General features: G+C 66.4%; 81 protein-coding genes, 2 pseudogenes and 1 riboswitch (1 of these 84 running past the window's edge). Of the genes and pseudogenes, 38 read left to right on the forward strand and 45 right to left on the reverse strand.

The window, feature by feature from the left end:
• From IFT58_RS14940 to hflK, 4 genes are all read right to left on the reverse strand, one after another.
• Positions 1 to 201 carry the 5' end (the start) of a M13-type metalloendopeptidase gene (locus tag IFT58_RS14940; RefSeq protein ID WP_192095797.1) on the reverse strand. The gene continues 1,938 nt to the left of window position 1, outside the view, so 201 of the gene's 2,139 nt are visible here — the first part of the coding sequence; it begins with the start codon at positions 199 to 201; the stop codon falls past the left edge of the window.
• A 212-nt stretch (positions 202 to 413) separates the two neighbouring features.
• A complete protein-coding gene (locus IFT58_RS14945) occupies positions 414 to 599 on the reverse strand; it encodes a DUF2065 family protein (RefSeq protein ID WP_192095798.1) in 186 nt (61 codons plus the stop codon).
• 68 nt (positions 600 to 667) lie between these two features.
• A complete protein-coding gene (locus IFT58_RS14950) occupies positions 668 to 1,531 on the reverse strand; it encodes a protease modulator HflC (RefSeq protein ID WP_188324634.1) in 864 nt (287 codons plus the stop codon).
• Complete coding sequence (gene hflK, locus IFT58_RS14955; RefSeq protein WP_188324635.1) at positions 1,528 to 2,661, reverse strand: FtsH protease activity modulator HflK; 1,134 nt, start codon at positions 2,659 to 2,661, stop codon at positions 1,528 to 1,530. The genes IFT58_RS14950 and hflK overlap by 4 nt, the downstream gene beginning before the upstream one ends.
• A gap of 143 nt (positions 2,662 to 2,804) precedes the next feature.
• Here hflK and IFT58_RS14960 point away from each other — a divergent pair, with 143 nt between their 5' ends.
• On the forward strand, positions 2,805 to 3,800 hold the full coding sequence (locus tag IFT58_RS14960) for a YhdH/YhfP family quinone oxidoreductase (RefSeq protein ID WP_192095800.1): 996 nt from the start codon (positions 2,805 to 2,807) through the stop codon (positions 3,798 to 3,800).
• A gap of 89 nt (positions 3,801 to 3,889) precedes the next feature.
• Entirely contained in the window at positions 3,890 to 4,261 is a 372-nt protein-coding gene (pilH, locus tag IFT58_RS14965) for a twitching motility response regulator PilH (protein WP_188324637.1), read from the forward strand.
• 596 nt (positions 4,262 to 4,857) lie between these two features.
• On the opposite strand, the gene IFT58_RS14970 is transcribed toward pilH, so the two are convergent.
• On the reverse strand, positions 4,858 to 5,754 hold the full coding sequence (locus IFT58_RS14970) for a DnaJ C-terminal domain-containing protein (RefSeq protein WP_192080251.1): 897 nt from the start codon (positions 5,752 to 5,754) through the stop codon (positions 4,858 to 4,860).
• A gap of 195 nt (positions 5,755 to 5,949) precedes the next feature.
• On the opposite strand from IFT58_RS14970, the gene IFT58_RS14975 reads away from it, so the two are divergent.
• Complete coding sequence (locus IFT58_RS14975) at positions 5,950 to 6,432, forward strand: peroxiredoxin (protein ID WP_192095801.1); 483 nt, start codon at positions 5,950 to 5,952, stop codon at positions 6,430 to 6,432.
• Positions 6,433 to 6,477: 45 nt separating this feature from the next.
• On the forward strand, positions 6,478 to 7,047 hold the full coding sequence (locus tag IFT58_RS14980; RefSeq protein WP_188324640.1) for a ferritin-like domain-containing protein: 570 nt from the start codon (positions 6,478 to 6,480) through the stop codon (positions 7,045 to 7,047).
• Positions 7,048 to 7,125: 78 nt separating this feature from the next.
• On the opposite strand, the gene pbpC is transcribed toward IFT58_RS14980, so the two are convergent.
• A complete protein-coding gene (gene pbpC / locus IFT58_RS14985) occupies positions 7,126 to 9,543 on the reverse strand; it encodes a penicillin-binding protein 1C (protein ID WP_192095803.1) in 2,418 nt (805 codons plus the stop codon).
• A gap of 74 nt (positions 9,544 to 9,617) precedes the next feature.
• Between pbpC and IFT58_RS14990 the strand changes: the two genes are divergently transcribed.
• Both IFT58_RS14990 and IFT58_RS18850 read left to right on the forward strand, forming a co-directional pair.
• Positions 9,618 to 9,803, forward strand: coding sequence for a carbonic anhydrase family protein (locus IFT58_RS14990; protein ID WP_192095804.1), 186 nt, complete (start codon positions 9,618 to 9,620; stop codon positions 9,801 to 9,803).
• 66 nt (positions 9,804 to 9,869) lie between these two features.
• Positions 9,870 to 10,232 (forward strand): carbonic anhydrase family protein, encoded by a 363-nt coding sequence (locus IFT58_RS18850; RefSeq protein WP_192095806.1) that lies wholly within the window; start codon positions 9,870 to 9,872, stop codon positions 10,230 to 10,232.
• A 58-nt stretch (positions 10,233 to 10,290) separates the two neighbouring features.
• Here IFT58_RS18850 and IFT58_RS15000 read toward each other — a convergent pair whose 3' ends face one another.
• From IFT58_RS15000 to prpB, 5 genes are all read right to left on the reverse strand, one after another.
• Complete coding sequence (locus IFT58_RS15000) at positions 10,291 to 15,225, reverse strand: alpha-2-macroglobulin (protein WP_192095807.1); 4,935 nt, start codon at positions 15,223 to 15,225, stop codon at positions 10,291 to 10,293.
• Positions 15,226 to 15,399: 174 nt separating this feature from the next.
• Positions 15,400 to 16,584 carry a 2-methylaconitate cis-trans isomerase PrpF gene (gene prpF / locus IFT58_RS15005; protein WP_192095809.1) on the reverse strand — a complete coding sequence of 395 codons (1,185 nt, stop codon included), beginning with the start codon at positions 16,582 to 16,584 and terminating at the stop codon, positions 15,400 to 15,402.
• 28 nt (positions 16,585 to 16,612) lie between these two features.
• The gene (gene acnD / locus IFT58_RS15010; protein ID WP_192095881.1) at positions 16,613 to 19,228 is read right to left on the reverse strand and encodes a Fe/S-dependent 2-methylisocitrate dehydratase AcnD; all 2,616 of its coding nucleotides are present in this window, start codon (positions 19,226 to 19,228) and stop codon (positions 16,613 to 16,615) included.
• Between the two features lie 148 nt (positions 19,229 to 19,376).
• Positions 19,377 to 20,534: a 2-methylcitrate synthase gene (gene prpC / locus IFT58_RS15015; protein ID WP_188324645.1), complete on the reverse strand. Its 1,158-nt coding sequence runs from the start codon at positions 20,532 to 20,534 to the stop codon at positions 19,377 to 19,379.
• Positions 20,535 to 20,564: 30 nt separating this feature from the next.
• Positions 20,565 to 21,455 carry a methylisocitrate lyase gene (gene prpB, locus IFT58_RS15020; protein ID WP_192080237.1) on the reverse strand — a complete coding sequence of 297 codons (891 nt, stop codon included), beginning with the start codon at positions 21,453 to 21,455 and terminating at the stop codon, positions 20,565 to 20,567.
• Positions 21,456 to 21,610: 155 nt separating this feature from the next.
• Between prpB and prpR the strand changes: the two genes are divergently transcribed.
• A complete protein-coding gene (gene prpR, locus IFT58_RS15025) occupies positions 21,611 to 23,188 on the forward strand; it encodes a propionate catabolism operon regulatory protein PrpR (protein WP_192080719.1) in 1,578 nt (525 codons plus the stop codon).
• 262 nt (positions 23,189 to 23,450) lie between these two features.
• Here the strand turns inward: prpR and pdxH are convergent, their stop codons facing one another.
• Positions 23,451 to 24,050: a pyridoxamine 5'-phosphate oxidase gene (gene pdxH / locus IFT58_RS15030; RefSeq protein ID WP_192080235.1), complete on the reverse strand. Its 600-nt coding sequence runs from the start codon at positions 24,048 to 24,050 to the stop codon at positions 23,451 to 23,453.
• Positions 24,051 to 24,090: 40 nt separating this feature from the next.
• On the opposite strand from pdxH, the gene IFT58_RS15035 reads away from it, so the two are divergent.
• The 7 genes from IFT58_RS15035 to mdtD all read left to right on the forward strand — a co-directional run bounded on the left by IFT58_RS15035 (position 24,091) and on the right by mdtD (position 32,249).
• Positions 24,091 to 24,918, forward strand: coding sequence for a kinase (locus tag IFT58_RS15035; protein ID WP_192095811.1), 828 nt, complete (start codon positions 24,091 to 24,093; stop codon positions 24,916 to 24,918).
• A 226-nt stretch (positions 24,919 to 25,144) separates the two neighbouring features.
• Positions 25,145 to 27,598: a hypothetical protein gene (locus tag IFT58_RS15040; protein WP_192095813.1), complete on the forward strand. Its 2,454-nt coding sequence runs from the start codon at positions 25,145 to 25,147 to the stop codon at positions 27,596 to 27,598.
• A gap of 26 nt (positions 27,599 to 27,624) precedes the next feature.
• A complete protein-coding gene (locus tag IFT58_RS15045; RefSeq protein ID WP_188324650.1) occupies positions 27,625 to 28,167 on the forward strand; it encodes a shikimate kinase in 543 nt (180 codons plus the stop codon).
• Positions 28,164 to 29,273, forward strand: coding sequence for a 3-dehydroquinate synthase (aroB, locus tag IFT58_RS15050; protein ID WP_192080229.1), 1,110 nt, complete (start codon positions 28,164 to 28,166; stop codon positions 29,271 to 29,273). The genes IFT58_RS15045 and aroB overlap by 4 nt, the downstream gene beginning before the upstream one ends.
• Before the next feature lie 108 nt (positions 29,274 to 29,381).
• Positions 29,382 to 29,621: a WGR domain-containing protein gene (locus IFT58_RS15055; protein WP_192080227.1), complete on the forward strand. Its 240-nt coding sequence runs from the start codon at positions 29,382 to 29,384 to the stop codon at positions 29,619 to 29,621.
• Positions 29,622 to 29,682: 61 nt separating this feature from the next.
• Positions 29,683 to 30,756 carry a uroporphyrinogen decarboxylase gene (hemE, locus tag IFT58_RS15060; protein WP_192080225.1) on the forward strand — a complete coding sequence of 358 codons (1,074 nt, stop codon included), beginning with the start codon at positions 29,683 to 29,685 and terminating at the stop codon, positions 30,754 to 30,756.
• A 95-nt stretch (positions 30,757 to 30,851) separates the two neighbouring features.
• Positions 30,852 to 32,249, forward strand: coding sequence for a multidrug transporter subunit MdtD (gene mdtD / locus IFT58_RS15065; RefSeq protein ID WP_192095814.1), 1,398 nt, complete (start codon positions 30,852 to 30,854; stop codon positions 32,247 to 32,249).
• Positions 32,250 to 32,647: 398 nt separating this feature from the next.
• Here the strand turns inward: mdtD and IFT58_RS15070 are convergent, their stop codons facing one another.
• Positions 32,648 to 36,172 carry an ATP-binding protein gene (locus IFT58_RS15070; RefSeq protein WP_192095816.1) on the reverse strand — a complete coding sequence of 1,175 codons (3,525 nt, stop codon included), beginning with the start codon at positions 36,170 to 36,172 and terminating at the stop codon, positions 32,648 to 32,650.
• 163 nt (positions 36,173 to 36,335) lie between these two features.
• Entirely contained in the window at positions 36,336 to 39,872 is a 3,537-nt protein-coding gene (locus IFT58_RS15075; RefSeq protein ID WP_249405722.1) for an ATP-binding protein, read from the reverse strand.
• A gap of 277 nt (positions 39,873 to 40,149) precedes the next feature.
• On the opposite strand from IFT58_RS15075, the pseudogene IFT58_RS15080 reads away from it, so the two are divergent.
• From IFT58_RS15080 to IFT58_RS15090, 3 genes and pseudogenes are all read left to right on the forward strand, one after another.
• A pseudogene (locus IFT58_RS15080) lies at positions 40,150 to 40,743 on the forward strand (YceI family protein); the annotation flags it as partial.
• Positions 40,740 to 41,309, forward strand: a complete 570-nt coding sequence (locus IFT58_RS15085) for a cytochrome b (protein ID WP_192080221.1) — start codon at positions 40,740 to 40,742, stop codon at positions 41,307 to 41,309. The pseudogene IFT58_RS15080 and the gene IFT58_RS15085, both read left to right, overlap by 4 nt.
• Before the next feature lie 3 nt (positions 41,310 to 41,312).
• Positions 41,313 to 41,879, forward strand: coding sequence for a YceI family protein (locus IFT58_RS15090; RefSeq protein ID WP_188324659.1), 567 nt, complete (start codon positions 41,313 to 41,315; stop codon positions 41,877 to 41,879).
• A gap of 64 nt (positions 41,880 to 41,943) precedes the next feature.
• Here the strand turns inward: IFT58_RS15090 and IFT58_RS15095 are convergent, their stop codons facing one another.
• Positions 41,944 to 42,171 (reverse strand): glutaredoxin family protein, encoded by a 228-nt coding sequence (locus tag IFT58_RS15095; protein WP_192095821.1) that lies wholly within the window; start codon positions 42,169 to 42,171, stop codon positions 41,944 to 41,946.
• Positions 42,172 to 42,268: 97 nt separating this feature from the next.
• Between IFT58_RS15095 and IFT58_RS15100 the strand changes: the two genes are divergently transcribed.
• Together IFT58_RS15100 and IFT58_RS15105 are read left to right on the forward strand one after the other, a co-directional pair.
• The gene (locus IFT58_RS15100) at positions 42,269 to 43,651 is read left to right on the forward strand and encodes an L-serine ammonia-lyase (protein WP_188324661.1); all 1,383 of its coding nucleotides are present in this window, start codon (positions 42,269 to 42,271) and stop codon (positions 43,649 to 43,651) included.
• Positions 43,652 to 43,760: 109 nt separating this feature from the next.
• Positions 43,761 to 44,753, forward strand: coding sequence for an alpha/beta hydrolase (locus tag IFT58_RS15105; RefSeq protein WP_192095823.1), 993 nt, complete (start codon positions 43,761 to 43,763; stop codon positions 44,751 to 44,753).
• Positions 44,754 to 44,801: 48 nt separating this feature from the next.
• Here IFT58_RS15105 and IFT58_RS15110 read toward each other — a convergent pair whose 3' ends face one another.
• Together IFT58_RS15110 and IFT58_RS15115 are read right to left on the reverse strand one after the other, a co-directional pair.
• Positions 44,802 to 46,619 (reverse strand): S8 family peptidase, encoded by a 1,818-nt coding sequence (locus tag IFT58_RS15110; protein WP_192095825.1) that lies wholly within the window; start codon positions 46,617 to 46,619, stop codon positions 44,802 to 44,804.
• A gap of 69 nt (positions 46,620 to 46,688) precedes the next feature.
• Entirely contained in the window at positions 46,689 to 50,156 is a 3,468-nt protein-coding gene (locus IFT58_RS15115) for an ESPR-type extended signal peptide-containing protein (protein WP_192095827.1), read from the reverse strand.
• A gap of 338 nt (positions 50,157 to 50,494) precedes the next feature.
• Here IFT58_RS15115 and IFT58_RS15120 point away from each other — a divergent pair, with 338 nt between their 5' ends.
• Positions 50,495 to 51,703 (forward strand): HAMP domain-containing sensor histidine kinase, encoded by a 1,209-nt coding sequence (locus tag IFT58_RS15120; RefSeq protein ID WP_192095829.1) that lies wholly within the window; start codon positions 50,495 to 50,497, stop codon positions 51,701 to 51,703.
• On the opposite strand, the gene IFT58_RS15125 is transcribed toward IFT58_RS15120, so the two are convergent.
• The 4 genes from IFT58_RS15125 to IFT58_RS15140 are packed head-to-tail and all read right to left on the reverse strand — an operon-like array spanning position 51,700 to position 55,840.
• Positions 51,700 to 52,413: a response regulator transcription factor gene (locus IFT58_RS15125; RefSeq protein ID WP_342029571.1), complete on the reverse strand. Its 714-nt coding sequence runs from the start codon at positions 52,411 to 52,413 to the stop codon at positions 51,700 to 51,702. The genes IFT58_RS15120 and IFT58_RS15125 overlap by 4 nt on opposite strands.
• A gap of 51 nt (positions 52,414 to 52,464) precedes the next feature.
• A complete protein-coding gene (locus IFT58_RS15130) occupies positions 52,465 to 53,553 on the reverse strand; it encodes a homoserine dehydrogenase (RefSeq protein ID WP_192095831.1) in 1,089 nt (362 codons plus the stop codon).
• Positions 53,550 to 54,788, reverse strand: a complete 1,239-nt coding sequence (locus IFT58_RS15135; RefSeq protein WP_192095833.1) for an O-succinylhomoserine (thiol)-lyase — start codon at positions 54,786 to 54,788, stop codon at positions 53,550 to 53,552. Before IFT58_RS15135 ends, IFT58_RS15130 begins: the two co-directional genes overlap by 4 nt.
• On the reverse strand, positions 54,785 to 55,840 hold the full coding sequence (locus tag IFT58_RS15140) for a homoserine O-succinyltransferase (protein WP_342029572.1): 1,056 nt from the start codon (positions 55,838 to 55,840) through the stop codon (positions 54,785 to 54,787). The genes IFT58_RS15135 and IFT58_RS15140 overlap by 4 nt, the downstream gene beginning before the upstream one ends.
• 66 nt (positions 55,841 to 55,906) lie before the next feature.
• Positions 55,907 to 56,025, reverse strand: a riboswitch (SAM riboswitch).
• A gap of 249 nt (positions 56,026 to 56,274) precedes the next feature.
• On the opposite strand from IFT58_RS15140, the pseudogene IFT58_RS15145 reads away from it, so the two are divergent.
• From IFT58_RS15145 to IFT58_RS15160, 4 genes and pseudogenes are all read left to right on the forward strand, one after another.
• A pseudogene (locus IFT58_RS15145) lies at positions 56,275 to 56,748 on the forward strand (M23 family metallopeptidase); the annotation flags it as partial.
• Between the two features lie 114 nt (positions 56,749 to 56,862).
• Complete coding sequence (locus IFT58_RS15150) at positions 56,863 to 58,464, forward strand: peptide chain release factor 3 (RefSeq protein ID WP_192095839.1); 1,602 nt, start codon at positions 56,863 to 56,865, stop codon at positions 58,462 to 58,464.
• 85 nt (positions 58,465 to 58,549) lie between these two features.
• Positions 58,550 to 59,188 (forward strand): hemolysin III family protein, encoded by a 639-nt coding sequence (locus IFT58_RS15155; RefSeq protein WP_188327334.1) that lies wholly within the window; start codon positions 58,550 to 58,552, stop codon positions 59,186 to 59,188.
• A gap of 697 nt (positions 59,189 to 59,885) precedes the next feature.
• Complete coding sequence (locus IFT58_RS15160; protein ID WP_249405728.1) at positions 59,886 to 61,778, forward strand: AsmA family protein; 1,893 nt, start codon at positions 59,886 to 59,888, stop codon at positions 61,776 to 61,778.
• A gap of 46 nt (positions 61,779 to 61,824) precedes the next feature.
• Here IFT58_RS15160 and IFT58_RS15165 read toward each other — a convergent pair whose 3' ends face one another.
• The 3 genes from IFT58_RS15165 to mtgA are packed head-to-tail and all read right to left on the reverse strand — an operon-like array spanning position 61,825 to position 63,989.
• Positions 61,825 to 62,256 (reverse strand): CBS domain-containing protein, encoded by a 432-nt coding sequence (locus tag IFT58_RS15165; RefSeq protein WP_188324672.1) that lies wholly within the window; start codon positions 62,254 to 62,256, stop codon positions 61,825 to 61,827.
• Entirely contained in the window at positions 62,216 to 63,235 is a 1,020-nt protein-coding gene (locus IFT58_RS15170) for a glycosyltransferase family 2 protein (protein WP_192080195.1), read from the reverse strand. Before IFT58_RS15170 ends, IFT58_RS15165 begins: the two co-directional genes overlap by 41 nt.
• Before the next feature lie 13 nt (positions 63,236 to 63,248).
• Positions 63,249 to 63,989, reverse strand: coding sequence for a monofunctional biosynthetic peptidoglycan transglycosylase (gene mtgA, locus IFT58_RS15175; protein WP_192080716.1), 741 nt, complete (start codon positions 63,987 to 63,989; stop codon positions 63,249 to 63,251).
• 80 nt (positions 63,990 to 64,069) lie between these two features.
• On the opposite strand from mtgA, the gene IFT58_RS15180 reads away from it, so the two are divergent.
• The 3 genes from IFT58_RS15180 (at position 64,070) to IFT58_RS15190 (ending at position 68,937) form a co-directional block, all read left to right on the forward strand.
• Positions 64,070 to 64,963, forward strand: a complete 894-nt coding sequence (locus IFT58_RS15180; RefSeq protein WP_188324674.1) for an Hsp33 family molecular chaperone HslO — start codon at positions 64,070 to 64,072, stop codon at positions 64,961 to 64,963.
• A gap of 129 nt (positions 64,964 to 65,092) precedes the next feature.
• Positions 65,093 to 65,941, forward strand: coding sequence for a hypothetical protein (locus tag IFT58_RS15185; RefSeq protein WP_188324675.1), 849 nt, complete (start codon positions 65,093 to 65,095; stop codon positions 65,939 to 65,941).
• A 239-nt stretch (positions 65,942 to 66,180) separates the two neighbouring features.
• Positions 66,181 to 68,937, forward strand: a complete 2,757-nt coding sequence (locus IFT58_RS15190; protein WP_192080193.1) for a TonB-dependent receptor — start codon at positions 66,181 to 66,183, stop codon at positions 68,935 to 68,937.
• Positions 68,938 to 69,083: 146 nt separating this feature from the next.
• Here IFT58_RS15190 and IFT58_RS15195 read toward each other — a convergent pair whose 3' ends face one another.
• Positions 69,084 to 69,683, reverse strand: coding sequence for a TetR/AcrR family transcriptional regulator (locus IFT58_RS15195; protein ID WP_188324677.1), 600 nt, complete (start codon positions 69,681 to 69,683; stop codon positions 69,084 to 69,086).
• Between the two features lie 176 nt (positions 69,684 to 69,859).
• Between IFT58_RS15195 and IFT58_RS15200 the strand changes: the two genes are divergently transcribed.
• Both IFT58_RS15200 and IFT58_RS15205 read left to right on the forward strand, forming a co-directional pair.
• The gene (locus IFT58_RS15200; protein ID WP_192095841.1) at positions 69,860 to 70,777 is read left to right on the forward strand and encodes an alpha/beta hydrolase; all 918 of its coding nucleotides are present in this window, start codon (positions 69,860 to 69,862) and stop codon (positions 70,775 to 70,777) included.
• Entirely contained in the window at positions 70,774 to 73,254 is a 2,481-nt protein-coding gene (locus IFT58_RS15205) for an acyl-CoA dehydrogenase (RefSeq protein ID WP_188324679.1), read from the forward strand. Before IFT58_RS15200 ends, IFT58_RS15205 begins: the two co-directional genes overlap by 4 nt.
• Before the next feature lie 123 nt (positions 73,255 to 73,377).
• Here the strand turns inward: IFT58_RS15205 and IFT58_RS15210 are convergent, their stop codons facing one another.
• Positions 73,378 to 73,743: a DUF1304 domain-containing protein gene (locus IFT58_RS15210; protein WP_192080189.1), complete on the reverse strand. Its 366-nt coding sequence runs from the start codon at positions 73,741 to 73,743 to the stop codon at positions 73,378 to 73,380.
• 82 nt (positions 73,744 to 73,825) lie between these two features.
• The gene (locus IFT58_RS15215) at positions 73,826 to 75,166 is read right to left on the reverse strand and encodes an MFS transporter (protein WP_192080187.1); all 1,341 of its coding nucleotides are present in this window, start codon (positions 75,164 to 75,166) and stop codon (positions 73,826 to 73,828) included.
• A gap of 296 nt (positions 75,167 to 75,462) precedes the next feature.
• On the opposite strand from IFT58_RS15215, the gene IFT58_RS15220 reads away from it, so the two are divergent.
• Complete coding sequence (locus tag IFT58_RS15220; RefSeq protein WP_192080185.1) at positions 75,463 to 76,845, forward strand: serine hydrolase domain-containing protein; 1,383 nt, start codon at positions 75,463 to 75,465, stop codon at positions 76,843 to 76,845.
• Between the two features lie 131 nt (positions 76,846 to 76,976).
• On the opposite strand, the gene IFT58_RS15225 is transcribed toward IFT58_RS15220, so the two are convergent.
• The 7 genes from IFT58_RS15225 to IFT58_RS15255 all read right to left on the reverse strand — a co-directional run bounded on the left by IFT58_RS15225 (position 76,977) and on the right by IFT58_RS15255 (position 85,721).
• Positions 76,977 to 77,558, reverse strand: a complete 582-nt coding sequence (locus IFT58_RS15225; RefSeq protein ID WP_188324683.1) for a hypothetical protein — start codon at positions 77,556 to 77,558, stop codon at positions 76,977 to 76,979.
• Positions 77,559 to 78,367: 809 nt separating this feature from the next.
• A complete protein-coding gene (gcvH, locus tag IFT58_RS15230; RefSeq protein ID WP_192095843.1) occupies positions 78,368 to 78,763 on the reverse strand; it encodes a glycine cleavage system protein GcvH in 396 nt (131 codons plus the stop codon).
• Positions 78,764 to 78,857: 94 nt separating this feature from the next.
• Positions 78,858 to 79,970: a glycine cleavage system aminomethyltransferase GcvT gene (gene gcvT / locus IFT58_RS15235; protein WP_192095845.1), complete on the reverse strand. Its 1,113-nt coding sequence runs from the start codon at positions 79,968 to 79,970 to the stop codon at positions 78,858 to 78,860.
• A 469-nt stretch (positions 79,971 to 80,439) separates the two neighbouring features.
• On the reverse strand, positions 80,440 to 80,874 hold the full coding sequence (locus tag IFT58_RS15240; RefSeq protein WP_188324686.1) for an NfeD family protein: 435 nt from the start codon (positions 80,872 to 80,874) through the stop codon (positions 80,440 to 80,442).
• A gap of 1 nt (position 80,875) precedes the next feature.
• Positions 80,876 to 81,835 (reverse strand): SPFH domain-containing protein, encoded by a 960-nt coding sequence (locus IFT58_RS15245; RefSeq protein ID WP_188324687.1) that lies wholly within the window; start codon positions 81,833 to 81,835, stop codon positions 80,876 to 80,878.
• Between the two features lie 239 nt (positions 81,836 to 82,074).
• Positions 82,075 to 82,818: a FadR/GntR family transcriptional regulator gene (locus tag IFT58_RS15250; protein WP_188324688.1), complete on the reverse strand. Its 744-nt coding sequence runs from the start codon at positions 82,816 to 82,818 to the stop codon at positions 82,075 to 82,077.
• 104 nt (positions 82,819 to 82,922) lie between these two features.
• Complete coding sequence (locus tag IFT58_RS15255; protein ID WP_223203075.1) at positions 82,923 to 85,721, reverse strand: TonB-dependent receptor; 2,799 nt, start codon at positions 85,719 to 85,721, stop codon at positions 82,923 to 82,925.
• A gap of 338 nt (positions 85,722 to 86,059) precedes the next feature.
• Between IFT58_RS15255 and IFT58_RS15260 the strand changes: the two genes are divergently transcribed.
• From IFT58_RS15260 to IFT58_RS15280, 5 genes are all read left to right on the forward strand, one after another.
• Complete coding sequence (locus IFT58_RS15260) at positions 86,060 to 87,493, forward strand: polysaccharide lyase 6 family protein (protein ID WP_192095847.1); 1,434 nt, start codon at positions 86,060 to 86,062, stop codon at positions 87,491 to 87,493.
• Positions 87,490 to 89,733, forward strand: coding sequence for an oligoalginate lyase (locus IFT58_RS15265; protein WP_192080175.1), 2,244 nt, complete (start codon positions 87,490 to 87,492; stop codon positions 89,731 to 89,733). Before IFT58_RS15260 ends, IFT58_RS15265 begins: the two co-directional genes overlap by 4 nt.
• Complete coding sequence (locus IFT58_RS15270; RefSeq protein ID WP_192095849.1) at positions 89,730 to 91,052, forward strand: MFS transporter; 1,323 nt, start codon at positions 89,730 to 89,732, stop codon at positions 91,050 to 91,052. The genes IFT58_RS15265 and IFT58_RS15270 overlap by 4 nt, the downstream gene beginning before the upstream one ends.
• A gap of 67 nt (positions 91,053 to 91,119) precedes the next feature.
• On the forward strand, positions 91,120 to 91,872 hold the full coding sequence (locus IFT58_RS15275; RefSeq protein ID WP_188324692.1) for a glucose 1-dehydrogenase: 753 nt from the start codon (positions 91,120 to 91,122) through the stop codon (positions 91,870 to 91,872).
• A gap of 13 nt (positions 91,873 to 91,885) precedes the next feature.
• Positions 91,886 to 93,064 carry a GDSL-type esterase/lipase family protein gene (locus tag IFT58_RS15280; protein ID WP_192095851.1) on the forward strand — a complete coding sequence of 393 codons (1,179 nt, stop codon included), beginning with the start codon at positions 91,886 to 91,888 and terminating at the stop codon, positions 93,062 to 93,064.
• 40 nt (positions 93,065 to 93,104) lie between these two features.
• Here the strand turns inward: IFT58_RS15280 and IFT58_RS15285 are convergent, their stop codons facing one another.
• Genes IFT58_RS15285 through nudE form a run of 4 tightly spaced genes read right to left on the reverse strand, consistent with a single transcriptional unit; the run spans position 93,105 to position 95,665 of the window.
• Positions 93,105 to 93,431 carry a YnfA family protein gene (locus IFT58_RS15285; RefSeq protein WP_188324694.1) on the reverse strand — a complete coding sequence of 109 codons (327 nt, stop codon included), beginning with the start codon at positions 93,429 to 93,431 and terminating at the stop codon, positions 93,105 to 93,107.
• Positions 93,428 to 94,249 carry a nucleoside triphosphate pyrophosphohydrolase gene (gene mazG / locus IFT58_RS15290; RefSeq protein ID WP_192095853.1) on the reverse strand — a complete coding sequence of 274 codons (822 nt, stop codon included), beginning with the start codon at positions 94,247 to 94,249 and terminating at the stop codon, positions 93,428 to 93,430. Before mazG ends, IFT58_RS15285 begins: the two co-directional genes overlap by 4 nt.
• Positions 94,246 to 95,073: a 3'(2'),5'-bisphosphate nucleotidase CysQ gene (gene cysQ / locus IFT58_RS15295; protein ID WP_192095855.1), complete on the reverse strand. Its 828-nt coding sequence runs from the start codon at positions 95,071 to 95,073 to the stop codon at positions 94,246 to 94,248. Before cysQ ends, mazG begins: the two co-directional genes overlap by 4 nt.
• A 43-nt stretch (positions 95,074 to 95,116) precedes the next feature.
• Entirely contained in the window at positions 95,117 to 95,665 is a 549-nt protein-coding gene (nudE, locus tag IFT58_RS15300; protein WP_192095857.1) for an ADP compounds hydrolase NudE, read from the reverse strand.
• Between the two features lie 163 nt (positions 95,666 to 95,828).
• Here nudE and IFT58_RS15305 point away from each other — a divergent pair, with 163 nt between their 5' ends.
• A complete protein-coding gene (locus IFT58_RS15305) occupies positions 95,829 to 96,566 on the forward strand; it encodes a 16S rRNA (uracil(1498)-N(3))-methyltransferase (protein WP_192095859.1) in 738 nt (245 codons plus the stop codon).
• 657 nt (positions 96,567 to 97,223) lie between these two features.
• Here the strand turns inward: IFT58_RS15305 and IFT58_RS15310 are convergent.
• The 7 genes from IFT58_RS15310 to pilG form a co-directional block, all read right to left on the reverse strand.
• Positions 97,224 to 97,685, reverse strand: a complete 462-nt coding sequence (locus IFT58_RS15310; protein WP_192095861.1) for a chemotaxis protein CheW — start codon at positions 97,683 to 97,685, stop codon at positions 97,224 to 97,226.
• A complete protein-coding gene (locus tag IFT58_RS15315) occupies positions 97,682 to 98,962 on the reverse strand; it encodes a chemotaxis protein CheB (protein WP_192095863.1) in 1,281 nt (426 codons plus the stop codon). Before IFT58_RS15315 ends, IFT58_RS15310 begins: the two co-directional genes overlap by 4 nt.
• Positions 98,949 to 105,395: an Hpt domain-containing protein gene (locus IFT58_RS15320; protein ID WP_192095865.1), complete on the reverse strand. Its 6,447-nt coding sequence runs from the start codon at positions 105,393 to 105,395 to the stop codon at positions 98,949 to 98,951. Before IFT58_RS15320 ends, IFT58_RS15315 begins: the two co-directional genes overlap by 14 nt.
• A gap of 112 nt (positions 105,396 to 105,507) precedes the next feature.
• Positions 105,508 to 107,544, reverse strand: a complete 2,037-nt coding sequence (locus IFT58_RS15325) for a methyl-accepting chemotaxis protein (RefSeq protein ID WP_192080157.1) — start codon at positions 107,542 to 107,544, stop codon at positions 105,508 to 105,510.
• Positions 107,545 to 107,593: 49 nt separating this feature from the next.
• Positions 107,594 to 108,124: a chemotaxis protein CheW gene (locus IFT58_RS15330; RefSeq protein ID WP_188324703.1), complete on the reverse strand. Its 531-nt coding sequence runs from the start codon at positions 108,122 to 108,124 to the stop codon at positions 107,594 to 107,596.
• A complete protein-coding gene (locus tag IFT58_RS15335) occupies positions 108,124 to 108,486 on the reverse strand; it encodes a response regulator (RefSeq protein WP_188324704.1) in 363 nt (120 codons plus the stop codon). Before IFT58_RS15335 ends, IFT58_RS15330 begins: the two co-directional genes overlap by 1 nt.
• 18 nt (positions 108,487 to 108,504) lie before the next feature.
• Positions 108,505 to 108,906, reverse strand: a complete 402-nt coding sequence (pilG, locus tag IFT58_RS15340) for a twitching motility response regulator PilG (RefSeq protein ID WP_042614342.1) — start codon at positions 108,904 to 108,906, stop codon at positions 108,505 to 108,507.
• A 216-nt stretch (positions 108,907 to 109,122) separates the two neighbouring features.
• Here pilG and gshB point away from each other — a divergent pair, with 216 nt between their 5' ends.
• Both gshB and IFT58_RS15350 read left to right on the forward strand, forming a co-directional pair.
• Complete coding sequence (gene gshB, locus IFT58_RS15345) at positions 109,123 to 110,070, forward strand: glutathione synthase (protein WP_188324705.1); 948 nt, start codon at positions 109,123 to 109,125, stop codon at positions 110,068 to 110,070.
• Positions 110,070 to 110,948, forward strand: a complete 879-nt coding sequence (locus IFT58_RS15350; protein WP_192095867.1) for an energy transducer TonB — start codon at positions 110,070 to 110,072, stop codon at positions 110,946 to 110,948. Before gshB ends, IFT58_RS15350 begins: the two co-directional genes overlap by 1 nt.
• Positions 110,949 to 111,523 lie beyond the last annotated feature (575 nt).

Below are 111,523 nucleotides of genomic sequence, written 5' to 3' on the forward strand. Positions count from 1 at the left end.
GCGCACGGCGGCCAGCAGGGATGACCCCGCCGGTGGGGGCCTCGGTGGCAGGGCCGTATCGTCTTGCCGCATGCCGACCCGCGCCGCCAGTGACGCCGCCTGCTGCCCTGCCAGCAACATGACCACGCCCAGCGTCACCGCACTGCGCAGGTCCAAGGAGCGGTTGCCGACAAAGCCGACGCCAGATACTCGTTTCGGCATGCAGCCTGCACGCCCTGAAACGGGCTGGCGGTGCGCCTCCCTCGCGACCTCATTGTTCCCCTGACGTGCGCGAACATCCCCCACTGCAATCGGCATCGTTCCACCTCCTGACCAGGAAGCTCCAACCCTAGTGAAGGTGCGTCAGGCGTCATAGGGACGCATGCGTCAATGAGCGGGAACTGGCAGTGGGGTGCGTGTCAGCAGGGTGCGTGTCAGTGCCGCACCCACCACAGCAGGCTCAAGCCGGCCAGCAACACCAGTCCGCCAAAACTGCGCAGCGCCGGACCGGGCAGGTCCAGCAGGCGCTCGGCCATGCGCTTCCACGCCCGCGGCGCGGCGAACAGCAGCAGGCCTTCCAGCACCGCCACCAGGCACAGCGCGGCAAACAGGTCTTTCATCCGGTTTGAACTCCACGAAAAGCACGAGGCCCGGACATGCCGGGCCCCGTACGAAGCAACTACAGAACTTACTTGTCGCTCTTCAGGTACTGCAGGAACGGATCATTCTTGTCCAGCACGATCACGCCATTACCATCGGTCAACGAGTTGCGGTATGCCTCAAGGCTGCGCGTGAACGCGTAGAACGAGGGATCGGCCGAACCCGCCTGTCCGTAGATGCGCGTGGCATCGGCATCGCCCTCGCCTCGCATCCGTTGGGCATCACGCTCGGCAACGGCCACCAGCACCGTGGCCTCACGATCGGCCTGGGCACGGATGGTCAGCGCCTGTTCCTCGCCTTCCGCCCGCAGCTTCGCGGCTTCCTGCTTGCGCTGTGCACGCATGCGCTCGTACACATCATTGATCACCTGGCTGTCGGTCGGCAGGTCGATCTGCTTGATGCGCAGGTCGATGATCTGCATGCCCAGGCCCTTCACCGCCTCGTTGATGCCGGTCAGCTGATCGGCGATCAGTTCGCTGCGGTCACCCGATACCAGCTCGGTCAACGAACGCGAGTTGATCTGGTTGCGCAGCGAGTCGGTGATGATCGGTGCCAAGCGGGCATTGGCCACGCGCGGATCGCCACCGGTGGCGCGGAAATAATCGCCCACGTTGGAGATGTACCCGATGGCGAAGAAGTCAACGCTGACATCCTTCTGCTCGGCGGTGAAATACCGCGCCGGTGCCGTGTCGAGCACCTGGAAACGGCGATCGAACACGCGCACGCTTTCCACCAGCGGCACCTTGAAATGCAGGCCCGGCTTGATGTCCGCACGGACCACACGGCCCAGATTCAGCACCATGCCGGTCTGGTCCTCACGGACCACGAACACCGAACCCAGCAGGCCGAACAGGATCACGACCACCAGGCCGATCCACAGTGAACTCCTCATTGGCTGCCCTCCTCACGGCCGTTCGGTCGACCCGTCGGACGGCCCACCGGCCGACCTGGATCACGCGGAGCGGTCGTTGCACTGCCGGTCACGGCAGGCAGCACGACATCCGGATTGGTCAATGGCAGCTGCGCCGCACCGGTCGGGCGCGTTTCACCCGGGAACGGTACGTAGAGCACCTGGCGGCTGTCGCCACCGATCACCTTGCGGTTTTCGGCCAGCACCTGCTCCACCGTTTCCAGCCACAGGCGCTTGCGGGTCACGTCCGGCGAGTTCTTGTACTGCTGCTGCAGCAGGGTGAAGCGCTGGGCGTCACCCTCTGCACGCGAGACCACCGCCGCCTTGTAGCCCTCGGCCGTGGTGCGGGTACGTGCGGACTGGCCGCGCGCTTCCGGAACCACCTTCGCTGCATAGGCCTGCGCCTCGTTGATCAGACGCTCCTTGACCTGCTGCGCACCATTGACCTCGTCGAAGGCCGGCTTCACTTCTTCCGGCGGACGCGCGTCAGGCAGGGTCAGACCGGTCACCGTCACACCGGTGCGGTACGCGGCCAGCAGGGTCTGCAGGCGCGTTTCGGCCGCCGTCGCCAGCGGGCCACGGTTGTTGAGCACCGAGTTCAGGTCGGCACGGCCGACCTCTTCACGCACCGCACTCTGCGACGACTGCTCCAGTACCTGGTTGGCATCGAATGTGCCGAACAGGAACAGGCGCGGATCATCGATGCGGTACTGCACGTTGAGCGAGACGTTGACGATGTTCTCGTCGCGGGTCAGCACCGGCACCGAGATCGAGAACGTCTTGATCTCCGTGGCGTTGACCTTGGTCACCGACTCGATCGGCCACGGCAGCTTGAAGTTCGGGCCGGGCTGCAGGATGCGCGAGAACTGGCCGAAGCGCAGGACCACGCCCCGCTGTTGTTCGCCTATCAGCTGGAAGCTGGAGAACAGCAACAGCAGGACCGCCGCGATCGCGATCCAGCGGACGATGCCTCCATCGAACATTTCCTTCAACGGCCCCGGGAACCCACCCCAGCCACCACCAAATCCGCCGCCGCGGGGCTTGGAAGGCCCCCGCCGGTTGTCTTCGGGACGTTGTCCGTCCCTGTTGCCGCCGGGTGTATTCCAGGCCATGCACGCTCCATCTGTATTGGGCCGCGCCACGGGCCCTTCCCGTGACACCAGCCTTGTACCGGTTTCCCTGATTCTACAAGATGGGGCGGATCAGGAGGATTGGAAGGGGGTAAGGTGATATTTCCCCGTCAGCGAGCGTTGCAATGTCCCTCCCCGCGTCTTTCACCGCCTTCCGTATCCACCAGGACGACCACGGCCATCGTAGCGGCCTGGAATCGATAGGCCTGGATGACCTGTCCGCCGGGCAGGTGCTGGTGCGGGCGCACTGGTCCTCGGTGAACTACAAGGACGCCTTGGCCGGCACGGGCAAGGGCCGTATCCTGCGGCGCTTCCCGCTGGTGGGAGGCATCGATGTCGCCGGCACGGTGGTGGCCTCCACGGATCCGGCCTGGCGTGAGGGCGATGCCGTACTGGCGACCGGATGTGGGTTGAGTGAGACCCGCGACGGGGGCTACAGCCCGTACGTGCGCCTGGAGTCCAGCGCCGTCATCGCGCAGCCGTCCGGGCTGTCCCCGCGCGAGGCGATGGTCATCGGCACCGCCGGATTCACCGCCGCGCTGGCGTTGCTGCGCATGCAGGACAACCGGCTCACCCCCGCTCATGGTCCCTTGGCGGTGACCGGTGCCAGCGGCGGCGTTGGCTGCCTGGCCGTGGATATCTTCAGCCGCGCGGGGTATGCCGTGCATGCGATCAGTGGCAAGCCCGGCCAAGCCGACTGGCTGCGCTCGCTGGGCGCCGCCGAGGTGCTGCCGCGTGAGGCCCTGGCGGATGCCGGGCCGCTGCAGTCGGCGCGTTTCGGCGGCGGCCTGGACAGTGCAGGCGGGACGATGCTGACCAGCCTGTTGGCCCAGACGGTGCCCTACGGCAGCGTGGTCAGCGCCGGTCTCGCTGCGGGCCCATCGCTGGAGATGACCGTGATGCCCTTCATCCTGCGGGGGGTGTCACTGCTTGGCGTGTCCTCGGCCAATGCACCCCGCGCGCTCCGCGAACAGGTCTGGGCGCAGCTGGGCACGGCCTGGCGGCCCGCACACCTCGATGCCATCTGCACACGGGAAGTGGTGCTCGCCGACCTGCCCGAGGTCTTCGATGGAATGCTGGCTGGGGGATCGACGGGGCGCACGGTCGTGCGGATCGACTGAACGTTGCAGGCGGGCGACGGACGGTGCGGCCTTTGCTTCACCCTGCCATGAGCAGCGCACTACACTGCTGGCATCACTTGGGGAACAACATGGCACGCATCCTTATCGTCGACGATTCGCCGTCGCAGCTGTTGGGGATACAGCGCATCGTCGAAAAACTCGGCCACGAGATCCTGACCGCCACCGACGGTGCCGCGGGCGTGGAAGCAGCACGCGCCGCGCTGCCCGATCTGGTCCTGATGGATGTGGTGATGCCCAACCTCAACGGGTTCCAGGCAACGCGCACGCTGGCCCGCGACGCATCCACGCGGCACATCCCGGTGATCCTGGTCACGACCAAGGATCAGGACACCGACCGCATGTGGGGCATGCGCCAGGGCGCGAAGGCGTACATCACCAAGCCGTTCTCGGAAGATGAGCTGTCCGAGGTGCTGGAGCGGGTGTTCGCCGGGCAGCCCTGACGGCTGGTCGAACGGGCGAGCCCCCCTCGCGGCTGGCTCTGACAGCAGACTGCTTGCTTGGGGCCAGGCGGTGGGGCTGGTCGGGGGACGGCAAAAGCCGCTCCTGCGGGCCTCGTTTCGCGCCATCCATGGCGGGGTCCACGTCATCGCATTCGCGCTGCCGCTCCCACGCTTTGCTGCGCAAACCGCGGGCCCCGTCTCACCAGCACCCACACCCCGCCGCTTCGCGGCCGCCCCTGACTCAGGGGCTCCCTCCACCCGACGTTTCAACGAGATCTGCGGTAGCGCCGACCCATGGTCGGCGGGATGTTCCCGCCAACGGCCCGCTGCGCTCGCCGACCATGGGTCGGCGCTACCGATGCCCGCAGGTCCCATGGCCGCCATGGACCTGTCCAAGGTGGGGCGGGGTGGGGTGGCGGGGGTGTTGAGCGCCATGGATGGCGCGAAACAAGGCACGCATGGATGCAGCTTTTGCCGTCCCCCGCCAGCCCACCCCGCCCCGCCAACACGCAGCCCTGCAGCCTTGGACGTTGGCTTTGACGTTGACGTTGCCGTTGCCTCTGCAGGTGCCGGGCGCAGCCCGGCCCCACACACCCTTACACCGATTCGCCGAACGCCTTCGCCAGGTTCTGGTAGGCCTTCTTCTGGGCCTCGTCGGTGGCCGCCGGGGCGACGATCTCCAACTCCACGATCTGGTCGCCGTCCGGATTACCCGGCAGCCCGCGCCCGCGCAGGCGCAGCTTTCGGCCCGCATCGGAATCGGCCGCGATCTTCAGGTCCACCGCGCCGCCCAGCGTGGGGACGCTGATGCTGGTGCCCAGTGCCGCCTGCCAGGGGGTCACCTGCAGGGTGTACAGGATGTTGCGCCCGTCGACCTCAAACTGCGGGTGCGCGGCGTATTCCACTTCGAGCAGGAGATTTCCGCCGTCGGTACCCTGCCCGCCCAGCCGGATGACCTGCCCCGGCTTGATGCCCTTGGGCACACGCACGTCCAGCTGCCGCCCGTTGACGGTGATGCGCAGCGTATCGCCGTTGTAGGCCGCCTCCAGCGGAACCGACAGCTTGGCCCGGGTGTCACGCTGCGGTGCCTGGCCGGCACTGCTGAACCCCGGGCCCGGCCCACGGCCACCGGCGCCGCGCTGGCGGGCGAACAGGCTCTCGAAGAAGTCGCTGAAGCCGCCGTTGGCCGCGCCGCCACCACCGAATACCTCTTCGAAATTGAAGCCTGCGCCACCACCGTAGTTCGGCGGCACATTGAATTCTTCGCCAGGCCGGTAGCCCTGCGCGCGCAACTGATCGTAGGCGGCGCGCTTCTGCGGATCCCGCAGGGCCTCGTACGCCTCGTTGATGCCCTTGAACGTGTCTTCCGCCCCGGCCTCCTTGCTGACGTCCGGGTGGAACTTGCGTGCCAGCCGCCGGTAGGCGGTCTTGATCTCGGCCTCGCCTGCGGTCGGCTCGACCCCCAGGGTGGCGTAGTAATCCTTGAATTCCATCGTGCTACCTCGATTGATCCGTCGGCACCGGGGGCGCCGACCCATGCATATTCTAGCGGCAGCCGCGTGCGGGGCCGGTCAGCAGCTGCACCGGCGGCGCCTGGTTCGGCAGATGGGCCTCAACGCCGGTTTTTCAATCCGTTGACACCGCCATTCCACGGCCTTGCCTACCCTGCAGGCCTGCAAGGAGACCCCATGAGCATCCGCGTCGGCGACCGCATTCCGGAAGTGACACTCAAGCGTATCCGCGATGGCATCGAAACACTGGATACCCGCGCCCTGTTCGAGGGCCGCAAGGTCGTATTGTTTGCCGTCCCGGGTGCTTTCACCCCGACGTGCTCGGCACAGCACCTGCCCGGCTACGTCACGCGCTTTGCCGAGTTCCGCCAGCGTGGCATCGAGGTGTACTGCCTGGCGGTAAACGACCCCTTCGTCATGAACGCCTGGGGAAAAGACCAGAACGTGCCGGACGGACTGTTGATGTTGTCCGACGGCAATGGCGACTTCAGCCGGGCACTCGATCTGCAGCAGGACTCGAGTGCATCCGGCATGGGCACCCGCTCCCGCCGGTTTGCCCTTTACGTGGAGGACGGCACCGTCCGTGGCGCATGGGTCGATGCGCCGGGCGCGTTCGAGGTGTCCTCCGCCGACCACGTGCTGCAGCAGCTACCCGCGTAGGTCGACGACCACGCGTCCCCCCACCGAAAGGAGAAAAGGCCAGCCATGTCAAAGCCAGCCAACCAACCGCATCCCGCCCATCCCGCTGGCATCAGCGACCGTCAGGTACTGCGTGAGAACGCGCGCCGCAATGTGGAAGATGGGGCAATCACCGATTCCTACAGTGCCGACCGCAAGGCCGTCATCAAACTGCTCAACGATGCCCTCGCCACCGAATACGTGTGCGTGCTCCGGTACTACCGCCACTACTTCACTGCCAAGGGGATGTTCGCCGAGTCGGTGAAGGCCGAATTCCTCGAACACGCGCAGCAGGAACAGGCACACGCGGGCAAGCTGGCCGAGCGCATCGTGCAGTTGGGCGGCGAGCCGGACTTCAATCCCGACACGCTGACCGCACGGTCGCATGCCGAATACAAAGAAGGCACCGACCTGCGTGACATGGTCCGTGAGAACCTGATCGCCGAACGCATCGCGATCGACAGCTATCGCGAGATGATCAACTTCGTCGGTGACAAGGACACCACGACCAAGCGCATCCTGGAGGAGATCCTCGCGCAGGAAGAAGAACACGCGGATGAGTTCGCTGACCTGCTGGATGGCTGGATCGGCAAGTAATTCGCCCAGGCAGCAGGGCAGTGGGTGACGATCGGCTGTCGTCACTCACTGCGCTGGCCGATGCCCTGCCGTCCAGCATCAACGCGCTACTGAAAAGCGCACCTGGGTCCATGCACCGTCGTTGGCAAGCGCGGTCAGCGTGTGTGCACCCGTCTGCTCGAGCACCGGGTTGAAGGGTTGCGCACCGCGGGTGCGTGCCAACCAGCGCCCGTCCATCAGCCAATCAATCTCGTGCTCGCTGCCCAGCGCGCGAAGCTGCAGGCGGACGCCCTGGGTGTTGCCGGGCGCACGCGCCAACGTCGCGCCGTCGTTCAGTCCGTCGATGTGCAGGGCGATGCTGGATTGGCGCCCATCATCACGACAATCCGGTGCCAGGGCCGGCAGCTGCGAGGCCTTGCGCGCCGCCTCTGGCAGCCACGGTGACAGCAGTGCGGGCCAGCGCGCGATCTCGCGCTCTTCCTCATCGTGCACCGCGCTGCAGTCGGCTGAAAGGCGCAGGCCGGTGACGGCGTCAACCTGGTAGCGCTGCCTGCCGGGCTGCCAGCGGCGCGCATCGCGCTCGGCGAAGGTCGGCGGTACGTTGCCGTCGAGCAGCCACGCCTTCAGACGTCGCTGGCACAAAGCGGGCGGCAGCTCGGACGCCAGCCCGCCACCCGGCCAGCAGATGTCGGCCTGGCTGACGCTCACGGGCGCCGGCACGGCGTGGCCCGCGCCTGCACCGCGCGGCAGGCTGTCCACCACTTCGAACATAAGCGGCAGCGCCGTGACGGCGCCGTACTGCCCGGGCAGCGGTGTGCCATCGGGCCGTCCGACCCATACCCCCACCGTGTACTGGCGAGTGCTGCCGATCGCCCAGGCATCGCGGTAGCCATAGCTGGTTCCGGTCTTCCACGCGACCCGCGGGCGCCCTCCCACATCGAAGGTATCGGTGCCCTGCCCCGGCCGCGGGTTGGCCTCCAGCATCTCGCGGGTGATCCATGCCGCGCCCGGTGACACCAGCCTGCGCTCCTGCAGGGGCGCCTCATCGGTATAGCGCACGCGCCCGGCGATTCCGCCCCGGTTCAACGCCGAAAAGGCACCCACCAGGTCTTCCAGGCGCGCGCCTGTGCCGCCCAGGATCAACGAAAGATTCGGTGAACTGCCGCGTGGAAACCGCAACTGGATGCCGGCATGCGACAGACGCGCGGCAAAGCGCGCAGGCCCCACACGGTCCAACAGGTCCACGGCAGGCACGTTCAGCGACAGACGCAACGCCGTGGCCGCGCTTACCGGGCCGTTGAAGGCCTCATCGAAGTTGCCCGGCCGGTAGCCGCCGAAGCTCTGCGGCGCATCCACCAGCAGGCTTTCCGAATGGATGAGTCCGTCATCCAGCGCCATGGCGTACAGGAACGGCTTCAGCGTGGAGCCTGGCGAACGCCAGGCCTGCACCATGTCCACATGGCCCAGCCGTTGCCGATCACCGAAATTCAAGGTGCCCACATAAGCGCGCGCCTGCAGGGTCTGGTTGTCGATGACCAGCAGCGCTGCCGAAGTCCGTTCGGGCAGGGTGGAAAAATAGCTGGCGAGGCGTTCTTCCAGCGTGCGTTGCAGGTCGATGTCGATGCTGCTCTGGATGCGCGCCTGGTCAGGCTGCGCTGCGTGCAGCCGCTGGGCCAGCAAGGCCGCATGCAGGGGCGGCCGCAGGGAGCGAGCCACCACGGTTTCCATGCGCGCATCGGCCACCACGTCGGCGGGCCATTGCTGCAGCGATTGCATGCGCGCCAGCACCTTGTCCCGGGCCCGCTGCGCTGCCTCCGGATGCCGGTCCGGCCGCAGCCGGCTGGGCGCCTGTGGCAGAACAGCCAGCAAGGCCGCTTCGGCGTGCGACAGGTGCGCTGCGGATTTGCCCAGATACGCCCAGCTCGCCGCCTCCACCCCTTCGATGGTGCCGCCGTAAGGCGCGCGCTCCAGGTACAGGGTCAGGATATCGCGCTTGCTGAGGTGTACTTCCAGCTGCAGCGCCCGCAGTACCTGCTTGAGCTTGCCCCACGGCGTACGCGTGTGCGGATCCAGGATGCGCGCGACCTGCATGGTCAAGGTCGAGCCGCCGGATACGATGCGGCGCTGCCCTGCCATCTGCTTGCCTGCACGCAGCAGTGCGACCGGATTGATGCCGGGGTGGCGCCAGAACCAGCGATCCTCATATCCCAACAAGGCCTGCAGATAGAGCGGCGACACCGCCTCCACCGACGCCGGATAGCGCCACACCCCTTCTGCGTCCGCAAAGGCGCGCAACGGGCTGCCGTCCTGCGCTACCACCAGCGTACTGGTATCACGCCGCGTCGGCAGCGGCGGCGGGAAGACGAGGTCCATCACCAGCAGGGTCACCAGCAGCGCAGCCAGCGCCCAGCGCACCCAGCGCAGAATCGGACCAGACCAAGGGAGGCGACGGCGGAAGCGGGCAGACGATGCGATCACGCGCTGCACCTGCCGGCAACAGCGACACGGGCGAGCCATTCCGGCACGGCTGCGCAACGGTTTCCACCCTGGGCTGCGGCGCCGCGCTTTTTCTCCGCTTCCCGGACACCTCGATGCCCTTCATTGCTCGTACTTCCCTGTTCCGCACCGGCCTGCTGGCTGCAGCCGTATGCGCGACGGCCGCGTCGGCCTGCGGCGACCCACCTCACTGGGGCTACGACAACCTGGCCAGCCCGTCCCAGTGGGCTGGCATCGCGCCTGCCTGTGCCGGCCCCCAGCAGTCGCCCATCGATCTGTGAAGCAGCGACATCCAGCACGGCGCGAAGTCCGCACTTGAATCGGATTAACAGGACACCCGCTTCGAGGTGATCAACAACGGTCACACCCTGCAGGCGACGCCGCAGCCGGGTGGCGCGAACACCATCACGCTTGACGGTGAAACGTTCACGCTGGCCCAGTTCCACGTGCACACGCCCAGCGAGCATATCCGCCTGTACGCCCCCATCAATCCGGCACGATTGCTGCCTGACCACTCCCGCGTCGTCCATTACACCGGTTCACTGACCACGCCGCCGTGCACCGAAGGCGTGCTGTGGAACATCGAAATGGAACCGCAGACCATCTCCCGGCAGCAGCTGGACGCGCTGCGGTTTGTGTTCCCGCACAACGCGCGACCGATCCAGTCATTCAACAAGCGCGCGCTCATCGACGAGCCGGCCGCGCCGTGATCCGCCGCCCGGATAGGCTGCGTGCGCAGCCCATCCGGCGTTGCCACCAGGCACGCGATCACGGCTGCACCACCGTGATCGTCGACGGATTGCTCCGGCCTACGCCCCGCAGCTGCGGCCGGTACATGTCTTCCACCAACGAGGGTGGCACGGTGTAGGTCCCCGGCGTCACCGCACGCACGAGGTAGAACACGGTCGCCTTGCTGCCGCGCGACAACTTCAGCGCGGCGACGTAGCGGTCGTCGCGGAACTCCTCATGCTGCACCTGGGCCGCATCGCTGCGGTCGTTGATGCCGATGCCGTCGACCACCACGTCGGCCCACTGCTTCGCATCGCCCAGGTTGAAGTTCTCGATCTCCAGGCCGGCCGGCAGCAGGTCAGTGAGCAGGGCGTCAGGCATCGTGCCGTCCGGGGTGACCGTGACCCGCACGATCAGCGCCTCGCCTTCCTTCAACGGACGCGGCGTCCAGGGCTTACCGTCGGTACCGAACCAGCTGCGCTCCACGCCTATCACGCTGTTGTCCGGCGCCGGCGCGGTGCGCGGAATGCCGGCCACGTCGATGCTGGCGAACATCGGAGGCTCGCCCGTGGGACTGAACCGTACGCCGCTGGCCAGCTGGACCGCATCGAAGCTGCGGCCGAACAAACGGCGCTCACTGATGACTTCGGACTGCGCGCCGATGACCAGCTCGCCGGCCACCCGCTTCTTCTGGTTGGCGGCCAGCGCCTTGCCCAATCGCGCGATCGCCACCTGCTCCTGCGTGCTCAGCCACATCCAGCCGCTGTTGCGGCGCGCATCCAGCTCGCGGCCCAGAGCGACCGAACGGGCGTCCCAGGCCGACGTGGCCAGGCCGTGCTCGTGCGTGAGCGCGATCATCAACGCATCGTCGCGGATCGCGCTGCCGTAGTCACCGAAGTAGGACGGCCGCTCGCTGCTTGGCTTGGCGAAGCCAGCGGCAATGGCGGCCTCACCCCGCTTGCGGTCGCCCTGCAGCGACAGCGCAACGCCCAGGTGCACCAGCGGCAGCCCGCCGATGGCCTTGGCCCGCTCGTTGTCATACAGCGTGCGCAGGGTACCCAGCGGCGCACGGTTGACCCGTGCCAGCACATAACCGGAATACGCTTGGTTGGCGAACTTCAGGTTGTCGCGGCGATCCTGTCCATAGAACTGGTTGCCCCCGGACAGCAGATCCTCGCTGAGGCGGTTGAGCGCTTTCTGCAGTACGTTGTCCGGCACAGCGAAACCGGCATCGCGCGCATCCAGCAGGAACTCGGTGATGTAGGGCGTCAGCCACGGATTGACGTAACCGTCGTCACCCCACATCGAGAAGTTGCCGTTGGCCACCTGCATCGACGCCAGTCGACCAAAGGCACCTTCCATGCGCTCACGACGGACCTTCGCATCCAGGCCATCGGCGCCCAGCATGGACGACGTCGCCTGGTCCAGGATCAGGGCGGCGTAGCCCTTGCTGGTGGTCTGCTCGGCACAGCCATAGGGATAATTCAATGCGCCCTGCAGCGCGCTGGCGAACGGAATCGGCGGCAGCGGGCTGACCAGCAGGCGTGCGGTCACCGACTCGGCCATCAACCCGTCCAGCAGGGTGCTGTCCAGGTTCACCGCGGCCAGCGGATCCAGCGTACGCACCTGCGAACGCAGCACCTGCGGCCATGCCGCGCGCACGGGCAGTTCATAGCGGCGGTCCGCCTTGAAGCCATTGCCCTCCACGCGCACGCGCACCTTGGCCACGCTGTGCCCGTCACGCGCACTCAGTGGGAAGCTCAGGGTGCTCTTGGCATCGGCAGCCAGCTGCACGCTGCGGGTACCCTCGCCCAGGCTCAACGGGCCGTCGGTGTCCACCCGCACGTTGAACTGGCCGGGCTTTCCGGTGAAGTTCTGCACATCCAGAGTCACCGTACTGCGGTCACCCGGCGCCAGCACGCGCGGCATGCTGGCCTCGGCCAGGATCGGGGCGCGCACTACCGTCTCCACGTCACGCTTGCCGTAGTGGTCATCGGAATAGACCAGCGCCGATACGCGCAGCGTGCCGTTGAAGTCGGGCACTTTCAAACGGATGCGCGCATTGCCCTTGGCATCAAGCTGCACAGGGCCGGTGAACAGATCCACGGTCTGCACCCGCGCGGTGGGCCGCTTGGCCTGCGGCAACGCCGCCAGCGCCATGTCGCCACCGAACTTCAGCTTGCCGCTGCTGCCGTCGAAGCTCTCGATGACCCGGCTGTAGATGTCATACGCATCGATGCCCAGCCGACGCTGTGCGAAGAAATGCGCCGCCGCGTCCGGCACCGGGAACCGGGTGATGTTGAGGATGCCGACGTCCACGGCGGACACCGTCACGTAGGCGGACTTGCCCGCCAGCTGCGGCGCACTCACCGTCACCGGCAGGTCCTGCTCCGGACGCATCTGCTTCGGTGCGACCAGACCGACCGCCACCGTCCGTGCCTTGCGGTCCATCGGTACGTGCACCACGCCCACGGCCCGCGCCGGCGTCACCTTGCTGGGCGCACTGCCGCCGCGGAACACCAGCGCGGTGATGTAGACATCGTGCCGCTCCCAGTCTGCAGTGACTGGAATCTTGAACGTACTGCCCGGCTTGGCGTCGATGTCCTGCACGTAGATCATGCGATCGGTCTCCACCATCAGCACGCCACGTCCGGCATGCGGCGGCGTCACCGCCACTTCCAGTGTGTCGCCGGCCTTGTAGCCGGTCTTGTCCAACGCCAGCTTGACCTTGTCCGGGCGCGCATCCAGGCCGCGGTTGTCATCGCCCCAGCTCCAGCCCGCCCGGAACGGATAGCGGCTGGTCAGTCCGGTCGCCGGGTCGAATACATCGACGCGGTACTCACCCCATTCCACCGGCACGTCGAAGGCCACCGCGCTGGTGCCCGCATCGACGGTGCGGGTGTCTTTGTTCTCGAAGCGACGGGTGAAATCGTAGTCCCAGCGGTTGTCGTTGAATGCCCAGTGGTAGTCACGCAGCTCGCGTACCAGGGTGACTTTCAGGCCCTTCGCGGGCTGCGGCTTGCCTGCCGCATCCACACGCATCAGCTCGAAGCGCGCGGTGCCGTTGGCATCGGCACCGTCGTCAGGGTTGAACAAGGGGCGTACGCCGACCAGCGCCGCAGCCGGCCACATCACCCGCTTCAAGGAGCGGTTGACGGTGCGGCCACCGGTTTCATACAGGCTGCCCGACAGCACCACCGCCACAGGCGTCTTCGCTTTGGCTGCCTCTTCCGGCAGGTCGATATCCTGCTTCAGCGAGCCGTTGGCCGGCAGCTCGGTATCCAGCACATCCTTTGCTTCGCGCGGCAATGCCACGGTCGGGTCGCCGAAGAAATAGCCTGGCAGACCCTCCACCGGCTGTTGCTCCACCGCCACGGCCAGGCGCGCGGTCAGCCGATTGCCATCGGCCGGCGCGCCGTACAGATACGCGCCGTCTGCCTGCAGGCGCAGCGTATCGCCCGGCTTGAGGCTTTTCTGCGGGCTGTCCAGGTCCAGCTTCATGCGCTCCGGCAGGAACTCTTCGATCCGCAGGGTCATGCCCTGGATCGCTTCCTTGCTGGCCGGGTCGGTACGGAACTCCACCTGCCAGCGGCCTGTCGGCGCGTCGGCGGGGATCAGTTGTTCGAAATTGAAGTATCCCTGCGCGCCCGGCTGCAGCTGGGTCTCGCGGAAAATCTTGCCGTCGGGCTGCTTCAGGCGCAGGAACACGGGTTGGCGGGCCTTTGCATCCTTGCCGGCTGCGACCGGCTTGCCGTCGTTGTCGCGCAGCAGCGCCGACAGCCTGATCGTTTCTCCCGGGCGATACAGGTCACGCCCGGACCAGGCAAATACATCGAACCAGGCATTGTCGCGGCCGGCGACGGCGAACTCGCTCAGGTCCAGCGCGGGCTGGTTGAACGGGATGAAACTGGTGTCCTTGCCGCTGCCTGCCACCAGCACGTGGCTGGCATCCAGCGTGTAATCCAGCAGCGCATTGCCGTTGCCGTCGGTGCTGCCGCGCAGAACGACCTCGCCCTTGCCATCGAGCACGCGCACGTCGACCTTCTTCAGCGGCGAACCGTCCTTCAACGAGGCGGTATGGACGAACAGCTTGTCCTTGTAGGCCCGCGTATGCAGGCCGATGTCACTGACGCTGAAGAACGCCGTGTCGAACTCGCCATCGAAGGCACCGGTGCGCTTGAGCACGGCGAAATACAGCCCTGGCTCCTGCAGCTCTTTGATGTCCTGCGTCGGCAGGTAGGTCAGCACGCGTTCGTTCTGCTTGCTACCCAGGATGAAACGGTTGACGTACACCGGCTCGGCCAGACGGCTGATCGGGGTGCGCTCGCTGTAATCACTGTCCAGCTCCCAGCTGCCACGGCGGCCGCCGCGCTGGTACTGGCTGAAGAACGTGGGCAGCTCCTTTTCGCGGACCCGCAGGAACTCCACGTCCACTTCCGGCACGTTGACCGACACCACGGGCAGGCCGCGGCTGTCACGGGCCGGCAGGACACTGCCCTGCGAGGCGAAGCCGGCGACCGCCTTCAGCTCACCGCTGAAGACCTTCTGCCGCAGTTCCTTGCCAAGCCGGCTGCCATCGGCGGCCAGCAGGTCCTCGGACACCACCAGTGAATATTCCTTGGCCGCTTCGACGAACGGATAGCGCAGCGTCCTGCCGTCGTCGGACAGGGTCCAGCTGCTGTCTTCGGTGCCGACCTTTTCTTCGAAGCGCACCAGCGCGTCGAAATCCTGCGTACCGACCAGCGGCCGCGAAAACTCCAGCGCCAGCGACAGACCGTCGTTCTTCTGGTCGGGGTAAGCGCGCAGCAGGACGAACTCGGTCACCTGCTCAGCCTTGGCGGCGATCGCCTCGCCGCTGGCGGCAGGCAGCTGACCGCTTTCATTGCGGTTGCAGCCGACCAGTCCCGCCAGCATGCTTCCTGCCAGCAGGGCCGTCGCCCACCCCCATTTCCGAAGCCGCGCAGGACCGGTCATGTCGTCACTCCTTGAACAAGGAGGGCATTATGCCCCTCCCTGCACCGGTAGTGACGGCTGCTGGCCGTCATCCGTCATCCGCATCCGACAGGGTAGTGAGAGCCGCTGGCCGTCAACGGGCATCGCGCTGACGGCCAGCGGCCGTCACTACCACGTCAAGGCGTCACTACCGCTTCAAAGCGTGTCGGCCGGCACCCGCACCGTGCCTTCCATCAACACCCGTGCGCTGCGGCTCATGATGGCCTTGGTCACCACCCACTGGCCGTCGACCTGCGACGCCTGGGCCCCCACCCGCAACGTGCCGGACGGATGGCCGAAGGTGACGGCCTCGCGCGTGCCGCCGCCTGCCGCCAGGTTGACCAGCGTACCGGGAATGGCCGCGGCCGTGCCGATCGCCACCGCGGTCGTCCCCATCATCGCGTGGTGCAGCTTGCCCATCGACAGCGCACGCGCATGCAGGTCGATGGCGGTGGCCGCAATGGTCTTGCCGCTGGACGAAACGAAGTCCTGCGCCGGGGCCACGAACGCAACCTTGGGCGTGTGCTGTCGTGTTGCGGCCTGTGACACGTCTCCGATCAGGCCCATGCGCACCGCACCCTGGGCGCGGATCGCCTCGAATTTCTCCAGCGCTGCGCGGTCCTCGTTGATCGCCGGCTGCAGTTCCGTCCCGGTATAGCCCAGGTCTGCCGCGTTGAGGAAGATGGTGGGGATGCCCGCCGTGATCATCGTGACCTTGAACGTGCCGACACCGGGCACCTCCAGGTCATCCACCACATTACCGGTCGGGAACAGGGCCGCGCCTTCGTCACCGTCGGACGGGTCCAGGAACTCCAACTGGATCTCCGCCGCCGGGAAGGTCACGCCGTCCAGCTCGAAGTCGCCCATTTCCTGCACCTCGCCATTGCGCATCGGCACATGGGCGATGATCGTCCTGCCGATGTTGGCCTGCCAGATGCGCACCGTGCACACGCCGTCACGCGGCACGCGCGACGGATCGATGAAGCCATTGCTGATGGCGAAAGGACCGACGGCGGTGCTCAGGTTGCCGCAGTTGCCACTCCAATCGACGAATGCGGTGTCGATGGAGACTTGGCCGTAAAGGTAGTCGACATCGTGGTCCGGCACGCTGGCGCTGGAGATGATCACGCACTTGCTGGTGCTGGACGTCGCCCCGCCCATGCCGTCGGTGTGCTTGCCATACGGGTCCGGCGAGCCGATCACCCGCATCAGCAGCGCATCGCGCCCCGGGCCGGGAAGCTGCGCGGCGAACGGCAGGTCCTGCAGGCGGAAGAACACACCCTTGCTGGTACCGCCACGCAGGTACGTGGCGGGAATGCGGCGCTGCGGGAGATCATTCATGAGACAGGATCCTGGAAGAATGAAGGCATCAGGCGACCTGGGTCGCCTCGAGGAAATCCTGCGCAAAGCGCTGCAGCACCCCACCGGCCTCGTAGATGGACACCTCTTCGGCGGTATCCAGGCGGCAGGTCACCGGCACCATCACCTGGCCCCCGTCGCGGCGATGGATCACCAGCGTCAGCTCGGCCCGTGGCACGCGCTCGCCGACCACATCGAACGTCTCGGTGCCATCGATGCCCAGGGTCAGGCGGGTAACACCCGGCTTGAACTCGAGCGGCAGCACGCCCATGCCGATCAGGTTGGTGCGGTGGATGCGCTCGAAGCCCTCTGCCGCGATCGCCTCCACGCCGGCGAGTCGTACGCCCTTTGCCGCCCAGTCACGCGAACTGCCCTGCCCATAATCGGCACCCGCGATGATGATCAGCGGCTGCTTGCGCTGCATGTAGGTCTCGATCGCTTCCCACATGCGCAGTACCTGGCCTTCCGGCTCCACGCGCGCCAGCGAGCCCTGCTTCACCACGCCGTCCACCACCGCCATCTCGTTGATCAGCTTCGGGTTGGCAAAGGTGGCGCGCTGGGCGGTCAGGTGATCGCCGCGATGGGTCGCATAGGAATTGAAGTCCTCCTCGGGCAGGCCCATCTTCGCCAGGTACTCACCGGCTGCGCTGCTGGCCAGGATCGCATTGGACGGCGAAAGATGATCGGTGGTGATGTTGTCACCGAGCACCGCCAGCGGCCGCATGCCCGTCAGGCTGCGCTCGCCCGCCAGCGCACCTTCCCAGTACGGCGGTCGGCGGATGTAGGTGCTCTGCGGCCGCCAGTCGTACAACGGGCTGATCGGCGCACCGTGCTCCACCTTGAAGGTGAACATCGGCTCGTACACCTTGCGGAACTGTTCCGGCTTGACGCTGGCCTTGACCACCGCATCGATCTCTTCGTCGCTCGGCCAGAGGTCTTTCAAGGTGATCGGGTTGCCCAGCGCATCCGTGCCCAGTGCATCTTTCTCGATGTCAAAGCGCACCGTACCGGCGATGGCGTAGGCCACCACCAGCGCCGGCGACGCGAGGAAGGCCTGCTTGGCGTAAGGATGGATGCGGCCATCGAAGTTCCGGTTGCCCGACAGCACGGCCGTGGCATACAGGTCGCGGTCGATGATTTCCTGCTGGATCACCGGATCCAGCGCGCCGCTCATGCCGTTGCAGGTGGTGCAGGCGAATCCCACGATGCCAAAACCCAGCTGCTCCAGCTCGACCAGCAGATCGGCCTCTTCCAGGTACAGTTGCACGGCCTTGGAACCGGGGGCCAGCGAGCTCTTCACCCAGGGCTTGCGCGTCAGGCCGGCACGGTTCGCGTTGCGCGCAAGCAGCGCCGCGCCGATCACATTACGCGGATTGCTGGTATTGGTGCAGCTGGTGATCGCGGCGATGATCACCGCGCCGTCAGGCATCAGGCCCTCGGCCTGCTCGACCCTGCCGGACGCCAGCTTGGCCTCGTCGGAAATACCGCGTGCGGCCAGCTCGCTGGTGGCGACGCGCTTGTGCGGGTTGGACGGTCCCGCCATGTTGCGCACCACGCTGGACAGGTCGAACTGCAGCACACGCTCGTACCGCACCTGCCCCAGGTCGTCGGACCAGAGGCCGGTCGCCTTCGCATAGGTCTCCACCAGTTCGATCTGGGCCTCTTCGCGGCCGGTCAGGCGCAGGTAGTCCAGCGTCTGCTGGTCGATGGAGAACATCGCAGCGGTCGCGCCGAACTCCGGCGTCATGTTGGATATCGTCGCGCGGTCGCCGATGCTGAGCGCGCTCGCACCCGCGCCGAAGAACTCGATCCATGCGCCCACCACGCGCGACGCGCGCAGGAACTCGGTCAGCGCCAGCACGATGTCGGTACACGTGATGCCCGGCTGCGGTCGACCGGTCAGCTCCACCCCGATGATGTCCGGCAGGCGCATCCACGAAGCACGGCCGAGCATCACACTCTCTGCTTCCAGGCCACCGACACCGATGGCGATCACCCCCAGTGCGTCCACGTGCGGGGTGTGGCTGTCGGTGCCCACGCAGGTATCCGGGAACGCGACGCCATCGCGTATCTGGATCACCGGCGACATCTTTTCCAGGTTGATCTGATGCATGATCCCGTTGCCCGGCGGAATCACGTCAACGTTCTCGAAGGCCTTCTTGGTCCAGTTGATGAAATGGAATCGGTCTTCGTTGCGGCGGTCCTCGACGGCGCGATTACGCGCGAACGCGGCCTTGTCGAAGCCGGGATACTCCACGGCCAGCGAGTGGTCGACGATCAACTGGGTGGGCACCACCGGATTGATCCGGGCCGGGTCACCACCCGCATCGGCGATGGCATCACGCAGCCCGGCCAGGTCCACCAGGGCGGTCTGGCCGAGGATGTCATGGCACACCACGCGCGCGGGGAACCACGGGAAGTCGAGGTCCTGGCGGCGCTCGATCAGCTGCCGCAGGAACGGCTCCAACATGGCCGGGTCACAACGGCGCACCAGGTTTTCAGCCAGCACGCGCGACGTATAAGGCAGCGTGGCATAGGCACCGGGCTGGATCGCATCGATCGCAGCACGGGTATCAAAATAGTCCAGCGTCGTGCCGGCGAGGGGCTTGCGGTATTCGGTGTTCAAAACGGGGCTGTTCATGGCTGGCTCTTGATCGTTGGCGGGCCGGGTGTCGCATCGCCGGCAAACAGGGCGCTGCGACGCCAGAACGAAGCCGGGACGGCCAGGCCGTCCCGCTCCGCAGTGCACCCTTCACGCGGGTGCACATCATGCATCAGGCGCGCTTGTCGATCGGCACGAACGCCTGGTCTTCCGGACCGGTGTAGTTGGCACTCGGACGGATGATCTTTCCATCGATGCGCTGCTCGATGACATGCGCACTCCAACCGGAGGTGCGTGCGATGACGAACAACGGGGTGAACATCGCCGTCGGTACGCCCATCATGTGGTAACTGACCGCACTGAACCAGTCCAGGTTGGGGAACATCTTCTTGATGTCCCACATCACCGTCTCAAGACGTTCGGCGATGTCGTACATCTTCGTGCTGGACTGTTCTTCGGACAGCTCGCGGGCCACGTCCTTGATCACCTTGTTGCGTGGATCGGACACCGTGTACACCGGATGGCCGAAACCGATCACCACTTCCTTGCGCTCCACGCGTGCCTTGATGTCGGCCTCCGCCTCATCGGCCGTGTCGTAACGCTTCTGCACTTCGAACGCCACTTCATTGGCGCCGCCGTGCTTCGGGCCACGCAATGCGCCGATGCCGCCCGCGATGGCGCTGAACATGTCGCTGCCCGTGCCGGCGATCACGCGGCACGCGAACGTGGACGCATTGAACTCGTGCTCGGCGTAAAGAATGAGCGACGTATGCATTGCCTTCACCCACGAATCCTGCGGCTTCTCGCCGTGCAGCAGGTGCAGGAAATGGCCACCGATGGAGTCATCGTCGGTTTCCACATCGATGGCGCGACCGTTGTGGCTCCAGTGGTACCAGTACAGCAGCATCGAACCGAGGCAGGCCATCAGCTTGTCGGCGATGTCACGCGCGCCCGGATGATTATGGTCGTCCTTCTCCGGCGATACGCAGCCAAGCACCGACACGCCCGTGCGCATCACGTCCATCGGGTGGGCCGACGGCGGCAGCTCTTCCAGCGCGGCCTTGACCGACGCCGGGATGCCGCGCAGTGCCTTCAGCTTGGCCTTGTAAGCGACCAGTTCGGCCCGGGTGGGCAGCTTGCCGTGCACCAGCAGGTGGGCGATTTCCTCGAACTCGCTGGTCGTGGCCAGGTCCAGGATGTCGTAGCCCCGGTAGTGCAGATCATTGCCACTGCGGCCTACAGTGCACAGGGCGGTGTTGCCGGCGGCGGTGCCGGACAGCGCGACGGACTTCTTCGGCTTGAAGGTCGGGGTAGCGGTGGTTTCGTTCATGGTTTTCCTCCCGGAAATCGTGAGAGCAGGTTACTTCCTGGCGGCGAACAGCGCATCGAGCTGCTGCTCGAACGCGTGGTAGCCAATGCGGTCATAGAGTTCATTGCGCGTCTGCATGGCGTCGACCACGCTGCGCTGGTGGCCGTCGCGGCGCACCGCTTCGTACACGTTCTCGGCGGCCTTGTTGGCGGCGCGGAAGGCGGACAACGGGAACAGCTGGATGGCCACACCCGCAGATGCCAGCTCATCGCGACTGAACAACGGCGTAGCGCCGAACTCGGTGATGTTGGCAAGCACCGGCACCTTCACCGCATCGACGAAACGACGATAGGTCTCCAGATCATAGGCCGCCTCGGCGAAGATGCCGTCGGCACCCGCGTCGACACAGGCGATGGCGCGCTCGATCGCGGCGTCCACGCCATCCACCTGGATCGCATCGGTGCGCGCGATCAGGAAGAACGCCGGATCCGTCTTGGCATCGGCCGCGGCCTTCACGCGGTCCACCATTTCCTCCTGCGACACGATCTCCTTGCCGGGACGATGACCGCAGCGCTTTGCGCCGACCTGGTCCTCGATATGGCAGGCGGCGGCGCCGGCCTTGATCAGCGACTTGACCGTGCGCGCGATGTTGAACGCGCTCGGGCCGAAGCCGGTATCGATGTCCACCATCAACGGCAGGTCACAGACATCGGTGATGCGGCGGACATCGATCAGCACGTCTTCAAGCGTATTGATGCCCAGGTCCGGCAGGCCCAATGATCCGGCCGCGACGCCGCCACCGGACAGGTAGATGGCACGGTAGCCGGCGCGCTTGGCCAGCAGCGCGTGGTTGGCGTTGATCGCGCCAATCACCTGCAGCGGAGATTCGGCCGCGAGCGCGTCGCGGAATCGGGTGCCAGCGGATACGGGAGAGGCAGTCATGAAGCGATCCTTTCAGTGGTCAGGGTAACAGGCGCAAACTCCGTGCCAACTGCCAAGTTATTGATTTGAATGACAACATACCTGCCACACAATGGAACATATGAAACACTGAAACACCTGTATCATGAAACGTCTCTCTCGATGAGCCGGTCGTGATGCATCTGCCCCGCCTCCCCTTCGTTGCCGCCGAGGCCGATCCCTCCCGGCCGGTCATCTGGACCGTGAGCGTGTCTCGCCTGACGGGATTGCTCGGCGATGTGATCCCGGAGTTCGACCGCCGCGCGCGCATCGAACAGATCAACCTCGGCTTCGAAGAAGCCGTGGCCGTGATCAACCAGCGCCTGCGCCAGGAACACTGCGATGTAGTGATCGCCGGCGGCTCCAACGCCGCTTGGCTGCGCAGCCGGCTGGATGTGCCGCTGGTGCCGATCCAGGCCAACGGCTTCGACCTGATGGAGGCGCTCGCACGGGCACGGCGCATCGCACCTCGCATCGGGCTGGTCACCCACGCCAGTGACGTGCCCACGTTCGGCAGCTTCCAGGACAGCTTCGGCCTGCAGATCGAACACCGCCGCTTCGTGACCCGGGAAGATGCGCGCGATTGCATCGCGGACCTGCGCGCCAACGGGATCGAGGTCATCGTCGGCACCGGCATGGCAATCGATCACGCCGAAGCCGCCGGTCTGCAGGGTGTACTGCTGTATTCGGCCGATTCGGTGCGACAAGCGTTCGAGCATGCCCTGGAACTGACGCATACCCTGGCGCGCTCCGTGACCCGCACCGCGCGCATTCCCCGGCGCAGCAGCCCGCCGGGCCACGGGCAGGTGCTGCTCGGCGACAGCCGGGTGATGCAGGACGTTCGCAAGCAGATTGCCCTGTATGCCCCACACGACAGCACGGTACTGGTCAGCGGCGAGACCGGCACCGGCAAGGAGCTGGTAGCCCGTCAGCTGCATGCGGACAGCGGTCGTCGCGGACGTTTCGTTGCACTCAACTGCGGTGCCATCAGCGAGTCGCTGCTGGAATCCGAACTGTTCGGCTACAGCGACGGTGCCTTCACCGGCGCCCGCCGCGGCGGACGTATCGGCCTGGTGGAAGCAGCGGATGGCGGCACCTTGTTCCTGGATGAAATCGGCGAACTGCCGCTTCCGCTGCAGACGCGGCTGTTGCGGGTCCTGGAAGAGCGCGAGGTGTTGCGGGTGGGCTCGACCGAACCGACGCCGGTCAACCTGCGGGTGGTTGCGGCGACGCTGCAATCGCTGGAGCAGCGGGTGCAGATGGGCCTGTTCCGTCGCGATCTGTATTACCGGCTGGCGACACTGCGCATCGCCCTGCCCGCCCTGCGCGTGCGGCGCGACGATATCCCCCTGCTGGCACGCGCGTTCTTCCAGCAACTGCGAGGCCTGGACGCTCCCCTGGATGAGGATGCCATGGTGGCGCTCGCGGCCGCCGACTGGCCCGGCAACGTGCGCGAACTACGCAATCTGATGGACCGCCTGCGGATTCACTGGCAGCCCAGCGAGGGCCCCGTCAGCCGTGCACGGCTGCTGGAGCTCGCCCCCGAACTGGGCGACGCAGCGGCCGCCGGCGCCATCGTGCCGGGGCGCCCCTCGCCGGCCCACCTGCAGCAGTTGCTTGCCACCCATCGCCATGATCGCGAAGGCATGGCCCAAGCACTGGGCATCTCACGCACCACCCTGTGGCGTTGGCTGCGGGCGGCAGGATTGGCGTAACCCCCCGCCTCCGGTAGAGCCGATTTCAGTCGGCTGTCCTTCGCGTAACGCCCAGCCTCAGGTAGAGCCGACTTCAGTCGGCTGCCCGTCGCGCAACCCCCAGCCTCCGGTAGAGCCGACTTCAGTCGGCTGTCCTTCGCGTAACCCCCAGCCGACTGAAGTCGGCTCTACCCTTCTGCGATGCTCTTCGCGTAATGCCCAGCCGACTGAAGTCGGCTCTACCCACGCGCGGATGCGGGGGGGGGGGGCAACGTGGGGGCAATCAGGGATACAGCTGTCGCTTGCTCCACGTGTCATCGGCTGCGCGCTCGTAGCACCAGCGCTCGTGCAGCCGGAACTGCGCGCCGTACCAGAACTCGAACCGGTCAGGCACCACGCGCAGCCCGCTCCAGCCCGCCGGCCGTGGCACGTCCTGGCCTTCGAAGCGCGCCTCGACCTCGGCGACCCGCGCGTCGAACTCGTCCCGCGAGGCCAGGGTCTGCGATTGACTCGATGCCCATGCCCCGATCTGGCTCAACCGCGGCCGTGATGCGAAATAGGCATCGGCCTCGGCATCCTCCACCTGCTCGACGCGCCCTTCGATGCGCACCTGGATGCCCGCCTCGCGCAGGCTGCGCCACAGGAACAACAGCGCAGCCTGCGGATTGGCCTGGAGCTCCTGGCCCTTGTGGCTGTCCAGATGCGTATAGAACACGAAACCACGCGCGTCGAACGCCTTCAGCAGCACGGTCCGTGCCGACGGACGGCCGCTGCGATCGGCGGTCGCCACCGTCATCGCGTTGGGCTCCAGCTCGCTGCTCTTGCGTGCCTCGTCAAACAACGTGGCAAACGTGGAAAGCGCTTCGGCGTGCAGATTGCTCATGACAACGGGTTCCCTACTTGGATTGGGCTATTGTGGCGGCATGAAGGCTGCTGCGTACACGTCCCCGTCGAAAGGTTTCCCCGATGCCCTGGTAGAGCAGGCGCTCGATGATGCGATGGCGAGCGCCACCCGGGTTCCGGTACTGGCCATCAGCGGCCTGCAGGGCAGTGGCAAATCGACGCTGGCCGCGCAGGTCGTGGCGCGCGCGCAGGCGCGTGGCCTGCGAGCCGCCGCCGTCTCCATCGACGATGTCTACCTCACCCGTACCCAACGCCAACGGCTGGCGCGCGATGTGCATCCGTTGTTGCTGACCCGGGGGCCACCCGGCACCCATGACCTCGCCTTGGCGCACAGCGTGCTGGATGACGCTGCGTCGGGAACGCTGCGCGCACTGCCACGATTCGACAAACTGGCCGATGAACGCCTGCCGCAGGCGGAGTGGCCTCATCTGGCGGCGCCTCTGGATCTGCTTGTGTTCGAGGGCTGGTTCCTCGGCACGCCCGCTGAAGCGGCCGACACGCTGGACGCCCCCCTCAACGCATTGGAGCGCGAGGCTGATGCGGACGGACGCTGGCGGCACTGGTGCAACACGGCGCTGGAAACCGAGTACCCCGCACTATGGCAACGCTGCGATCGCCTGTGGTTCCTGCAGCCGCCTGATTTCTCCGTCATACCGCGCTGGCGTTGGCAGCAGGAGCAGCATCTGCAGGCCGCGCAGCCCGGACGCAGCGGGATGACGCGACCGCAGCTGGAACGTTTCGTGCAGTACTACGAGCGGGTGAGTCGCCATGCCCTGCGCACGCTGCCCGGCATCGCCGACCGCACGATCGCACTGGATGCCGAGCGCGCCATCGTCAGCGTACGCTGACGGACTGACGGCCATTGCGGCGGCGCCGTGACGCACCCGGCGCCCCCCGTCCCCCCTCTCCAGGGGGACGTGCGATTCGCACGCGCATTACCTGCTTGCAGAAACCCTGCCTGCACACCCTCATGCCGCGAGGGCATCTGCATATGCACAGAAATGCGCGCACACCGGCAGGGTCGGTTGGCTAGGGTTTTGGCTTACCGCATCCCAACCTGACCGGACCCCCACCGTGCTCCTTGCTGCTGGTAGTGCCGCCACGCTGCAGACCTTCAACGCCGTTACGAAGGGCGCACACATCCTGACGCGCAGCGTGCTTTCCTGCGTGCGCAACGCGCCCTCGTGGTCGACGCCTTCCCTGCGGAAGCCCACGCCTTTCCCGGACGCCGATGCCGTATGTCCGGACACGATCGGCGGGATGATCCGCGACCTGGGCGCGGCGCTCGAACGCGCCGACGCACATCGCGCGACGTCGCTGGCGCTCATCGCCCACCGTGCACGCGCGCCCGTGCTGGACGCCGCTGCGCTGGTGGCATTACGCAAGGCGTGCAAGGTTGAAATCGAAGCGCAGAACGGCGGGCGAATGCCAGAGATCCAGCGCATGCGCCTGCAGGCACTGCATGACCACGCACGACTTGGCCTGCAACCGGTGCGGATAGCGCAGTCGCACCGGCGCTGGTGTGTGCGCCTCAAGCCCATGAGCGCGCCAGGGGCACAACGCAGCACCTCCTTCGGGTGTTCGGCCCGCGCCGGCGTAGGCCTGACCATGGCCGGTGCAGGGGCCACCGCCGGACTCTCGGTGGGCGCACAGTCCGGCAGCAAGAGCAGTTGTTTCGAGACGCTGGAGTACGCGCGCGGTCGGCACCACGTCATCAGTGCCGAGGTATCGGCCGATGCGCAGTTGGCACCCGGTACCGCGGCCGGCGCCGGGCTGACGGCAAGCGTGGAGTACACCCGCTACGACGGCGCGGCATCGATCCACGACTATGCCGCCTTCCGGGCGCGGCGCTCCGTCGCCACGCCACGGCGCAGCCGAGCGGCCCAGCGCCTGCTCAGCGTCGTCTCGCTGGGCCGCGCCACGCCCCACGACCGCGTGGCCCACGCCGCGCGTGCCGCGCTGCGCTGGGCCCCCTTGATGCCTACCCTGGTGTCCTGCGGCGGCGACAACAGCCCGCCCTTTGCTGCGCTGACGCAGGATGCACTGGTGCCCTCTCCTGCCCCCTTGCTCGACGTCGGCATCCGCACACGCACGATCTCGATGCAGGCCGCCGCCGACGCGACCGTCGCCAACGCGGGCATCTCCGCTGCGCGCAGCCGGCTGCGCGTCGAAATCGATGTGCCCCTGTGGTTGTGCGACCTGGATCTGGACCCTGTGCAGCGCGGAGCGCTGGCCTGGCAGCTTCGGGAGCGGATCACCGCCGGTCTCGGCTCACACGCCAAACGCTTCAGCGCCTTGCAGGTCGATGATGCGCACGCAGGTGCGGCCCGGGAAGAGGCGCTGCAACGCGTACAGACGGAGTTCCAGTGCCTGCAGTCCCTGCTGCTGGAACAGCAGCGTGGCATCGACAAACGACAGCTCAAGCACGTGTTGGCACGAACCTGCGCGGACTGGAACTGCCGCACGCCGCAGCAGGCACTGGCGCGCATGCTGGAGCTGGTGAACTGGCTCTGGCTGGTGATGCCCGCCGATCAGCGCAGCGCCGCGCAGGCACTGGCCGCCACAGTGCGTGATTCGCCTGTCCTGCGACAGGACGCCGCCTCGCTGCGCCCCCTTTACGCGCACCAGGCCCTGCAACAGTTCATCCGCACAGACACCATGGCGGTCCATGGCGGCGCGGCACAGCCCATGGCGGGCGCGGGCACGACGGACGTCACCATCAGCGTCAGCCGGAGCCATCAGCGCAACTACAATGCCCTGCGCGATGGCCGCTATGTCGAGGCCAGGATCACGCTGACCGGGGCGACCAGCACCGACACCATCCTGGCGTTGCTGCAGCAGCGGCTGCCCGATGCCAGTCTGGCGGCGGAGACCCGCCATGAACTCATGCGCGTACTGGGTGATGCAGGCGCGCTGAGCCTGGCAGGCACGACCGCGGTGACCGTGGGCGTCCGGTTCTTCAGGCCATCGTTCCAGGACGATGTGCGCTTTCCCGCTGCCGCCCGTGGCCTGCACCTGCAGCAGATCACCGTGCGCGGGGCATCCACCTTCAGCGTGGACGGCCGACTCCCCATTGCCGGTGTCCCGCTGGCCTCGCTCGGGCTGGGGGCGCGCCTTCAGCATGCACGCCACACAGCGCTGCATGCGGACGTGTTCTGCAGCGCCACCTTGACCGCCTCGCTGTTGCGCTATCAGTGCCTGATAGGCCAGCGGATGGCACCGGCGCAGGCATGGAAGAAGATGCTCGATGCCCATGGCAGCAGTCTGACCCGCCTTGCCCACAGGATGGCGGACAAGACGTCCAGTGCCAGGGCGGAGGCGCATCACTGGCTGCCTCCTCCTCCTCTGGCCGCGGGTCACGACGCCGATGGCCTGATCACGACGGCCGGCACGCTGGAGCCCGGGCTGGCCGGGCTGCATGCCTTGTTCGATGCCCTGCTGCCGCCCCTGGCCGAAGCACAGCGCCTGTCTCCCCTGTGCCACCCCATCGCGCTGGGCGGCACGCAGCTGCGCAGCACCCGGCTGTAGAGGGTGAAGTGGTAGGATTCACGGCGATGAATCCTGCTCCGAACCTGATCCTGATCGGCCCGATGGGAGCCGGCAAAACCTGCATCGGCCGCCGCCTCGCCGAGCGTTTCACGCTGGAATTCGTTGACCTGGACCAGGTCATCGTGGAGGCGGCAGGTGCCAGCATCCCGACCCTGTTCGATCTGGTCGGCGAAGCCGGTTTCCGCCGGCATGAGCAGCAGGCACTGCAGCGCGTGCTCGGCGGGCACGGGCAGTTGGTGTCTACCGGCGGAGGTGCCGTGCTGCATGCCGACAACCGTGCCGCCATCGCCGGCCATGGTTTCGTGGTCTACCTGCGGGTCAGCGTCGCGGCGCAACTGGAACGACTGGCGCGGGACAAGGCGCGGCCGCTGCTGCAGCGCCCGGACCGTGAGCAGGTGCTGCAGGACCTGGCCTATCACCGCGACCCGCTGTACCAGCAGCTGGCCGATCTCACCCTGGATACCGACCTTTACACCGCTGCCGAAGCCACGTCCCAGCTTGTGGTCAAGCTGGCCGCGCACTGGCAGCGACAGGACCCGATCGCATGACCGCACCCTCCCCCCTGCACGTCGCCGTCGCTGGCGACCATCCTTATTCGATCACCATCGGCCCGGGCCAGCTGTCCGATGGCCACGCGCTGGCGCGGCATGTCCGCGGCCGGCACGTGCTGCTGGTCAGCGATAGCGATGTGGCCCCGCTTTATCTCGCCGGCGTGCGTGGCGCGCTGATGCAGGCGCGCCCGGAGCTGTTGGTGGCCGAGCACGTGCTGCCGGCCGGTGAAGCGTCCAAGACGCTGGCCGAGTTCGGCCGGGCCATCGACGCTTTGGCCGCGCTGGGCGCCACGCGGGATGCCTGCATCTTTGCGCTGGGCGGCGGCGTGGTGGGCGACCTGTCCGGCTTCGCCGCGGCCTGCTGGATGCGCGGGGTGGACTGCGTTCAACTGCCGACCACGCTGTTGGCCATGGTCGATTCGTCGGTCGGTGGCAAGACGGCGGTGGACATCCCGGCCGGCAAGAATCTGGTGGGCGCCTTCCATCCGCCGCGGGCGGTGATCGCCGACACCCACGTGCTGGCGACCCTGCCGGTGCGCGAGCTGCGCGCAGGGCTGGCGGAGGTAGTGAAGTACGGTGCACTGGGCGATCCGGACTTCTTCGACTGGCTGCAGCAGCATGCCGATGGCCTGTCTGCCGGCGATGCCACGCTGCTCGCCGAAGCCATCGCGCGCAGTTGCAGGCACAAGGCGGCCATTGTCGAACGCGACCCCTTTGAGAAGGGCGAGCGGGCCCTGCTCAACCTGGGCCATACCTTCGGCCATGCCATCGAAACCGAACAGGGCTACTCGGCGCCAGGACGCGATGCCCTGAACCACGGCGAAGCCGTAGCGGTCGGCATGGTGCTGGCCGCCCGTCTGTCGACCGCGATGGGCAGGGCACCGGCCGCGGACGAGCACCGTCTTTCTGCGTTGCTGACATCGCTGCACTTGCCGACCGCCATTCCCACGGGGCTACAGCCTGCCGCACTGCTGGCACGCATGCGGCTGGACAAGAAGAACGTGGCCGGGCGGCTGCGCCTGGTGCTGTGGCGCGGCATCGGCCAGGCCGATGTGGTGGCAGATGTGGAAGAAGCCGCCGTGCTTGCAGTGCTGGCTGGCTGATCCTGTCGCGGGTCCGCCCTGCACGGGGTGCTTTCTCCGCCGAGGACCGCTCGACGCTGCAGGCACCGCGCGTCTCCGCCGTTCATGGGGCAGCGCTACAATTGCCCCATGCATGCCCATCTGCAACAACCGGCCATCGGTACCGAGACGCCGCGCTTCCTGCGCCTGACCCTGGCCGCCGACCTGTTCGGCGGTTGGGAACTGCTGCGCGAATCCGGCCGCGCCGGGGGCCGCTCGCAGCTCCGGCGCGAACTGTACCTGAAGGAAGCCGACGCCCGCGCCGCCTTTGCCAAGGCACGCGATGCCGAGCTTCACCGCGGCTTCGAGCTGGCCTCGCACGGCGAGTGAGCATGCACCCCCTTCTTCCCACACGGCGTTGCATGCAGCGCCCGCACAAGGATCGCCTTCCGTGACCAGCCCTCTTCGCAACGATCGTCTGCTGCGCGCCCTGCGCCGCGAGCCGGTGGATCACACCCCCATCTGGCTGATGCGCCAGGCCGGTCGTTACCTGCCGGAGTACCGTGCGACCCGCGCGAAAGCAGGCAGTTTCCTGGCGATGGCGAAGAACCCGGATCTCGCCTGCGAAGTCACCCTGCAGCCGCTGCGCCGCTTCCCGCTGGATGCGGCCATCCTGTTTTCGGACATCCTGACCATCCCCGATGCGATGGGCCTGGAGCTGTATTTCGTCGAAGGCGAAGGTCCCAAGTTCCGGCACCCGATACGCGATACCGCCGCCATCGCCAAGCTGGCGGTGCCGGACATGGAACAGGAACTGCGCTATGTGATGGATGCCGTGCGGGTGATCCGCCGCGAGCTGGATGGCCAGGTGCCGCTGATCGGCTTTTCCGGCAGCCCGTGGACGCTGGCCTGCTACATGGTGGAAGGCGGCGGCAGCAAGGATTTCGCCCGCATCAAGGCGATGGCGCTGAACCACCCGCAGGAACTGCACCGCCTGCTGGAGGTCGTGACGGATGCGGTGGTCGCCTACCTTGGTGCGCAGCGCGCGGCCGGCGCGCAGGCCCTGCAGGTGTTCGATACCTGGGGCGGCGTGCTGTCGCCGGCGATGTACCGCGAGTTCTCGCTGCGCTACCTGCAGCGCATCTCCGCCGAGCTGGAGCGCGGTGAAGGCAGCGCCCGCACGCCGCTGATCCTGTTCGGCAAGGGCACGGGCCTGCATCTGGAGGCGCTGTCCCATACCGGTGCCGATGCGCTGGGACTGGACTGGACCCTGGACCTGGACGAAGCGGTGCGCCGCACAGGGGGGCGCGTCGCGCTGCAGGGCAACCTGGATCCCACCACCCTGTACGCCAGTCCCGAGGCGATCAGCGCGGCGGCGGGCCGGGTGCTCGATACGTATGCGGCCGGCAACGGCGGCTCGCGCGAGGGCCATGTGTTCAACCTGGGCCACGGCATGTCGCCTGACATGGATCCGGCCAGTGTGCAGGTTCTGGTCGAGGCGGTGCACCGGCTCAGCGCACGCTGATGCTTTACCCGGCATGGCGGTACGGCGCTTCCTGATCGCGCCGTTACCGCGATTGGTCCATCATGTCGCCTCCCGGTCGCGCGGATCCAAGCCCGATGACGTCAAGCTACGCCTCCATCCGCCCCTTGTTGTGGCTGGTATCGCTGGCGATCTTCATGCAGATGCTGGACTCCACCATCGTCAACACGGCGTTGCCGGCGATGGCGCGAAGTCTGGGCGAAAGTCCGCTGCAGATGCAGTCTGTCGTTTTCAGCTACGCACTGGCCGTAGCCACCTTCATCCCGGCGTCGGGCTGGATCGCCGACCGCTTCGGCACGCGGCGTACCTTCCTGGTCGCCATCATCCTGTTCACCCTTGGCTCGCTGGCCTGCGCGTTGGCGCAGACCCTGCATCAGCTGGTCGCAGCGCGCGTGCTGCAGGGCATCGGTGGCGCGATGCTGCTGCCCGTCGGTCGCTTGGCCGTGATGCGCTCGGTACCGCGCGAGGACTTCCTGCGCGCGATGAGCTTCATCGCCATCCCGGCATTGATCGGCCCGCTGATCGGCCCGACGCTGGGTGGCTGGCTGGTCGAAGTCGCGTCGTGGCACTGGGTGTTCCTGATCAATCTGCCGATCGGCGTGATCGGTTATCTGGTCGCGATGAAGGTGATGCCCGACCACTATGCCGCCCATCGAAGCCGCTTCGATCTGCGCGGTTACGCGATGCTGGCCTTCGGCATGGTGGTGCTGTCGCTGGCATTGGACGGCATCTCGGGAATGGGCACGCCGCGCGCGCTGGTGATGCTGATGACCGTCGCCGGGCTGGCCGCGCTGGCGGGCTACTGGCTGCACGCCGCCAATTCGACCGCGCCGCTGTTTTCGCTCGCGTTGTTCCGGGTGCCGAGCTACCGCATCGGCATCCTCGGCAACCTGTTCTCACGCATCGGCAGCAGCGCCATGCCGCTGCTGATCCCCCTTCTGCTGCAGGTGGGCATGGGCATGAGCCCGATGAATGCCGGCCTGATGATGATCCCCGTCGCTGCCGCCGGCATGGTGTCCAAGCGGCTGGCAGTGAAACTGGTGGAGCGCTTCGGCTACCGCCGCGTGCTGATGGTCAACACCGTGCTGGTGGGCATCGCCATGGCCAGCTTCGCGCTGATGGGGCCGGGCCAGCACCTGGGCTGGCGGCTGCTGCAACTGGCGTTGTTCGGCGCGGTGAACTCACTGCAGTTCACGGTAATGAACACGGTGACGCTGCGCGATCTGGATCGGGAGTTCGCCAGCTCCGGCAACAGCCTGTTGTCGATGGTGATGATGCTGGCGGCGGGGTTCGGCGCCGCAGCGGCGGGCAGCCTGCTGGCGGCATTCGCGCCGCTGGAATCGCACGGCGCCACGGCTGCCCTGCACGCGACCTTCCTGTGTGTCGGCGCGATCACGCTGACGTCCACGCTGATCTTCTGGCAGCTGCCGGATACAGGCCCGGACCCGAAGCAGATCGAGGAAGTCGCGGAGTGATGATGCGGGGGTTGGGCGGATGGGTCGGGCGGACGGGTTGGGCCGACGGGTTGGGCCGATGGGTGCGAACGGGCTCTGCGAACGGGTTGGGCTAACGGGTTGGGCCGGCGAGCCGGGCCGACGGATTGGGCTGACTGATTGGGCTGACCGATTCGGCCGTCCGATTGGGCCGACGGATTGGGCCGACTGATTGGGCTGACTGATTGGGCTGACTGATTGGGCCGACTGATTGGGCTGACCGATTCGGCCGTCCGATTGGGCCGACGGGTTGGGCCTCTTGGTAGAGCCGAATTTAGTCGGCTGCTCCACCAATGCAGCCGACTGAAGTCGGCTCTACCGAAAGGCAGGGGCAGCCGACTGAAGTCGGCTCTACCAAAAGGCAGGAGCGGTCGACGGCGCTAGCGGGCGGTCAGCGCGCGGGCGATGGCTTCGGCCAGCAGCTCGCCGGTCACCGGCTTGCGCAGGAACCCCTGCATGTCCGCCGCCGCCACCTGCTCGGCGAGATCGGGATCGGTGCGCGCGGTGACCGCCAGCAGGGGCAGGTCGTGGGCCTGGTTGCGCAGGTGCAACGCCAGGTCGAAGCCACTCAGGCCGGGCAGATCGAGGTCCAGCAGACCGATGTCGAAGCGGTCGCCGGCCATTTCGCGCAAGGCCGCGAGCGCATGCTCGGCATGCACCACCTGGTGCCCGCGGGCCGCCAGCAGGCCGGCGATGACCTCGGCCACGGTGGGATCGTCTTCCACCAGCAGAATGCGCAGCGGCGCGGCCGGTACGGCCACCGCGTGCGGCCCCTCGCCATCGGCGTGCCCCCTGCCATCCTGAAGCGGCAGGGGCAGCACCACGCTGAAGCACGTCCCGTTGCCCAGCTGGCTGCGTACGGCAATGTCACCGCCCATCGCCACCGCAAGCTCGCGACTGATCGCCAGCCCCAGGCCGCTGCCGCCGTACTGCGCTGAGGTGCGTGCACCGTCAGCCTGCTCATAGCGGCGGAACAACCGTTTCTGCAGTTCGCTGCTGATGCCGGGCCCGGTATCGCTCACGTCGAAGTGCAGGCCCTGTGCGTCGGTGTCGCTGCGTGCGCGCAGGATGATGCTGCCGCGCTGGGTGAACTTGACCGCGTTGCCCAGCAGGTTGAGCAGGATCTGCCGCACCCGCAGCGGATCGCCCTGCGCGCACAGCCCGACGGCCAGCTCATTCTGCAGCGTGAACTGCACGCCCTTCTGCCGAGCCAGCGGCGCGGTGAGCGCCTGGACATCGGCAAGCAGCAGGTTCAGATCGAATAGCTGCGACTGCAGCTCCAACCGCCCCGACTCGATCCGCGCCAGGTCCAGCGCATCGTTCACCAGCAACAGCAGGTGCTCGCCCGCACTGCGGATGGACTCGGCATGGTTGCGCTGGCGCGTGTCCAGCGGCGACGACAGCAGCAGTTCGGTCATGCCAAGCACACCCGTCATCGGCGTGCGGACTTCGTGGCCCAGGTTCGCCAGGAAGCGCGTCTTGGCCGCCGAGGCCTGCTCGGCAACCTCCTGCTTGTGCACCGCCATCTGGTAGGCATGCCGGCGTTGCAGACGTCGCCGGTACAGCCAGGCGAATCCGCTCAGCAACAGCAGGCCCAGTGCCATCAGCATCAACACACCGGTCACGCTGCGCCACCACGGCGGCAAGACGTCGAACTCCAGCGTCTGCACCTTGGACCATACGTGGTCGGCCGAGCGCGCCTGCACCTCGAGCGCGTAATGACCGGGAGGCAGGCGTGAAAAGACGCGCTCGCCGCCCGCACCGGCATCCACCCAGTCCGGATCGTAGCCGCCCAACCGATACCGGTACACGTTGGACGCCGCATCGCTGAACGACAGCAGGCGCGCCACGATGTGCAGGTCGCGGTCACCATCTTCGATGACCATCGGCGTGGCGTGGGTCAGCTCGACCGTCCGGTCGCCACGGCTGACTTCGACACGCTCGATCACCAGCGGTGCCTGCCGGGTCGGCGGGCCCACCTTGAGTGGATCGAACAGCACCACGCCTGCCGGCGTACCTGCCAGCAACTGGCCACTGCGGCTGGCCACCAGGGTGTTCTCGCGGAACTCCTGGCTGGGCAATCCATCATGCACGCCATACAGGCGCACGCTGGGCACGCGCGGATCCACCCGCAGCATGCCGCGTGGGCTGCTCGCCCAGACGATGCCCGTTTCGTCCACGGCCAACCCGTTGGCGGCGAGCGCCGGATACCCCTGCACCGCGCCGATCACCCGGTGCCGCTGCAGCGCGCTGCCCGTCCACCGGTGCTGGACCAAGCGCCCATCCTGCGAAAGCCAGACCTGGTCGCCACTGGCAAAGGCCATTGCATGGACCGCCCCCGCAGGACCACCGTCGACCAGGGCGAACACATGCAGGTGCGGATCCCATTCCTGCAGCCCTTGGCTGCCAGCCAGCCAGGGTTGCCCGCGCGGCCCACACTCCAGGCTGATGTTCAGCTGCCCCGCGCGCAGGCCACCCTCACCCAGCGGCACGCCCACCTGCACGCGCCCCTGCAGATCACGTGCCTGCACACCGGTCGGCGACATCGTCCACACCAGCCCGCCACATACCGCGATATCCTGGACATTGCCTTCCATCACCGAGTCGGCTCCGTCATCGCGGCCCCAGCGGCGCACGCGTCGGCTGCCAGGTTCATAGCGCGCCAGTGCGTCCATGGAGCCTGTCCACACGTTGCCCTGATCATCCTCGGCGACAGACATCAGCCAGTGGTTGCCATTCACCCAGGTCAGGTGCTGTTCCACCTTGCCCGTGGCCGGGTCCAGCTTGTCCAGTGCACCGTGGCCACCCACGGTCCAGACACTGCCGTCCGCGGCAGCGGCAGTGCCGAGCACGAAGGCGTTGCGCAATGACGCAGGATCATCTTCAAGGCGGGACAGCACCGAGAACTGCCACCAGCGTGGCAGCAGGTGCCACAAGCCGGCGTTGAGGCTGGCCAGCCAGATGCCGCCTTCCCGGTCCTGGAAGGCCCCGCTCCAGTTCGGACGCACCCGCCCCCGTGCCAGCGCGCTGTACAACGGCACCTGTTGGAAGCGCCCTGCCACCCCCCGTCCGAGACCCGACCGGGTATCCAGCCAATAGCCGCCCTGCTCATCGTGCAGCATCATGCCCAGCACCTGGTCGCCAGCGGGCACCGGCCACGGCGCCGGCTCGAAGCGACCATCGGCGTGACGCACGATCACGCTGCCCAGCGTGTTGATCCACAGACTGCCATCGGCATCAGCGGTCATGCCGTTGATCATCGCATCGCCCAGCACGCTGTCCGGCGCGCGTTCGAAATCGTGTCCCGTCCATCTCGCCAGGCCGCGCTTGGTGCCCACCCACAGACTGCCGTCGGGCAGTGTCGCCAGGAAGGGCACGCTGTTGGACGGCAGGCTGCGGTCGTTGCCCTCTTCCGGCAGGAAGCGCTGCAGGGTGTCGTCGGCATCGATGCGGTACAGGCCGCCTTCGTAGGTGCCGAACCAGATCGCCCCGTCCGGCGTGGCCGCCACGCTCCACACGGTGTTGCTGGCCAGCAGCGGCTGGCTGTCACGGTCATAGAAACGCATGACCCGCCGATCAGCGGACAGCCGTACCAGACCTGCGTTTTCAGTCCCTATCCAGAGCTGGTTGCGTGCATCGGCAAGCACCGTCCAGATGCGGTTGTCGCGTAGCCCGTCTTCGGCCCGCCAGATCCGGTAGCTGCGGCCATCGAAGCGGGCGAGCCCGTCGTTCGTGGCGATCCACAGATAGCCCAGACGGTCTTCCGCCATCCGGTTGACGGTGTTGGACGGCAGGCCATCGAACACGGTCAGCTGCCGCGGCGTCGGCGGAACCGGCTGCGCGCTGGCCGGCAACAGAGCCAGCCATGCCGACAGCAATAGTGCCAACGTCCTACGCAAACGCATTGCCCCTGCCTGCTCCCCGTTGCCACTGGCCCCTGCGCAGCAGGGATGGACACCTCATGCCTGCGGTGCCCGCGACGGCTGATGGCTTGGATGGCATGGTAAACCGAAGGTGGCGGTCTTCACGACGTGGAACCGCCGAAGCGTGAACTCCGTGCCACCTGCGTCACGGGAGGGCGCGACGCAGGCGCGCGCGGGCAATCGCCCCGACCAGCAGGTCGCCCGTCACCGGCTTGCGCAGGAAGCCATCGAATCCGGCGTCCAGCACCTCCGCTTCGGCGTAACTGTCCGAACGGGCGGTCACCGCGATCAACGGGAACCGATGACCCATCGCCCGCAGCTGACGTGCCAGCCCCAGCCCGTCAAGGGCCGGCAGGTCCAGGTCGAGCAGCCCCACTTCGAAGGACGACGTCGCCGCCGCCGACAGCGCCGCCAGTCCATGCAGCGCGTGTTCGACCTCATGCCCACGTGCGCTCAGCAGACCCTGGATCACACTAGCGACCGTCGGGTCGTCTTCGACCAGCAGGATCCGCAGGGACGGCAGCACGTCGGGCGAGGGCTGCGCCTCGGGCACGGGCGCCACGTCTTCCGGATGCCACGGCAGCGGCAGCAGCACGCTGAAACGCGCCCCTTGCCCCGGCAGGCTGTCCACGTCGATGGTGCCACCCATCGCCACGGCAAGCTCCTGGCTGATCGCCAGACCCAGGCCGGATCCCCCGTAGCGCGACGCTGTCCGCGGACCGTCGGCCTGTTCGAATCGCTCGAACAAGCGCGCCTGCTGCTCGACGGCAATGCCCGGGCCGGAGTCCTCCACCTCGAACCGAAGGCCCACGCCGTCGCCGCCGGGACAGACGGATACCCCGACGTGGCCGCGCTCGGTGAACTTGATCGCATTGCCGAGCAGGTTCATCAGCACCTGCCGCACCCGCATCTCATCGCCGCTGACCGATATCGGACCGGTAAACGCCATCTCGCGGCGGAAGGCCAGCCCACGCTGGCGCGCGATGGGCTCCATCAAGGCCTGCACCTGGTCGAACAAGGCATCCAGCGCGAACGGGCGGATGTCCAGTTCCAGCCGACCGGCCTCGATCCGCGCCATGTCCAGCGCATCGTTGACCAGCCGCAGCAGATGGGTGCCGGCCTGGTGGATGGCGCCGGCGTAGCTGCGCTGCTGGTCATCCAGCCCCGTGTCCAGCAACAGCTCGCTCATGCCCAGCACGCCGGTCATCGGCGTGCGGACCTCGTGCCCCAGCGTTGCCAGGAAATGGCTCTTCGCCTGCGAGGCCTGCTCGGCCAGATGTTGCTTGTGCAGGCTCAACTGCCATTGCTGTCGCCGGCGCAGGCGCAGGCGCACGTACCACGCCACGCCAGCGACCAGCAGGGTCCCACCCACGCCGTAGGCCAGCAGTGCGACACCGCTTCGCCACCAGGGCGGCAGCACCTGCACCTGCAGTGCCTGCACAGGCGTCCAGTCGCCGCCCGCGTGTCGCGCCTGGATCTCGATCTCGAACGCGCCGGACGGCAGCCGCGAGAGCGTACGCTCGCCATCGGCGGCAGTGACCCAGTTGAGGTCATAGCCCTGCACGCGGAATCGATAGGCATTGCTGCGTGGATTGGCGAAGGACAGCAGCCGCGCGTTGATCTGCAGATCACGGTCGTCCGGCCCCAGCGTGATGGGCGAGCGGGCGGTGACCTCCTGCCAGCCCTCGCCATCGTCGCGGCGCACGCGCACCGAGGCGATGACCAGCTGCGAAGAGGGCAGCGGCGCGTCGGCCGTATCCGGATCAAACCCGACCAGACCGGTCTGCGACACCGCCAGCACACGGCCGGCAGCGTCCTGGGCCGGCGGGCGGCCGGTGAACTCCGCGTCCGGCAGGCCATCGCGCTCACTGTAGATGCGCAGTTGGCGCTTGCCGGTATCCCAGCGCATCAGTCCGCGCGGGCTGGTCGCCCACAGCTGCCCCGTCGCACCGATCACCAGGCCGCCGATGGAGACCGGCAGCACGCCTTCTGCTGCGCCGACCTGCTCACGCAGCGTCAGGCTCTTTCCATCCCACTCGTAGCGTTCAAACGCCCCCTGGCGCGCCAGCCACAGGCTACGCGGGCCGGCCCAGGCCAAGTCGAAGATGGTGCCGCGCGAGACGCCCGGGATGGCGATGAAGCGGTCGTCCTGGAAGCGCAGCACGCCCATGTCGCCCACCACCCACAGCTGGCCCTGCGGGTCGAAACGCAACTGCTCCACCGGCGCCTGACTGCGGCCGGGCAACGTCGCGCGAGGGAAATCGCGCAGCACGCGTCCCTGCGCGTCGCGCTGCTGCAGGCCGTGATTCATCACCGACAACCACACCGTGCCATCCGGTGCCTGCCGCATCAGGTCAATCCGCTGGCGCAGATCGGCACCGCCCTGGATCAGCCAATCGCGATGCGTCCGGCGCTTGGGATCGAACACGGTGATCCGGCCGGCCCGCCCCAGCCACAACGATCCGTCCGGTCGCGGCAGCAGTGACCATATCGCGCCACTGCCGATCTGCTCATCGCTCACCAGCAACGACAGCGTGCCCCCGGCATCGAGCCGATACACCCCGTGCGCGGCGCCCACGAAGAAGTCGGTGCCATCGCTGGCCACACTGAGCAGGTACTGGCTGTCCAGCGGCCTGCCGTCCAGCTGGAACCAGGTCGAGAAGCGCTTCCAGTCCGGCGGAAGATAGGCCAGGCCCTGCGTCAGCAATCCCACCCAGATGCCGCCTTCATGATCCTGCAACATGTCCAGCACACCGCTGTGCGCGGTCAGGAAGCCGCTGCCACTGTCATGCTCGAGCCGCCGCAGCTGCCAGTCATCACCGCGCAGCAGCCCTTCGGAGCTGCCGACCCAATAGCCGCCTTGGCGATCGTGCAGCATCAGCGCCGCGCGCAGCGTGGCGGCCTGTGACCAGCCTGGTCGCTGCGCCCGGTCGTCGGCGCCGATCACGAACGCACCATCGCCCTGGGTACCCACCAGGACGCTGCCGGCTTCACCGCGGCTGAGCCGCACCACCGACACATCGCCCAGGACATCCGCGCCGACACGATCAAACCCGCTGCCATTCCAACGCGCTACGCCCTGCTCGGTCCCCAACCACAGACGTCCGCGCTCGTCGACCACGCTGGAAAAGATCGTGTCGCTCGGCAGACTGTGCGGGTCGGTCGGATCATGCCGGAACCGGCGCAGTTGCCCCGTTTCGTCGCGACGGCACAGGCCGAAGGCACTGGTACCCACCCACAGCGCATTCTCGGCGTCGGCCAGTGTCCAGAACTGACCTTCGCAGGCCGCACTGATGTCGTTGATGACCTCGAAGGCTTGCCGCTCGGGCCCCATGCGCACCAGGCCCACCCCGTTGATGCCCAGCCACAGGCGATCACGGCCGTCGACCAGCATCGTCTCGATCTCATTGCCGGGCAACGAGCCTTCCTGCAGCGGGTCGTTCCGCCAGGTCTGCAGGGAAACCCCGTCATAGCGGGCCAGCCCACCGTCGGTCGCGGCCCACAGATAACCCTGCGCATCCTCGGCCAGCGCCGTCACCATCCGCGACGGGAGCCCTTCGGCCGTACCGATGCGACGCAGGCGGGGCGTCTCCGCGCCGGCGGGTGCCGCCTGCGCTGCTGGCAGCAGCAGGCTGGTGAGCAGCACCAGCAGCAACAGCACCACCCTCTGTCCTTGACGCATGCCCTTCGCCATTCCACTTCCCTGGATAAAGCGATTGTCACACAGCCTTGACGAAGCGGCGTGCGGCAGGCTGCTCCGCAGGCCAGCGACGACACGCGCTGGCAGGCACGGTGCCATCCGCACCATGAACTGTTGCAGCCATGTGGCTGCTCGCGAAGCCAGCGGGGTGGGTATGATCGCTGCGTCCCCTGCAGGAGCTGCACGCGTGCTGCTACGTCTTACCCTCAGCCTGTTGTTGTCCGCCCTGCCCGGCCTGGCTGTGGCAGCCGATACGCTCTATCGCCTCGATCCGGTCCACACCCGGGTGCTGTTCGCCATCAAGCACGCAGGCTTTTCGAATGCCTTGGGTACCGTGTCCGGCAGCGAGGGCGAACTGTATTTCAGCCCGGACGACTGGGCAGCCGCGCGGTTGGACGTGCGCGTTCCCATCGCGCACCTGGACCTGGGGGACAGCAAGTGGAACCAGGCCGTCCTGGCGCGCAACCTGCTTGATGGCGAGCGTTTCCCGGAAGCCCGCTTCGTGTCGACCTCCGTACAGCCCATCGACGAAACGCACGCCCGCGTGTTGGGGGATCTGACCCTGCGCGGCGTGACGCGTCCCGTTACGCTGGACGTCACCCTCAATGCGCTCAAGCGCCACCCGCTGCCGCCCTTCCGCCGCACTGCCGGCTTTTCCGCCACCGCCACGCTGAGCCGCCGTGACTTCGGCATCACCGCGTGGTCGAGCGTGATCGGCGATGACGTGCAGCTCCGCCTGGAAGTGGAAGCCGTGCGCGACCGCAAGGGGGACGATGACGCCCCCGACACGGCACCGCCGTCCGGGTCCAAACCCCCGATCGACGCCACGCCGGCGCCCAGGAACCTGCCATGAGCCGTCCCAATACCCAGCGCTGGGGTGGCGTCAGCCAGACCCTGCACTGGCTGATCGCACTGCTGATCCTCACCCTGGGCATCGTCGGCCTGACCATGGGCGAACTGCCGAAGACGCCGAAGTACTTCTGGGTGTACACCGCCCACAAGTCGCTGGGCATCACCGTGCTGACGCTGGTCGTGCTGCGCTTGGGCTGGCGTCTGTATGCCGGTGCGCCGCCCGCGGTGCCTGGCACGCCGACCTGGCAGGAGCGCATCGCGAGCGTGACCCACGCCTTGCTCTACGTGCTGATGTTCGGCATCCCGCTGTCCGGCTGGATCTACGACTCGGCCAGTGGCCTGCGGCCGTTCCGCTGGTTTGGTCTGGTCGACGTACCCAAGCTGGTCGCGCCGGATCCGCAGACCGTGTCCATTTCCCATGCGATCCACGAATACGGCTTCTGGCTGCTGGTGGCCGTCGTCGCCGCGCATGCCGGTGCCGCGCTCTACCACCACGTTTTCCAGCGTGATGCCACCTTGGTGCGGATGCTTCCGCGCGGCTGGATCTCCTCTCCCCAGAAGGATTGAACGATGACCATCAAACTGACCTCCCCGACAGCCGTTGCTGCCGCCCTGGCGGGCCTGCTTGCCGCCTCCCCGGCCATCGCCGCCGACTACGTGCAGGCACCCGGTTCCACCCTTGCCTTCGCGACCAAGTACGACGGCGAAGTCTTCGCCGGCACCTTCCCGGGCTTCACCACGCAGCTCAGCTTCGACCCGGCCAATCTGGCTGCCGGCAAGCTGGATGTGACGATCCCGCTGGCAGGCGCGAAGAGCGGCAACGCCGACCGCGACTCCACGCTGCAGGGAGCGGATTTCTTCGATGTGGGCAAGTTCGCCACCGCGCATTACCGCGCCAGCGGCTTCCGCGCACTGGGCAACGACAAATACGCGGCGGACGGCACGCTGGAACTGCGCGGCGTCAGCAAGCCGGTCACCCTGACGTTCACCTGGACGCCGGGCACACAGCCGGTCCTGAAGGGTCAGGCGAGCGTCAAGCGACTGGAATTCGGCGTCGGCGGCGGTGACTGGGCCGATACCAAGACAATCCCGGATGAGACCGCGATCAGCACCGTGGTCAACTTCAAGGCCAAGTGACACCCTGCCATCAGGCTGCGGGCGTCCGGACATCCGGCGTCCGCCGCGCATGGCGCGGCACTAGCTACCCGGCCCGCAGCCATCCCGCGAGTGTGGCCGCATCAAACGGCCAGTCCAGCTCGCGTCTGCCGGCGCTGTCCCGCAGCACAGGCACCCGCGCGCCATAGCGTGTTTCAAGTTCGGGATCTGCGTCGATGAATACCGACTCGAGCCGGGGCACCCGTGCCTGCGCCAGCACAGCCAGCGCCAAGTCACACAGATGGCAGTCGTCACGCTGGTACAGGATGAACACCGGGCCCGCTCCGTAGGGGTTTGCTGCGCCGCAGCCAAGGAACCGCCGCGTCAACCGCTAGAATAGCGGCTTTCCCGGTACCTGCAGCACGGCATCCATGGCAGTCAGCACGTTCGACGTATTCAAGATCGGCATTGGCCCGAGCTCTTCGCACACCGTAGGGCCCATGAAGGCGGCCGAACGGTTCGTGCATCGCTGGCTGCTGGATCCGGGCAGACTGCAGGATGTGGTGCGCATCCGTGCGGACGTCTACGGATCACTCGCGCTGACCGGGCGCGGCCACGGCACGGACAAAGCCGTGCTGCTGGGACTGGAAGGACAGCGCCCCAACCTGATCGATCCGGACATCATCCCGGCGACGCTGGAGCGCATCCGGACCAGCAAGCGGCTCAACCTGATGGGTCAGCACGAGATCGTGTTCGATGAAAAACGCGATCTGGGACTGAACAAGCGGCAGAAGCTGCCCTATCACACCAACGGCATGCGCTTCACCGCCTTCGATGCGAACGACGAGGTGATCGCCACGCGCGATTATTATTCCGTCGGCGGCGGCTTCGTGGTCAACCAGGACGATGCCGCCGATGATCGCATCGTGCCCGATGAGACCCCGCTGCCCTACCCCTTCAAGAGCGGCGACGAACTATTGGCGCAGACCGCGCGCAGTGGGCTGAGCATCGCCCAGTTGATGTTCGAGAATGAGAAATCCTGGCGCAGCGAGGACGAGATCCGCGAACTGTTGCGCGAGATCTGGTCGGCCATGCAGGCATGCGTGGCACGCGGCATCCGTCAGGAGGGCGTGCTGCCGGGGGGACTGAAGGTGGGCCGACGCGCACCGGCGCTGTATCGCGAGCTGTCATCGAAACCCGAAGCAGCGATGCGTGACCCGCTGACCACGCTGGACTGGGTGAATCTGTACGCCTTGGCGGTGAACGAAGAGAACGCCGCGGGCGGTCGCGTGGTCACGGCACCGACCAATGGCGCGGCGGGTGTCCTACCATCGGTGCTGCATTACTTCGATCGCTTCTGCCCGGGCGCCAATGAACAGCGCATCTTCGACTTCCTGCTGACGTCGGCGGCGATCGGCATCCTGTACAAGGAAAACGCCTCGATCTCCGGCGCCGAAGTGGGTTGCCAGGGGGAAGTCGGGGTGGCGTGCTCGATGGCGGCCGGCGGGCTGGTCGCGGCGTTGGGCGGCAGTCCCAGCCAGATCGAAAATGCCGCGGAAATCGGCATGGAGCACAACCTCGGATTGACCTGTGACCCGATTGGCGGACTGGTTCAGATCCCCTGCATCGAACGCAATGCGATGGGGGCGGTGAAGGCGATCAACGCCTCACGCATGGCGATGCGCGGCGACGGCAAGCACAAGGTGTCGCTGGACAAGGTCATCAAGACCATGCGCGATACCGGCCGCGACATGCAGGACAAGTACAAGGAAACCAGCCGCGGCGGCTTGGCGGTCAACGTCATCGAGTGCTGACGGCGGGTGGTGCCGAGCGCGGCTCGGCGCTACCGGATGGATGCGATGGTTCGACAAGGTGATGTTTGGCGCTGCGGTATGCTCGGCCTCCCCTTCCATGGAGACCGCCATGCGCCTGCTGGCCGCCGCCCTGATCGCTTGCTGTCCTGTCGCTGCTACTGCCGCGGATGTCTACGGCCCCCGCCTGGAGGGGTTTGATTACCCCTATCCGGTAAAGACGTTCGCATTGGAATCCCAGCGCCAGTCGCTGGAGATGGCTTACCTGGACGTCGCTCCAGCGCGGTCACCGATTGGCACCGTGGTGCTGCTGCATGGGAAGAACTTCTGCGCCGCCACGTGGCAGGAGACCATCAAGCCGTTGCTTGATGCCGGATACCGGGTCATCGCACCGGACCAGATCGGCTTCTGCCGGTCCAGCAAGCCTGCCGGCTACCAGTATTCGTTCGGCCAATTGGCGGCCAACACCCATGCCCTGCTTGAGCAGCTGGGCGTGCAGCGGGCGCATATCGTCGGCCATTCGATGGGCGGCATGCTGGCCGCGCGCTATGCGCTGCTGTATCCGCAGGCCACCCAGTCGCTGTCACTGGTCAATCCGATCGGACTGGAAGACTGGAAAGCCCTCGGCGTGCCGTGGCGCAGTGTCGATGCGTGGTATTCCAACGAGTTGAAGACAACCTTCGATTCGATCAAGAAGTACCAGCTGGACGTTTACTACAGCGGCGACTGGCAACCCTCGTTCGAACACTGGGCGCGCATGCAGGCCGGCATGTACGCCGGCGCAGGCAAAGAGGCGGTGGCCTGGAGCCAGGCGCTGACCTCGGACATGGTGTTCAACCAGCCGGTGGTGTACGAACTGAAGAACATCCGCGTGCCGACCACGCTGTACATCGGCCAGAAGGATCGGACCGCGATCGGTCGCGACCAGGCGCCCCCTGCGCTCAAGGCCAAGCTGGGCAATTACCCGCTGTTGGGCAAGGCCGCCGCAGCGGCCATACCCGGTGCACAGCTGGTGGAATTCGCCGATCTGGGGCATTCGCCACAGGTGCAGGATCCGGCGCGCTTCAATGCTGCGCTTATGCGTGCACTGGACGACCAGCACTAGCAGGGATACGGGGCGCACATACCGTGGGCCCCATACCGGCAGGTTGGTTCAGCGCTTGATTGCCAGCACACCCACCTCGTTGAAGGCCGTCTCGCCCACTACGCGCAGATACCATGTTCCGGGACGCGGATTGTTCACGATGATGACCTCCGCGTTGCCTGGACGCGTGGAACGGTACTGTGCAGTGTCGGCGTCCGGCTTGACACCTTCCGAGGCGTACAGGCTGACATCGCCGCGGCCGCCGACGGTGCGCAGGTTCAGACTCTTCGTGCCCTCCGGCACGTCCAGCATGTAAAGGCTGGACTGTCCCGCAGCGCCGTTGACCCCACCCAGCACGACACCACTGGACAGCTCCGGGATCGGCAGTTCCGGCAAGGGGTTACCCAGTGCCAACTGCACCGCACGTGCGGCGTCGACCAACCCAGCACCGATGGGACGGTCAGCAGGGGGTTGCAAGGGGAACGGACGGACTGATTGGACCAGCAGCTGCTTCACCTGATCCGGCGTCAACGCCCCCCGACCCGCCGCGACTGCAGCAGACTGCATGAGGGCGACGATGCCGGCGACATGGGGGGATGCCATCGACGTACCCATCAGGCCGACAAGGATGTCTCTTCCCGCCACCGTGGCGCCGTCATTGCCGGTGGACCAGATCATTCCCTGCGAGATGTCGCCTGAGGAGCTTGTATCTCCGCCGGGCGCGGCCACATCCACCAGCGGCCCATAGTTGGAATAGCTGGCCATGGCGCCGTCGATGCCGGTCGCACCTACGGTGATCACATTGCGGCAACTGGCCGGGCTGTAAAACGCCGCGTTTGCTGCCTGGTTTCCGGCGGCCACGACCACCGTGGTGCCGCGCTTGACGGCCAGATCAATCGCTTCCTGCGTTGCGGAATCTTCAGCGCAGCTGCCGCTGCTACCCAGACTCATGTTGATCACATCGGCCGGCGTGGGATTGTCGGGAATCCCTTCGACATGGCCACCTGCCGCCCAGACGATGGCGTCGGCGATATCCGACGTCAAGCCACCGCAGTGCCCCAACACGCGGACGGGTTGCACTTTCGCGCCCCATGCCGTGCCTGCCACACCCAGGCCATTGTTGGTCATGGCCGCTACCGTGCCGGCAACATGCGTACCGTGCCAACTGCTGGGCGAGGAATCGCCACACCAGTCACCCGGGTCGGTCGCATCGGGATCACGGCCATCACCGTCACCAGCAACGTCGGGATCATCGGCTGATTGACCATACAAAGAAATGAAGTCGTAGCCAGGAATCAGGTTGTCTTTCAGGTCGACATGCGGCGTCGAGCCCGTATCGAGCACGGCAACCACCACGCCTTCGCCGGTGCTGTCTCCCCACGCCTTGGGTCCGTAGATACCCCCTACCGTATTGAGCAGGTCCCACTGGTAGATGGGCAGCTGTGGATCGTTGGGCATCAGATCCAGGGCGTACTTCCACGTATCCAGCTGCGCGTACAGCACGTCGGGATCCTTGCGCAGTTGTTCAAGCAACGCCAGGGTCTGTTCTGACCGAAGGACACGTCCAGCGCTGATGATGTCCGCACCAGTGGCGCTTCGGCGCAGACTGCGCAGCGTGGACATCGACCGTGCCGTGGATGCACCAAGCCCACGACTTGCAGCGGCCATCAGGCTCGTCTGTACGCGGCCGCGGTCGCGTGCAGGGGCACTGCCGGGCTTGTATTTGACGATCAGCTGGGTGGATGCCTGCCGTGGCGGCAGTTGTCGCAGTGGCTGGACCTTACGGCCGATCGTGAGATCGGCCGCCATCGCGGGGCCGGCCAGCGTACCCAGGGCAATAGCTGCGGCAAGTGCGCAGGAGCAGAGAGACACTTTTTTATTCATCATGTTCTATCCGTAACAGGCCACTGAATCGCCTGCTTGAGTGAAGGCCGCCCTTGCAGAGCGGCCCAGAGATCACAGGTCGATGCCGAAACCCACACCGGCAGAGCGGTCACTGCCACTGAACGCGCCGCCGAGGCTGATGCTGGCCCGTTCCCCTACCTGCTTGCCGTAGCCAACGGAAAGGGCTTGCTGCCCGTTCTGCCAACCGGCGCCCACCGCCACGCGTCCACGGGGGCTACGACTGCCCGAGGCGTTGATCGCCATGTTCATCATCGCGGTGCTCATCGCGCCTTGACGGTCGATCCGACGATCCTGCTGGCGCAGACGCTGATCCACACCCTGTGACAGATCGAGGAAGCGGTCGTCCAACTCCTTGTAACGCGAGTCCGTGTAACTGCGGGCCGATGCCAGGGTCTGTGCGTCGCCTGCATTGACCTGACCGACATTGGCCGCATCGGTGTCTGCCGTGCCCGTACCTACGTGAGTGACGCGACGTGGCTGAGCGTCGGTGCCCACCGACACCGTTCCGGTCTCATCGGCGACGGAACCCTTACCGATGGCCACCGAATCTGGCGCACTGCCAGCAGCGATCAAGCCGTTATCCGGATCGACACCGCCGCCACCGCCACCGACGGGAGGAGGCGTAACGCCGGTTTCAAGCGCGCCCACTCGAGTGTCCAGCTTGCCCAGTGCGTTGTCGAGTGCTCCAAAGGCCCCTCCGACATTGTCGTAACCCGCCCCGCCTATCGTATAAACCGGCCTCACCAGCATGCCGTCGGTGCCAAGTTGCGCGCCACCGCCCAACGCACGCGCAACACCTTGCAACTGCGAGACATTGACGGCGTCCCGGTCAGCGATACCCGCCTTGAGGTTGCTGATGGTGGTGCCCTGCTCGCCGCCCAAGCCGATGCGCGCCTTGTCTTCATCGTCGTAGCGCACTGCCGTGGCGGTGACCTCGCCGACATCGGCCATGGCTGAATCGAGCTGACGCTTGTTGACCGCATCGGTCGCCTCGGTCCCGTCGGCAACGTTGGTGATCTGTCGTTCGGCGCCTGCACTGCCTACCGATACTGTGTTTTCCCGATCGGCCCTGCTACCCGCACCGAGTGCGACCGAACGGTAAGCACTGGCCTGGGCAGAATTACCCAAGGCAACCGACTCCCCATTCGAGGCGTTTGCACCGGGTCCTATCGCAATGGTGTTGGAGGCACTGCTTGAAGCAAGTTCACCCAATGCAATGCTGCCGCTGCCGGATGCTTCGGACATTGGCCCGATGGCGATGGACGAAATGCCCGAGGCCGTGCTGAAGACACCCAATGCTGAGGAATACAACGCGCTTGCTTCACTGAAGCGGCCTACTGCCTGTGAAGAAACACCCCTGGCTACGGCGCCGTATCCGATTGCCGCACCACCGCTGCCACTTGCATTGGAGTGGGCGCCGAAAGCCAGAGCGGTGTCACCCTCGGCGTGCGCATTGAAGCCCAGCGCCGTGCTCTGACCACCGGAGGCCGAGGATGCTGCACCGATTGCGACGCCGGCACGGGCCGTTGCCTGCGCGCCCGCACCGAATGCTGAAGAAAAGGGACCGCTGGCCACCGTGTTGAGGTCAACGGGTCCGTCGTTGATCGACCCCCGGAACGTACCGCCAACGGCGGTGCTGGATTCGGCGGTCCCCGCGGCCCCGCTGCCGATGGCCAACGCATCATGGCCAATGCTCGACGCGCTGCTTCCTATGCCAATCGCCCCGTCGCCGTAAGCCAATGCTTGTGATCCCATTGACAGCGCACCGGTTCCCAGCGCGTTGCTCTGCTGACCCACTGCGACCGCACCTTGCCCGTCCGCGACAGCCTGCGGCCCCACCGCAGTAGCGCCGTCACCGCTGGCCAGCGGATCCTCACTGCCATCAACTGCCGAATCCACCGCCAGGAATCGCGTGGTTCCCGCCTTTGCTTCCACTGCCTTCAGCTGGGCCACGTTTACTGCATCGTAGTCTTCCGTACCGGCCGCCACATCGGTGATCTGCCGCTGCATCACCCCGTGGGCGTCGCCCAGGATGTCAAACCACTCCTGCGATGCGCCTACCGATACCGCATTGGGCCGCGTCGCCAGCGATCCGTAGCCGAGGGCCACGCTGCCGGTGGCCTGCTCCTGGGTCCAGGCGTTGCCGATGGCGACACTGCGATCTGCATACGCAATCGCCATGGTGCCTATTCCGGTCGCGTATTCCCCATGCGTGTAAGACAGCTTGCCCACGGCAACACTGCCCAGGCCATCGGACACGCTGGAACCGCCCAATGCCATTGCCGCGCTGCCGGTGGCCTTGGCACCGGCACCCAGCGCGACGGCCTGGAACGCGCCGGCCTGGCTGCTGTCACCCAGGGCCACGCCAAACGCCCCGCTCGCCGCCGCGCGAGTTCCGACCGCCAGCGCACTCCATTCCGACGCCTGTGCGTTCGAGCCCAGTGCCATCGACGACAAGCCCGTGGCCCGAGCCTGCGGACCCAGCGCGGTGGCATTGGCATAATCGGCCAGGCTGTCGGCACCGATGGCGATGTTGTTGCTCAACGTCGCGGGATTTTCCGTACCCATCGCACGCGCGTTGCTGCCCAGCGCGATGCTGTTGGCCCCCGTGGTGACGGCCTGCTGGCCGATAGCCGTGCTGTTGTTGCCCTGGGCCCTGCTGTCCGCACCAATGCCCACCGCACGGTCGCCGAAGGCGGCGCTCAGCGCCCCCAAGGCAACCGCATCGCTGCCCAGCGCGCGCGCAGACTGGCCTACGGCCATGCTGTTGCTGCCGCTCGCTTGGGTGTTTTCCGCCACGCACAGATCACACACGTACTGACCGCCGATGGCGATCGCGCCATCGCCGCTGGCGGTGGCCAGGTACCCCGTGGCGACGCCACGGAAACCCGATGCGCTGGCGCTGGTACCCAGCGCGACTGCCCCGTTGCCGGCGGCTTGGCTGTCCATGCCGATGGCGGTGGAGAAATCCCCCTCTGCCGCGGACTGCAATCCCACGGCAATGCCGGCGGCGCCCTTCGCGTGCGACTGCGTACCCAGCGCCACCGAACTGTTGCCCTCGGCGTTGGCCAGCCCACCAGTGGCCACGCTGGCGTACCCACTGGACGACGACTGCGAGCCCACCGCGACCGCACCGGCACCGGATGCTGTGCTGCCATCGCCGACCGCGATGGCAGACTGCGCCGAAGCGACTGCCCCCGTACCCAGCGCGATCGCATTGGTCGCCTGCGCCTGGGCCATCACACCCACTGCCAAAGCACCCTCACCGCTTGCGCTCGCATCGTCGCTCCCATCGTCCTTGCCATCGACATCCACATAACCCGAGGCAGTGGACGTGGTGGGGAGCGTTGAGGCGTCCGATGCCATCGACGCCCACGCCGGCACCAACAACGCACCGGCCACCAAGCAACGCACCACGCGTCGCCTCTGGCCTGTACCGCGGCCCGGCGAGGCCAGCTCCGAGGCCACGACCAGTTGCTGTAGCGAGCGGCTCCACACACGACTGAAAATCCTGTTCATTCATCACCTGATGAGTTGAAGGGCAAGGCACTCCCGTCCCGCAGGCAGGCAGCGCAAGGCGCTGCACTGGATCGCAGGTCCAGAAGCAGAAGGTGTGCACGTCCCAGCAACTTGAATGCGCGAAAACTGAAAGCGCGCTGCGACGGCGCGGATGAACGTACGGTTCAGCTGCAATCGTTGTCACGCACGCAACCTCACCAAATACTCGCCATTTCTCACCGTCACCCGCGACGACGCATGTCATGACGAGTCAGTACACACCGCGTTCCCTTTCTCCCGCCGAGACGACGCAGCGTCCATGGGCGACGCTACCCAGCGCATGCTCCGGCCGGCTGTTCGTGCAGCTGCAGCTGCTGCTGTTGCTGCACGCAGGCGTGCAGCTGCTGGATGGGGGATCGATGCTGTCCGTACGCCCGTTGCCCCCGCACTGGATGCCGAACCTGTTGATGGCCTTGCTGGCAACGACCACCGCCGTGCTGTGCGCGACGTGCGTTGCGGCGGGACGCGTGCGGTCGGGTGTGGGCACGCTGGTGGTCGTCAGCCTTGTCAGCAGCCTGTTCGCCGCGCATTGGATAGGCGTTTCGACCGCTGCGCTGCATCCTGTCACCTTGCTTTTCCTGCCGCTGCTGGCGTGCCTTGCGGCAGGAAGGGCCGCGCTCTGGTCCGTCTGGTTCGCCCTGGTCTGCCTGCTGGCACTGAACAGAGAAACCACGCCGCTGCCGTGGGCGGCGGGATACACCCTGCTGACGCTGGGCATCGATGGCGTGCTACGGATGCACACCGTAGAGCGGGCACGCCAGCACGACGACGCCGCTCGGCTGCAACAGGAAGTGGCACGTTGTGCGCAGCTGCGGGCACGTCTGCATCGCGCCGAAAAGCTGGCGGTAATGGGCCGCTTGAACCGGGGCATCGCCCACGATTTCAATCACGTCCTGGCGCTTTTGCAGGGCTTCTGCGACCAGGCGCAGCGCCGTTCGATGCAGCTGCCGCCGGACGAGGAACTGGACAATACCCTGCAGGGAATGAACCAGGCGGTACAGCTCGGCGAACATCTGAGTGGTGCGCTGCTGCGCGTCAGTCGCCTGGATGACATGCGCCCTGAGCGGTTTGACGCAGGCTGCGCACTGCTGCAGCTGCGGCCGCTGCTGGAGCCGCTTTTCATCAACCGCAGCCAACTGCGTCCGCTGCACATCAGCAGTACGGCAAGCCTGCACATGGACCGCAGCGAGTTCGCGCTGATGATCCTGAATCTGGTAATCAATGCACGCGATGCGCTGCGACCGGCGTCGGCCGACCATGTGCGCATCGCGCTGGACCGGCACGGCGATCAGGTGGAAATATCGGTCCGCGACAGCGGCCGCGGCATGCACGCGCTGCAACGACAACGGCTGTTCGATCCCCTTTACAGCGGTCGGACGTCGGGTCGCGGCAACGGGCTTGGGCTGATGCTGGTGCAGGAGCGGGTGACCGCCTACGGGGGCACGATCAGCGTGCACAGCGCGTTGGGCGAAGGCACCGACGTGCGACTGCGGCTGCCTGCCGCCTAGGGCGCGAACACGTAGCCCTGCCCGTGCACGGCAAGCAAGGGAAAGCGATGGCCGCTGGCGGCCGCTATCTTGCGCCGCAGACGATGGATCAGCGAGTCGAGCCGATGCGGATCAAACGTATGCACATCCCCTGTCAGCAGGGCGATCAGTGCATCGCGGCCCACGACTTCACCGCTGCGAGCGATCAGGCAGTGCAACAGCGGACGCTCACTGCGGGTGAGCGCCATCGTGCGACCGCAGGGAGCCAGCAGGCGCCAGCCGTCCGCGTCCAACTGCCATCTTCCGGTCAGCGCGTGCTCCTGCGCGGCACCTGCGTGGCTATCGGCCAAGCGCCGGCCCACGCTGTGCAGCGTGGCCGCCAGCAACTCGATCTTCACCGGCTTGACCAGATAGGCATCGGCGCCGTCGACCAGGCCACGCACCTGGTCGGCCAAGGCGCGGCGGCCGGTCAGCATGACGATTCCGACACCGGGCAGCTGTAACCGCAGCGATGGCGCCAGCTCGAAGCCGTCAGCGTCTGGCAGACCCGGATCCAGCACGATGAGGTCCGGAACCGCCACCCGCAGTGCCTCCTGCAGCGCCGCCGCCGTGCCGACGCCGTGGGCCTGGAAGCCGTGCTCGCGCAGTCCCGGCAGCAGGATGCGCTCACGCAGAAGACCGTCATCTTCGACAACGATCAGCCGCAACGCGGAAGAATCAGATGGGTGCACGTGCTGCCCTTCAACAGATCAACGCACTGCATCCTAGCCCAGCGATCAGCCTCACCTGCCAACGCCAATCGACGTCCGCGCGATGCGCAGCACGTCGTCCAGCAATGCCGCGGCGGTCACCTCAGCGCCCGCGCCAGGCCCCTGGATCAGAAGGGGTTGTTCGCGATAGCGGTCGCTGTGGATCGCGACACGGTTATCGGTTCCCGCGCCGAGCGCCAGCGGATGGTCAACAGGCAGCGCCTGCACGCCCACATGCGCCGTGCCACGCTCGATGCAGCCGATGAAACGCAGTCGCCGGCCTGCGTCCTCGGCCTGCCGCCAGCGCGCGTGGATGCCTGCATCCAGCAGCTCCAACTGCGCCAGTGCCTCGGCCAACGACAGGGCAGCCAGGCCGGCGGGCACCAGAGACGTCACTTGGACCTGGCTTGCGTCCATGGCCAGGCCGCAGGCGCGCGCCAGGATCAGCAGCTTGCGGCGAACGTCCTCACCGGAAAGATCTTCACGGGGATCCGGCTCGGTGTAGCCCGCTGCCACCGCCTCACGCACGGCGACGGAAAACGGCTGACGGCCATCGTAACGATTGAACAACCACGCCAGCGATCCGGACAGGACACCTTCGATGCGATGGATGCGGTCGCCTCCTTCCACCAATGCACGCAGGCTGCTCAGCAACGGCAGTCCGGCACCGACAGTGGCACTGTCGCCGTAGACCGCACCGGTGTCGGTGCAGCCCCGATGGATCTGCTGCGCGCGTTCCAGCTGCGCGCCCTGCCCCAGCTTGTTGGCGGTGACCACGTGCACCCCCCGCGCTACCCACGGGGCGTGCTCGGCGGCCACAAGGTCGCTCGCTGTGGCATCGACCACCACGTCACCGGCACGCAGCGTGTCGGCGTGCGACCACGGCAATGCGCCGACGGTCCGCTGCGGCGCACTGCGCACCTGCTCCAGCGATTCCGCCGGATCGGCAGTGCAGGCCAGCGTGGTGCGCGAATTGGCCAGCCACTGCAGCGCAGGCAGCTGGGCGCCACCGGCCCGTAGCGCCTGATAGCGGGTGACGAAGGCAGTACCGACCGTGCCCGTACCCAACAGGGCCAGGCGCGCGGTCTGCGGCGGGGTGGATCTGGCGAGCAGCGCATTCATGCGTCGACAGCCTGTTTGCGGCCTGCGCCCGCATTGACCACCGTCGCCGCACGCTCCAGCGCCAAGGTCAGGTCGGCCAGCAGGTCACGCTCGGATTCGATGCCGACCGACAGGCGCAGCAGTCCCTCGCTGATGCCGGCAGCCTGGCGCGCCTCGACGCTCATTGCCGCGTGCGTCATGGTGGCCGGATGCGCCACCAGGCTCTCGACGCCCCCCAGCGACTCGGCCAGCGTGAAATACCGCAGGCCGTCGACGAAGGCGCGCACCGCCGCATGGGGGTCGTCGCCTTCGCACTGGACCAGCTCGAACGACAGCATCGCGCCGAATCCACTCTGCTGCCGCGCCGCGATCGCATGGCCGGGATGGTCCGCCAGGCCGGGGTAGTACACCTGCGCCACGGCCGGATGGTCCGCCAGCAGCGACACGATGGCCGCCGTGTTCTCCTGGTGCACGCGCAGACGCGCGTCCAGCGTGCGCAGCCCGCGCAGGGTCAGGAAGGCGTCGAACGGCGAGCCGGTCAAGCCGAGCGCGTTGGCCCACCAGGTCAACTGCTGTGCCAGTTCGGGATCACGCGCCACGACCGCTCCACCGACGACATCACTGTGACCATTGATGTACTTGGTGGTCGAGTGCAGCACCAGGTCAGCACCAAACGCCAGTGGCTGCTGCAGCGCCGGCGACAGGAACGTGTTGTCGACCACGACCCGCGCGCCGGCTTTGTGCGCGGCATCGATCACGAAGCGCAGGTCGGTGATGCGCAGCAGCGGGTTGGACGGCGTTTCCACCAGCACCAGTTTCGGCGAGGTGGCCAGGGCCTGTGCCAGCGAGCGCGGGTCGGTCAGGTCGGCAGTGACCAGCTTGAACTGGCCTTTGCCGGCCAACGCGTTGAACAGGCGCCAGCTGCCGCCGTACGCGTCATGCGGCACCACCAGCGTGTCGTCCGGTCCCAGCAGTGCCTGCAGGACCAGGTTGATCGCGCCCATGCCGGTCGCCGTCACCACGCCACCCGCACCGCCTTCGAGTTCGGCCAGTGCCTCGCCCAGCAGGTCGCGGGTCGGGTTGCCACTGCGCGTGTAGTCGTATTGCCGCTTGTTGTTGAAGCCATCGAAGCTGAAGTTCGAGGACAGCACGATCGGCGGTGTCACCGCACCGTGTGCCGTATCGCGGTCAATGCCGGCGCGGACGGCGGCCGTGGTGCGACTACAGGGCAGTGCAGCGTTATCGGAGCGGCTCATGCGGTTTCTCCCGGGATGCGGATGGCGTTGGCGAGGATCGCGTCGATGCGATCGGTTTCTTTGAGGAAGGCGTCGTGGCCGTAAGGCGAGCGCAGCACGCGCAGACTGCCGCGCGGACCCAGGCCTTCAACCAGGCTGACAAGATCGGCCAGCGGTACCAGCCGATCACCTTCCACGGCGACGACCACGGTCGGCAGCAACAGCTGCGCCGGATCGATGCGATGCAGGTCGATGGATTCAGACAGGCGCAGCCACGCGATGACCGGTGTGCGCGCGACGTACTGCGCGGCAGCCGCATCCAGATAATCTTCGGCAGCGACACGCACGCGCCCATTGATGACTTCCGGGGCCGCATCGAAGCGTTCACTGAACTCTTCCGGCGTGCGGTAGCTCAGCATGGCGAACTGGCGGGCGAGTGCGAGGCCGTTCTCGTCGCTGCACTGCAGCTGGCCCAGCGCGACGGCACGGCGCTGCAGAGCGCGCCAGGCGGCAGCGTAAGGATGTGCCCGATGCGCGCCGCTGACCACGACCAGACGCTGCACGCGTCGGCGGTGGCGCAGACCGAACTGCTGCGCCACCAATGCGCCGTAGGAATAGCCGACAAAGGCCTGCAGCTGCGCGATGGCCAGGTGATCCAGCAGGATCGCCAGCGCGTCGGCCTGGTCGGCGGTGTCGATCGGTACGTCCAACGCGCCGTCGGCGCCGATGAAGTCGAACGCCAGAATGCGCAGCACCTGCGGATCCAGCGTGCGGCCCGAGCCGACCAGTCCCTCGGCCCAGCCTTTTTCGCTGAACTGCGCATTGGCCGCGACATGGCGGTTGGCGGAGATGCCGCCGGCCAGCACCACGACGGGCGCATCGGCGGGGCCGACACATTCATAGCGCAGGCGGATGGCGCGTGGTCCCGCGTGGCGCATGTCCAGCACCGCGGCGAACTCGCCGCGCACGGCATGCACGCGGTCTTCGACCGGCACGCTGACGGGGACAAAGGATTCGGAACGGGGGGCAGTGGCGGGGGCGAAGCTCATGGCGGTATCCAATAAGGGAAACATTCCCGAGGAGTGGCCATCGAGCCTTCGCAGGGCTCGCGTCCAAGCGGCACCCACGGGTGCACGCTCGAACCATCTTCCGGTAGACACGACAGTCCCCGCAGGATTTGGCACCTACGCCGACGCTTGCGCGCCTGCGGGCTGCCCCGGCTTCAAAGGGCCTGTCCCTCTGCCGGTCTCGATGGTGGAGCCACGATGCCAGCAGATTTTCGACCTGTCAATCCCTTCATGCGGATGAAGAGATGGACGACGAGCGCTGCAGCCCTGGGTCCGTTCGGCACGGTGCGGCCTGCTAGAGTCCGACCTCACCCTTTCCCGGCCGCTTCATGCGTCGCCTGCTGCTCTGCCCCGTCCTGCTGCCATTGTTGGCCCTGTCCAGCCCTGCCTCTGACTGGCGCAGTGGCTGGGGACTGACGGCTGGCGGGCACGACGCACCCGTCGCTTACCAGCTTCCGTTCGATGAACGACGCTTCAGTGTCGGTCAGGCGCCCGAGGGCCGGTTCAGCCACCGCGATGCGGAGAACCGCTACGCCGTGGATTTCACCCTGCCCGAAGGCACGCCGGTGCTTGCTGCCCGCGCCGGACGCGTCACCCGCGTGCAGTCAGGCTTCAGCGGCAACGGACTTGCACCGCGCGACCGCGAACGGGCGAACTATGTCCGCATCACCCACGACGACGGCAGCATGGCCGTGTACGCCCACCTGCTGCAGGACGGTGTCACGGTGCGCGAGGGCCAGTACGTGGACGCCGGCCAGCGCATCGCCCTGTCCGGCAACACCGGCTACAGCACCGCTCCGCACCTTCACTTTGCCGTCCAGCTACAGCAGGGCACCCAACTGCACTCCATCCCAGTGCGCATCGTCACCCCCCGCGGCGAACTCCACTTCCCAAAAGGGGACGGAGGGGATTAAGACGCATCTGGCCTCCGACATGGCCAGATGCGTCTTAATCCCCTCCGTCCCCTTTTTCGGCGATAATCATCGGCTTACTTCATTGATCTGCGCCCCGGGCGGGCGCCCCCTGCCATGTCCGATGTCGCCACTGAAGCCGCGCGCCGCCGCACCTTCGCCATCATTTCCCACCCCGATGCGGGCAAGACCACGCTGACCGAAAAGCTGTTGCTGTTCGGCGGCGCGATCCAGATGGCCGGCTCGGTCAAGGGCCGCAAGGCCGCGCGCCATGCGACGTCCGACTGGATGGCGCTGGAAAAGGAGCGCGGTATCTCGGTCACCTCGTCGGTGATGCAGTTCCCCTACGAAGGCAAGATCGTCAACCTGCTCGACACGCCGGGCCATGCCGACTTCGGCGAGGACACCTATCGCGTGCTGACCGCGGTCGATTCGGCGCTGATGGTGATCGACGTCGCCAAGGGCGTGGAAGAGCGCACCATCAAGCTGATGGAGGTCTGCCGGCTTCGCGACACGCCGATCATGACCTTCATCAACAAGCTGGACCGCGAAGGCAAGGAACCGATCGACCTGCTGGACGAAGTCGAAAGCGTGCTGGGCATCCAGTGTGCGCCGGTGACCTGGCCGATCGGCATGGGCCAGCGCCTGAAGGGCGTCGTGCACCTGATCAGCGGCGAAGTACATCTGTACGAGCAGGGGCGCAACTTCACCCGCCAGGACTCGACCATCTTCCCCTCCATCGACGCACCGGGACTGGCCGAGAAGATCGGCGCGCCGATGCTGGCCGAACTGCGCGATGAACTGGAACTCGTACAGGGCGCCAGCCATCCGTTCGACCTGGATGCTTACCGCGCCGGCAAGCAGACGCCGGTGTTCTTCGGCTCGGGCGTGAACAACTTCGGCGTGCAGCCGCTGCTGGATTTCTTCGTCGAACACGCGCCGTCGCCGCAGGCGCGCGCCAGCACCGGCCGGGACGTCGCGCCGCAGGAAAACAAGCTCACCGGCTTCGTGTTCAAGATCCAGGCCAACATGGACCCGCAGCACCGCGACCGCGTGGCCTTCATGCGCGTATGTTCGGGCCGTTTCGCCGCTGGCATGAAAACCCTGCATGTGCGCACGGGCAAGGACATGAAGCTGGCCAACGCGCTGACCTTCATGGCCAGCGACCGCGAGATCGCCGCCGAGGCGTGGCCGGGCGATGTGATCGGCATCCACAACCACGGCACCATCTCCATCGGTGACACGTTCACCGAGGGCGAGGCGATCACCTTCACCGGCATCCCCAACTTCGCTCCGGAATTGTTCCGCCGGGCCCGCCTGCGCGATCCGCTGAAGCTCAAGCAGCTGCAGAAGGGTCTGGCGCAGCTGTCCGAAGAAGGCGCCACCCAGTTCTTCCGTCCGCTGATGAGCAACGACCTGATCCTGGGTGCGGTGGGCGTGCTGCAGTTCGACGTGGCGGCGTATCGCCTCAAGGACGAATACGGCGTGGAAGCGGCCTTCGAACCGGTCGGTGTGGTCACCGCGCGCTGGGTCACCTGCAGCAACGAAAAGAAGCTGGAAGAGTTCCGCGAGAAGAACGCGCTGAATCTGGCGGTGGATGCGGCCGGTCAGCTGGTGTATCTGGCCCCGACCCGCGTCAACCTGCAGCTGGCGCAGGAACGTGCGCCGGACGTGCGCTTCTCCGCTACCCGCGAAGCAGCGTATACCGCTACGTCCTGAACCCGCGTCTGGCCGGGCGTGCACGCACCGGCCATCGCGGCGATGATAGGGGGGATGCAGGACCCCCTCCCTGCGACCCCTCTCACTGTCCATGACCTCTGTTGAATCAATCCGCGAGGAAATCGCGAGCGCACTGACCCACGGACTGGGCGCGGTAGCGGCGTTGGCTGGCAGCGCCGTGTTGATCACCCTGGCTGCCATCCATGGCGACGGCTGGCAGTTGTTCAGCTCGATCGTGTTCGGCGTGGCGCTGTTGCTGCTGTACACGGCCTCGACGCTGTATCACGCGATCCAGCACCCGGTGGCGAAAGGACGGTTGAAAGTATTCGACCACTGCGCGATCTACCTGCTGATTGCCGGCACCTATACGCCCTTCATGCTGATCGGTCTACGCGGTCCGTGGGGCTGGGGCATGTTCACGGCGATCTGGATCCTCGCGTTCGCCGGGGTGGTGTTCAAGCTGTTCTTCACCGGTCGGTTCAAGGCCTTGTCCACCGGCATCTACATCGCGATGGGCTGGCTGATCGTCGTGGCGATCAAGCCGATGCTGGCGGCGATCGACATGTGGACGCTGGGCTGGCTGCTGGCGGGCGGCCTGTCTTACACCTTGGGTACGTACTTCTATCATCGTGAATCGATCCGCTACTCGCATGCGATCTGGCATCTGTTCGTGATCGGCGGCAGCGTCTGCCACTTCGTCGCCGTCACCGCGCAGGTGCTGTGATTTTCTGCGCTGCGCTTGGCTTTTAAGCACCAGCAACAGCAACAGCAACAGCAACAGCAACAGCAACAGCAATAACAACTTCAACGGCTGCGGGGACGTGTGCTGGCGGGGCGGGGTGGGTTGGCGGGGGACGGCAAAAGCCGCTCCTGCGTGCCTTGTTTCGCGCCATCCATGGCGCTCAACACCCCCGCCAACCCACCCCGCCCCACCTTCGACAGATCCACGGTGCTGCGTTGGTAGCACCGACCCATGGTCGGCGGATTCTTTGGTTAATGGGGTCGGATGGTTTCCGCCAACGGCCCGCTGCGCTCGCCGACCATGGGTCGGCGCTACGGATTTTCTCTTCTTTACTACGCGGCTGGCGGCCACGGAACCTGTCAGGGGGCGGGCGGGGGGGCTGGGCGGGGGCGTTGAGTGCCATGGATGGCACGAAACGAGGCCTGCATGGATGCGGCTCTTGCCGTCCCCCGTCCCGCCCCACCGCCCGGCCCCACGCTCGTAGCCTGCTCTCAAAGCCCACCGCGAGGGGGGCTCACCCGTTCGACAACCCGCACCTGCACGTAATCCGAATGCCCCATTCGCGCTATGTGCACGATGAACGGGCAACCATGCGGATGTGAATGCCACCCTGCCCCCTGAAACCAGCCGCCCGGTTCGCCGGCGTTTCCGTCGTCCCGGCAAGCGGGGTCAGCGCTGGCTGGCGGTGCTGGTGTTCCTGATCGCCGCCGTCCTGCTGCTGATTGCGCTGTGGGACTGGAACTGGTTCAAGGGCCCGGTGGAGCGTGCCGTGCAGGCAAAAACGGGGCGCGCGCTGCATATCGGCAACCTGGATGTCGACCTTGGCCGCGTGACCACCATCCGCGGTGATTCCGTCACCTTTGCCAACGCAGAGTGGGCCAAGCGGCCGCAGATGGTCAGCGCCGACCGCGTGGAAATCGACGTGCGCGTCTGGCCGCTGCTGCGCGGCAGCGTACAACTGCCGGAAGTACGTCTTACCCGTCCGGACGCGTTGTTGCAGACCGCGCCGCGCGCGGACCAGGCGGGCAACTGGGATTTCATGGGCGAAAGCAGTGGCGGCGAGCCGTTGCAACTGCAGCGGCTGTACATCGATGACGGCCGATTGCAGTTTCTTGATGAGCGGGGCCGTACCGACATCCAGGTGGCGGTCCGCAGTGGCAAGCCGAAGCAGGCCGATGCCGCACCGCCGTTGCTGGTCGGCGGCAAGGGCTCATGGCAGGGCAATGCCTTCACCCTCAACGGCAATACGGAATCACCGCTCGAGCTGACCAACAGCGGCCATCCCTTCCGCATCCATCTGGATGGGCGAGCCGGTGGCACGCATGCGGTGGCCAGCGGCACGCTGATCAATCCGTTCCAGTTCCAGACCTTCAGCCTGCAGTTCCGCCTCAGCGGCCAGGACCTGGAAGACCTGTATCCGCTGGTCGGCATCGCCTTGCCCTCTACTCCGCCCTATCGCCTGGACGGGCAGCTGACGCGCGACCACCAGGTCTGGCAGTACCAGAAGTTCAACGGCCGTGTCGGCGACAGTGATCTCGGCGGTGATGTAAAGGTGGAGGTTGGCGGCGAGCGCCCGCGACTGACCGCCAACCTGGTCTCCAAACGCCTGGATTTCGATGACCTCGCCGGCTTCATCGGTGCGCCGCCGAAGACCGGTGGCGACGAAACCGCGAATGCCGAGCAGAAAGCGGAGGCCGCGCGCTTGGCTGCCAAGCCGACGATCCTGCCCGACACGCCGTATGACCTCGGCAAACTGCGCGCGATGGATGCCGACGTTCGGTTGAAGGCGCAGCGCATCAATGCCCCCAGCCTGCCGCTGGATGACATGGATGCCCACCTGAAGCTCGTCGATGGCCTGTTGCGCTTGGATCCGCTCAACTTCGGCGTGGCAGGCGGCGACATCCGCAGCACGATCCGGATGGATGCGCGTCGGCCCCAGATCGCCACGTCGTTGAAAGCCAGCGTGCGTCGGGTGCAGCTCGGCCAGTTGTTCCCGGATGCGAAGCTGGCCGAGCAGGCCTCGGGCGGCATCGGCGGTGAGATCGACCTGAGCGGCAACGGCAATTCAATCGCCGCCATGCTGGGCAGCAGCGACGGCACCGTTGCCATCGGCATGGGCAAGGGCCACGTCGGCAACCTGATCATGGAACTGGCCGGCCTGGACGTCGCCGAATCGTTGAAATTCCTGTTCACCGGCGACCGACAGATCCCGCTGCGCTGTGCCTTCGCCGACTTCGGCGTGAAGGATGGGCGCATGGACAGCCGTGCCCTGGCGGTAGACACCACCGATACGCTGATCGTCGGCGAAGGCAGCATCAACCTGAAGAACGAGCAGATGGACCTGCTGCTGAAACCGCGTCCGAAGGACATCAGCATCCTGGCGCTGCGTTCGCCACTACGCATCGACGGCACGTTCAAGGACCCGTCGTTCCGTCCCGATTTCAAGGCACTGGGCCTGCGCGGTGCGATCGCCCTGGCGCTGGGCAGCATCGCACCGCCGGCCGCGTTGCTGGCCACGTTCGAGCCCGGTCCGGGCAAGGACAGTGACTGCGGCGGGAAGTACGCCCGCTGAGGGATACGGGCAGGGCGGCCGCTGGTCGCCCCCGCCCCGTCGTCGGTCAGCCGGCGACGATGTACTGCTGCAACTGCTCCAGCTCCCGCGCCTGCGCGTCAATCACCGCCTTGACCAGATCGCCGATGGAGATTACGCCCAGTACGCGGCCTTCCTCCACCACCGGTAGATGGCGGATGCGATGGTCGGTCACCAGTTGCAGGCAGTGCGCGACCTGCGAATCGGGCGATACCGTCACCACCTGCGAGGTCATGATGTCCGCCACGCGTGTGTCCCGCGAGGAGCGGTCACGCAGCACGATCTTGCGCGCGTAATCGCGCTCGGAGAGGATGCCCGCCAGCTGCGGCCCCTCCATCACCAGGACCGCGCCAACGCCCTTTTCCGCCATCAACTGGATCGCATCGAATACCGCCGCCTGTGGCGCGACGGCGTGCACTTCAGGAGACTTGCCGTCCAATACCTGCCGAACCGTGGTCATCTGCCTGCCCTCCGAGGGTGGGTTGCAGGTTCGAGTCTGCCACGGACGGGCCTATGCAGGTGTCAAGCAGGTACAGCGGCCGCTGCTTGGACTCTTCGTACAGCCGCCCCAGGTATTCCCCGATCAGTCCGAGCGCGATCAGCTGGACCCCGCCAAGGAACAGGATGACCGCCATCATCGTCGGCCAGCCGGCGACACGGTCGCCGTACAACGCCGCTTTCACCACCACGCCCACGGCGAACAGGAAGGCACCGGCCGCGGTCAGCATCCCCAGATACGTCGCCGCCCGCAGCGGCACCGTGGTGAAACTGGTGATGCCTTCCAGCGCGAAGTTCCACAGGCGCCAGAGGCTGAACTTGCTGGTGCCGGCCACCCGCGCATGCCGGTGATAGGGCACCGCGATACGGTTGTAGCCTACCCAGCTGAAGAGCCCTTTCATGAAGCGATGGCGCTCGCGCAGTTCCCGCAGCGCCTGCAGCGCGCGAGGCGACAACAAGCGGAAATCCCCGGTATCGGCGGGAATCGGCGTCGGCGACATGCGGCCGATGACGCGATAGAACATGCCGGCAGTGGCTCGCTTGGTCCAGCTCTCGCCCTCGCGCGCCAGGCGTGTCCCGTATACGTTGTCATAGCCTTCGCGCCAACGTGCCACGAAGGCAGGAATCAATTCGGGCGGGTCCTGGCAGTCCGCATCCAGGATCATGGCGGCGCCGACGCACACCTGGTCCAGCCCAGCGGTCAGCGCGGCCTCCTTGCCGAAGTTGCGCGACAGACGCAATGCCGACACGCGGGGGTCCTGGCGGGCCAGCGTTTCAATGCACGCCCAGGTCGCGTCGCTGCTGCCGTCGTCGACATACAGAATGCGGCCGGTCACATCCGGCATGTCGGCGAACACCGCCGATACGCGCGCGTGCAGCTGCGGCAGTGCGGCCTCCTCATTGAAGGCAGCGACGACGACGGTCAACGGTTCTGGGTTCATCGTCGGATTGTACTCAGTCATCCTGCAGGTACGCGCCGCCACCCAGCTGCCGCGCCTGCCGTTGGATCCACGTGGCGCGCCGCTGCACGTAAGGGCCCGGCTGCGCAGCGTCGTAACGCCGGGGTGCCGGCAGCACGGCGGCCAACCGAGCGCTTTCCGCAGGGGTCAGACGCGACGCATCCTTGTTCCAGAACTGCCGTGACGCGGCCTGGGCACCATAGATACCGTCACCGAACTCGGCGATGTTGGCGTACATCTCCAGGATGCGCTGCTTGGGCCAGAAGGTCTCTATCAACAGCGTGTACCAGACCTCCAGCCCTTTCCGCAGCCAGCTGCGGCCCTGCCACAGGAACAGGTTCTTGGCCACCTGCTGGCTGATCGTGCTGGCCCCGCGCACGCGTCCACCCCGCGCATTGTGATCGCGGGCTTTCTCGATGGCCTGCAGATCAAACCCATTGTGCTGCGGAAAGCGCTGATCTTCCGCAGCCACCAGCGAGATCGGCAGGCTGGGTGCCATCTTCTGCAGATCGCGCCATTCATAGTGCAGGCGGTAAGCACGATCGCCCTGCCCCACCGCCTCGCCATAGCGCCACAGCATCACCGTAGACACGGGAGGGTCCACGAAGCGCAGCACCAGCACCTGCAGCACACTGAACGCGGCCAGCACGACCGGCAGCCACAGCAGACGCCGCCAGCGCCAGCGGGAGGTACCGGCGGCCTGCACTGCCTTGAGGTTGTCGTCCCCTGACCCCATTGATGGCTCACTCATTTCTTCATCGGTTGTCGGCGCATTATCCGGCAACCTCACCTTCTTATATACGTGCGGCCCCAACCATGACCGATCAGAACGACTCCCTGTTCCGCTTCCTGCTTCCCGATGCCGGCGTGCGCGGTGTACACGTACGCCTGCACGAGACGTGGAAACAGATCCTGTCGCATGCGGACTACCCCGCCCGCGCGGCCGGCATGCTGGGCGACGCCACCGTGGCGGCCGCCCTCTTCACCGGCCATACCAAGGTGGACGGCCGCCTGTCGATCCAGTTGCGCAGCAGCAGCTCCCTGCGCACCCTCTTCGCCGAGTGCACCGCCGCCGGTACGCTGCGCGGCATCGCCAAGCTGGAAGAAGGCCAGGACGCGCCGGCCAGCCTGGATGGACTGGGCGATGACGCGGTGCTGGCCATCACCATCGAGAACCCGGGCCTGGATCCGCGCGAACCGCAGCGCTATCAGAGCCTTGTCGCGCTCAGCGCGCCGAACCTGGACGAGGCATTCGAGGACTACTTCCGCCAGTCCGAGCAGCTGCCGACGCGCCTGCTGCTGGCGACCGACGGCGAACGTGCCGCCGGCCTGCTGATCCAGAAGCTGCCGGGCGAAGAGGGCGACCTGGACAGCTGGACCCGTATCAGCGCCCTGTTCGAGACGCTGGGCAAGGCCGAACTGCTGGCCACCTCGGCGGAGGACCTGGTCTACCGCCTGTTCCATGAGGAGCAGCCGGAGCACATGGGCGACAAGCCGCTGCGCTTCGAATGCACCTGCTCGCGCGAACGCGTGGCGGGCATGCTGCAGTCGCTGGGTGAGGAAGAAGCCCGGGCCGCCGCCGAGCCCACCGGTGCGGTGGAGGTCCGTTGCGAATTCTGCGGGAAGGAGTATCACTTTCCTTTGACGGAATTCGGGATACTGTTCCACGGTGGCGGTACTTCCATCCCGGCACCTGAGCGACTTCAGTAAAGCAGGCCAGCCGCTGGCGAGCTCGTGTTCTGGGGAGGACAACGACTTGTTAAAGAATCATAAACAGCCTACGCTCCAGATCCCGCTCCGGCGGGAACTTGCCATGCATCTGACTGTCTGACTGGACTCATGACTACATTCCTGCGCCAATCGCTTGCACTGCTGATCGCCCTCGGGGCGGCCTCCGGCGTGCACGCGCAGGCCAAGGACACCCGCACCGTCATTCCGGTGTGGAACAAGGGCAGCGGCAAAGTAGAGGCCCTGCTCTATCTGGAGCCGACCGGTGAGCAGGTAGCCGGTGCACGCTGGCATTTTGGTCGCAGCTCGCTGGATGCGGCCTTCGGTCTGTCCTCCGGTGACTCCCTCGGCCTGCTGTGCAACAGCAGCCGTGGCACGAACATCAGCGGATTGGCCAGCCATTGCATGCTGGCCAGCCTTGGCGACGACGAAGACACCTTGTCACGGCGCTTCAGTGGCACCGCCGCATTCAATCGACCGGGCGGGCGCGTTGGCCTTACCGTCGGCAGTGGACGTGAAACCCTTCCCGGCTGGTTGTCAGGCCCGAACAAGGCGACGTCGCTGCGCGCCGAGCAGAACGACCTGACCGTCTTCGGCCAGAAGAACATCGGCCGCGAGGGCTTCGTCTCGATCGGCGGTACCTATGCGAAGGCCCGTCTGGTTCCGTTGGCGGATGTCGCGCCTTCGATCGTCGACCGCTGGGACAGCAAGAGCCTGAGCATCGGCGCCGGCTACGGTAATTTCAGCGGAAACATCATCGGACGCGTGGTCGACGTGCCCGGCCAGCCCGGCAAATGGGAAGGCCTGGGCGTTGGACTGACCTGGCGGACCCCGTGGTCGGGCCAGTTGACGGTCGGCGCGGAAAACGTGGTCAGCCGGGGCAAGAATCCGTTCTCACCGCGCAATGAGAGCAACGATGATGGCACGGTTCCGTACGTACGGTACGAACAGGACCTTTAAACCCCTGTTATTAAAGCATTTTTTTTGAAAACGCCCCGACTTTCGGGGCGTTTTCGTTTGTGCGCGACCTGAACGGGTTTGCCGAATTTCACCAAAATCACGCGAATCATTAACAAAGCTTTAATTTTGCAAAAGACGGAAGTAGTATCGGGACCAGCCCAGCGAAACTTGGAAGCGCCTTTCGCCTCCTTCGCGGGCCACACCACGTAGTTACCAAGACCACTTGGAGAGAGAGTCCAATGAACCGCAACAGCAACACACTGCGTGACGCCGTCGTCCTGGCGCTGATCACCAGCGCTGCCGGCACGGGTACTGCCATCGCGCAGGAAGCCTCGGGCACCACCAACCTGGACCGTATCTCGGTCACCGGTTCGCGCATCAAGAGCACCGACGTTGAGACCTCCCAGCCGGTTCTGAGCCTCACCCGCGCAGACATCGAAAAGCAGGGCGTGACCTCGGTTGCCGACATCCTGCAGCGCGTCGCCGCCAACGGCGCCGCACTGAACCGTACCTTCAACAACGGCGGTGACGGTTCGTCCGGCATCAGCCTGCGCAACCTGGGCAGCTCGCGCACCCTGGTGCTGGTCAACGGCCGCCGCTGGACCACCGGCCTGGACGGCAGCGTCGACCTGAACACCATCCCGGTGGCCATGGTCGAGCGTATCGACGTGCTGAAGGACGGCGCTTCGACGATCTACGGCTCCGACGCCATCGCCGGCGTGGTGAACATCATCACCAAGCGTGACTTCGACGGTGCGGAAGCCAACTTCTACAAGGGCCAGTACAGCGACGGCGACGGCGAGCGCGAAGCCTATGACTTCACGCTGGGCACCACTACCGATCGCGCATCGGTGATGATCGGCGCTTCGTACGTCAATGAAAAGGAAGTCATGGCGGGTGATCGTGCGATCTCCGCAGGTGGCCCGCCGTTCTTCAGCGGCCAGAGCGGCACCGGCATCCCGGGTTCGTACGTCCGTAACGGCACCCGTCGCATCATCATCGATGGTACGGAAGTTCCGTTCGTCAGCAACGTGCACGGCTACAACACCTCGCCGGACAACTACCTGCTGACCCCGAACGAGCGCACCTCGCTGTTCGCTGCCGGTTCGTACAACATCACCGACAACGTCACCTTCCGTACGGAAGCGATGTACAACGAGCGCAAGTCCGAGCAGCTGCTGGCCGCCATGCCGGTGACCGGCATGACCCTCAGCGCCGACAGCGTCTACAACCCGTACGGCGTCAACCTGACCGGCGTGAACCGCCGCTTCAACGAGACCGGCGGCCGTTCGTTCAACCAGAACGTCAAGAACTGGCACTTCTACGGTGGCTTCGAAGGCTTCTTCGAGTTTGCTGACCGTACCTTCGATTGGGACGTCGGCTACCGCTACGACAAGACCGACCAGAACGACCTGACCTACGGCCTGCTCAACGTGGCGCGTCTGGACGAAGCCTATGGCCCGTCCGAGATCCGTGGCGGCGTGCCGGTCTGCGTCACCGCCCCGGGCGGCGACGTGATCACCGGTTGTGCCCCGATCAATCCGCTGGGCGGCCTGGGCTCGATCAGCCCGGAAGCGCTGGAGTACACCACCTTCACCGCGCATGACTCGGCGACCCAGGAGTCGAAGGGCTACTACGCCAACATCTCCGGTGAAATCGTGCAGCTGCCGGCCGGTGCGCTGGGCTTCGCGGCCGGTTATGAATACCGCAAGGAAAGCGGCCAGTTCGACCCGGATGCGTTCATCGCATCGGGCCTGAGCACCGGCAACGGCGCCAGCCCGACCAAGGGTTCGTACGATCTGGACGAAATGTACCTGGAGCTGTCGATCCCGGTGCTGGCTGACCTGCCGGGCGCCCAGCTGCTGGACTTCAGCGTGGCGACCCGCTACTCCAAGTACAGCAACTTCGGTAACACCACGAACAACAAGTTCGGTTTCCGCTGGAAGCCGATCGACGACCTGATGGTCCGTGGTAACTACTCCGAAGGCTTCCGCGCAGCAAGCATCAACGATCTGTTCCGCGGCAACACCGATTCGTTCGAAACCTACGCCGATCCGTGCGCCGCCGCCAACCTGCCCACCGGTGCCGTTCTGGCCCAGTGCCAGGCGCAGGGCGTGCCGGCTGGCCTGGTCCAGCCGGGTACCGATGGCGACGCAGGTCCGCTGCAGACCGTCGAGCCGTTCACCTGGACCTCGAACCCGAACCTCAAGCCGGAAACCTCGACCAGCAAGACGCTGGGCCTGGTCTTCAGCCCGAGCTTCGTGCAGGGCCTGAACGTGACCCTGGACTGGTGGCAGATCAAGATCGAAGACGCGATCACCCGCCCGTCGATCGACGACATCATGGACCGCTGCTACGGCGGCACCGCGCAGGAACAGGCAGCGTACTGCGGCCTGATCACGCGTGACCCGAACTACGGCACCACCGCCGAGAACGGCGCCATCGTCAATGTCGACATGCCGCTGCAGAACCTGTCCTCCTACAAGGTGGAAGGCTGGGATCTGGGCATGCTGTACCGCCTGCCGGAGTTCTCCTTCGGCCAGTTCACCATCAGCTGGGACAGCACGTACCTGAGCAAGTGGGAAACGCAGGCAACGGCCGACTCGGCAGTTGAAGGTCGTCAGGGCAAGTACCTGAACCAGGATCCGTACTGGCGCATCCGTTCCAATCTGTACCTGGATTGGAGCTACCAGGACTTCGGCATCAACTACGGTTTCCGCTACAAGTCGGGCATGACCGAAGCCTGCCTGCTGGGCGCCGCAACCCGCGCGTACTGCTCGGATGCTGTGAACCGCGAGAACCACATCAGCTCGACCGTTTATCACGACGTCCAGTTCCGCTACAACACCCCGTGGAACGGCACCGTCATGGTGGGTCTGAACAACGTGTGGGACAAGGATCCGCCGCAGTCCTACGCCGTGTCGTACAACATGTTCGACCCGCAGTACGACCTGCCGGGCCGCTACATGTACATGCAGTACAAGCAGAAGTTCTGATCGATCCACTGATCGGAAATGTCTGATGCAACGGCCCCGAAAGGGGCCGTTGTTGTTTGTGCGGTCTGCGCCGGCAAGGCGGGGATCGCAGCCACAAAAAAGCCGCGCTGGTGCGCGGCTTCGGGTAACGCGGATCTGGCGCCGGATCAGCCCGGGATCAGCGTATCGATCACATGCTCCACGTACGCCTCGAACTCTTCACGCGCCTGCTTCGGCTGCTGCAACTGCAACGACAGCTGCAGGAAGCCGACATAGGCCGCATAGGCCAGGCGCGCGCGATGCCGCGCATCGGTCGAGCTCAACCCGGCCTGGCGGAATGAGGCGATCAGATAATCCATGCGACGCTGCGACACGCGGTCGATCACCGGGCGCACCATCGGGTGGTCCAGCGCCTTCAGCAACTCGCTGTAGATGATGTGTGGCTGTACTTCATGGGCCACGACCTGGAACAGCTGGCGCAGGCGCACCCGCGGATCCGGCACCTCTTCCAGGCTGCCGAACACCTGCTCCTGTTCGAACAGTTCCCAGCGCTCCAGCGCCGCCTGCAGCAGCGCATCGCGGGACGGGAAATGCCAGTAGAAACTGCCCTTGGTCACCCCAAGGCGGCGGGCCAAAGGCTCCACGGCCACCGCGCTGACGCCCTGCTCGGCAATGAGATCAAGGGCGGCCTGGGCCCAGTCTTCCGCACTGAGGCGGCTGTTGCGTCCAGCGCGCACGTCGCTGGCAGGAGTTTCGGATTCGCTCATCCGCTGATTTAACCATACGCAGGGGTTGGTTGCAGTATGAGGGCAGGCGCATTGATGCCGCCCGGTAGCGCCGAGCCAGGCTCGCAGGCTCGTTGCAGTTGGCTTTTCCAAGCCCGCTGCGATGCACCATACGTCGGAGTATTGACTTCCCTCGCAGGCACTCCATACTAATAGGTATGGTTACCCCTACTCCCTCCCTTACCCTCAACGATCTGCGCCTGGACGCTGCGCACGGCGCGACGTTGGCCGTATCGGCCGAGACGACCGGTCGCCGCGGGCCCGTGCTGTTCGCGCACGGATTCGGGCAGACCCGTCACGCATGGACGCCAGCGGCGCACGCGCTCGCCGCCCATGGATTCCAGACCCTCGCCTATGACGCACGCGGCCACGGTGATTCGGACTGGAACGCGCCGGATGTGCCTTATCACGGTGACCAGTTCGCCGATGACCTGATCGTGCTGGCGGGCGAGCAGACCCGGCCGCCCGTGCTGGTGGCTGCGTCAATGGGCGGCCTGTTCGGCCTGCTGGCCGAATCGCGTTGGCCCGGCCTGTTCTCAGCGATGGTGCTGGTGGACATCACACCGCGCTGGGACACCGCCGGTGTCGAACGCATTCTTGCCTTCATGACCGCGCATCCACAGGGATTCGGGTCACTCGCAGACGCGGCGGATGTCATCGCGGCCTATCTGCCGCATCGGCCACGCAAAGCGGACGATTCCCTTCGCGCCCTGCTGCGCGAAGACGGCCACGGCCGTTGGCGCTGGCACTGGGATCCGCGCCTGGTGGCTGAGCTGGTGCGTGACAGTGAACAGCACCAGGATGCACTCGCAGCGGCGGCGAGCAAGGTGAAGTGCCCGCTGCTGCTGGTCAGTGGCGGACGCAGTGATCTGGTGACACCGCAGACCATCGCCGATTTCCTTGCATTGGCACCGCATGCCACACACGTACAGCTTCCGCAGGCCACCCACATGGTGGCCGGCGACGACAACGACGCTTTTACCGCTACTGTGTTGAACTATCTGGACGTGTTGCCACCGGCCCTGGCCGCAGCATCGTCCGCCGAACCCGAGCACGTCACCGGAGTACGCTCATGAGCATCGTTCTTCCCTTCCTTGCCCTTCTGCTGGCAAGTGCATTCGCGGCCTATCACCGCATGCGCCTCATTACGTGGACGATCATCAGCGTGGCCGTGTTGGCTGTGTGCTGGTTCGTCCCGTATATCAACCAGACGGCAACGATCGTCGCCGCTGCCATCGTGGCGGTCATCGCGATTCCGCTGCTGCTGCCCTTCGTCCGCAAGCCGCTGCTGACCGCGCCGATGATGAAGGTGTTCCGCAAGGTGCTGCCGCCGCTGTCGCAGACCGAGCGGATTGCCCTGGAAACCGGCTCGGTCGGTTTCGAGGGTGAGCTGTTCACCGGTGACCCGGACTGGAACATCCTGCTGAACTATCCCAAGCCGCAGCTCACCGCCGAAGAACAGGCCTTCATGGACGGCCCGGTGGAAGAACTGTGCAAGATGGTCAACGACTGGGAAATCACCCATGTCCATGCCGACCTGCCGCCGGAGATGTGGGCCTTCATCAAGAAGAACCGTTTCTTCGGCATGATCATTCCGAAAGAATATGGCGGCCTTGGCTTCAGCGCGCTGGCCCACCACAAGGTGATCCAGAAGCTGGCCTCGGTGTCGTCGGTGGTCAGTTCCACCGTCGGTGTGCCGAACTCGCTCGGTCCGGGTGAACTGCTCAACCACTACGGCACCCAGGAACAGAAAGACCAGTACCTGCCCCGCCTGGCCGATGGCCGCGAAGTGCCCTGCTTCGGCCTGACCGGCCCGTTCGCCGGTTCCGATGCCACTTCCATCCCCGACTACGGCATCGTCTGCCACGGTGAGTGGAACGGCGAGCGCGTGCTGGGCGTCAAGCTGACCTTCGACAAGCGCTACATCACCCTGGCCCCGGTCGCGACCCTGATTGGCCTGGCCTTCCGCATGTACGACCCGGACAAGCTGATCGGTGACACGCGCGACATCGGCATCACCCTGGGGCTGCTGCCGCGCGAAACACCCGGCGTTGAAGTCGGCCGTCGCCATTTCCCGCTGAACTCGCCGTTCCAGAACGGCCCGATCAAGGGCAAGGATGTCTTCATCCCGCTGACCCAGCTGATCGGCGGCGCCGCCATGGCCGGCAAGGGCTGGAACATGCTCAACGAATGCCTCGCCGTGGGCCGCTCGATCACCCTGCCCTCCACGGGCAGCGGCGGTGCGAAGGCCGGCGCGGTCATCACCGGTGCGTACGCACGCATCCGCAAGCAGTTCGGCCTCTCGGTCGGTCGCTTCGAAGGCGTGGAAGAAGCCTTGGCGCGTATCGGTGGCAAGGCCTACAAGATCAGCGCACTGGCCCAGGCTACTGCTGCGGCGGTCGACCGCGGTGACGTGCCGTCGGTGCCGTCGGCAATCGCCAAGTACCACTGCACCAGCATGAGCCGCGAAGTCATCTCGGACATGATGGATGTGATCGGCGGCAAGGGCATCATCCTGGGGCCACGCAACTTCGCCGGCCGCAGCTGGCAGGCCGCGCCCATCGCGATCACCGTGGAAGGCGCGAACATCATGACGCGCAGCCTGCTGATCTTCGGCCAGGGCGCGATCCTCTGCCACCCTTGGGTGATGAAGGAAATGAAGGCCGCGCAGGATCCGGACCGCAAGGCCGGCCTGCAGGAGTTCGACCGCAGCCTGTTCGGCCACATCCGCTACGGCATCTCCAACGCCGTGCGTTCGTTCTGGTTCGGCCTGACCGGCGCGCGCTTCGGTGCCGCCCCGGGCGATGCCTACACCCGCCGCTACTTCCGCAAGCTGGACCGTTACTCCGCCAACCTGGCGCTGATGGCCGACATCTCGATGATGACGCTCGGCGGCAAGCTGAAGTTCAAGGAATCGCTGTCCGGGCGCCTCGGTGATGTGCTGAGCCATGTCTACATGACCAGCGCCATGCTCAAGCGTTACCACGATGAAGGCGCACCGCAGGCCGACCAGCCGTTGCTGGCCTGGGGTTTCCACGACAGCGTGCACAAGATTGAAGAGTCGCTGTCGGCGGCGCTGCGCAACTTCCCGATCCGCCCGATCGGTTGGTTGATGTGGCTGTTGATCTTCCCGCTGGGCCGCCGTGCCGAAGCGCCGGGCGACCGCCTGAGCCGGCGCGTCGCCGCCCTGCTGATGGCCCCCAACGAGGCCCGTGACCGCCTGGCCGACGGCGTGTTCCTGACGCCGTGCGAGAACAACCCGGGTGGCCGCATCAACAGCTACCTGGCCAAGGCCATCATGGCCGAGCCGGTGGAGCGCAAGTTCCTGAAGGCGCTGAAGAGCAAGGGCATCGAGGCGCTGGACTACAACAAGCAGCTCGACGAAGCCGTGGCCGAAGGCGTGCTGACCCAGGACGAACGCACCCTGCTGGACGAGCTGCGTGCGATCACCCTGGAGGCGATCACCGTGGACGACTTCGATACCCACGAACTGCGTTCGGCGGGTTACTACGACCTGCCGCGCAAGGAATCCGGTTCGCAGCAGGCGGCCTGATCACCTTGGACAGTGAATAAAAAAACGGCGAGCCTCGGCTCGCCGTTTTCCATTGCAGCGTCACGCCATCCAGGGCGAGCGACCCGCACTACGCGGCTGAGAGACCCCGCCGCTGGCGCGGCGTTACAACCGGCTGCCTGCGTGCCAGATCGCGGCCAGCGCCAGCAGTGCCGGCAGCGCCTGCACATAGAAGATCCGCTTGTTGACGGACCATGCGCCGTAGCAGCCTGCCACGACCACGCAGACCAGGCAGAAAATGGTGATCTCGAAATGGCGGACCAGTCCCACCAGGATGCCGGCCGCCAGGAAGCCGTTGTAGAGCCCCTGGTTGGCCGCCAGCACGCGCGTGGCCTGCGCCTTCTCCGGCGTGTTGCGGAAGGTCTTCAAGCCCAGTGGACGCGTCCACAGGAACATCTCCAGCACCAGGAAGTAAACGTGCAACGCGGCTACCAGCAGCGTCAGGGAAAGGGCAACGGAAATCCAGAACATGACGGTCCTTCTGAGAGTTGGATGAACTGAGCAGCGCCCTCACCGCTAGCGCCGAGCCATGCTCGGCGAGCGCAGCGGCAGGCTATTGATCGCGCGGCAGCTTCTTTTCTTCGCGCAGCACGCCGAACGCGGCCACGGTCATCATGCCGGCCACCACCACACCGCCGACGAACACCAGGTGCGGACCCATCAGCGACAGCACCTTGTGCAGCCAGGCGAAGCTCAGGTCGGCACCGCGGTAGACCACGGTGTCGATGGCCGCGCCGGCCTTGTAGCGCCACTGGCGGTCAACGCGCGTATAGATCGTCTCGCGCGCCGGCTTGAACAGCGAGAACTCGCTGGCGCGGGTAACGATCTGCACCACCGCTACCAACAGCGGCAAGGGCGAAGCGGCAAGTACCGAAAAGCCGACGATGATCGCGAAGGCCGGGATGAGCAGGGCCGGCGCCACGCCATGGCGCGACAGCAGCCAGCGCGTCAGGCCCAGCTGCACCAGCAGGGTCAGTGCGTTCACCGCCAGGTCGATATGCGAATAGAACGCCGTGCGCGCTTCCGGATCCGGGTAGGCCGCCCGCACGATGGACGCCTGTTCGTTGTACAGCAAGGTGCCTACGCCCACGCCGAAGACCACCAGTACCGCCAGCCAGCGCAACAGCGGCTCACGCACGATCAGCTTCAGCCCGTCCAGCACGCTGCCGCCCATCGGTTTTTCGCCCGACACCAGCTGCTGCTCACGCTCGCGCAGCACGGCCCAGTGCCGCAGCCGCCAGATGCACAGCAGGCACACACTGAGGAAGCCCGCGGAGACCAGCATCAGGTTGGCGATGCCCACCCGCTGCACCAGCGCACCGGTGATGATCGGGCCGAGAAACGCTCCGATGGTTCCCGCCGCGCCGATGTAACCGTAGTACGCCCGTGCCTGCACGTTGGTGAACACATCGGCCATGAAGCTCCAGAACACCGCGACGGCGAACAGGTTGAACACGGTGATCCAGAAGAAGAACGCCATGCCGCGTCCCGGCACGTCGCTGTCGAACATGACGTGGAAACCAAGCAGGGTGACGATGAAGAACCCGTACACCACCGGCATGAACACCCGCCGTGGATGGCGACTGACCAGCCAGCCATATACCGGCTGCAGCACCAGCATGATCAGGAACACGCAGGTGAACAGGAACTGCAGGACGAAATCCTGCAGCGCCACCCCATGGCTGGCAAACCAGGCGATCAGCGAAGGCGGAAACACTTCCTGCATGTCCGACGAGGACGCCATCGCCTCGCGCACCGGCCGCAGCACGTAATAGCCGCTGAGCAGGCAGAAGAAATACAGGAACGACCACCATAACGCGGGCGTCTCGCGCAGCGCCTGCGTCAGTTGCCGTACCGGTCCGCCCACGGTGGCAGGTGCCAGCGGCGCGCTCACGTGTCACCCGGCGCGCGCGTCAGGCGGCAGCAGGAAGGCATGGGCGACTCCGGATGCGAGGAAGCGCGTACGGTATCCAATGCACTGCAACATCGCCAGCATCGCGGGCCGGTCCAGGCCGGATGTCCGCCGTACACCAACAGTACCGCTGCGCATGGCAGTGCTCACGAGCGCTGCTTTTGCCCCTCAAATCATCGATTATTCAATAAGATGCGCATTCATCTTCGCTTTGTTTGTGCAATGACGAAAAGCGGGGATAGAATCGGTCACAGCAGTCGCGCTCGGGTCCCGATCTAATGAACAAGAACAGCCGCCGTCGTCCGTTCCGTACGGCGGCCACCGGAATGCTGGGCATGTTGATGCCCGTTGCCCTGTCCACCACCGCGCAGACGTCGGCGCTGCCGCCGATGCCGGCCAACATCGAAGTGGCAGCCGCTGCCCCGGCGCATACCCAACCGGCGGCCTATCGCACCGGATTGACGGCCAACCCGCAGGCCCCCGCCGCCGGCTTCAATGTCAGCCAGATCGAATCAATGGCCCAGCAGCTGACCTATGGCGAGCGTGTGCCGGGCATGGCCGTGGCCATCGTCCAGGGCGGTCGCATCCTCAGCGCGCGCGGCTACGGGGTCACCGACGTCAACAATCCCCTGCCCGTCGATTCGCACACCGTATTCCGCCTGGCCTCGTTGTCCAAGGCCTTCGCCGGCACCATGGCCGGGTTGCTGGTCAACGATGGCACCCTGCGCTGGGACAGCAAGGTCACCGACTACGTGCCCGGCTTCCAGCTCACCACGCCCGAGGCCACCGAACGGCTTACGGTCGCCGATCTGCTCAGCCATCGGGTGGGCCTGCCGTACAACGCGTATGACCGCGATATCGAAGCGAATGCGGAGTACTACACGCTGACCCAGAAGCTGGGGTCCACGTCGTTGAAATGCCTGCCGGGTGATTGCTATGCCTATCAGAACGTGGCCTACAGCCTGATCGGCGATGTGGTCTACGCCGCCTCCGGCAGCTTCTACGAACAGGCGGTGGAACGCCGGCTGTTCAAGCCACTGGGCATGGACGATGCCAGCCTCGGGCTGGCGGGCATCCAGGCCAGCTCGCGCTGGGCGCGCCCGCACGTACGCAGCCGCAACGGCTGGGTCTCGCTGACGCCCAAGCCGACCTACTACCGCCTCGCACCAGCGGCGGGCGTCAACGCCAGCGCCAACGACATGGCGCAGTGGCTGCTGGCACAGACCGGACATCGCCCTGACGTGCTGCCCGCGCCGCTGCTGGCCACCCTGCACGCCTCGCTGGTCAACACGCCCGGCGAAATGCGCTCGGGCTGGCGCCGTGAGCGCCTGCGCTCGGCCGGTTACGCACTGGGCTGGCGCAACTTCGATTACGCCGGTCACGAAGTGGTGTTCCATGCCGGCGCCGTGCAGGGCTACCGCGGCCTGGTGGCGCTTGTGCCGGAACGTGACCTGGGCATCGCCATCCTCTGGAATGGCGAAAGCAGCCTGCCCAGCGGACTGCTGCCCACCGTGCTGGATGCGGCCATGGGCCTGCCGACCCAGCGCTGGCTGGATGTCGATACCGATTTCGGCAGCGACAGCCTGATGGCGGAAGGCGCACCGGCCCAGGACAAGCGCAAGGGCGCCTCCTCCAGCCGCGCTACGGCCTCACCCCGATAACGGAACAAAAAAAGGGGACGGAGGGGATTAATCTCGATTAATTCCCTCCGTCCCCTTTTTCCTGCATAAAAAAACCCCCGCTCCGCTGGGCTGTCGGAGAGGGGGCTTCAGGTATCGCTATCGGGACGTGCTTAGATCAGCGGCGCCGGGGTTGCGGGCAAGGCCACCGGAGCGGACTTCTTGCGACGGACCGGGGTCTTGCGCGCTGCTTTCTTCGCAGCCGGCTTCTTCGCGGTGGCCTTCTTCGCCGCCTTCTTGGCGGTCTTCTTTACGGCCTTCTTCGCGGTCGCCTTTTTCGCGGTCGCCTTACGCGCGGTTGCCTTCTTGGCTACCTTTTTGGTCGCCTTCTTGGCGGTCTTCTTGGCCGCAGCCTTCTTTACCGCTTTCTTGGCGACCTTCTTGGCGGGCTTGCGCGCGACCTTCTTGGCAGCCTTCTTCGCGGTGGTCTTCTTCGCGACCTTCTTGGCGGTCGCCTTCTTGGCTACCTTCTTCGCGGTCTTCTTTACGGCCTTCTTCGCCGTTGCCTTCTTGGCGACCTTCTTGGTTGCCTTCTTTACTGCCTTCTTCGCCGTTGCCTTCTTGGCGACCTTCTTCACTGCTTTCTTGGCAGTCGCCTTCTTCGCGACCTTCTTCACTGCCTTTTTCGCAGCGGCTTTCTTGACTACCTTCTTCGTCGCCTTTTTGGCGGCGGGCTTCTTCTTCGCAGTGGCCATGGGATGGCTCCTCGTCAGTGATGGAGAATTGAAACGCCCAGGTAAATCGAACCCGCCGGATGGGTTGGCGGGGACCGCCGACGCGTACCACGCGTCGTGACGGGTGCTGCGGTGCCCGCTTCGATCGGCGAGGCTGGCATCGCGGCAGAACGGATGGTGCGAATCTCCGGGGGAAGCTGTGCCGACTCCACCGTCGCTCGACGTGCAGTGGATGTCCGGGTTGTGCTTCGCGCCTGTCGGTTGATCGGGTGCACTCGGTTTCGAAGAAAGGTCCGTTGGGCGAAACCTAATCACGCTTTTTTGGGCTGTCAACAACCCCAGGCAAAAACTTTCACGCAGAACCCGCCTCGCGACTGCTCGATCACTGCAGCGCAGGCAGGGCACCAGCGCCCCGCGAGGGCCTTGCGCGCCTTCGACGGCGCGACGCGCAGCGCCTCGGTCGCGCGCGAAAGTGCTTTAAACAAGTCCTTTTCAAAAACGACGTGCAACGCATGCGTTGGCGCGCACGTTACCCGTGGGCAAACGTATCGCTGCAACCTGGTTACCGGAACACTTCGGAAACGTGCCGTTTTTTTTTCACACGAATGAAGCCGATGCACGTGGTGCAAACGCGGTTTTGCGCAAAACTTTTCCGCTTTACGCGACCAGCAGGTGCAGGATTCCCACCGCACATCGAACGGGCGTGGGTGACACGCATGTCATCAGCGCGCGGTCGGCGCCGGTCCGGCGCAAGAGAAAACGCATCACGCGTCGGCCAAAAAAAAGACCGCCCCTGGGGGCGGTCCTTCGCAGCAACCGGTCAACCCCGATCAGTGATCGTCGTCTTCCAGCACCTCGGCGTAGTCGTCCGGACCGAGCAGCTCATCGAGCTCACCCGCACCCGCGGCATCGACCACATACAGCCAGCCATCGCCGTAGGCATCTTCATTGATGGTCTCCGGCTTGTCTGCCAGCGCCGAATTGACCTCGACGATGGTGCCGGTGACCGGGCTGTAGACGTCCGAGGCCGCCTTGACCGATTCGACAACGGCGATGGCTTCGCCCGCCTTTGCCTCGATGCCGACTTCGGGCAGCTCGACATAGACCAGATCGCCGAGGAGGGCCTGGGCGTGGTCGGAAATGCCAACGGTGATGCGGCCGTCGGACTCGACGCGCGCCCACTCGTGGGACTTGAGGAACTTGAGGTCGCCGGGGATCTCGCTCATGACACTGCTCCAGGAATACAGGGTGTGGAAAAAACGCCGCTAGTGTAACCAACCGGCCGGGCCTGCTGGCAGGCCCGTGCCGACAAACCTGGGATCACGCCTCGCCCAGCACACCGGCCTGCGCTTGCCCTTCGCGCACGAACGGGAACTTGACCACGCGCACGGGGACGGCGCGGCCGCGGATGTCGACGGTGACCCCGCCCAGTTCACCCGCAGGTACGCGGGCGAAGGCGATGCCCTTGCCCAGCGTGGGCGAGAAGGTGCCGGAGAGGATTTCGCCCTGGCCGCTTGCGGTCGTTACGACCTGACCGTGGCGCAGCACGCCCTTTTCGTCCATCACCAGCCCGATCATCTGCCGTGCATCGCCGGCGGCCTTCTGCGCTTCCAGTACATCGCGGCCGATGAAATCGCGGCCCTCGTCCAGCGATACCGTCCAGGCAAGCGCCGCCTCGTACGGCGTGATCGCTTCGTCCATGTCCTGGCCATACAGGTTCATGCCGGCTTCCAGCCGCAACGTATCGCGCGCGCCCAGGCCCGCCGGCTTGACCCCGGCCTTGATCAGCTTGTCCCAGAACGCGACGACCGCATCCTGCGGCAGCAGGATCTCGAAACCGTCTTCGCCGGTGTAGCCGGTACGCGCGACGAACAACGGCACGCCATCGGCGGCGCTTACCTGGGTGGCGGCGAAGCGACCGAGCTTGGTTAGTGCGTCCTTGTCGTCGGTGTCGACCAACCTGCCTACCGCGTCACGGGCCTGCGGCCCCTGCACGGCGAGGATCGCCAGATCCGGACGCTGCTGCACGCTGACGGCGAACGGGATGGCCTGTTCGGTAAGCCACGCCAGGTCTTTTTCGCGCGTCGAGGCATTGACGACCATGCGGAAGAAATCATCGGCCACGTAGTAGACGATCAGGTCATCGATGACGCCACCGCGCGCATTGAGCATGCAGGAATACAGCGCCTTGCCTGGGCCCTTCAGCTTGTCCACGGAATTCGCCAGCAGGCGACGCAGGAACGGCTTGACCTGATCACCCCGCAGATCGACGACGGTCATGTGGCTGACGTCGAACACGCCGGCCTCGCGGCGCACCAGGTGATGCTCATCCAACTGCGAACCGTAGTGGATGGGCATGTCCCAGCCCCCGAAGTCGACCATCTTTGCGCCGAGGGCGCGGTGGGAATCGTTGAGCAGCGTCTTCTGGGTCATGACCGGTCCGGGAACTAGGAAACAAGACCCGCATTATCCCAGATAGCACGACAGGGTCCACGTCATCGCATTCGCGCTGCCGCTCCCACGCTTTGCTGCGCAAACCGTGGGCCCCGTCTCACCAGCACCCACACCCCGCCGCTTCGCGGCCGCCCCTGACTCAGGGGCTCCCTCCACCAGACGGGTCAACGGGGCCTGCGGTAGCGCCGACCCATGGTCGGCGGAATGTTCCCGCCAACGGCCCGCTGCGCTCGCCGACCATGGGTCGGCGCTACCGATTTTCTCTTCTCATACGCGGCTGGCGGCCACGGAATCTGTCAGGGGGGCGGGCGGTGGGGCTGGGCGGGGGCGTTGAGCGCCATGGATGGCGCGAAACGAGGCCCGCAGGAGCGGCTCTTGCCGTCCCCCGCCCAGCCCCACCGCCCGACCCCTTGCACGTAGCCTTGAATCAGCCACCCGCGAGGGGGTCTCACCCGTTCGCTTCCACCTGCAGCACACCATTGACCACCGCCACCACGCGCACCGGCGTGCCCGCCGCCAGCTCCGGTCCGGTGACCTGCCACGACGAATCATCGATGCTGACCCGCCCCTGGCCCGCCACGATGCCCTGCTGCAGTACCGCCACGCGGCCCACCAGCTGCGCGCTGCGACGGTTCAACAGCGGCGCATCGCTCTGCCGACCGTGCGTCCTGCCCCAGCGGCGATACGCCTGGATAGCGACCACGCTGAGGACCACGAACGCGACCACCTGCCACAGCACCGGAATGCCGGGCACCAGTGCGGTGATCAGAAACACCGCCGCCGCGCCGATGCCGATCCACAGCATGAACGCACCCGGTGCCATCGCCTCGGCAGCGAACAACAGCAGCGCCAGTGCCCCCCATCCGACGACTTCCCAGCGCATGTCAGTCTCCAAAGCGCGGCGGCACCGCGCGGGCAGGCTTGTCGTCCTGTTTGGCGAAAGCATGCTTGGCCAGTTCGGCGACGCCGGCGATCGAGCCAATCACGCCACTGGCCTCCATCGGCATCAGCACCAGCTTCTGGTTCGGCGAGGTCGCGAGGGCCTTGAACGCTTCTACATACTTCTGTGCGATGAAGTAATTGATTGCCTGCACGTCCCCTTCGGCGATCGCCACCGAGACCATCTGGGTGGCCTTGGCTTCGGCCTCTGCCAGGCGCTCGCGTGCCTCTGCATCGCGGAATGCGGCCTCACGGCGGCCCTCGGCCTCCAGCACGGTCGCCTGCTTTTCACCGTCGGCACGCAGGATCTCGGACTGGCGCGCGCCTTCGGCTTCGAGAATCTGCGCGCGCTTTTCGCGTTCGGCCTTCATCTGCCGCGCCATCGCGTCCAGCAGATCACGCGGTGGCTGGATGTCGCGGATCTCGATCCGGTTGACCTTCAGGCCCCACGGATTGGTCGCCTGATCGACGACGCTCAGCAGCTGCGCATTGATCACCTCGCGCTGGCTCAGGGATTCGTCCAGGTCCATCGAGCCGATCACGGTGCGGATGTTGGTCTGTACCAGGGCGATCATCGCCACTTCCAGGTTGGAGACCTCGTAGGCCGCCTTGGCCGCGTCCAGCACCTGGAAGAACACCACGCCGTCCACGCGCACCGCCGCGTTGTCCTTGGTGATCACTTCCTGGCTGGGCACGTCCAGCACCTGCTCCATCATGTTCACCTTGCGCCCTACCCCGTACACGATCGGTATCAGGAAATGCAGGCCGGGCGACATCGTATGGGTATAGCGGCCGAACCGCTCCACCGTCCATTCAAAGCCCTGCGGCACCATGCGCACCGCCTTGAACAGCACGATCACGGCCACGATCGCCAGTACCACCGTAAAGAACATCGTCGGGAACATCGCGCTTCCTCTTCCATGAAAACCGACCTGCAGCATACCCCGCGGGGTGGGTTTGCCGCGCTGGCGGGCGTTTTCGTCTGGGTCTCGCGGCGGCGGGAGAGGCTGCACGGGACACGCCGCAAGTACGTCCTTGTAGGCTCGCGTTCGGCTCCTGCCTCACGACGGTCCTGCACACCCCTTCGGGACTTGCGGCGTGTCATGTGCAGCCTCTCCCGCCGCCGCGCCGCCGTGTACAGACTCTAGATGCGCGTCGTGGCCATGAAGCGTTCTCGGTCCTGCGCGGTGCGTCGGCGGATCTCGGCCAGCGCCTGGTTCTCGGTCGCCTCCAGCATCGCTTCGAACAGGCGCTGGAAGTGATAGCGCATCGCGTTGCGCGCTGCAGCAGGATCGCGCGACGCCAGTGCCTCGAAGATCGCCATGTGCTCGTCGGCACGGCTGGCGCCGTCGTCGTGGCAGACACGGGCATACACCTCTGCCACGCGCGGCATGTCGCTGCGCATGCGCCAGATCTGCTGCACGAAATACTCCACCACCGGGTTGCCGGACAGGCGGGCGATGGTCAGATGGAAGCGGCGGTCGAAATCACCCGCCTCGGCATCGGTCAGGTCGCGACGGCAGAGCGCCTCGGCCAGCACCCGCAGTTCGGCGATGTCCGCGTCTTCCAGGTTGCCGGCCGCCAGTGCGGCGGCCTCGGCCTCGAACACCGCACGTGCCGCGGTCAGGTCGAATGCGCTGACATCCGGAAAGCCACCCAGGCCATCCAGTGGCCGCGGTTTCACATACACGCCCGAGCCGATGCGGATCGCGATCCAGCCCTGAGCTTCCAGGGCGATCTCCGCTTCACGCACGGTGACCCGGCTGACGCCGAAGCGTTCGGCCAGTTCGCGTTCGCCGGGCAGCCGTGTGCCGGGCGGGAACTCTCCGTCCTCGATCAACGTGCGGAGTTTGGCGGCGATGGTCTGGTACAGGCGGTTGGCGGACATGGGCTGACCCTTGGTGGTTCCCTCCGGCACCGTCCCGGGCCACCGCGCGCGGGGCTGGTCCGGTTGGAGCAACGGCGCGACCCTGAGGGCCGCGCCGTCTCGATTTAGAACTTGTATCGTACACCGAAAAACGCACGTCGCCCGTAGCTCACGACCTCGCGGAAGTTGCCAAAGGACGGTTGGTACGCCACGCGCGGTTCGTTGGTGAGGTTCATCAGTTCCAGTGACAGCGACAGGTTGCGGCTGACCCGGTAACGCGCGCGCAGGTCCACGCTGGTGTTGTCGTCGTAGTAGCGATTCTGCTGTGCGGTGTTGCCGGTGAAATCCTGGTAGTAGCTTGAGCGGAACTTGGCGATCGCCTGGATGTTGAACGGGCCCACGTCCCAGTACAGCGAACCGGACAGCACGTGCCGCGAGAACCCGCTCAAGCCGGCCGTCGGCACGATCGCCGGGATGACGCTGCCATCGCTGGCCAATTGCTCGCCCAGACGCGAATCCTGCGTCTCGTAATCCGAATCGGCGTAGTTGTAGCTCACCTTGAAGCCCAGGCCGTCAAACGGCTTCGGCAGGTACGAGAAGCGGTGTGTCGCACTGAGCTCCATACCGGTCAGCGTGCTGTCTTCGTCGGTGGTGACCTGCTGGCGCACCGGCACGGTCACCGTCTGGCCATCGATGGTGTAGGTCTCATCCACCAGCGAGGTCGCGGTTCCGCCATTGAACTGCTTCCAGTACACGGCGGCAGCCAGCAGCGTATCCGGGTTCGGGTACCACTCCAGCGACAGATCGCCGTTCCAGCTCATCAGCGGCTGCGCGGCCGGGTTGCCGCTGGCACTGATGTCGTCCAGTGCATCGGCCAGGTTGCCGAAGGTCGCATCGCTGTTGACGTTGATCGTGCGGCCCGCACCCAGCGCGGAAATGTCCGGGCGCGACATCGCGCGGTAGCCGGCGACACGCAGCAGCAGGTCCTCACGCAGCGCGAATGACGCATTGGCGCTGGGCAGCAGCTTGTCGTTGCCGGCCTTGAACGTCTGCGTGCTGAACTCGCCGGTCGGCTGCAGGCGGATCGTGCCGTCGCCGTTGTCACGCACGGTCAGGCCGGTGCGTACGCCTTCGGAACGCACGTCGGTCTTGACCCAGCGCGCGCCGACGTTGCCGGTGACGGGCAGGCCGAACCACTCACTGCTGAACTCACCGAGCAGATACAGCGAGCGTGTCTTCTCGGTGATGTCGACGTTGTTCGGGTCCGGCCGATCCGGATCGAGCAGGTTGTCGGTGGTACCGCGGAAGGATTGGTACAGGCACATCGGATCGAAGTACGCCCACTCGGAGATCGTGTTGCCGCTGGCGGCATCCATGAAATCCTTCTGCGGGAACGCCGCGCGGCAGCTGGTGTTGGCCGCGATGATGGCGGCCTTGTCGCCCGCCACGCGCTGGTCGTAATCGGTGATCAGCGTATTGTCACGCAGGGTGTAGTCCGCCTGGCTGGCGCGCAGCCCTGCCTTGATGCGGGTGAAGAATCCTTCCTCCGGCATGAAGCTGGCATCGAAGCGGCCGGCGCGGATCTGATGGTCGTTCTCGGTCTGGCTGGAGGTGACGCGGGCGGCGCCGGTGTAGGCGTCCCAATTGCTCGCATCGAACGCCGGATCCAGTGCCACGCTGGGCACCTCGCCCTGCCAGGCCCAGTCGTAGTTCACATAGCCGGTGGTCCCGCTGCTGATGCCCGGCACGATCGCATTGGCGGTATCGCGCTGGTTGGCCCGCAGGCGGGTGGCACGCTCGTCGTCCACGCGCTGGGTGTGCGAATAGGACAGGTCGGTGGACAGCTCCCAGGCCGGGCTCGGCCGCACGATCAGGTTGATTCCGCCGCCGGTGTATTCCTCGTTGCGCGTGTAGCGGTTGGAGGTCGAATCGATGGAGGTACTGCCGGACAGCTGGCGCAGCACGCCGTCTTCGTCGACCACCCGGTTGACGATGCCACGCCGCGCATTCGACAGGCTCAGGTCGCTGCGGTTTTCATACCAGTTGCGGTCCGTGTGCTCGACATCGACGTTGACCTCGACGACGTCGTTGGGGCGCCATTGCACCGCAGCGAACTCACTCTGCCGGTCGTTGCGTTCCTGCTTCAGGCGATAGATGCGGCTGCTGGGCACCAGGTAGAACGGCGTGCCGGCCGCGATGGCCGCTGCACCCGGCTCGGTGCAGTTCGCGTTGGCCACGTTGACCCGGCCATCGCAGGCATACCAGGTGGATCCGCTGGTGATGCTCTCTTCCGGATCCGACCCGTCCAGCCGCTGCACGCCCAGCGATACCCCCAGCTTTCCGCCGTTCTTGAATTCGAACTGGTCGATGTAGCTGGCGGTGCCGCGATAGCCGATGCCGTCGTCGTCGCGATACTTCTTGTCGTACTCCGCCCAGCTGCCACGCAGGTCCAACTGTATCGCCTGCTTGCCGTACTCCAGCGGCTTGACCGTTTCCAGGCCGATGGTGCCGGCCACGCCGCCTTCGATGATGTCGGCCCGCTGGGTCTTGTAGATCGCGACCGTGTTGATCAGCTCGGCGGGGAACATGTTGAAGTTCACCGAACGATCGCCGCTGCCGTTGGTGATCTCGCGCCCGTTGAAGTTGGTGCTGCTGAGAAACGCGCCCAAGCCACGGATCGAGATTTCCGATGCACCGGTCTTGTCACGGGTAGACGCTGCACCGGTCAGCGTTTCGATGGCGTCCGCCAGCGACGGGGCCGGCAGGTCGCCGATATCTTCGGCCGACAACACGTCTGAGATGACCGTGTCGTCGCGCTTCTTGTTGATCGAGCTCTGCATCGACTCGCGGATGCCGGTCACCTGGACCTGGTCCAGGTTGGTCGCGGTGCCGCCTGCCGGCGGCGGGTCGGTCTGCTGCGCCATTGCCGGGCCGCTGGCGAAGAGCGCAGCCATCAGGGCAAGGGACAGGGCATTTCGGTGGAACGGTGCTGCAGGCATTTCGATACGACGCATGGTGTCCTCCTCCCAAAGGATGTCCCGCAGTGCGGGCATGGGGCGCACTTTCGACATGCGGACACACAAATGTCAACCAATTGGACTGATTCTTTCGTCTTACCTTTGCTATAGGCCAATTCAGCATGAAATCTTGTGCTGTTGCAGCATGACTTGCCGACACACATGCCCTACAACTGCATCCCACTGGTCTAGCAAACCGGCTTACAATCCGTCCTGCGTCAGTGCCATCGTCCGGAGGAGACACCATGAAGTTTCCATCACAATCCCTGCCTTTAGCACTGCTGTTGGTCACGGGTGCTTCGTGGGCCGGGGCCGCTCATGCGGCGAGCCACCTGGTGCACGACGTGAGTGCGTTCAACACGGTAGCGGCCACTCTCCAGCCCGGCGATGAGGTGGTGCTGGCCAATGGCACGTGGACCGATGCACGGCTGCTGCTGAAGGCGAACGGCACCGCGGCGGCGCCGATCACTCTGCGCGCGCAGACGCCCGGCCAGGTGATCCTCAGCGGTCAATCGGATCTGCGGCTGGCGGGTGAGTACCTGCACGTGGCGGATCTGGTGTTCCGCGATGGCTTTTCGCCCAGCGAGGCGGTGGTGGCCTTCCGTGAATCCAGCAAATCGGTCGCCCGCCACAGCCGGGTCAGCGGTGTGGTGATAGACGATTACAGCAACCCGGACAGCAGCGACCAGGATCAGTGGGTGATGCTCTACGGCGCGTTCAACCGGCTCGACCACAGCCAGCTGCGCGGCAAGACCAACGCCGGCCCCACCGTGGTGGTGGTGCGCGATGCAGCACAGGGCCTGGACAACCAGCACCGCATCGATCACAACTGGTTCGGCCCGCGCCCGGCGCTGGGCGTCAACGGCGGCGAAACCCTGCGCGTGGGCACCAGTGACAGCTCGCTCAGCGATTCCAACAGCACCGTCGAGTACAACTGGTTCGAGGGCTGCGACGGCGAGACCGAGATCATTTCCAACAAGTCCGGCGGCAACGTTTACCGCGGCAATGTGTTCTATCGCTCGGCCGGCGCATTGACGTTGCGTCATGGCAACGGCAACCAGGTGATCGACAACATCTTCCTCGGTGATGGCAAGTCCGGCACCGGCGGCGTGCGGGTGATCAATGCACAGCAGCAGGTCAGCAACAATTACTTCCAGGGGTTGGCCGGCAGCAGCAACCGCGCAGCGCTGGCGGTGATGCATGGCCAGGCCACGCCGGCGTTGTCCGGCTACGCGCCGGTGGTCGATGCGACGATCGAGCGCAACACCTTCGTCGATGTGTCAAAGGTGAGTTTCGGCGTCGGCTACAACGCGGCGACCGGCATCGTGGTGCCCGCCAGCAACAGCCGCTTCCGCAACAACCTGCTGGTCAACCGCACTGGCGCGGATCCGTTCACGGTGAACGGCAGCATGGCCGGCGTCGCCTCCACCGGCAACCTGCAGTCGCCGCTCGCGTCCCCCGCCCTGCCCGGCGGCGTGGACAGCGTCGCGGCAACCCTCGTACAGGCGTCGAACGGACTGTGGGTGCCCTCGCCGGCCCTCCCATCGGCCGGCGCCTCTGCCACCCTGAGCGTGACATCCCGCGATGCCACCGGCGTGGCCTGGTATCCCAAACAAGGGGAATGGACGGATGCGGCCGCTGTCGGCCACCGCCTGCCCACCAATGGAGCTGATCGATGAAGCACACGTACCTGTCGCTTGCCCTCGCGTTGGCCACGGCCAGCGGCGCCGTGGCCGTGCTGCCCGCGCCCGCCTACGCGGCGACGGCGGCGTCCACGCCGGCCGAAACCGCAGTGGCGCCGGTGCTGGTCACCGCCAGCCAATGGAAGCAGATGGCCAGCGAGGGCGCTCGTTATCCTTCCTTCGCCAAGGAGCAGGCACGTAACGAGGCGATGCTGCGGCGGATGATGAAGGCCGGCATCGACGTCCCCTTTCCCAAGGACAAGGGCGGCGGGCGCACGCATGAGCAGCACAAGCGCAACTACCAGGCGCTGCTGGCCGCCGGCACGCTGTACCGCTTGACCGGCGACACCGCCTACGTCGATTACGCCCGACGCATGCTGCTGGAATACGCCGCGCTGTACCCCACCCTGGGCCCGCATCCGGAAGGACGCGGGCAGATCCCGGGCCGGGTGTTCTGGCAGGTACTCAATGACTCGGTGTGGCTGGTGAACGCCGTCCAGGGCTACGACGCGATCCGCGACGCGCTGCCCGCCAAGGACCGTCAGACCATCGATGACCGCGTGTTCCGGCCGATGGCCGAGTTCCTTGCCAGCGAGCCGAAGAACTTCGACCAGATCCACAATCACTCCACCTGGGCGGTGGCGGCCACCGGCATGACCGGCTACGTGCTGCGCGACCAGGACCTGGTGGAGAAATCGCTGCGCGGCAGCCGCAAGGACGACGAATTCGGGTTCCTGCGCCAGGTCGACCTGCTGTTCTCGCCCGACGGGTACTACGAAGAAGGCCCCTACTACCAGCGCTATGCCCTGGCGCCATTCCTGTTGTTCGCCAATGCCATCGAGCGCAACGAGCCGCAGCGGAAGATCTTCGAGCGCCGCGACGGCGTGCTGCTGAAGGCCGTCGATGTGCTCGTGCAGAGCAGCTACGGCGGCCTGTTTTTCCCGATCAACGACGCCATCCTCGACAAGGGCGTGGATACGGAAGAACTGGTGGCGGGCATCGGCATCGCATACGCGCGCAGCGGTGACGACCAGTTGCTGTCGGTGGCCCAGCACCAGGACCGCCTGCTGTTGACCCCGGAGGGCCTGCAGGTCGCCCAGGCGCTGGCCGCCGGCAAGGCCAAACCCTTCGATTACCGCCCGATGCTGCTGCGCGATGGCCCGGACGGTGATCGCGGCGGGTTGGCGATTCTGCGCATGGGCGACGAAGACGGCCAGGTACTGGTACAGAAAGACACCATGCAGGGCATGGGCCATGGTCACTTCGACAAGCTCAACTGGCTGTTCTATGACAACGGGCAGCGCGTGGTGACGGACTACGGTTCAGCGCGCTTCCTCAATGTGGAAGCCAAGCGCGGCGGCATCTACCTGGCCGAAAACCGCAGCTGGGCCAAACAGACCATCGCCCACAACACGCTGGTGGTGGATGAAAAGAGCCACTTCAACGGCGACTGGAAGCGGGGCGAAGCGCATGCGCCGACCGTGCGTTTCTTCCAGGCCGATGAAGATACCCAGGTTGCCTCGGCCACGATGCGCGATGCGTACCCCGGCGTGACGTTCACCCGCACCCAGGCGTTGCTGCGCCATCCGGATCTGGCCCTGCCGGTCGTGCTGGACCTGATGCAGGTGAAGGGTGAGAAGGCGGCCCGCTTCGACCTGCCCCTGCACTTCAACGGCCACATCGTCAGCACCGGGTTCGAAGCCGAACGGTTCGTCGAGCAGCGTCCCGTGCTGGGCGCGGAAAACGGCTACCAGCATCTGTGGGTGGACGCGCGCAGCGCGCCCGGCACCGAACAGCGCAGCCTGGCCTGGCTGCTCGATGGACGCTTCTACACCTACCGTTTCGGCAGCACCGCGCCATCACGGGCGCTGCTGGTGGAAAGCGGTGCGAACGATCCCGAGTTCAACCTGCGCCGCGAACCGGCGCTGGTGCAGCGCGTGGAAGGCCAGCGCGAAGTGAGCTTCTTCAGCGTGCTGGAACCGCACGGTGAGTACAACGGCACGGCCGAGTACGTGCACGGGGCCGACAGCCAGGTCACTGCGCTGGTGCGCGTGCGCGGCAAGGACGCCGAACTGCTGCAGCTGACGCTGGCCAGCGGCGCGCGCATCGCACTGGGCGTTGCCGATGACAGCAGTACCGATAGCGAACACAGCGTGGTGGTGGATGGCCATACCTACACGTGGCGCGGCAGCCATGCGCGCATGGACCAGGCCGCCGGCAAGCGGGGCGGCCGATGAACGTGTCTTCTGCCGGCGCGCGGTTGCGCAAGGTGCCGGTCCGCTCGGCAGTGCGGTGGCTGATCGTGGGCCTGATCGCGGTCGCGACGGTGATCAACTACATCGACCGCAATGCGTTGGCGGTGATGTGGCCGGAGATCGCCCGCGAAGTCGGGGCCACCAAGGATGACTACGCGCTGCTGGTGACGGTGTTCATGCTGTTCTACGCCGCTGGGCAGTTCCTGTTCGGCCGGCTGTTCGACCTGATCGGCACGCGAATGGGGTTCGCACTGTCCATCAGCGTGTGGTCGATATCGATCGCCCTGCATGCGGTCACTCATTCCATTCTGTCGTTCAGTCTGGTTCGGGCGATGCTGGGCGTCAGCGAAGCCGGCGCCTGGCCGGGTGCGGTCAAGGCCAACGCCGAGTGGTTCCCGGCACGCGAGCGTGCGCTGGCACAGGGCGTCTTCAACGCCGGCGCCTCCATCGGCGCGATCGTGTCTGCCCCCGCCATTGCCGGCCTGTACCTGTGGCTGGGCTGGCGCGGGACGTTCGTGGTGATCGGTGCGATGGGCTTCCTGTGGCTGCTGCCGTGGCTGTTCGTGTACCGCGCAGGGCCGGACAAACACCCGTGGGTCAGTGATGCCGAGCGTCGCCTGATCATGGAAGACCAGGCCGGCGCCGCCGATCCCGCTGCACCGCGCCGCAGTGTGCGTGAGCTGCTGGCGCACCGGCAGAGCTGGGGCATGCTCGCCTGCCGCTTCCTGCTGGACCCGATCTGGTGGCTGTTCGTGTCCTGGCTGCCGATCTACCTGGCAGAAACCTTCGGCTTCGACATCAAGCAGATCGGCCTGTTCGCGTGGGTGCCCTTCGTCGGCGCGATGCTCGGCAGCCTGACCGGCGGCTGGCTGTCCGGCCGGCTGATCCGCGCCGGGCACAGCGTGGACCGCGCCCGCAAGTGGTCGATCACCCTCGGCTGCATCATCATGGCGCCTGCCCTGCTGGGCGCGGTGATGGCCGCCGGCCCGTTGGCCGCGGTGCTGACCATCGCCGCCGTGCTGTTCGGCTTCCAGGTCGCCATCGGCAATATCCAGACTCTGCCGGGCGATCTGTTCGGTGGGCGCTCGGTGGGCACGCTGGCCGGCCTGGGTGGCCTGGCCGCCGTTGCCGGCACCTTGATCACCACGTGGCTGGTGCCGGTGCTGACCCGCGAGTCCTATGCCCCGATGTTCATGCTCGTCGCCGCCCTCGTGCCGCTGTCGCTGGTCGCGCTGTGGTGGTTCACCGGCACGATCCGTCGCCTCGATGCACCCACGCCGACGCCTGCGCCGCAGCGCTGAGCGCACGCCTACGTTCCTCGACCCTTTTTTCTCTCACACACCCCACGTAACAAAGGAGTTCCAACGCATGTCATTCCAGGACAAGGTGGCCATCGTCACCGGTGGCGGCCGCGATATCGGTCGCGCCATTTCGATCAAACTCGCCGCCGCCGGCGCCCGCGTCTGCTTCAACTACGCCAACGACGAAGCCAGCGCACGCGAGACACTGGCGCAGATCGAAGCCGCCGGTGGCCAGGCCATCCTGCATCGCGCCGACGTGACCGATCCGGCCGCCGTCGCCGGGCTCGTGGCTGCCGCGCAGGCCGCGTTCGGTCCCCGCATCGACCTGCTGATCAACGTGGCCGGTGGCATGGTCGAGCGTCGCCCGCTGGCCGACATCGATCCGGCGTTCTTCCACAAGGTGATCGACCTCAACCTGACCTCGACCTACCTCACCACCCATGCCGTAGTGCCGCACATGGGCGAAGGCGCGGCAATCGTCAACTTCGCGTCGCAGGCCGGTCGCGATGGCGGTGGCCCCGGTGCATCCATCTATGCAACCGCCAAGGCCGGCGTGATGACCTTCACCCGCGCCATGGCCAAGGAACTGGGCCCGAAGGGCATCCGGGTCAACGCGCTGTGCTGCGGCATGATCGCCACGCGGTTCCATGACGAGTTCACCAAGCCGGAAGTGCGCACCGCCGTAGCCGCCGGTACGCCGCTGCGTCGCCAGGGTCGTCCGCAGGAAGCAGCCGACGTGGCCGTGTATCTGGCCTCGGACGAGGCCGCCTTCATCACCGGCGCGAACATCGACGTCAACGGCGGCACGTTCTTCTCCTGACCGGAGTTTCACCATGCTGCGCTGGATCACCGCTCTTTCCCTTGCCGTTGGTTCCGCGCTGTCCGCATCGGCTGCCCCCGCGCAGCCGCTGTGGGTCACTGCCTGGACCGCATCACCCGCGCCGGACCGCCTGGACGGCACGCCGCAGGTCCCCGTGCAGTTCGCTGCACAGACCGTCCGCCAGGACATCCGGCTGGGCAGCCGCGCCGACGCGCTGCGCCTGCGCATCAGCAATGAACTGGGCACGTCCCCACTGCGGGTGGAAGACATGACCGTACGCGGTTCCTCCGGCCGCCCGCTGCCCGTGCAGGTGGACGGACGCAGGGTCATCGACGTACCGGTAGGGGCTGCGTTGCTGACTGATCCGCTGCCATTGAAGGCCGCGGCGCTGGATGAGATCCAGGTCACCGCCTATTTCCCACAGGCGACGCGCCCCGCCGTGCGCCGTACCACCGTGCGGGTGGCCGAGGGCCGACAGCCGCGCGTGGCCGACAGCGTGGCCGTGTCCTATCGCCAGAATGTGATTTCGGCGGTGCTGGTGCAGCGCGCGGATCGACCATCGGTCATCGTGGCGCTGGGTGATTCCATCACCGAAGGCGCCACGGCAGCACGCGGCTCGTACAACCAGTGGCCCGAGCGCCTGGCCGTGCGCTTGCAGCAGGCCTGCCCGGACCGCTTCGTCGTGCTCAACCAAGGCATCAGCGGCAACAAGCTGCTGGACCACGGGCGCAGCCACAGCGCGCTGTCCCGGCTGGACCGCGACGTGATCGCCGTAGCCGATGCCGATCAGATGATCCTCTTCGAAGGCATCAACGATATCCGCCATGGCGGCGGACCCACACCGCTGCCCGGCCGCACGGCCGACGACATGCTGCTGGGTTATCGACAGATCGCCACGCGCCTGCACCAGCACGGCGCGCGCGCGTTCATCGGCACGCTGACGCCCTTCGGTGGCTCCGAGCGCTATGAACCGCTATCGGCCGCGACTAGGACCACGATCAATGCATGGGCGCGCGGCGATGACAGCGGCTTTGACGGCGTGGTGGACTTCGATGCGGCGCTGCGCGACCCGGCCACGCCGGAATCACTGCCTGCCGGCATCACGCGCGATCACCTGCATCCCAACGACGAAGGCTATGCGCGCATGGCCGATGCCATCGACCTGACGATGCTGGGCTGTCAGGCACGTTGAGCACCCGATGCGGGGCCTGCACGGGTGGGGCGGGCGCTGACTACGCCCCGCTGCGTGGAGCGAACATGATCACGGCCATGCCGGCCAGGCACAGCGACACGCCCAGCACGTCCCACCGACCGGGACGGATGCCGTCGACCAGCCAAAGCCAGAGCAGCGCCGTGCCCACATACACGCCACCGTAGGCCGCATAGATGCGCCCACTGGCATCGGGATGCAGGGTCAGCAGCCAGGCGAACAATGCCAGGCTGGCCGCGGCCGGCAGCAGCAGCCACGCGCTGCCATCACGACGCAGCCACAGCCACGGCAGGTAACAGCCGATGATCTCGGCCAGCGCCGTGATCAGGAACAGCCCGAAGGTCTTCACGATGCGGCTTCGTCCGCCTTCGCGCGTTGCCAGAGTACTTCCTGCGCCTGCAGGTCCAAGTCCGCCATGCGCTCGCCCGCAGCGTCGGCGTAGCCTTCCATCGCCCGGAATCGACGTTCGAACTTGTGGTTCGCACCGCGCAGTGCACTGCCCACGTCGACATCGGCCTGCCGGGCCAGTTTCGCGCAGACGAACAGCAGGTCGCCCAGCTCTTCCTGCAGCCGCGCCTTGTTGCCGGCGATGTCACCCCGCTCGAACTCCGCGCGCAGCTCCTGGAGTTCCTCTGCCGCCTTGTCCAGCACCGGCAGGGGACCGGACCAGTCGAATCCCACCTTGGCGGCGCGCGACTGCAGCTTCAGTGCGCGCTGCCATTCCGGCAGCCCACGCGAGATACCTGCCAGCGCCGAGCGATCCGTTTCGCCCTTGGCCGCACGCTCTTCCCGCTTGATGGCGTGCCAGTTGCGCAGCACATGGGCGGCATCGTCCACGCTGGCATCGGCGAAGATATGCGGATGGCGGCGGACCATCTTTTCATTGATGGAGCGGGCAACGTCGGCAAAGGCGAACGCGCCCTGCTCTTCCGCCATCCGGGCATGGAACACGACCTGCAGCAGCAGGTCCCCAAGCTCGTCACACAGATCATCCAGGTCACCGCGATCAATCGCATCGGCGACTTCGTACGCCTCTTCGATGGTGTACGGGGCGATGGTGGAGAAGTCCTGTTCAAGATCCCACGGACAGCCACCGTCCGGATCGCGCAGGCGCGCCATGATCGCCAGCAGGCGGCCCAGTTCGGTTGCTGCGTCGGTCGCGCTCATTCGGTACTCCCGTTGCTGTCGTCGAGCCAGCCGCGCCAGGGCAACGCAGGATCACCCAGTGCCATGAAGTCACCGTTGAGCAGGCTCTCGCGGCGGTTGTAGCGGAAGGGTTTGCCCGTGCTCGCCGACAGCACGGCGCCGCCGGCGGCATGCAGGACACACTGGCCCGCGGCGGTGTCCCATTCACTGGTCGGTCCCAACCGCGGATAGACATCCAGATCGCCCTCGGCGATCCGGCAGAACTTCAGCGAAGACCCCTGTGCCACGGTCTCGATGTCACCCATCCGCTGCAGCAGCGCCTCGGTGCGCGCGGACCGGTGTGAACGACTGGCGGCAACGCGCAGCGGGGCATGGGCGGGCGCGCGCGTGCGCAGCACCGTGTCATGCGCGCCCTGCCGTCGATACGCCTGCTCACCCCGCATCGCGTGCCACACCAGGCCGGTTACCGGTGCCAGTACCACCCCGAAGGTCGGTGCCCCCTGGTAGACCAGCGCGATGTTCACACTGAACTCGCCATTGCGCTTGATGAACTCACGGGTGCCGTCCAAGGGGTCGACCAGCCAGTACGCGCCCCAGTGGCGTCGCGTCTCCCAGTCGGCGGCAACGGACTCTTCCGACAGCACGGGCAGGTCCGGCGTCAGCCGCAGCAGCCCACTGACGATGCGGTCGTTGGCCGCCAGGTCCGCCGTGGTTACCGGGCTGTCGTCATCCTTCAGGCTGACGTCGAACCCGGTGGCATACACCTGCATGATGGCGGCCGCCGCATCCTGGGCGATGGCGATGACGGTTTCGCGCAGGTCGGTCGTGATGCGTACGTGGGTCACGGCAGCAGGCGCCCGCGACACCGTGACGCGGCGGCATGCCGGCTCATGGGCGACCCTGCAGCCACTGCCGCGCGATGAACAGCGCCGCCAGCGAACGGCCTTCGGAGAAATCCTCGCGCAGCATCAGCTGATCGAGTTCGGCGAGCTTCCACGGCACGACTTCCAGCTCTTCGGGTTCATCGCCCTGCAGTTTCTCCGGATAAAGATCGCGCGCCACGACGAGCCATGACTGATGGCTCATGTACGTAGGGGCCAGCGTCATCGCGCGGAGCACGTCCACGCGCCGCGCGCCATAACCGGCTTCTTCCTTCAGCTCGCGATCGGCCGCCTGTTCCGGCGTCTCGCCCGCGTCGATCCGTCCCTTCACCAGGCCCAGTTCGTAGCGGTGCATGCCCGCGGCGTACTCCCGCACCAGCAGCACGGTGTCCTCGTCCAGCATCGGCACCACCACGACGGCACCGTGGCCACGGCTGACCAGGCGCTCGAATCGCCGCTGTTCGCCATTGGAGAACTCCAGGTCCAGATACTGGCGCTGGAAGGGCCCGTTTTCCTCGTCGGTGATCCGATGGATGATGGGCAGGCGACGGCTCATGCGGAATGCCCCGCGCGGGCCGATAGAATGGACGAAGGCAGCAACATGTTCATGAGCTCACGATGCTAGCAGAGACGCAGCCCTCCCCGCAGGGCAACCCGTTCGAAAACCCGTTGTTCCATGACCGCGGTGCGCGGCCTGCGCGCCGCAAGGAGACCTGTGCATGCGTGTGACCCGCTGCCCGGTGCCGCTTGCACTGCAGGCGGGCCAGACATTTTCACTGCCTGAAGAGACCGCCAACCACCTGGTGCGCGTACTGCGCCTGCGCGAGGGCGATGGCTGCGTGCTCTTCAATGGGGATGGCCACGATTACCACGCCACCCTGGTCACGGTGGGCAAGCGCGATGCGCAGGTACGGATCGACCGGGCCAGCCGACTGGACAACGAATCCCCCTTGCCCCTCACCCTGCTGCAGGGCGTAGCGCGTGGCGAGAAGATGGATCTGATCCTGCAGAAGGCAACGGAACTGGGGGTGGCGGCCGTGATCCCGGTCAATGCCGAACGGACCGAGGTCAAACTGGATGGCGCGCGCGCAGAAAAGCGGGTCGCGCACTGGAACAGCGTGGTGCAATCGGCGTGCGGCCAGTCCGGGCGCGCGCGGATTCCGCAGGTCGGCGCTCCATTGTCGTTGGCGGCCGCCGTCGCGACGCTGCCCGAAGACACACTGCGGCTGACCCTGGATCCCTTGGGCAGCCATCGCCTGTCCACCCTGCACGCTGCCCCGCCCGGCGGCATCGTCGTGGCCATCGGCCCGGAAGGCGGCTGGTCGCCACGTGACCGCGACCTGCTCGCCACGGCCGGCTTTCAGGGATTGCAGCTGGGGCCGCGCATCCTGCGCACGGAAACGGCGGGCCTCGCGGCGATCGCCGCGCTGCAGGCACGGCTGGGTGACCTCGGCTGACGCGTAGCGCCAAGCCGTGCTCGGCGAGCGCGGAGCGCGGGCAGTTCACCCTGCGCCAGCTCGCGGACGCCATCCGCCGAGCGTGGCTCGGCGCTACGGATGTCTCACGGTTGTGCGGTGCCGTCTTCTGACGGTAGCGCCGAGCCGTGCTCGGCGAGCGCGAAGCGCGGGCAGTTCCGGCCTGACCGGTCACGGACGCCATCCGCCGAGCGTGGCTCGGCGCTACGGATGTCTCACGGTGACGCGACGCCGTCTTCTGACGGTAGCGCCGAGCCGTGCTCGGCGAGCGCGGAGCGCGGGCAGTTCACCCTGCGCCAGCTCGCGGACGCCATCCGCCGAGCGTGGCTCGGCGCTACGGATGTCTCACGGTTGTGCGGTGCCGTCTTCTGACGGTAGCGCCGAGCCGTGCTCGGCGAGCGCGGAGCGCGGGCAGTTCACCCTGCGCCAGCTCGCGGACGCCATCCGCCGAGCGTGGCTCGGCGCTACGGGTATCCCACGGTTGCGCGGTGCCGCCTTCTGACGGTAGCGCCGAGCCGTGCTCGGCGAGCGCGAAGCGCGGGCAGTTCCGGCCTGACCGGTCACGGACGCCATCCGCCGAGCGTGGCTCGGCGCTACGGATCTCTCACGGCTGCTCGGCGAGCGCGAAGCGCGGGCAGTTCAGTGCAGTGAATCAAGCGCCCTTTCCAGCGCATCCAGGTTCGGCAGCAGTGCGCTCTGCTCGCCCAGCAGCACGCGCATGTGCACGCTGTCGGGCAGGTTCTCTTCCGACGCGTCTGCCAGCAGACCGTCACGCGGCACCGAAATCAACTGCGGAAAGCCCTGCGTCAGCACCGCGTAATACGGTCGCTCTGCGTGGCCTGCCAGCGATTTCAACACCACCACCTTGTTGTTGCTGCCCACGCTTTCTTCGCCCAGGCCGGACAAGCGGGCAAAGGACACCAGCGGTATGTCCCAGCCGTGCCAGGCCAGCCGACCCAGCAGCCAGTGCGGGCCGTCCGCCGTCGGCTCGACCTGCACCTTGGCCATCATTTCAGCGACGGTCGCATTCGGCAGCAGCACGCGCTCCGGTCCGGACTGGATGAGGACACCGCGGATTTCATCATTATTGGCATGGCTCACGACGGCTCTCCTTGCTCAGGCAGTTCCCAGCGCGCACTGATGGCCTGCGCCAGCTCCTGGGGTTCGCCGGCGAACATGCCGGCAGCGACCACCGCGGTTGCGGCAGCCGGGTCATAGCATCCCTCACCGACCTGGCCGCCGACCCACGCACCGGCTTCGGCGAGGGTGAGCGCCGGGTCGACCTGGGACAGATCGGCACCGCTGAGCAGGATCACCGCACTGTGCGCGGGCGGCAACGCGGCCAGGTCCAGACCCTGCGCGCTGCCGAGGAAATACAACCCGCCGTCCCGCAGGGCGGCGGCCGTATCATCGGACAGGATGTACACCTGCCCCTCAAGGACGTCGGCACCGATTTCAGCCAGCTCGACCGGCAGCGGAGAGACGCGTGCCATCTGCTTCACCAGGTTGCCGTAGCGCGCGCCATCCAGCGGCATGCGGACCAGCAGGGGCACGTCGAGGCGGGCCGGCAGCGCGGCCAGCAGGCGACGCAGCGCATCGGGGCCGCCAATACCGGCCAGTACCACCACCGCGCCCTTGGCACCGCGACGAGGGCCGGCCGCTTCGTCCATCTCAACCAGCGACAGTCGATCCGAATCGAATGCCGGCAAGGGCGGCGGTCCCGCGTCCACGCGTGCGGCGGGGGCAAAGGATGCCTCGTCGTCCAGCAAGGACCAGCTTCCGTGATCGAGCGGCACGGACGGCAGCACGGGGCTGCTGATGGCGGCCGGCTCGTCCCGCTCGGTCACCTGCGATGGCTGCCAAGGGCCCGGGGGCTCGTACAGACTGTCGCCCGCCAGCAGGTCGGCCGCGTCGACGGCTTCATCGACATGGAACGCCAGCGGTGCGTTGGCATGCAGCTGCTCGGGAGTGTCCGGCAGGCCAGGTTCCGGCACGAGCTCTTCTTCGACTTCCGCACCCGGTGGCAGCACCTGGCGGTGGCCATGCAGCTTGGCCGCCAGATGGCGTGCCCAGCGCTGGGTTTCCCACCCTTCGCGGCGTGCCGCCAGTTCGGCCTCGTCGAACACCAGGGTGAAATCAGGCGAAGACAGCACCGCATCGAGGCGTTCCAATGCGTCCTCCACCGCAGGCTCCAACGCGATCACCACCGCCTGCGGCGCAACCGCAAGCAGCGCGGCCGGGTCCAGCACGTTGGGATCCTCTTCCAGCACCAGCGCTACATCGGCCTGCGCGAGTGCTTCACGCAGGCGGTCGCGCGCGGCGCCCTCCCTGGCCAGCAGTGCAACGGCCGGCGGCGGCATTACGTCATTCACGGACACGGGCGATCCCCAGCAGGTCGTACACGTTACGCATCAGGTCGAGCTCTTGGTAGGGCTTGCCCAGGTAACGCTGCACGCCGATTTCGAAGGCGCGCTGGCGATGCTTTTCGCCACTGCGCGAAGTGATCATCACAATGGGCACGTCGCGATAGCGCGGGTCGGCACGCATGGCCGTGGCCAGTTCATAACCATCCATGCGCGGCATCTCGATATCCAGCAGCATCAGGTCGGGCACACGCTCTTCCAGTCGCTCCAGCGCCTCCACGCCGTCGCGGGCAACGCTGACATCGAAGTTGTGGCGTTCCAGGATGCGCCCGGTGACCTTGCGCATGGTGAGTGAATCGTCCACCACCATCACCAGCGGCACCTGCCGCTGCAGTTCCTGTTCGGCAACCAGCAGCGGACGCTGCGGGTTGGCGACGAAGCGACGCACCAGCGGGGCCACGTCCAGGATCACCACCACGCGGCCATCGCCGGTGATGGTGGCGCCGTAGATGCCCGGAACCGACGCAATCTGCAGGCCGACCGGCTTGACCACGATTTCGCGGTTGCCGAGCACCTGGTCGATCGCCACCGCCGCGCGCAGGTCGCCTGCGCGGACCAGCAGCAGCGGCACCTGGGCCTGGCCCTCGGCGCGCGCCGGCGCCTGGCCGATCAGGCTGCCGAGATCGTGCAGCGTGTACTCCTCGCCACTGTAGCGGTAGGTGCTGTCGCCCGCTTCGAAGCGCTCGCGTGAGATCCGACCGATACCGCTGACCGATGCCACCGGCACGGCGTAGGTGGTCTCGCCGATCTGCACCAGCACCGCCTGGGTCACCGCCAGCGTCTGCGGCAGGCGCAACGTGAAGCGCGCGCCCTGGCCACGGACCGAGTGGATTTCCACGCTGCCACCCAACTGGCGCACTTCGTTGCGCACCACGTCCATGCCTACGCCGCGTCCGGACAACTGGCTCAACTGGTCGGCGGTGCTGAAGCCGGCGGCGAAGATCAGATTGTCCAACTCGTTGTCCGCCAGCACCGCCTCGGCCTGGATCAGCCCGCGTTCCAACGCACGACGACGGATCGCCTCGCGGTCCAGCCCGGCGCCATCATCCGACACGTCGAGCACGATTTCCGAGCCTTCGCGGTGCAGGCGCAGGGTGATCTCACCCTCTTCCTGCTTGCCGGCGGCGCGGCGCTGCTCGGCCGTTTCCAGACCGTGCGCCACCGAGTTGCGCAGCATGTGTTCCAGCGGCGCCACCATCCGGTCGAGCACGTTGCGATCGAGTTCGCCATGCGTGCCTTCCAGGGTGAGGTGGACCTGCTTGCCGGTATCCACGCCTGCCTGGCGAACCACCCGGCGTAGACGCGGCACCAGGCCATCGAAGGGCACCATGCGTGCACGCATCAAGCCATCCTGCAGCTCCGAACTGACGCGCGACTGCTGCTGCAGCAAGGTGTCGTACTGCCGCGACAGGTCATCCAGCACACCCTGCAGCCCGCCCAGATCGGCCGCCGATTCGTTCAGTGCACGGCTCAGCTGCTGCAGCGTGGAGAAGCGGTCGAGTTCCAGCGGATCGAACGTGTGGTCCGCCTGCTCCTGCTCACGCTGGTAGCGCGCCACGATCTGCGCTTCGGTCTCCAGATCAAGACGACGCAACTGATCACGCAGTCGGGCATTGGTACGTTCAAGCTCGCCCATGGCGCCGCGGAAGGCACCAAGCTGCTGTTCCAGCCGCGAGCGGTAGATCGCCACTTCACCGGCGTGGTTGACGAGCCGATCAAGCAGGTCGGCGCGCACGCGCACCTGCTCCTGCTGCGGTCGTGCGCCCCCCTCTTCTTCGCCACCGCCGTCCAGCGGCAGCGGTGCCGACAACGGCAGGCTGGCGATGAGGTCAGCGGCGGTCGGCTGCGCAGGTGTGACAGCCGGCTCAGGGGCCGAGCCATCGAGAACGACCTGGCCACGCGTACGTGCGTCGAAGGCGGCCACCAGGTCATCGGCGGCGTCCACGCCGCGATGCGCACCGGTGCGGGTCAGCATCTGGTGCAGGCGATCAAAGCCGCGCTCCAGCAACTGCACATCGGCGTGTCCGATGCTGGTGCGCCCGGCTGCGACAGCCTCCAGCAGCGACTCGATGCCATGCCCCAGATCACCGATGGCGTTGATGCCCGCCATACGTGCACCGCCCTTCAGCGTGTGCAGATCACGTTGCAGGCCAGCCAACGCGTCGCGGTCCTCCGGTTCGGCGCGCAGGTCGCTGATCAGGCCATCGCAATGATCCAGCAGATCCTTGCCTTCTTCGACGAAGATATCGACCAGCTCGCGGTCCAGCACGTTGAAGTCCAGCGCATCGGCAGCCGCCACCTCGTCGTCCTGCCCCGTCTGTTCGTCCGCCACGTCCTCGCCTGCAGGCGCGACGGTCGGGGGCTCCATCTCGAAGTAGGGCTGACGGTCAGCGGAGACCGCTTCGGCTTCGGCTTCGGCTTCGGCTTCGGCTTCTGCTTCGGCTTCGGCTTCTGCTTCGGCTTGCTCGTCTTCCACCTGTTCGGCGAATGCGGTGGCCTCCAGCGAAGACACGTCGTGGCCTTCTATCGAGAGCAGCGGACTGTCCTCCTCGTCCTCGGCGCCCTCCTCGATGATGTGCAGACCTTCGTCCAGCGCTTCCTGCAGGGCCACGGCATCGCCAAAGGTCGGCGCGGCAGGCAGTTCGTCGTCGGCGTCTTCCTCAGCGTCAGCTGGCGCCTGCTCGGCGTCGGTGATGTCCGCTGCAGCGACTTCGTGCACATCCGGGCCCGCACTGGACGGCAGTGCAGCGTGCGCGGCATCGTCCAGATAGAGCGACAGGTCTTCGGCGCCGGTCAGCTGCACGTCTACGTCTGTTGCACTGACCGGCTCGGCCACGTCTTCGAGCGATTCGACAGCGTCGACAGACGCGGCGTCGGCCGCATCCCGCAGTGGCGCATCGTCCACGTTGGATGCTGCTTCGAAGAAGCGCGACAGATCGGTGGCACCGGTCAATTCGATCGGCGGATCCACGACGGGCGCAGAGAGGTCGACCGGCACAGCGTCCTGCCCGACTGCCTCGTCTGGCGTCCACTCCGCGGCTTCGTCACCGTCGATCAACCGCAGCTCGCCCTCCTCGACCATGGATTCGGCCAGGGCCTCGAGGTCCGCATCGCCGTCCGTCGGGTCGGTCGGCGCCAGGCCAGCGTCGGCCTCGACCTCGACCGGTCCGTCCACCTGCGTATCGGCAGTGTCGGCAGTATCGGCATTGTCGGCATTGTCGGCATGCTGCCACGGCGCGACAGGTGCTTCCTCCTCCCCCGTGGCTTCGACGGCCTCAACATGCCCGTCCACGTCGGCAAGGTCGTCGGTGTCCTCGAACCCGTCGGCGACGGGCCAGCGGGCTTCCGGCAGCGTCGCGGCCAAGGCCTGCAGACGCTCGGCAAGCGCGTGCTGCAGCGGCACCCGGGGGGCGTCGGCCTGCAGGGCACGCATGGTGACGTCCACTGCCTGCGCGGTGGCCGCCAGTGCATCCACCGCATCCGCGGTAGGCACTTCGCCAGCGGCCAGGGCGCGCTTGATGTAACTTTCGGCTGCACCGGTGACGGTGGTGATTTCCGGCACATCGGTCATCGCAAATGCACCATTCATGGTGTGCACTGCGCGCAGCAAGGGATCGTTGACCGGCTGCGGTTCGCTACCAGAGGCTTCCAGCCAGCCATGCAGCGTGGCCATGTGCGCTTCCACCTCGGCCTCGAGGATCTCGCGCAGCACGCTGTCGATACTGGCAGGCGTTCCGTCCAGTTCCGCGGCGACCGGGATCTCGGCGCCATCAACGGCGGGTGTGACCGCGTCGTCGGCAGATACCCCGACGGCGGCTTCTTCCACCCTGTCCACCGAGCGGGCAGGCAGCGGCACATGGAAGGTCTCCTCGCCGGCCGCCACGCGATCCGCGATGGACTGCAGCGCCTGCAGGTCCGCGGTGATGAGGTGGCCGCCACGCAGCGCTGCGTTGAGTTCCGGCAACACGCCGAAGGCCTGCTCGACCACCGCCACCACGGCCGGCGATGCCGGCCGCGTGCCGTCCAGCACGCGGTTGAGCATGCCTTCGATCTTCCACGCGAATTCACCCAGGGTGCGGGCACCGACCAGTCGGCCGCTGCCCTTCAGCGTGTGGAACACGCGGCGGATAGGCCGCAGCCGGTCCATGTTGTCGGGTTGGGCGCGCCATGCCGGCAGCAGATTGCCCAGGTTTTCAAGTTCCTCGTCGAACTCTTCGAGGAAGACATCACGGATGTCCTGATCGATATTCTCGGCGTTCTCGTCGAAACCGCCCTGCAGGCCCGTGATGACCGGTGCCGCGGACACCTCGTCCACCACCGGCACGGCCGGCGATCCGAACGCAGGATTGAAGGCCGCCGCTTCAGCCGCGAGCTCGGCAAGAAAGCGCGCATCCGCCTCGGCGAAGTCGCTGGCACTGGCACTGGTAGCGTCGTCGTCGGCGGCGCCAATGGACGGCGGATCGGCGGCCAGCACGTTGTCCATCGCAAGGCCATCGGCGTTGAACGTGATGACATCCGCTTCCACGGCATCCAGCGACAGCACGTCATCGGCGCGACTGAGCTCGCCGTCGTCGAAGCGGAAGCTCACCGGAACCGCAAACGCATCGTCTGCATCGCCTTCGGCCAGCACCGGATCGAACACGCCGCCCTCGAAGCTGATCAGCGTGTCGTCGGCTGCGCCGGCGGGTGCGGAAACGGCATGTTCAAGATCTGCAGCCGCCCTGTCGAGTGAACCATCCACCTGCGGGGTCGGTTCGATGGACCAGGCGGACGGATCCGGCGCATCTTCGGCCGATACCGGGTCGAAGCTGGCGAAGGTCGGCATATGGTCCGACGTCTGCTCGACCTGGAAGCTGCCGAGCTCCCAGGCGGGGACCTCGGGCGGCGCGGCGGTTGTGGCGGCGAACAGCAGCGTCGGTTCGGACGACGGCGCGTGGATGTCGTCTTCTGCGATGTCCTGATCACGCGCCGTGGGCGGTGCGTCGAACACGAGATCCGGCAACGGCGGAGGCCCCTGCGGCGACACGGCCGCGAACGGGCGCGTGTCGAATTCCGGCACGTCCAACGGCGGCGGCAGGATGGACTCGCGTTCTACCGGCTGCACCGGCTCGCTGGCTACGGCATCAGCCGCGATGGCATCGGCCACCGGCAGCGGCCAGTAACGCAGGCTTTCCAAGCTGCTGCGAGTGATGTCCAGAATGTTCTCGCGCCCCGGACGGCGGTCGCGTAGCGCTTCAAGGTAGTACTCCAGGCTGGCCATCGCATCGGCCAGCGTGTCCAGCTGGCGACCGCTGGGCACACGCTGGCGCTCCACCAGCTCTGCCTTGATGTACAGCTGCACGCCCTTCAGATAATCCGCCGGCACCTGCAGATCCAGCATGCGCAGCGCGCCGCCGACCTCGCCCAGCAGGCGTGGCACGTCCTGCAGTTCGGCGTGGTTCCAGTTTGTCTCGATGAAGGCGACGAAGTGCTCGCGGGCCACGGTGAAATTGGCGATGGCTTCGTGGGCCAGAACCTCCAGCGTGCGGCGGGTCTCTGCGGCAGACGGATCGTCCTCGCCGGTTCCCGCTGCGCCCAGATGGGCGACCTGATCATCCAGCGACGCATCGACGTAAAGCAGCGCACCGGCGACATCGAGCAGCATGCCCTCATCGATTGCCTGATTGCCTTCCACCACCGCGCTCAGCGCATCACGCTGCTGCACCACCACGTTGCGTGCCACATCCAGGCCCATCATGGCCAGCGTGTCACCCACCGCCGTCAGCTCACGTACCTGCTGGTGCAGCTGTTCGGGCTGCCCGCCCGTGCGCAGATGCAGGTCAAGGGCATCCTTGATGCGCAGCAGTTCTTCCTTCACCGCGCTGCCGACCGTATCCAGCAGTTCACGGTTGCGTCCGCTCAGGCTGCCCCGTGCGTGGTCCAGTTCGGCTTCGCTGGCACTGACGCTGTCGGGCGCGAACGCCAGCAGCACGCTTTCGTTGATGCCGGCCACGCCGCGCGCGGCACGGATCTCATTGAGCAGCGGCAGCAGCACGATGGGAATATCGCGATGGCCATTCTGCAGGCGCTCCAGATAGTCGGGCAGCAGCACGCTGCCACGCATCAGCGTCGCGCAGGATTCATCACGCTCGGCCACCTCGCCGGTGCCGATCGCCAGCGCGAGCTGCTCCAGCTCTTCGGCCACCATCGCCGGGGCGTACAGCTCCACCATCCGCAGGGTGCCCTGCACCTGGTGCAGGTAGCCGGCGCACAGGCGCATGCGGCTGCCATCGGCGGGGGCCTCGACGAAGTACTCGACCTCATTGCGCACCTGGCGCAGGGTCTCGTCCAACTCAGGTTTCACCCAGCCGAGGGCGGCGTGGCTCATTGCGTCACGCAGGCTGCTCATGGGCGGGCTCCGGTCGCCAGTACGACCCTGCACACGCGGGCAGGACGTTCAATGTGGCGGATGTCATGTCGATGCTTCATCAGGTGATCCTTGCTTCTCCGCGCCACACCGCTTACGCGGGCAGCTTGAAGTCGGCGACCGAGCGGCGAAGGTCGGCGGCCAGCTGTGCCAGGTGGCCGATCGATTCGGCGGTCTGCCCCGCACCCTGCGATGTCTGGCCGGTGATCTGCCGGATCACGCCCATGGTCTGGGTGATGTCCGATGCAGCTGACGACTGCTGCTGGGCGGCGACGGAGATGTTCTTGATCAGGTTGTTCAGCGCATTGGACACGCGCTCGATCTCGGTCAGTGCCGTACCGGCGTCTTCCGCCAGGCGGGCACCGGACACCACTTCGGCCGTGGTCTGCTCCATCGAGGTAACCGCTTCGTTGGTATCGGCCTGAATGGCCTGTACCAGGCCCTCGATCCGACGCGTCGCACCGGACGTACGTTCTGCCAGGCGCTGCACTTCGTCGGCCACTACGGCAAAGCCACGACCGGCCTCGCCTGCCGAAGCCGCCTGCACCGCGGCGTTCAGTGCCAGGATGTTGGTCTGCTCGGAAATGTCGTTGATGAGTTCCACGATCGAGCCGATCTCCTGCGAGGACTCGCCCAGGCGCTTGATGCGCTTCGACGTTTCCTGGATCTGGTCACGGATCTGGTCCATGCCCTGGATCGTCTCGCGCACCACGCCGGCACCCTCGGCGGCGATCACCACCGAGCGCTGTGCCACTTCGGCCGATTCAGACGAGTTGCGCGACACCTGTTCGATGCTTGCTGCGATTTCGCCGATGCGGTCCGACGCGTTGGTGATCTGGTTGGCCTGGTGGCCTGCCGCCTCGGCCAGCTGCATGGCCGTGGCCTGCGTTTCCTGGGTGGACAGCGCGACCTTGGCCGAGGTGTCGTTGATGGTGGTCACCAGATGGCGCAGTTCGTCCACGGCATAGTTGATGGCGTCGGCGATGGCGCCGGTCATGTCTTCGGTGACCGATGCCTTCACCGTCAGGTCGCCTTCGCCGAGCGAACTGATTTCATCCAGCAGCCGCATGATGGCCTGCTGGTTGCGGCTGTTGAATTCCACCTGGGTCTGGTAGCGCAGCTCCTGCTCGCGCGAGCGGCCGCGCACCGAGGTGCTGACGAAGCCGATGATCGCGATCAGCGACAGGACACCGGAGACCACGCCGATCCAGAAATTGGGGAACAGGCGGGTATCGCTGACCGAGCCGAACGAGGAGAACGCATTGAAGAGCGTCTTGCTGTCGGCCAGCATGTCCGCCGAGCCGGTGGCCAAGCTGGCTGATGCGGCCTGCGCGGCAAACAGCTGGCGCGAACTGGCCAGGATGGCATCGGCGTCTGTTTTCATCGCCGTCCACTGCTGCTGCGACTGCTCCAGCGCAGCCAACGCGGCCGCACCGCGCACCGCAACGATGCCAAGTTCGTCATTGCCGTTGCGCAACGCATCCATCACCTGGCTGAAGACCGTGATGTCGCGGGCCAGCGCATCACCGGCGGCCGATGCCGATGAGCCCCCGGCCCGGATTTCGGTGATACGACGGGCCATCGAGCCGGCCACGACGACCTGCTGCAATGCACTGTAGATCTGCGAGGAGGGGGCGCCGGCGGCGCTCATCGCGCGGACGACTTCGTTGAGCTGTGCCTGCAGGCCGGGGATCGCGCCGCTGAAGTTGTTCGCGTTGCCCGCCAACGTCAGCACCGCCGACTCACTGGCGATCAGCTGCGTCGCACTCTTGCCCAGCGGCTGCCACGTCGCGGCCAGCTTGCTGATCGGCGAGGACACGCCCGGCTCATTGCCGTAACGGCCCTGTAGCGTCGACATGTTCTCGTCGATCGCGGTGCGCGTGGCCTTGAACGCGGTGAACGCCTGCGCATTGCCGGCGACCGCATCACGGCCCTGGTTGGCCAACTGCTGGGACAGCACCTGCAGATCGGCTGCCTTGGTGCTGGCGTCGGCCAGACGGCTGCCCTGCCAGGTCGCCACACCGGTGTTCAGGCCGAACAGCGCCATCGCCACCAGCAACAGGATCAACCACGCGTTGGTGCCACCGAGGCGCAGCTTGCTGGCCTTGTTGGAATCCGAAGTAGTACTCATCGTTCAACCTCGATGTTCAATGCAATGCAGAGACGACGTACCGGTACCTTCAGGCAGCGGCTTGTCGGAATTCAGGAGTGCGCGACAGCAGCGAGAGCGAGAAAACGCCCCAATCGTGCCCGTCGGCCTGGAATGCGCGGTCGACGAAGTGGCCGTAGCGGCCTTCGGCCAAGCCACCAACCGATACTTCCTGGTCCAGCTCGAAGCTGCGCTGGCCGAACAGTTCGTCGATGGTCAGCGCCACATCACCGCCGGCCTGCCGCATCACCAGCACGCGCTGGCCTTCCTGCTGCACGGTGCGGTTGCCTTCCAGGAACAGCTTCAGGTCGATCACCGGAAACAGATTGCCTCGCAGGTTGCCCACGCCCAGCAACCACGGCTGCGCACAGGGCACCGGCGTCACCGGCGGCATCGGGACGATTTCCACCACTTCGCGGAAATCCGATACCAGCCGACGGTTGCCGACCCGGTAGCCCACGCCACGCCACAGATCCTGCGCGAACTGCCGCTCGGGCAACTGCACGGCATGGGCGAGGCTGCGCCGTTCGTAGGCTTCAAGAATGTCGAAGGGTGAACGCATCAGGACACCAGCTCGTTGATGCGGGCGATCAGGTCTTCTTCGCGCGGCGGCTTGACCATGTAGTCACGCGCACCCTGGCGAAGGCCCCACGCCTTATCCGTGTCCATCGCCTTGGTGCTGACGATGATGACCGGAATATTCTTGGTCGCCGCGTCGCGGGCCAGCGAACGGGTAGCCTGGAAGCCACTCATGCCCGGCAGCACGACGTCCATCAGGACCAGCTGCGGCATGTGTTCCTTGACCAGCACGATCCCGTCCTCGGCGTTGTCCGCTTGCAGAACTTCGTGCCCGGCCTTGGTCAGCCATTGCGTGAACACCGCCCTGTCGGTCGGTGAGTCCTCGATAAGAACGATTCGAGCCATTTTGCCTTTCCCCCCTGGTCAGGCGTTGACGTATGTGCGGATGGCACCCAGCAGTTCTTCACGCGTAAAGGGCTTGGTCAGGTACTGCTCCGAACCCACGATGCGACCACGCGCCTTGTCGAACAGGCCGTCCTTGGAGGACAGCATGATCACCGGCGTGGACTTGAACAGCTGGTTTCCCTTGATCAGCGCGCAGGTCTGATACCCATCCAGACGCGGCATCATGATGTCCACGAAGATGATCTGTGGCTGCTGGTCGGCGATCTTGGCAAGTGCCTCGAAGCCGTCGGTCGCGGTGACGACCTCGCAGCCTTCCCGTTTCAACAACGTTTCCGCGGTCCGGCGGATCGTCTTCGAATCATCGATGACCATCACCCGGAGTCCTGCGAGCTCCCCGCCCGCAGTCATGTTCTCAGTCATTGCCGTTCCCCATGCGCGGCACTTCGGTCGGTGCCGCTGCGAAGGCGTATCTATATCGCACTTGCGTGACCGCCAGCAAGTTCGGCGATGAATCTTCTGCGCAACCCCCGTCCGGCGGGCCTGCGGCCATCGGCCGCACGCAGCGTTGCGCGCCACGGGGCAGGCAACACCGGGCCGGAGCCGCTACCATCAGCACCTTGCCCCACAGGTGCTCCCATGCCGCTGAACGTCATCGTGGTGATGGATCCCATCGCCCACATCAAGATCGCCAAAGACACGACCTTCGCCATGCTGCTCGAAGCGCAGCGGCGCGGCCATGCCCTGCACTACGTCAAACCCGGCGGCCTCAGCCTGGACAGCGGACGGGCCGTAGCCCGCACGGCGCCCCTGCAGGTCCGCGACGACGCGGCCGACTGGTACACGCTGGGCGAGTTCAGCCTGACCGAATTCGGTCCCGGCCAGGTCGTGCTGATGCGCAAGGATCCGCCGGTCGATGCGGAATTCATCTACGACACGCAGGTGCTGGACGTGGCCGCGACGGCCGGTGCGTTGGTGGTCAACAACCCGCAGGGACTGCGCGACTACAACGAGAAGCTCGCCGCGCTGCTGTTCCCGCAGTGCTGCCCCCCTACCCTGGTCAGCCGCGATGCCAAGGCGTTGAAGGCGTTCGTGCTGGAACACGGGCAGGCCGTGCTGAAGCCGCTGGATGGCATGGGAGGCCGCTCGATCTTCCGTAGCGGCACGGGCGACCCGAACCTCAACGTCATCCTGGAAACGCTGACCGACGGCGACCGCAAGTTGACCCTGGCGCAGAAGTTCATCCCCGACATCACTGCCGGTGACAAGCGCATCCTGCTGGTGGATGGCGAACCGGTGGATTACTGCCTGGCCCGCATTCCGCAGGGCGACGAGTTCCGCGGGAACCTGGCTGCCGGTGGTCGCGGCGAAGGCCGCCCGCTGAGCGAGCGCGACCGCTGGATCGCCGCCCAGGTGGGGCCGGAGATGAAGCGTCGCGGCATGCGCTTCGTCGGCCTGGACGTGATCGGCGATTACCTGACCGAGGTCAACGTGACCAGCCCGACCTGCGTGCGTGAACTGGATGCCCAGTATGGGCTGAACATCGCCGGCACCCTCTTCGATGCCATCGAGGCCAGCCTGCCGTAATGCCGGTGGTCGCGCCCCTGCTCTTGGCGGACCGCTCCGCGCAGCGTCTGGGCACCACCCTGGCGCTGTCGGTGGCGGTGCATGGCGCGCTGCTGCTGGGCGTCGGCTTCGCCGTTCGCGGCGAAGCGCCGCTGGTGCCGACGCTGGATGTGATCTTCAGCCAGACGCGCACCGCGTTGACGCCGAAGCAGGCGGATTTCCTGGCCGCTGCCAGTCAGGTCGGTGGTGGCGAGCACGACAAGGCGCTGCGCCCACGCGACAGCCAGGCGGGGGTAGTGCCGCAGGCGCTGCCAGGCAGCAGTCCGGTGCCGCAGCAGCGCCAGGATGCCGCGGCCCCGCCGCCACCGCAGTCGCGGGTGGTCAGCAGCCGCAATGGTGAGCAACAGGTCGCACAGGCCCAGTCGCAGCCGATGCCGGAGCAGCCACGCTCCGACGCGCCGTTGAACGCACGCGAGCAGCGCGATGCCGACATGGCGCGCCTGGCGGCCGAGGTGCACCTGCGTTCGGCGCAGTACGCCAAGCGGCCAAACCGCAAGTTCGTTTCAGCCAGCACCCGCGAGTATGCGTGGGCCACGTATCTGCGCGCCTGGGTGGACCGCGCTGAGCGCGTGGGCAACCTGAACTACCCCGATGACGTGCGCCGTCGTCGCCTTGGCGGGCAGGTCGTGATCACGGTCGGTGTGCGCCGCGATGGCAGCGTGGAAAGCGCGCGCATCCTGAGATCCAGTGGGACGCCGTTGCTGGACGAGACCGCGCTGCGCGTGGTTCGCCTGGCCCAGCCCTTCCCCGCCCTGCCACAGACGAAGGATGACATCGACATCCTGCAGGTGACGCGTACCTGGGCGTTCCTGCCCGGCGGCGAACTGCGCGACGACTGAGGGTGGATGAGGCCGGGCTGCGCCCGGCACCTGCTTTGAAGCAACGGCAACGGCAACGGCAACGGCAACAGCAACGGCAACGGCAACAGCAACGGCAACGGCAACGGCAACGTCAAAGGCCTGCAGAGCTGTGTGCTGGGCGGGGCGGGGTGCGGTGGCGGGGGACGGCAAAAACTGCATCCATGCGGGCCTTGTTTCGCGCCATCCATGGCGGGGTCCACGTCATCGCATTCGCGCTGCCGCTCCCACGCTTTGCTTCGCAAACCGTGGGCCCCGTCCCACCAGCACCCACACCCCGCCGCTTCGCGGCCGCCCCTGACTCAGGGGCTCCCTCCACCCGACGCGCCAACGGGGCCTGCGGTAGCGCCGAGCCGTGCTCGGCGGAATGTTTCCGCCAACGGCCCGCTGCGCTCGCCGACCATGGGTCGGCGCTACCGATCTTCCTTCTTTTTTTACGCGACGGGCGGCGACCGGAATGTGTCAGGGCCGGGCGGTGGGGCTGGGCGGGGGCGTTGAGTGCCATAAATGGCGGGTCCACGTCATCGCATTCGCGCTGCCGCTCCCACGCTTTGCTT

The organism is Stenotrophomonas sp. CFBP 13718, from assembly GCF_014842145.1.
Lineage (GTDB): Bacteria > Pseudomonadota > Gammaproteobacteria > Xanthomonadales > Xanthomonadaceae > Stenotrophomonas.

Excerpts from the sequence above, each read along its gene's own strand:
- IFT58_RS14970 (WP_192080251.1), bottom strand. The coding sequence starts at position 5,754 with ATGGAATTCAAGGATTACTACGCCACCCTGGGGGTCGAGCCGACCGCA.
- IFT58_RS14980 (WP_188324640.1), top strand. The coding sequence starts at position 6,478 with ATGTCAAAGCCAGCCAACCAACCGCATCCCGCCCATCCCGCTGGCATC.
- prpC (WP_188324645.1), bottom strand. The coding sequence starts at position 20,534 with ATGAACGAAACCACCGCTACCCCGACCTTCAAGCCGAAGAAGTCCGTC.
- prpF (WP_192095809.1), bottom strand. The coding sequence starts at position 16,584 with ATGAATGATCTCCCGCAGCGCCGCATTCCCGCCACGTACCTGCGTGGC.
- IFT58_RS15135 (WP_192095833.1), bottom strand. The coding sequence starts at position 54,788 with ATGAGCCGCTCCGATAACGCTGCACTGCCCTGTAGTCGCACCACGGCC.
- gcvT (WP_192095845.1), bottom strand. The coding sequence starts at position 79,970 with ATGACCCAGAAGACGCTGCTCAACGATTCCCACCGCGCCCTCGGCGCA.
- IFT58_RS15180 (WP_188324674.1), top strand. The coding sequence starts at position 64,070 with ATGACCGATCAGAACGACTCCCTGTTCCGCTTCCTGCTTCCCGATGCC.
- IFT58_RS15070 (WP_192095816.1), bottom strand. The coding sequence starts at position 36,172 with ATGCGTTTGCGTAGGACGTTGGCACTATTGCTGTCGGCATGGCTGGCT.
- IFT58_RS15055 (WP_192080227.1), top strand. The coding sequence starts at position 29,382 with ATGCATGCCCATCTGCAACAACCGGCCATCGGTACCGAGACGCCGCGC.
- IFT58_RS15280 (WP_192095851.1), top strand. The coding sequence starts at position 91,886 with ATGCTGCGCTGGATCACCGCTCTTTCCCTTGCCGTTGGTTCCGCGCTG.
- IFT58_RS15325 (WP_192080157.1), bottom strand. The coding sequence starts at position 107,544 with ATGAGTACTACTTCGGATTCCAACAAGGCCAGCAAGCTGCGCCTCGGT.
- IFT58_RS15225 (WP_188324683.1), bottom strand. The coding sequence starts at position 77,558 with ATGGCCACTGCGAAGAAGAAGCCCGCCGCCAAAAAGGCGACGAAGAAG.
- IFT58_RS15100 (WP_188324661.1), top strand. The coding sequence starts at position 42,269 with ATGGCAGTCAGCACGTTCGACGTATTCAAGATCGGCATTGGCCCGAGC.
- aroB (WP_192080229.1), top strand. The coding sequence starts at position 28,164 with ATGACCGCACCCTCCCCCCTGCACGTCGCCGTCGCTGGCGACCATCCT.
- pilH (WP_188324637.1), top strand. The coding sequence starts at position 3,890 with ATGGCACGCATCCTTATCGTCGACGATTCGCCGTCGCAGCTGTTGGGG.
- IFT58_RS15245 (WP_188324687.1), bottom strand. The coding sequence starts at position 81,835 with ATGTTCCCGACGATGTTCTTTACGGTGGTACTGGCGATCGTGGCCGTG.
- IFT58_RS15200 (WP_192095841.1), top strand. The coding sequence starts at position 69,860 with ATGGTTACCCCTACTCCCTCCCTTACCCTCAACGATCTGCGCCTGGAC.
- IFT58_RS15170 (WP_192080195.1), bottom strand. The coding sequence starts at position 63,235 with ATGAACCCAGAACCGTTGACCGTCGTCGTCGCTGCCTTCAATGAGGAG.
- nudE (WP_192095857.1), bottom strand. The coding sequence starts at position 95,665 with ATGAGCCGTCGCCTGCCCATCATCCATCGGATCACCGACGAGGAAAAC.
- IFT58_RS15115 (WP_192095827.1), bottom strand. The coding sequence starts at position 50,156 with ATGAACAGGATTTTCAGTCGTGTGTGGAGCCGCTCGCTACAGCAACTG.
- IFT58_RS15000 (WP_192095807.1), bottom strand. The coding sequence starts at position 15,225 with ATGACCGGTCCTGCGCGGCTTCGGAAATGGGGGTGGGCGACGGCCCTG.
- IFT58_RS15265 (WP_192080175.1), top strand. The coding sequence starts at position 87,490 with ATGAAGCACACGTACCTGTCGCTTGCCCTCGCGTTGGCCACGGCCAGC.
- IFT58_RS15085 (WP_192080221.1), top strand. The coding sequence starts at position 40,740 with ATGAGCCGTCCCAATACCCAGCGCTGGGGTGGCGTCAGCCAGACCCTG.
- IFT58_RS15260 (WP_192095847.1), top strand. The coding sequence starts at position 86,060 with ATGAAGTTTCCATCACAATCCCTGCCTTTAGCACTGCTGTTGGTCACG.
- IFT58_RS15035 (WP_192095811.1), top strand. The coding sequence starts at position 24,091 with ATGAAGGCTGCTGCGTACACGTCCCCGTCGAAAGGTTTCCCCGATGCC.
- IFT58_RS15320 (WP_192095865.1), bottom strand. The coding sequence starts at position 105,395 with ATGAGCAGCCTGCGTGACGCAATGAGCCACGCCGCCCTCGGCTGGGTG.
- prpR (WP_192080719.1), top strand. The coding sequence starts at position 21,611 with ATGCATCTGCCCCGCCTCCCCTTCGTTGCCGCCGAGGCCGATCCCTCC.
- mazG (WP_192095853.1), bottom strand. The coding sequence starts at position 94,249 with ATGAGCGCGACCGACGCAGCAACCGAACTGGGCCGCCTGCTGGCGATC.
- IFT58_RS15250 (WP_188324688.1), bottom strand. The coding sequence starts at position 82,818 with ATGTCCGCCAACCGCCTGTACCAGACCATCGCCGCCAAACTCCGCACG.
- IFT58_RS15090 (WP_188324659.1), top strand. The coding sequence starts at position 41,313 with ATGACCATCAAACTGACCTCCCCGACAGCCGTTGCTGCCGCCCTGGCG.
- IFT58_RS15210 (WP_192080189.1), bottom strand. The coding sequence starts at position 73,743 with ATGTTCTGGATTTCCGTTGCCCTTTCCCTGACGCTGCTGGTAGCCGCG.
- IFT58_RS14960 (WP_192095800.1), top strand. The coding sequence starts at position 2,805 with ATGTCCCTCCCCGCGTCTTTCACCGCCTTCCGTATCCACCAGGACGAC.
- pdxH (WP_192080235.1), bottom strand. The coding sequence starts at position 24,050 with ATGAGCAATCTGCACGCCGAAGCGCTTTCCACGTTTGCCACGTTGTTT.
- IFT58_RS15105 (WP_192095823.1), top strand. The coding sequence starts at position 43,761 with ATGCGCCTGCTGGCCGCCGCCCTGATCGCTTGCTGTCCTGTCGCTGCT.
- IFT58_RS15075 (WP_249405722.1), bottom strand. The coding sequence starts at position 39,872 with ATGCGTCAAGGACAGAGGGTGGTGCTGTTGCTGCTGGTGCTGCTCACC.
- IFT58_RS15165 (WP_188324672.1), bottom strand. The coding sequence starts at position 62,256 with ATGACCACGGTTCGGCAGGTATTGGACGGCAAGTCTCCTGAAGTGCAC.
- IFT58_RS15195 (WP_188324677.1), bottom strand. The coding sequence starts at position 69,683 with ATGAGCGAATCCGAAACTCCTGCCAGCGACGTGCGCGCTGGACGCAAC.
- IFT58_RS15220 (WP_192080185.1), top strand. The coding sequence starts at position 75,463 with ATGAACAAGAACAGCCGCCGTCGTCCGTTCCGTACGGCGGCCACCGGA.
- gcvH (WP_192095843.1), bottom strand. The coding sequence starts at position 78,763 with ATGAGCGAGATCCCCGGCGACCTCAAGTTCCTCAAGTCCCACGAGTGG.
- pilG (WP_042614342.1), bottom strand. The coding sequence starts at position 108,906 with ATGACTGAGAACATGACTGCGGGCGGGGAGCTCGCAGGACTCCGGGTG.
- IFT58_RS15255 (WP_223203075.1), bottom strand. The coding sequence starts at position 85,721 with ATGGCGCAGCAGACCGACCCGCCGCCGGCAGGCGGCACCGCGACCAAC.
- pbpC (WP_192095803.1), bottom strand. The coding sequence starts at position 9,543 with ATGGCTCGCCCGTGTCGCTGTTGCCGGCAGGTGCAGCGCGTGATCGCA.
- IFT58_RS15185 (WP_188324675.1), top strand. The coding sequence starts at position 65,093 with ATGACTACATTCCTGCGCCAATCGCTTGCACTGCTGATCGCCCTCGGG.
- IFT58_RS14975 (WP_192095801.1), top strand. The coding sequence starts at position 5,950 with ATGAGCATCCGCGTCGGCGACCGCATTCCGGAAGTGACACTCAAGCGT.
- IFT58_RS15275 (WP_188324692.1), top strand. The coding sequence starts at position 91,120 with ATGTCATTCCAGGACAAGGTGGCCATCGTCACCGGTGGCGGCCGCGAT.
- gshB (WP_188324705.1), top strand. The coding sequence starts at position 109,123 with ATGCCGCTGAACGTCATCGTGGTGATGGATCCCATCGCCCACATCAAG.
- IFT58_RS15305 (WP_192095859.1), top strand. The coding sequence starts at position 95,829 with ATGCGTGTGACCCGCTGCCCGGTGCCGCTTGCACTGCAGGCGGGCCAG.
- IFT58_RS15140 (WP_342029572.1), bottom strand. The coding sequence starts at position 55,840 with ATGTTTCCCTTATTGGATACCGCCATGAGCTTCGCCCCCGCCACTGCC.
- IFT58_RS14990 (WP_192095804.1), top strand. The coding sequence starts at position 9,618 with ATGCCCTTCATTGCTCGTACTTCCCTGTTCCGCACCGGCCTGCTGGCT.
- IFT58_RS15350 (WP_192095867.1), top strand. The coding sequence starts at position 110,070 with ATGCCGGTGGTCGCGCCCCTGCTCTTGGCGGACCGCTCCGCGCAGCGT.
- IFT58_RS15240 (WP_188324686.1), bottom strand. The coding sequence starts at position 80,874 with ATGCGCTGGGAAGTCGTCGGATGGGGGGCACTGGCGCTGCTGTTGTTC.
- IFT58_RS15190 (WP_192080193.1), top strand. The coding sequence starts at position 66,181 with ATGAACCGCAACAGCAACACACTGCGTGACGCCGTCGTCCTGGCGCTG.
- IFT58_RS14945 (WP_192095798.1), bottom strand. The coding sequence starts at position 599 with ATGAAAGACCTGTTTGCCGCGCTGTGCCTGGTGGCGGTGCTGGAAGGC.
- prpB (WP_192080237.1), bottom strand. The coding sequence starts at position 21,455 with ATGACTGCCTCTCCCGTATCCGCTGGCACCCGATTCCGCGACGCGCTC.
- IFT58_RS15045 (WP_188324650.1), top strand. The coding sequence starts at position 27,625 with ATGAATCCTGCTCCGAACCTGATCCTGATCGGCCCGATGGGAGCCGGC.
- IFT58_RS15335 (WP_188324704.1), bottom strand. The coding sequence starts at position 108,486 with ATGGCTCGAATCGTTCTTATCGAGGACTCACCGACCGACAGGGCGGTG.
- mdtD (WP_192095814.1), top strand. The coding sequence starts at position 30,852 with ATGACGTCAAGCTACGCCTCCATCCGCCCCTTGTTGTGGCTGGTATCG.
- IFT58_RS15130 (WP_192095831.1), bottom strand. The coding sequence starts at position 53,553 with ATGAATGCGCTGCTCGCCAGATCCACCCCGCCGCAGACCGCGCGCCTG.
- IFT58_RS15110 (WP_192095825.1), bottom strand. The coding sequence starts at position 46,619 with ATGATGAATAAAAAAGTGTCTCTCTGCTCCTGCGCACTTGCCGCAGCT.
- mtgA (WP_192080716.1), bottom strand. The coding sequence starts at position 63,989 with ATGGGGTCAGGGGACGACAACCTCAAGGCAGTGCAGGCCGCCGGTACC.
- IFT58_RS15330 (WP_188324703.1), bottom strand. The coding sequence starts at position 108,124 with ATGCGTTCACCCTTCGACATTCTTGAAGCCTACGAACGGCGCAGCCTC.
- hflK (WP_188324635.1), bottom strand. The coding sequence starts at position 2,661 with ATGGCCTGGAATACACCCGGCGGCAACAGGGACGGACAACGTCCCGAA.
- IFT58_RS15270 (WP_192095849.1), top strand. The coding sequence starts at position 89,730 with ATGAACGTGTCTTCTGCCGGCGCGCGGTTGCGCAAGGTGCCGGTCCGC.
- IFT58_RS14950 (WP_188324634.1), bottom strand. The coding sequence starts at position 1,531 with ATGAGGAGTTCACTGTGGATCGGCCTGGTGGTCGTGATCCTGTTCGGC.
- IFT58_RS15205 (WP_188324679.1), top strand. The coding sequence starts at position 70,774 with ATGAGCATCGTTCTTCCCTTCCTTGCCCTTCTGCTGGCAAGTGCATTC.
- IFT58_RS15150 (WP_192095839.1), top strand. The coding sequence starts at position 56,863 with ATGTCCGATGTCGCCACTGAAGCCGCGCGCCGCCGCACCTTCGCCATC.